Annotated in this window: 103 protein-coding genes and 3 tRNA genes (1 of these 106 cut by a window edge); 58 read left to right on the forward strand and 48 right to left on the reverse strand. The window is 62.6% G+C overall.

The annotated features are described in order from the left end of the window. From BLT65_RS36410 to BLT65_RS36450, 9 genes are all read right to left on the reverse strand, one after another. Positions 1–883 (reverse strand): efflux RND transporter periplasmic adaptor subunit (locus BLT65_RS36410; RefSeq protein ID WP_244186904.1); only part of this gene is annotated, 883 nt, incomplete at its 3' end. Positions 884–932: 49 nt separating this feature from the next. Beyond that, positions 933–1,412: a glycine zipper family protein gene (locus BLT65_RS36415; RefSeq protein WP_091787500.1), complete on the reverse strand. Its 480-nt coding sequence runs from the start codon at positions 1,410–1,412 to the stop codon at positions 933–935. Between the two features lie 237 nt (positions 1,413–1,649). Then, a complete protein-coding gene (locus BLT65_RS36420; RefSeq protein WP_042310541.1) occupies positions 1,650–2,036 on the reverse strand; it encodes a response regulator transcription factor in 387 nt (128 codons plus the stop codon). A 62-nt stretch (positions 2,037–2,098) separates the two neighbouring features. After that, entirely contained in the window at positions 2,099–2,842 is a 744-nt protein-coding gene (locus BLT65_RS36425) for a response regulator transcription factor (RefSeq protein ID WP_091787503.1), read from the reverse strand. Then, a complete protein-coding gene (locus tag BLT65_RS36430; protein WP_042310539.1) occupies positions 2,839–4,170 on the reverse strand; it encodes a sensor histidine kinase in 1,332 nt (443 codons plus the stop codon). Before BLT65_RS36430 ends, BLT65_RS36425 begins: the two co-directional genes overlap by 4 nt. A gap of 555 nt (positions 4,171–4,725) precedes the next feature. Then, entirely contained in the window at positions 4,726–4,956 is a 231-nt protein-coding gene (locus BLT65_RS36435; RefSeq protein ID WP_042310557.1) for a hypothetical protein, read from the reverse strand. A 308-nt stretch (positions 4,957–5,264) separates the two neighbouring features. After that, a tRNA-Ser gene (locus BLT65_RS36440) sits at positions 5,265–5,355 on the reverse strand. A gap of 159 nt (positions 5,356–5,514) precedes the next feature. Beyond that, a complete protein-coding gene (serS, locus tag BLT65_RS36445) occupies positions 5,515–6,813 on the reverse strand; it encodes a serine--tRNA ligase (RefSeq protein WP_091787506.1) in 1,299 nt (432 codons plus the stop codon). A gap of 93 nt (positions 6,814–6,906) precedes the next feature. Beyond that, complete coding sequence (locus BLT65_RS36450; protein ID WP_091787678.1) at positions 6,907–8,217, reverse strand: replication-associated recombination protein A; 1,311 nt, start codon at positions 8,215–8,217, stop codon at positions 6,907–6,909. Positions 8,218–8,512: 295 nt separating this feature from the next. Here BLT65_RS36450 and cytX point away from each other — a divergent pair, with 295 nt between their 5' ends. Then, a complete protein-coding gene (cytX, locus tag BLT65_RS36455; RefSeq protein ID WP_091787509.1) occupies positions 8,513–9,829 on the forward strand; it encodes a putative hydroxymethylpyrimidine transporter CytX in 1,317 nt (438 codons plus the stop codon). A gap of 13 nt (positions 9,830–9,842) precedes the next feature. Here the strand turns inward: cytX and BLT65_RS36460 are convergent, their stop codons facing one another. Together BLT65_RS36460 and speB are read right to left on the reverse strand one after the other, a co-directional pair. Continuing rightward, positions 9,843–13,070, reverse strand: coding sequence for a tetratricopeptide repeat protein (locus BLT65_RS36460; protein WP_091787512.1), 3,228 nt, complete (start codon positions 13,068–13,070; stop codon positions 9,843–9,845). 296 nt (positions 13,071–13,366) lie between these two features. After that, entirely contained in the window at positions 13,367–14,359 is a 993-nt protein-coding gene (speB, locus tag BLT65_RS36465; protein ID WP_091787515.1) for an agmatinase, read from the reverse strand. A gap of 162 nt (positions 14,360–14,521) precedes the next feature. On the opposite strand from speB, the gene BLT65_RS36470 reads away from it, so the two are divergent. Then, entirely contained in the window at positions 14,522–15,436 is a 915-nt protein-coding gene (locus BLT65_RS36470) for a LysR family transcriptional regulator (protein WP_091787518.1), read from the forward strand. Positions 15,437–15,445: 9 nt separating this feature from the next. Here BLT65_RS36470 and lolA read toward each other — a convergent pair whose 3' ends face one another. Continuing rightward, a complete protein-coding gene (gene lolA / locus BLT65_RS36475; RefSeq protein WP_091787521.1) occupies positions 15,446–16,141 on the reverse strand; it encodes an outer membrane lipoprotein chaperone LolA in 696 nt (231 codons plus the stop codon). 109 nt (positions 16,142–16,250) lie between these two features. After that, positions 16,251–18,566, reverse strand: coding sequence for a DNA translocase FtsK (locus tag BLT65_RS36480; RefSeq protein WP_091787524.1), 2,316 nt, complete (start codon positions 18,564–18,566; stop codon positions 16,251–16,253). Between the two features lie 466 nt (positions 18,567–19,032). On the opposite strand from BLT65_RS36480, the gene trxB reads away from it, so the two are divergent. From trxB to BLT65_RS36500, 5 genes are all read left to right on the forward strand, one after another. Continuing rightward, a complete protein-coding gene (trxB, locus tag BLT65_RS36485; protein ID WP_091787528.1) occupies positions 19,033–20,034 on the forward strand; it encodes a thioredoxin-disulfide reductase in 1,002 nt (333 codons plus the stop codon). A gap of 212 nt (positions 20,035–20,246) precedes the next feature. Continuing rightward, positions 20,247–21,062 (forward strand): Smr/MutS family protein, encoded by an 816-nt coding sequence (locus BLT65_RS36490; RefSeq protein WP_081498811.1) that lies wholly within the window; start codon positions 20,247–20,249, stop codon positions 21,060–21,062. A gap of 15 nt (positions 21,063–21,077) precedes the next feature. Further along, positions 21,078–21,698: a trimeric intracellular cation channel family protein gene (locus BLT65_RS36495; protein ID WP_042310530.1), complete on the forward strand. Its 621-nt coding sequence runs from the start codon at positions 21,078–21,080 to the stop codon at positions 21,696–21,698. Positions 21,699–21,918: 220 nt separating this feature from the next. Next, positions 21,919–22,641 carry a DUF5343 domain-containing protein gene (locus BLT65_RS46760; protein ID WP_143036625.1) on the forward strand — a complete coding sequence of 241 codons (723 nt, stop codon included), beginning with the start codon at positions 21,919–21,921 and terminating at the stop codon, positions 22,639–22,641. After that, a complete protein-coding gene (locus BLT65_RS36500) occupies positions 22,625–23,110 on the forward strand; it encodes a TIGR02391 family protein (RefSeq protein WP_091787531.1) in 486 nt (161 codons plus the stop codon). The genes BLT65_RS46760 and BLT65_RS36500 overlap by 17 nt, the downstream gene beginning before the upstream one ends. Before the next feature lie 97 nt (positions 23,111–23,207). On the opposite strand, the gene BLT65_RS36505 is transcribed toward BLT65_RS36500, so the two are convergent. From BLT65_RS36505 to BLT65_RS36525, 5 genes are all read right to left on the reverse strand, one after another. Further along, the gene (locus tag BLT65_RS36505) at positions 23,208–23,552 is read right to left on the reverse strand and encodes a hypothetical protein (protein WP_091787534.1); all 345 of its coding nucleotides are present in this window, start codon (positions 23,550–23,552) and stop codon (positions 23,208–23,210) included. A 373-nt stretch (positions 23,553–23,925) separates the two neighbouring features. Further along, positions 23,926–25,041, reverse strand: coding sequence for an ABC transporter ATP-binding protein (locus tag BLT65_RS36510; protein WP_007580591.1), 1,116 nt, complete (start codon positions 25,039–25,041; stop codon positions 23,926–23,928). A 114-nt stretch (positions 25,042–25,155) separates the two neighbouring features. Then, positions 25,156–26,013, reverse strand: coding sequence for a carbohydrate ABC transporter permease (locus BLT65_RS36515; protein ID WP_007580590.1), 858 nt, complete (start codon positions 26,011–26,013; stop codon positions 25,156–25,158). Continuing rightward, the gene (locus BLT65_RS36520) at positions 26,003–26,941 is read right to left on the reverse strand and encodes a carbohydrate ABC transporter permease (RefSeq protein WP_042310527.1); all 939 of its coding nucleotides are present in this window, start codon (positions 26,939–26,941) and stop codon (positions 26,003–26,005) included. Before BLT65_RS36520 ends, BLT65_RS36515 begins: the two co-directional genes overlap by 11 nt. A 165-nt stretch (positions 26,942–27,106) precedes the next feature. Next, complete coding sequence (locus BLT65_RS36525) at positions 27,107–28,354, reverse strand: ABC transporter substrate-binding protein (RefSeq protein WP_007580588.1); 1,248 nt, start codon at positions 28,352–28,354, stop codon at positions 27,107–27,109. A gap of 531 nt (positions 28,355–28,885) precedes the next feature. Here BLT65_RS36525 and zwf point away from each other — a divergent pair. The 3 genes from zwf to BLT65_RS36540 all read left to right on the forward strand — a co-directional run bounded on the left by zwf (position 28,886) and on the right by BLT65_RS36540 (position 33,182). Beyond that, complete coding sequence (gene zwf / locus BLT65_RS36530) at positions 28,886–30,343, forward strand: glucose-6-phosphate dehydrogenase (protein WP_091787537.1); 1,458 nt, start codon at positions 28,886–28,888, stop codon at positions 30,341–30,343. Positions 30,344–30,580: 237 nt separating this feature from the next. Continuing rightward, on the forward strand, positions 30,581–31,288 hold the full coding sequence (pgl, locus tag BLT65_RS36535; RefSeq protein WP_091787540.1) for a 6-phosphogluconolactonase: 708 nt from the start codon (positions 30,581–30,583) through the stop codon (positions 31,286–31,288). After that, entirely contained in the window at positions 31,266–33,182 is a 1,917-nt protein-coding gene (locus BLT65_RS36540) for a bifunctional transcriptional regulator/glucokinase (protein ID WP_091787543.1), read from the forward strand. The genes pgl and BLT65_RS36540 overlap by 23 nt, the downstream gene beginning before the upstream one ends. Positions 33,183–34,377: 1,195 nt before the next feature. Here the strand turns inward: BLT65_RS36540 and BLT65_RS36545 are convergent. Next, complete coding sequence (locus BLT65_RS36545) at positions 34,378–35,580, reverse strand: Bcr/CflA family multidrug efflux MFS transporter (RefSeq protein ID WP_091787546.1); 1,203 nt, start codon at positions 35,578–35,580, stop codon at positions 34,378–34,380. Between the two features lie 193 nt (positions 35,581–35,773). Between BLT65_RS36545 and BLT65_RS36550 the strand changes: the two genes are divergently transcribed. The 8 genes from BLT65_RS36550 (at position 35,774) to BLT65_RS36585 (ending at position 43,304) form a co-directional block, all read left to right on the forward strand. Further along, positions 35,774–36,415: a hypothetical protein gene (locus tag BLT65_RS36550; protein WP_091787550.1), complete on the forward strand. Its 642-nt coding sequence runs from the start codon at positions 35,774–35,776 to the stop codon at positions 36,413–36,415. Positions 36,416–36,624: 209 nt separating this feature from the next. Further along, on the forward strand, positions 36,625–37,905 hold the full coding sequence (gene hemL / locus BLT65_RS36555) for a glutamate-1-semialdehyde 2,1-aminomutase (RefSeq protein ID WP_091787552.1): 1,281 nt from the start codon (positions 36,625–36,627) through the stop codon (positions 37,903–37,905). 39 nt (positions 37,906–37,944) lie between these two features. After that, a complete protein-coding gene (ribD, locus tag BLT65_RS36560) occupies positions 37,945–39,066 on the forward strand; it encodes a bifunctional diaminohydroxyphosphoribosylaminopyrimidine deaminase/5-amino-6-(5-phosphoribosylamino)uracil reductase RibD (protein WP_090836102.1) in 1,122 nt (373 codons plus the stop codon). 24 nt (positions 39,067–39,090) lie between these two features. Beyond that, entirely contained in the window at positions 39,091–39,705 is a 615-nt protein-coding gene (locus BLT65_RS36565) for a riboflavin synthase (RefSeq protein WP_091787557.1), read from the forward strand. A gap of 114 nt (positions 39,706–39,819) precedes the next feature. Next, positions 39,820–40,956 carry a bifunctional 3,4-dihydroxy-2-butanone-4-phosphate synthase/GTP cyclohydrolase II gene (gene ribBA / locus BLT65_RS36570; RefSeq protein ID WP_042310510.1) on the forward strand — a complete coding sequence of 379 codons (1,137 nt, stop codon included), beginning with the start codon at positions 39,820–39,822 and terminating at the stop codon, positions 40,954–40,956. Positions 40,957–41,034: 78 nt separating this feature from the next. After that, positions 41,035–41,553, forward strand: a complete 519-nt coding sequence (ribH, locus tag BLT65_RS36575; RefSeq protein WP_007589500.1) for a 6,7-dimethyl-8-ribityllumazine synthase — start codon at positions 41,035–41,037, stop codon at positions 41,551–41,553. Beyond that, positions 41,550–41,987, forward strand: coding sequence for a transcription antitermination factor NusB (nusB, locus tag BLT65_RS36580; protein WP_007749953.1), 438 nt, complete (start codon positions 41,550–41,552; stop codon positions 41,985–41,987). Before ribH ends, nusB begins: the two co-directional genes overlap by 4 nt. A gap of 123 nt (positions 41,988–42,110) precedes the next feature. Then, complete coding sequence (locus tag BLT65_RS36585) at positions 42,111–43,304, forward strand: pyridoxal phosphate-dependent aminotransferase (protein WP_091787560.1); 1,194 nt, start codon at positions 42,111–42,113, stop codon at positions 43,302–43,304. A gap of 128 nt (positions 43,305–43,432) precedes the next feature. On the opposite strand, the gene BLT65_RS36590 is transcribed toward BLT65_RS36585, so the two are convergent. After that, a complete protein-coding gene (locus BLT65_RS36590; protein WP_042310506.1) occupies positions 43,433–44,641 on the reverse strand; it encodes a transglycosylase SLT domain-containing protein in 1,209 nt (402 codons plus the stop codon). A gap of 617 nt (positions 44,642–45,258) precedes the next feature. On the opposite strand from BLT65_RS36590, the gene BLT65_RS36595 reads away from it, so the two are divergent. Both BLT65_RS36595 and BLT65_RS36600 read left to right on the forward strand, forming a co-directional pair. Next, on the forward strand, positions 45,259–46,836 hold the full coding sequence (locus BLT65_RS36595) for a UbiD family decarboxylase (protein WP_091787563.1): 1,578 nt from the start codon (positions 45,259–45,261) through the stop codon (positions 46,834–46,836). Between the two features lie 46 nt (positions 46,837–46,882). Beyond that, positions 46,883–47,560 carry a LysE family translocator gene (locus BLT65_RS36600; RefSeq protein WP_007589507.1) on the forward strand — a complete coding sequence of 226 codons (678 nt, stop codon included), beginning with the start codon at positions 46,883–46,885 and terminating at the stop codon, positions 47,558–47,560. 127 nt (positions 47,561–47,687) lie between these two features. Here the strand turns inward: BLT65_RS36600 and BLT65_RS36605 are convergent, their stop codons facing one another. After that, positions 47,688–47,975, reverse strand: coding sequence for a hypothetical protein (locus BLT65_RS36605; RefSeq protein ID WP_042310554.1), 288 nt, complete (start codon positions 47,973–47,975; stop codon positions 47,688–47,690). 99 nt (positions 47,976–48,074) lie between these two features. On the opposite strand from BLT65_RS36605, the gene BLT65_RS36610 reads away from it, so the two are divergent. After that, the gene (locus tag BLT65_RS36610; RefSeq protein ID WP_091787566.1) at positions 48,075–48,317 is read left to right on the forward strand and encodes a hypothetical protein; all 243 of its coding nucleotides are present in this window, start codon (positions 48,075–48,077) and stop codon (positions 48,315–48,317) included. A 53-nt stretch (positions 48,318–48,370) separates the two neighbouring features. Here BLT65_RS36610 and BLT65_RS47425 read toward each other — a convergent pair whose 3' ends face one another. Continuing rightward, the gene (locus tag BLT65_RS47425; protein ID WP_007735200.1) at positions 48,371–48,532 is read right to left on the reverse strand and encodes a hypothetical protein; all 162 of its coding nucleotides are present in this window, start codon (positions 48,530–48,532) and stop codon (positions 48,371–48,373) included. A 270-nt stretch (positions 48,533–48,802) separates the two neighbouring features. On the opposite strand from BLT65_RS47425, the gene BLT65_RS36620 reads away from it, so the two are divergent. The 5 genes from BLT65_RS36620 (at position 48,803) to trmB (ending at position 52,061) form a co-directional block, all read left to right on the forward strand. Then, positions 48,803–49,741 carry a Rossmann-like and DUF2520 domain-containing protein gene (locus BLT65_RS36620; protein ID WP_091787569.1) on the forward strand — a complete coding sequence of 313 codons (939 nt, stop codon included), beginning with the start codon at positions 48,803–48,805 and terminating at the stop codon, positions 49,739–49,741. A 170-nt stretch (positions 49,742–49,911) separates the two neighbouring features. Continuing rightward, a complete protein-coding gene (locus BLT65_RS36625; RefSeq protein WP_035987536.1) occupies positions 49,912–50,232 on the forward strand; it encodes an EthD family reductase in 321 nt (106 codons plus the stop codon). A gap of 137 nt (positions 50,233–50,369) precedes the next feature. Next, a complete protein-coding gene (locus BLT65_RS36630; RefSeq protein ID WP_042310499.1) occupies positions 50,370–50,933 on the forward strand; it encodes a YggT family protein in 564 nt (187 codons plus the stop codon). An 80-nt stretch (positions 50,934–51,013) separates the two neighbouring features. Then, positions 51,014–51,087: transfer RNA gene (locus BLT65_RS36635), tRNA-Gly, on the forward strand. Between the two features lie 185 nt (positions 51,088–51,272). Then, positions 51,273–52,061 carry a tRNA (guanosine(46)-N7)-methyltransferase TrmB gene (gene trmB, locus BLT65_RS36640; RefSeq protein WP_091787682.1) on the forward strand — a complete coding sequence of 263 codons (789 nt, stop codon included), beginning with the start codon at positions 51,273–51,275 and terminating at the stop codon, positions 52,059–52,061. Between the two features lie 84 nt (positions 52,062–52,145). Here the strand turns inward: trmB and BLT65_RS36645 are convergent, their stop codons facing one another. The 3 genes from BLT65_RS36645 to BLT65_RS36655 form a co-directional block, all read right to left on the reverse strand. Next, a complete protein-coding gene (locus BLT65_RS36645) occupies positions 52,146–52,982 on the reverse strand; it encodes an undecaprenyl-diphosphate phosphatase (RefSeq protein ID WP_091787572.1) in 837 nt (278 codons plus the stop codon). Positions 52,983–53,063: 81 nt separating this feature from the next. Beyond that, positions 53,064–53,657 carry a DUF1439 domain-containing protein gene (locus BLT65_RS36650; protein WP_091787575.1) on the reverse strand — a complete coding sequence of 198 codons (594 nt, stop codon included), beginning with the start codon at positions 53,655–53,657 and terminating at the stop codon, positions 53,064–53,066. Between the two features lie 146 nt (positions 53,658–53,803). Beyond that, the gene (locus BLT65_RS36655; RefSeq protein WP_042310491.1) at positions 53,804–54,100 is read right to left on the reverse strand and encodes a YkgJ family cysteine cluster protein; all 297 of its coding nucleotides are present in this window, start codon (positions 54,098–54,100) and stop codon (positions 53,804–53,806) included. A gap of 251 nt (positions 54,101–54,351) precedes the next feature. On the opposite strand from BLT65_RS36655, the gene hemN reads away from it, so the two are divergent. After that, positions 54,352–55,764 (forward strand): oxygen-independent coproporphyrinogen III oxidase, encoded by a 1,413-nt coding sequence (gene hemN / locus BLT65_RS36660; protein ID WP_091787578.1) that lies wholly within the window; start codon positions 54,352–54,354, stop codon positions 55,762–55,764. 105 nt (positions 55,765–55,869) lie between these two features. Next, positions 55,870–55,954: transfer RNA gene (locus BLT65_RS36665), tRNA-Leu, on the forward strand. Positions 55,955–56,101: 147 nt separating this feature from the next. Here the strand turns inward: BLT65_RS36665 and BLT65_RS36670 are convergent. Beyond that, positions 56,102–57,490, reverse strand: a complete 1,389-nt coding sequence (locus tag BLT65_RS36670; protein WP_091787581.1) for an amino acid permease — start codon at positions 57,488–57,490, stop codon at positions 56,102–56,104. Positions 57,491–57,766: 276 nt separating this feature from the next. Between BLT65_RS36670 and BLT65_RS36675 the strand changes: the two genes are divergently transcribed. Beyond that, the gene (locus tag BLT65_RS36675) at positions 57,767–58,705 is read left to right on the forward strand and encodes an alpha/beta fold hydrolase (protein WP_091787584.1); all 939 of its coding nucleotides are present in this window, start codon (positions 57,767–57,769) and stop codon (positions 58,703–58,705) included. A 22-nt stretch (positions 58,706–58,727) separates the two neighbouring features. Here the strand turns inward: BLT65_RS36675 and BLT65_RS36680 are convergent, their stop codons facing one another. Both BLT65_RS36680 and BLT65_RS36685 read right to left on the reverse strand, forming a co-directional pair. Continuing rightward, complete coding sequence (locus tag BLT65_RS36680; RefSeq protein WP_091787587.1) at positions 58,728–59,987, reverse strand: MFS transporter; 1,260 nt, start codon at positions 59,985–59,987, stop codon at positions 58,728–58,730. Between the two features lie 103 nt (positions 59,988–60,090). After that, positions 60,091–61,521 carry an aminotransferase-like domain-containing protein gene (locus BLT65_RS36685; protein ID WP_091787590.1) on the reverse strand — a complete coding sequence of 477 codons (1,431 nt, stop codon included), beginning with the start codon at positions 61,519–61,521 and terminating at the stop codon, positions 60,091–60,093. 208 nt (positions 61,522–61,729) lie between these two features. Here BLT65_RS36685 and BLT65_RS36690 point away from each other — a divergent pair, with 208 nt between their 5' ends. From BLT65_RS36690 to BLT65_RS36715, 6 genes are all read left to right on the forward strand, one after another. After that, positions 61,730–62,905: a mandelate racemase/muconate lactonizing enzyme family protein gene (locus tag BLT65_RS36690; RefSeq protein WP_091787593.1), complete on the forward strand. Its 1,176-nt coding sequence runs from the start codon at positions 61,730–61,732 to the stop codon at positions 62,903–62,905. 63 nt (positions 62,906–62,968) lie between these two features. Continuing rightward, positions 62,969–64,006 (forward strand): ABC transporter substrate-binding protein, encoded by a 1,038-nt coding sequence (locus tag BLT65_RS36695; protein WP_091787596.1) that lies wholly within the window; start codon positions 62,969–62,971, stop codon positions 64,004–64,006. A 41-nt stretch (positions 64,007–64,047) separates the two neighbouring features. Continuing rightward, complete coding sequence (locus tag BLT65_RS36700) at positions 64,048–65,037, forward strand: ABC transporter permease (protein ID WP_042310478.1); 990 nt, start codon at positions 64,048–64,050, stop codon at positions 65,035–65,037. Positions 65,038–65,051: 14 nt separating this feature from the next. After that, complete coding sequence (locus BLT65_RS36705; RefSeq protein ID WP_009769519.1) at positions 65,052–65,873, forward strand: quaternary amine ABC transporter ATP-binding protein; 822 nt, start codon at positions 65,052–65,054, stop codon at positions 65,871–65,873. Between the two features lie 137 nt (positions 65,874–66,010). After that, a complete protein-coding gene (locus BLT65_RS36710) occupies positions 66,011–66,715 on the forward strand; it encodes a pseudouridine synthase (RefSeq protein ID WP_091787599.1) in 705 nt (234 codons plus the stop codon). A gap of 164 nt (positions 66,716–66,879) precedes the next feature. Then, positions 66,880–67,068, forward strand: a complete 189-nt coding sequence (locus BLT65_RS36715) for a hypothetical protein (protein ID WP_091787602.1) — start codon at positions 66,880–66,882, stop codon at positions 67,066–67,068. Positions 67,069–67,083: 15 nt separating this feature from the next. Here the strand turns inward: BLT65_RS36715 and BLT65_RS36720 are convergent, their stop codons facing one another. Next, positions 67,084–68,136, reverse strand: coding sequence for an NAD-dependent epimerase/dehydratase family protein (locus tag BLT65_RS36720; RefSeq protein WP_091787685.1), 1,053 nt, complete (start codon positions 68,134–68,136; stop codon positions 67,084–67,086). Positions 68,137–68,210: 74 nt separating this feature from the next. Here BLT65_RS36720 and BLT65_RS36725 point away from each other — a divergent pair, with 74 nt between their 5' ends. The 3 genes from BLT65_RS36725 to BLT65_RS36735 all read left to right on the forward strand — a co-directional run bounded on the left by BLT65_RS36725 (position 68,211) and on the right by BLT65_RS36735 (position 71,212). Next, positions 68,211–69,242, forward strand: coding sequence for a CDP-6-deoxy-delta-3,4-glucoseen reductase (locus tag BLT65_RS36725; protein WP_042310472.1), 1,032 nt, complete (start codon positions 68,211–68,213; stop codon positions 69,240–69,242). Positions 69,243–69,578: 336 nt separating this feature from the next. Next, entirely contained in the window at positions 69,579–70,763 is a 1,185-nt protein-coding gene (locus tag BLT65_RS36730; protein ID WP_042310471.1) for an acetylornithine transaminase, read from the forward strand. After that, positions 70,760–71,212, forward strand: coding sequence for a GNAT family acetyltransferase (locus BLT65_RS36735; RefSeq protein WP_091787605.1), 453 nt, complete (start codon positions 70,760–70,762; stop codon positions 71,210–71,212). Before BLT65_RS36730 ends, BLT65_RS36735 begins: the two co-directional genes overlap by 4 nt. Before the next feature lie 912 nt (positions 71,213–72,124). Here BLT65_RS36735 and BLT65_RS36740 read toward each other — a convergent pair. The 7 genes from BLT65_RS36740 to BLT65_RS36770 all read right to left on the reverse strand — a co-directional run bounded on the left by BLT65_RS36740 (position 72,125) and on the right by BLT65_RS36770 (position 79,163). After that, positions 72,125–72,841 carry an ABC transporter ATP-binding protein gene (locus tag BLT65_RS36740; protein ID WP_091787608.1) on the reverse strand — a complete coding sequence of 239 codons (717 nt, stop codon included), beginning with the start codon at positions 72,839–72,841 and terminating at the stop codon, positions 72,125–72,127. Further along, entirely contained in the window at positions 72,841–73,617 is a 777-nt protein-coding gene (locus tag BLT65_RS36745) for an ABC transporter ATP-binding protein (RefSeq protein ID WP_007586207.1), read from the reverse strand. Before BLT65_RS36745 ends, BLT65_RS36740 begins: the two co-directional genes overlap by 1 nt. A 19-nt stretch (positions 73,618–73,636) precedes the next feature. Next, on the reverse strand, positions 73,637–74,806 hold the full coding sequence (locus tag BLT65_RS36750) for an ABC transporter permease subunit (protein WP_042310465.1): 1,170 nt from the start codon (positions 74,804–74,806) through the stop codon (positions 73,637–73,639). 18 nt (positions 74,807–74,824) lie between these two features. Continuing rightward, positions 74,825–75,775: a branched-chain amino acid ABC transporter permease gene (locus BLT65_RS36755; protein WP_007586210.1), complete on the reverse strand. Its 951-nt coding sequence runs from the start codon at positions 75,773–75,775 to the stop codon at positions 74,825–74,827. 228 nt (positions 75,776–76,003) lie between these two features. Next, entirely contained in the window at positions 76,004–77,206 is a 1,203-nt protein-coding gene (locus BLT65_RS36760; RefSeq protein WP_091787614.1) for a branched-chain amino acid ABC transporter substrate-binding protein, read from the reverse strand. 539 nt (positions 77,207–77,745) lie between these two features. Next, positions 77,746–78,705, reverse strand: coding sequence for a 4-hydroxy-3-methylbut-2-enyl diphosphate reductase (gene ispH, locus BLT65_RS36765; RefSeq protein WP_042310461.1), 960 nt, complete (start codon positions 78,703–78,705; stop codon positions 77,746–77,748). Between the two features lie 2 nt (positions 78,706–78,707). After that, positions 78,708–79,163, reverse strand: coding sequence for an FKBP-type peptidyl-prolyl cis-trans isomerase (locus BLT65_RS36770; protein ID WP_035987541.1), 456 nt, complete (start codon positions 79,161–79,163; stop codon positions 78,708–78,710). Between the two features lie 207 nt (positions 79,164–79,370). Between BLT65_RS36770 and radC the strand changes: the two genes are divergently transcribed. The 4 genes from radC to nadB all read left to right on the forward strand — a co-directional run bounded on the left by radC (position 79,371) and on the right by nadB (position 82,581). Then, a complete protein-coding gene (gene radC, locus BLT65_RS36775; protein WP_420852463.1) occupies positions 79,371–80,081 on the forward strand; it encodes a RadC family protein in 711 nt (236 codons plus the stop codon). Between the two features lie 255 nt (positions 80,082–80,336). Further along, the gene (rpmB, locus tag BLT65_RS36780) at positions 80,337–80,570 is read left to right on the forward strand and encodes a 50S ribosomal protein L28 (protein ID WP_007586227.1); all 234 of its coding nucleotides are present in this window, start codon (positions 80,337–80,339) and stop codon (positions 80,568–80,570) included. A 10-nt stretch (positions 80,571–80,580) separates the two neighbouring features. Beyond that, the gene (rpmG, locus tag BLT65_RS36785; protein ID WP_007586229.1) at positions 80,581–80,748 is read left to right on the forward strand and encodes a 50S ribosomal protein L33; all 168 of its coding nucleotides are present in this window, start codon (positions 80,581–80,583) and stop codon (positions 80,746–80,748) included. A gap of 234 nt (positions 80,749–80,982) precedes the next feature. Then, complete coding sequence (nadB, locus tag BLT65_RS36790; protein WP_042310550.1) at positions 80,983–82,581, forward strand: L-aspartate oxidase; 1,599 nt, start codon at positions 80,983–80,985, stop codon at positions 82,579–82,581. Between the two features lie 83 nt (positions 82,582–82,664). Here nadB and nadC read toward each other — a convergent pair whose 3' ends face one another. The 6 genes from nadC to purN form a co-directional block, all read right to left on the reverse strand. Next, positions 82,665–83,567: a carboxylating nicotinate-nucleotide diphosphorylase gene (gene nadC, locus BLT65_RS36795; RefSeq protein ID WP_091787620.1), complete on the reverse strand. Its 903-nt coding sequence runs from the start codon at positions 83,565–83,567 to the stop codon at positions 82,665–82,667. Beyond that, complete coding sequence (gene nadA, locus BLT65_RS36800) at positions 83,567–84,697, reverse strand: quinolinate synthase NadA (RefSeq protein WP_091787623.1); 1,131 nt, start codon at positions 84,695–84,697, stop codon at positions 83,567–83,569. Before nadA ends, nadC begins: the two co-directional genes overlap by 1 nt. Positions 84,698–84,814: 117 nt before the next feature. Then, on the reverse strand, positions 84,815–86,011 hold the full coding sequence (locus tag BLT65_RS36805; protein WP_091787686.1) for a DesA family fatty acid desaturase: 1,197 nt from the start codon (positions 86,009–86,011) through the stop codon (positions 84,815–84,817). Positions 86,012–86,216: 205 nt separating this feature from the next. Next, positions 86,217–87,572 (reverse strand): mechanosensitive ion channel family protein, encoded by a 1,356-nt coding sequence (locus tag BLT65_RS36810; RefSeq protein ID WP_091787626.1) that lies wholly within the window; start codon positions 87,570–87,572, stop codon positions 86,217–86,219. A 97-nt stretch (positions 87,573–87,669) separates the two neighbouring features. Further along, on the reverse strand, positions 87,670–88,929 hold the full coding sequence (locus BLT65_RS36815; RefSeq protein ID WP_042310450.1) for an RsmB/NOP family class I SAM-dependent RNA methyltransferase: 1,260 nt from the start codon (positions 88,927–88,929) through the stop codon (positions 87,670–87,672). Continuing rightward, positions 88,926–89,591 carry a phosphoribosylglycinamide formyltransferase gene (gene purN, locus BLT65_RS36820; RefSeq protein ID WP_091787629.1) on the reverse strand — a complete coding sequence of 222 codons (666 nt, stop codon included), beginning with the start codon at positions 89,589–89,591 and terminating at the stop codon, positions 88,926–88,928. Before purN ends, BLT65_RS36815 begins: the two co-directional genes overlap by 4 nt. A gap of 118 nt (positions 89,592–89,709) precedes the next feature. Between purN and BLT65_RS36825 the strand changes: the two genes are divergently transcribed. The 6 genes from BLT65_RS36825 (at position 89,710) to dut (ending at position 97,138) form a co-directional block, all read left to right on the forward strand. Then, positions 89,710–90,702: a bifunctional riboflavin kinase/FAD synthetase gene (locus tag BLT65_RS36825; RefSeq protein WP_042310446.1), complete on the forward strand. Its 993-nt coding sequence runs from the start codon at positions 89,710–89,712 to the stop codon at positions 90,700–90,702. 176 nt (positions 90,703–90,878) lie between these two features. Continuing rightward, complete coding sequence (gene ileS, locus BLT65_RS36830) at positions 90,879–93,716, forward strand: isoleucine--tRNA ligase (RefSeq protein WP_091787631.1); 2,838 nt, start codon at positions 90,879–90,881, stop codon at positions 93,714–93,716. Further along, entirely contained in the window at positions 93,716–94,216 is a 501-nt protein-coding gene (gene lspA, locus BLT65_RS36835; protein ID WP_091787634.1) for a signal peptidase II, read from the forward strand. The genes ileS and lspA overlap by 1 nt, the downstream gene beginning before the upstream one ends. 121 nt (positions 94,217–94,337) lie before the next feature. Continuing rightward, on the forward strand, positions 94,338–95,549 hold the full coding sequence (coaBC, locus tag BLT65_RS36840; protein WP_091787637.1) for a bifunctional phosphopantothenoylcysteine decarboxylase/phosphopantothenate--cysteine ligase CoaBC: 1,212 nt from the start codon (positions 94,338–94,340) through the stop codon (positions 95,547–95,549). 73 nt (positions 95,550–95,622) lie between these two features. Then, positions 95,623–96,627, forward strand: a complete 1,005-nt coding sequence (locus BLT65_RS36845) for an LLM class flavin-dependent oxidoreductase (RefSeq protein ID WP_091787640.1) — start codon at positions 95,623–95,625, stop codon at positions 96,625–96,627. Positions 96,628–96,691: 64 nt separating this feature from the next. Then, entirely contained in the window at positions 96,692–97,138 is a 447-nt protein-coding gene (gene dut / locus BLT65_RS36850; RefSeq protein ID WP_035986177.1) for a dUTP diphosphatase, read from the forward strand. Positions 97,139–97,232: 94 nt separating this feature from the next. Here dut and clpA read toward each other — a convergent pair whose 3' ends face one another. Together clpA and clpS are read right to left on the reverse strand one after the other, a co-directional pair. Continuing rightward, positions 97,233–99,533 carry an ATP-dependent Clp protease ATP-binding subunit ClpA gene (gene clpA, locus BLT65_RS36855; protein WP_042310436.1) on the reverse strand — a complete coding sequence of 767 codons (2,301 nt, stop codon included), beginning with the start codon at positions 99,531–99,533 and terminating at the stop codon, positions 97,233–97,235. After that, positions 99,530–99,844 carry an ATP-dependent Clp protease adapter ClpS gene (clpS, locus tag BLT65_RS36860; protein WP_007586255.1) on the reverse strand — a complete coding sequence of 105 codons (315 nt, stop codon included), beginning with the start codon at positions 99,842–99,844 and terminating at the stop codon, positions 99,530–99,532. The genes clpA and clpS overlap by 4 nt, the downstream gene beginning before the upstream one ends. Positions 99,845–100,383: 539 nt before the next feature. On the opposite strand from clpS, the gene cspD reads away from it, so the two are divergent. Next, positions 100,384–100,590, forward strand: coding sequence for a cold shock domain-containing protein CspD (cspD, locus tag BLT65_RS36865; protein WP_007586257.1), 207 nt, complete (start codon positions 100,384–100,386; stop codon positions 100,588–100,590). A gap of 92 nt (positions 100,591–100,682) precedes the next feature. Here cspD and BLT65_RS36870 read toward each other — a convergent pair whose 3' ends face one another. The 3 genes from BLT65_RS36870 to icd form a co-directional block, all read right to left on the reverse strand. Beyond that, positions 100,683–102,308: a multicopper oxidase family protein gene (locus BLT65_RS36870; RefSeq protein WP_091787643.1), complete on the reverse strand. Its 1,626-nt coding sequence runs from the start codon at positions 102,306–102,308 to the stop codon at positions 100,683–100,685. Positions 102,309–102,445: 137 nt separating this feature from the next. Further along, positions 102,446–102,790 (reverse strand): hypothetical protein, encoded by a 345-nt coding sequence (locus BLT65_RS36875; RefSeq protein ID WP_091787647.1) that lies wholly within the window; start codon positions 102,788–102,790, stop codon positions 102,446–102,448. 155 nt (positions 102,791–102,945) lie between these two features. Then, positions 102,946–104,202: an NADP-dependent isocitrate dehydrogenase gene (gene icd, locus BLT65_RS36880; RefSeq protein ID WP_042310429.1), complete on the reverse strand. Its 1,257-nt coding sequence runs from the start codon at positions 104,200–104,202 to the stop codon at positions 102,946–102,948. Between the two features lie 382 nt (positions 104,203–104,584). Here icd and BLT65_RS36885 point away from each other — a divergent pair, with 382 nt between their 5' ends. The 4 genes from BLT65_RS36885 to fusA all read left to right on the forward strand — a co-directional run bounded on the left by BLT65_RS36885 (position 104,585) and on the right by fusA (position 108,779). Continuing rightward, entirely contained in the window at positions 104,585–105,160 is a 576-nt protein-coding gene (locus BLT65_RS36885) for a pseudouridine synthase (protein ID WP_091787651.1), read from the forward strand. A 401-nt stretch (positions 105,161–105,561) separates the two neighbouring features. Then, complete coding sequence (locus tag BLT65_RS36890; protein ID WP_042310425.1) at positions 105,562–105,756, forward strand: hypothetical protein; 195 nt, start codon at positions 105,562–105,564, stop codon at positions 105,754–105,756. A gap of 145 nt (positions 105,757–105,901) precedes the next feature. Beyond that, positions 105,902–106,417, forward strand: a complete 516-nt coding sequence (locus BLT65_RS36895; RefSeq protein WP_091787654.1) for a DUF192 domain-containing protein — start codon at positions 105,902–105,904, stop codon at positions 106,415–106,417. A gap of 256 nt (positions 106,418–106,673) precedes the next feature. Next, positions 106,674–108,779 carry an elongation factor G gene (gene fusA, locus BLT65_RS36900; protein ID WP_091787689.1) on the forward strand — a complete coding sequence of 702 codons (2,106 nt, stop codon included), beginning with the start codon at positions 106,674–106,676 and terminating at the stop codon, positions 108,777–108,779. A gap of 665 nt (positions 108,780–109,444) precedes the next feature. Here the strand turns inward: fusA and BLT65_RS36905 are convergent. Further along, positions 109,445–109,708 carry a hypothetical protein gene (locus tag BLT65_RS36905; protein ID WP_143036627.1) on the reverse strand — a complete coding sequence of 88 codons (264 nt, stop codon included), beginning with the start codon at positions 109,706–109,708 and terminating at the stop codon, positions 109,445–109,447. Between the two features lie 52 nt (positions 109,709–109,760). On the opposite strand from BLT65_RS36905, the gene BLT65_RS36910 reads away from it, so the two are divergent. From BLT65_RS36910 to BLT65_RS36930, 5 genes are all read left to right on the forward strand, one after another. Beyond that, positions 109,761–110,258, forward strand: coding sequence for a cupin domain-containing protein (locus tag BLT65_RS36910; protein ID WP_042310419.1), 498 nt, complete (start codon positions 109,761–109,763; stop codon positions 110,256–110,258). A 25-nt stretch (positions 110,259–110,283) separates the two neighbouring features. Further along, positions 110,284–111,303, forward strand: a complete 1,020-nt coding sequence (locus BLT65_RS36915) for a HoxN/HupN/NixA family nickel/cobalt transporter (protein WP_091787660.1) — start codon at positions 110,284–110,286, stop codon at positions 111,301–111,303. 258 nt (positions 111,304–111,561) lie between these two features. Then, a complete protein-coding gene (locus BLT65_RS36920) occupies positions 111,562–113,247 on the forward strand; it encodes an ABC transporter substrate-binding protein (RefSeq protein WP_091787663.1) in 1,686 nt (561 codons plus the stop codon). Between the two features lie 31 nt (positions 113,248–113,278). After that, positions 113,279–114,289 (forward strand): ABC transporter permease, encoded by a 1,011-nt coding sequence (locus tag BLT65_RS36925; RefSeq protein ID WP_091787666.1) that lies wholly within the window; start codon positions 113,279–113,281, stop codon positions 114,287–114,289. Continuing rightward, positions 114,286–114,754, forward strand: partial view of an ABC transporter permease gene (locus BLT65_RS36930; protein WP_091787669.1) — the 5' portion only. 425 nt of this gene lie beyond the right edge of the window; 469 of the gene's 894 nt are visible here — the first part of the coding sequence; the start codon lies at positions 114,286–114,288; the stop codon falls past the right edge of the window. Before BLT65_RS36925 ends, BLT65_RS36930 begins: the two co-directional genes overlap by 4 nt.

A 114,754-nucleotide genomic window follows, 5' to 3' on the forward strand; every position in this document is an offset into this window, starting at 1 on the left:
GATTGGCGAAGGTGGCGCGCACGAGGAAGGTGCCCGTCTCCTGGCTGAACGCGGGGTTCGTGAAGTCGATGCGGCCCTGCTGCGGATAGACGGAGCCGTCGGCCTGGATGACCGTCACGTCGAACTGGTTGTCGGGCGGAAAGCGCAGCAGGCCCTTCGCGACCTGATCGCGGTAACGCAGCAGTTCGTTCTCGGAGATGCTGAAGTTCACCCACATCGGGTCGAGCTGGTAGACATAGGTGAGCAGCCCCGACTGGTTCGGCGTCACATAGCTGCCGTCCTGCACGCGCGCGAAGCTCGATAACCCCAGGAGCGGCGAGCGGATCGTGCAGTAGCTCAGGTTCAGTTCGGCCGTACGCACCTCGCCCTGCGCGGCGATCACGGCGGCTTCGGCCTGTTTCTCGTTGCCGGTGGCGTCGTCCAGGTCCTTCTTGCTCAACGCGTTCTGAGCGGCCAGCGGAATCACGCGGGCGAGGTTCTGTTTCGTCACCAGTAACCGCGCCTGCTGCTGCGCGAGCGCGCCCTTGGCGGACTGCAGTGCGGCCTCGAACGGCTTCTTGTCCATCACGAACAGCACCTGGCCTTCCTTGACGAGCGCGCCTTCCGTGTACATGCGCCGCTCCAGAAAGCCGTCGACGCGCGCACGGATTTCCACCTCGCGCGAACTCTGCGTCTGCGCGGTGAACTCGAAATCGACGGGCGTTTCCTGCTGCCGCACCGTGACGACGGTGACTTCGACGGTCGGGCGTGGGGGTTCGGTGGGGGCTTTCTTGCAGGCGGTGATGCACAGCACGGACGCGAGCACCGCCGCCAGCGGCCAGCGTGACGCAAGTGCCGCAGCGCGGCCTCTATGCAGCACGGCAGCCGGCCCCGTCCCGGACATGCCCACGTACGATCGACGATTCATCGCGCGGCTCCCTTCGATCGACATGTCATTGCGCCGTATAGCCGCGTCCCGTCATGCAGGCGGCGACCGCGCGGTTCCAGGTAGCCATCTGCTCCGATGCCTGCTGTTGCGTGGCCTGCTGTTGCTCCTGAGCAGCGGCAGCCTGACGGCGTTGCCGCGCGCCGCCCGCCATCGTGCCCGCGATTGCGCCCGCCGCCGCGCCTTTGCCTGCGTCGCCCGCAATCGCGCCGATCGCCGCGCCGCCTGCCGCACCGCGTGCCGCGCCGCCCAGGCGCTGCCCGGACGGTCCCGGCGGCGGCGGCTGATTGGCGGCGTTCTGCGCGAGCGCGGCGGGATTCACGCCTGTGTTCTGCGTCGCCCAACTGTGGCATTGCGCCGTGTCGTTGGACTGTTTCTGTTGGCTCTGCCCCTTGGCGGGATAGAAGATAGGCTGTTGTGCCGCTGCTACATCTGCCAGTAGCAACGTCGTAGCGAAAATCAGCGTCTTTCCAAAAGCTCGTTTCATGATGAATCTTCCCAAGCGATACGGTTGCGTCCGTCGCGCTTATTGCGCGCATCGCGCGGCGGACAAATCCAGATGCGCGTCACCCGGCCCGGCGAGTCCGATGCGTCCAGTGTGGAATCGGGCCAGGTCGAAAACAATTGGACCTTGGTCCAATAGGCAGTGCGGGGCAATGATCTTGCGCAAGCGCATGTGCTCGCTCCTGTGCCAGACTGTTTTGCTGGGTAAATGGACGCTGCGTCATAGCGGCGCAGCGATGCCGAGCACGGCACACACTGTCCTGATGAAGAGCACATCGTTGAAGGGCTTGCGCAGATAGGCCTTGGCGCCCGCTGCGAGCGCGGCTTCGCGCACACCGGCGTCGTCATGGGCGGTGATGAAAATGACGGGCACGGCGCTCCCGGCCAGCCGGCGCTGCACCTCGATCCCGTTGGCGCCGGGCATCTGCACGTCGAGGATCACGCAGTCGGGATGATACGAAGGCGTGGCCGACAGCACGTCGAGAAACTCGTCGCCACTCGTGTACGTATCGGCCGCAATCCCGACGGAGCGCAACAGACGCCTGATCGCCCTGCTCACCGACGCATCGTCGTCGACCACCACGACGAATGGTTTGTCTGTGCCCATTCTGATTAGCCTATTGAGCCGCGACGTCCACGCAAACGGTGCGAGGGCGTCTCAGCAATAGACTATGAGACTGTGGGCGTCGGTGGTATTGGACCTTGGTCCCGTATCCGGCCGGAGGCTGGCTTGCGCGCATCGGCGGAGGCATCCGTGTGCGGCGGCTCGGATAAATGGTTCGCGGGGTTGGTGTGGCTGGCGGGGTTGGCGACGGCCACCTTGTCGGCGACGCGCACCAACTCCGCGAGTGAACCGACTTCCATCTTCTGCATCACGCGCGCGCGATGCGCCTTGACGGTTTTCTCGACCGTGCCGAGTTCGCAGGCCACCTGCTTGTTCAGGCGGCCCAGCACGACGAGATTCATCACTTCGCGCTCGCGCACCGTCAGGCGTCCGACACGGCTGCGCAATTCTTCCAGTTCGTGGATCGACTTCGATACCTCGATGGAACGCGCCAGCGCCAGGTCGATCGCGCGCAACAGGTCGTCTTCGCGAACGGGCTTGGTGAGGAAATCGGTCGCGCCGGCCTTGATCGCGCCGACCGTCATCGCGATGTCGCCGTGGCCCGTCAGAAAGACGATGGGCAGACGCGCATCAAGCTCGCGCTGCAACTCGAGTCCGCTCAGATCGGGCAATTGCACGTCGAGCACGACGCAAGCCGGCGTGCGCTCGCCACACGCATGCTCGAGGAATTCGCGCGCCGAACCGTACGCCTCGACCTCATGACCTGCCAACCGGACGAGCCGCGTGAGCGCGCGGCGCACGGAAGGGTCGTCGTCGACGACGTAGACGAGCGCGGCCGCTTCGTTCATGACGCCGCCTGCGCAACGCCAGCGTTACTCGCATCGCGCGATGCGGGCAGCGCAACATAGAACGTCATGCCCTGGTCGAAATTGTTCTCGGCCCACAGGCGGCCGCCGTGGATCTGCACGATCGAGCGGCTAATCGACAGCCCGAGGCCCAGGCCTTGTGGCTTCGACGTGACGAACGGCTTGAAGATGCATTCGAGCTTGTCCGCGGTCTGTCCATGTCCGCGGTCGCGCACGGCGATGCGCACGCCCCCTTCGCTGTCGGGTCGCGCAAAGAGCGCCACCGCGCGATCGGACGCGCTGCACTCGCTGACGGCATCGAATGCGTTGAGCAGCAGGTTGAGTAGCACCTGCTGCAGTTGCACCTTGTCGCCGCGCACGGGCGGCAAGCCATCGTCGATCACGTGCGACACGTGGATGCCCCGCGCGACGGCGTCGCCATGCACGAGCAGCGCGACGTCGCGCAGCAATCCGCCGACATCGAGACTCGTCAGTTGCTGCTGCTCTTCCTTTTTCACGAAGGCGCGCATCCGGCGGATCACTTCGCTCGCGCGGCCGCTGTCGTCGACGATGTCCTTCAGGATGTCGCGCACTTCGGCAAGGTCAATCGGCGTCTGATCCATGAAGCGCTGCGCAGCCTGGCCATTGCTGAGAATCGCCGTCAGAGGCTGGTTCAGTTCGTGCGCGAGCGATGCGGCGAGTTCACCCATTGTCGATATGCGCGTCAGGTGCGCCAGTTCCCGGCGGTTGCGCTCGAGTTCGACGCGCTCCGTCATGTCGGTGATGAACGCGACGGTCGCGATGCGCCCTTCATAACGGATTGCGCTCGTGGCGATTTCGGCGGGAAACTCGCTGCCGTCGCTGCGGCGGGCGCGCAGACTGCGCGTGCGCGTTCCGACCGGGCGGCCTGGCTGGACGGTGCCCGCGCGGTGCTCGTGCGAAAGCGCCGGCGCAACGAGGCCGACACATGCGCCTGCCAGCACGCCCCGCCGATAGTCGAAGAGACGTTCGGCCTGCGCGTTGGCGAGGACGATCACGCCATGTTCGTCGAACACGACGGACGCCACAGGCAGGCATTCGATGACATCGGCGAGCTCGTTCATCGCGCCCCGCCGTCGGTGCGCGAACGCGAAAAAGGCGCTTGCCCCTTGCAGGGTTTTACTGCGCGCAATTGGATTCATCACGCGATTGAGCATCATCGATACAGACACGCCGTTGCGCATATGCACGGATGCCCCTGCGCGTTCCGGCGCGATGCGACGCGGATGCAGCGACCACCAGACAACGATTGCAGCCACCGCGACTGTCAAAGCAGAAATAGCGACGTGCATGGCTTACCGTTCCTCAAGACGTTCGCACTCGAACTGCCGTGACCACGTGCGCGCGCCTTCGTTGTTGTTAGCAACGCAACCGGGCGACGGCGCGGGAATCGGGCGCGCGACGCCTCTGCCTTTACGCATGAAACCGTGACAACGTCTTGTCGTGATGCAACTCGTCGACCAACGGGTTTAATAATCTGCTGCAAACAAAGGACAATAAACCTGTTGTTGATAAACCGCTCGAATCTTCATATGGACTACGAATATTTAATATCATTTTAAGTCAATGATCGCGATCGACTTTTTACGCATCCGCACCAATAGGAGGAAAAAAATGCAACTTCATCCTATGCAGAAAGTAAGGCTTAGTAAAGGTACACGGCGGTACTTAACGAAAAACTACATGCGGTCGTCAGTTTTCGCATTGCCCTCGTAGGGGCAATGTTTATTGAAGCAAGCGTTTTAATGGCAGGGTTTGATGCGCAACCCGAAATGATCGAAGGTTTATTTTGAATATCTCGGGCTGTCAGGAGATCCCCTTAGGGATCTCAATTGGCGGTTGAAGGCTTATGCGAAGTCGGACGGGCCTTGCGTTGGAACGCCCGGCGGCGGATCGTCGTCGCCTATCGGCTCGGCCGGATCCTTATCGTCTGTCTTTGGCTTTTCGGGCAATGGCTGATCGAGGCCTGGCTCGACGGGCGTGGGGATCGCATCGCCAATCGGCTTGTTGAGCTCGTTCGGCGGAATTTCGGCCGGATCTCTCGGCTCGGTGTTCTCTTCTCCCTTGGGGTTCGTCATCGTGGACTCCATCCTGTTGACAGATGGTCCCTACCGCGCAACAACCATACCAATGGAACTGTGGGCAAGCGTTCGAAGAATAGTCGGACGCCCGCAACGCCTGAGTGACACTCGATGTGCGGAAGAACATGCGCTAAAGCGCTGTGTGCGGAGACGAAGCGGAACAGGCGGAAAGACGCGTGTGTAACGCGAATGCGTTGTAAATTGCGGCGCCCCACTTCGCGTATTGGCGACGTCAGCGCCACCGGCTCCTTAAAAAAGCCGCACAAACGAAAACAGGCCCCGAAGGGCCTGTTTCGCTTTGCATCTGGCGGAAAGGGTGGGATTCGAACCCACGGTACAGCATAACTGTACACCGGATTTCGAGTCCGGCGCATTCGACCACTCTGCCACCTTTCCAGATTCTTTGACTTACCAACAAAGTGGTCTTGTCGCGTCACACTAAGCGGGTCGCTGCTTGCGTGAGACGAAGATTATAGAACACCTGTTTTTGAATTCCAAGCCCTTTTTCGCAGAAACTTGAAGAGGACTTGGATCGATCTGAAGCGACCACTTCGCTCAGGACGCCGCCTTCACTTCGAGGCGTTCGATGCCGCCCAGATACGGACGCAACGCCGCCGGCACCGTCACGGAGCCATCCGCGTTCTGGAAGTTCTCCAGCACTGCGACGAGCGTCCGGCCGACCGCCAGACCCGAACCGTTGAGCGTATGCACGAGCTCGGGCTTGTTCTGCGCGTTGCGGAAGCGGGCCTGCATCCGGCGCGCCTGGAACGCTTCCGTGTTCGAGCAGCTCGAGATCTCGCGATAGGTGTTCTGCGCCGGCAGCCACACTTCGAGGTCATAGGTCTTCGTCGCCGAAAAGCCCATGTCGCCCGTACACAGCGTGATCACGCGATACGGCAGTTCGAGCTTCTGCAGGATCGTCTCCGCGTGGGTGACCATCTGCTCGAGCGCGTCATATGACGTGTCCGGCGCAACGACCTGCACCATCTCGACCTTGTCGAACTGATGCTGACGGATCATGCCGCGTGTGTCGCGGCCGTACGAGCCTGCTTCCGAGCGGAAACACGGCGAATGCGCGGTGAGCTTGATGGGCAGTTCGTTAGCATCGACGATGCTCTCGCGCACCGTGTTCGTCAGCGAGATTTCCGACGTGGAGATCAGATACTGTGTGACCGTGTTTTCGCCGCCGCCCTTCTCGACGCGGAACATGTCGTCGGCGAACTTCGGCAACTGGCCCGTGCCGAACAGAATTTCAGGATTCACGATGTACGGCGTGTAGATTTCCGTATAACCGTGCTGCTGCGTGTGCGTGTCGATCATGAACTGCGCAAGCGCGCGATGCAGACGCGCAATCTGTCCGCGCAACATCGTGAAGCGCGCGCCCGACAGCTTCGCGCCCGTTTCGAAATCGAGACCGAGCGGCGTGCCGACGTCGACGTGATCCTTCACCTCGAAGTCGAACTGGCGCGGCGCGCCCCAGCGGCGCACTTCCACATTGCCCGCTTCGTCGTTGCCGACGGGAACGCTTTCGTGCGGCAGGTTCGGCACGCCGAGCAGCAGGTCGGACAGACGCTTCTGGATGTCTTCGAGCTGCACCGCCGACGCCTTCATCTCGTCGCCGAGTCCGCCCACTTCGGCCATCACCGCCGACGTGTCCTCGCCCCGCCCTTTCATCCCGCCGATCTGCTTCGACAGACTGTTGCGCTTTGCCTGCAGCTCTTCGGTACGGGTCTGGATGGCGCGGCGTTCGGCTTCGAGCGCGGAGAAAGCCGCGACGTCGAGGGTGTAGCCGCGATCGGCGAGGCGTTTCGCGACGCCGTCGATGTCTTTGCGCAGCAGCTGGATGTCAAGCATGGGAAGGGGCGACAGTTCGTTGTGTGAATGGGCGATTTTAGCGCACCGGCACGGCTGGCCGGCGGCATTGTCGGGTCAGGTGCAACGCGCGGCTCAGCTTTTCTTGCGGTTCTCGCTGCGCCATTGCGCATCGAGGTCGGCAAGACGCGACAGCTTCTCGCCGATCTTGCCTTCGAGCCCGCGCGGCGTCGGCTGATACCAGTTCGGGTCGCGCATGCCGTCGGGCAGATAGGTTTCGCCCGCGGCATAGGCGTCGGGTTCGTCGTGCGCGTAGCGGTACTCGTGGCCGTAGCCGAGTTCCTTCATCAGTTTCGTCGGCGCGTTGCGCAGATGGACGGGCACCGCGCGCGACTGGTCCTTGCCGACGAAGCTGCGCGCCTGGTTGTACGCGTTGTAGCCCGCGTTCGACTTCGGCGCGACGGCCAGATAGATCACCGCCTGCGCGAGCGCCAGCTCGCCTTCGGGCGTGCCGAGGCGTTCGTAGGTTTCGGCGGCGTCGAGCGCGATGCGCGCGGCGCGTGGATCGGCCAGGCCGATGTCTTCCCATGCCATCCGCACCAGGCGCCGCGACAGGTAGCGCGCGTCGGCGCCGCCGTCGAGCATCCGGCAGAACCAGTACAGCGCGCCGTCCGGATTGCTGCCGCGCACCGACTTGTGCAACGCGCTGATCTGGTCGTAGAACGCGTCGCCGCCTTTATCGAAGCGGCGCAGGTTTTCGGACAGCGCGCTGGCGAGCAGTTCGCCGTCCAGCTCCGTCTTCTTCTGCTGCGCCGCCGCGCGCGCGACGATCTCCAAGTTGTTCAGCAGCTTGCGGCCGTCGCCGTCGGCGGAACCGATCAGGGCGTCACGAGCTTCGTCGGTGAAGGTATAGCCGCCCAGTTCCTTCTGCGCGCGGTCCAGCAGTTCGCGCTGCTCGTCGGCATCGAGGCTCTTGAGCACGTAGACGGCCGCCCGCGACAGCAACGCGCTGTTCACCTCGAACGATGGATTTTCCGTCGTCGCGCCGACGAACACGAACAGCCCCGACTCGACGTGCGGCAAGAACGCGTCTTGCTGGCTCTTGTTGAATCGATGCACCTCGTCGACGAACACGAGCGTCTGATGACCGTTGGCGCGATGAATCTGCGCGGTTTCAACGGCTTCGCGGATGTCCTTCACGCCCGACAGCACCGCCGACAGCGCGATGAACTGTGCGTCGAACGCGTCGGCCATCAGCCGCGCGAGCGTGGTCTTGCCGACGCCCGGCGGGCCCCAGAGGATCATCGAGTGCGCTTCGCCGGACTCGAACGCGACGCGCAGCGGCTTGTTCGGGCCGAGCAGATGCTTTTGCCCGATGACATCGTCGATGGTGCGGGGCCGCAGGCGCTCGGCGAGCGGAACATTGGCGCGGGTTTCTTCGAACATGGCGTTTTGGGGATAATCTCGGCTTTTCGGGTATAAACCGTCACGATGCACAGAATGCAGCACCGGCCGCGCGACGGCTTGGCCCTGAACGGCACGCAACCGCGCGAAACCGTCATCCGGCGGGCTGCGGCGCATGCAGAGTTGTGCATTATGACAGCCGCCGCGCGGCCAGGCCCGCGGCAAACGTTATAGGCTGTTTCTGATGAGCGGTCCGCAAGACGCGTACCGCACGAGCCGGACAAGAAGGCCGAACGCACGGCCGACACGACAACGACAGACAGACAGGAAAATTTCGATGGTTCAGGATCCAATCGCCGGCGAGGCCGGTTCGACCTACGCGCCGCTCAAGCCGGTACCGGACTCGCGCCGCGCGTTCAAGACGGGCGACGCATTCGCGCTGTGGTTTTCGCTCGGCATCGGGCTGCTGGTGGCGCAGGCGGGCGCGCTGCTGGTGCCGGGCCTGTCGCTGCCGCATGCGTTGCTGGCGATCCTGATCGGCAGCGTAATCGGCGTCGTGCTGCTCGCGCTCGCGGGCGTGATCGGCACGGACACGGGGCTTGCAGCGATGTCGTCGCTGCGCCCGACGCTCGGCGTGCGCGGCGCGTCGATTCCCGCCGTGCTGAACATGATCCAGCTGGTCGGCTGGGGCTCGTTCGAAGTGATCGTGATGCGCGATTCCGCCGATGCGCTGTCGAAGCAGGCGTTCGGCTTTTCGGCGCCGCTCATCTGGACGGTGATTTTCGGCGTGCTGGCCACACTGCTCGCGATCAGCGGCCCGCTTTCGTTCGTGCGGCGCTTTCTGCGCTCGTGGGGCATCTGGCTGCTGCTCGCGGGCGCCGCGTGGCTTACCTACGCCGTTCTTGCACAGCACGATCTCGGCGCGCTGATGCGCCGTCCGGGCAATGGCGAGATGTCGTTCGGCGGCGCGGTCGATCTGGTCGTCGCCATGCCGCTGTCGTGGCTGCCGCTGATCGCGGACTACACGCGCTTCGGCCGCAAGCCGGGCGAGACGTTCCGCGGCACGATTCTCGGCTACGGCATTGCGAATATCTGGTTTTACGCGCTCGGCGCGGTGTACGGGCTTGCGGCGGGCGGCGGCGACGCGCTGCTGACGACGGCGCTCGCGCAAGCGGGTGGCGGCCTCGCGCTGCTGCTGGTGCTGATCGATGAGATCGACAACGCATTCGCCGACGTGCATTCGGCGGCTGTCTCGACGGGTACGTTCTGGACGCGCGCGAGCGTGCCGCTGTTGTCTGCCGCTTTCGGCGCGCTGTGTACGCTGATCGCGCTGATCGTGCCGATGGCGAAGTACCAGAACTTCCTGCTGCTGATCGGTTCGGTGTTCGCGCCGCTGTTCGGCGTGGTGCTGGTCGATCACTTCATCGTGCGCAAGCGTCGCATCGAAGCCGCCGCGCTCGCCGATACGCAAGGCCGCTACGGCTTCTCGGGCGGCTGGCACGTGAGCGCATTTATCGCGTGGGCGGTCGGCATCGCCGCGTATCAGGCGATCAACCAGTGGCTGCCGAATCTCGGCGCGACGCTGCCCGCGCTGGTCATCGGCGCCGTCTGTTATCTCGCGCTGGTGTCGACGCGCAAGCAGGCTTACGCGTAAGCGCTTTGCTGTTTCAGGCCGGCGTGCGCTCGCACGCCGGCCATTGCTCGAGTGCGACCCTCACGCGCTCTATCACGTCTTCCCAATCGCCTGGCTGAGTCTGATGGAACAGACGCGTACACGGATACCACGGCGTATCGTCGCGATCGTGCAGCCAGCGCCAGCAACCGTCGTAGCGCGACAGAATCCACGTCGGCTTGTTTAGCGCGCCTGCCAGATGCGCGATTGACGTATCGACAGTAATCACGAGGTCCAGTTGCTCGATGATCGCCGCCGTGTCGGCGAAATCCTGCACGTCGTGCATCGGATCGAACGGGCGCAGTTCGGGCGGAAGCGTGTTTATTTGCGGCTGCGTCGTCTTGCCTTTTTGCAGGCTGACAAATGCGATGCCCGGCACCCGCAGCAACGGCAGATAGGCGCGGGCATCGAGGGAACGGCGACCGTCGACTTCGTTCGCGGAAGGCTGGTGCGGACGCGGATCGCCGGCCCATACGAGGCCGACTTTCGGACCTTCAGGCAGCCGCCCTTTCCAGCGCGACTGACAATCCGGCGGCACGCTCAGATAAGGCACCGACGACGGAATGCTATCGAGCGTCGTGCCCAGCCGATGCGGCAGGCTCATCGTCAGACACCAGTAATCATGCTGCGGCGTGACGTGCGGATCGTTCGGAATGCATGCATCCACGCCGGGCATCCGCTCGATCAGACGCCGCATCCCCGGCTGGCACGCGGCGGTCACTTGCGCGGCGCCGAGGCGCTTGAGCATCAGGAAATAGCGACAAAACTGGAGCGTGTCGCCATAACCCTGCTCGGGCCACACGACAATGGATTTCCCTTCGAGCGCTTCGCCTTGCCATTGCGCGAAAGGTAGCGGCGGGCGCCTGACGGAGTCCGCTTTCCATGCGTCGTCGTATCGGCATTCGAAAAGCTGCCAGCCCTCGATGAATTGCCCCGTCGCGAGCAGCAGATGCGCGAGGTTGAGTCTTGCTTCGAGCATGTCGGGCTTGACCTGAAGCGCGCGGCGATAGAGAAGCTCGGACTCGCGATACCGCTTTTGCGTCTGAAGCACGATGCCGAGGTTGAAGCATGCGTTCGGGAAATCAGGCTTGATGGCGAGCGAGCGCCGATAACACGTCTCGGCTTCCGGCATGCGGCCCTGAGCCTGGAGCATCGCGCCGAGATTGTTATGCGTCTCGGCGTGGTCCGGATAGAGATCGAGGCCGCGTCGATATGCAACTTCCGCTTCGTCCGCGCGCCCCAGCGACTCCAGCAAACGGGCGAGATTGATATACGCGCCCGCGTGCTCAGGGTCCGTCTCGATGGTTTTTTTATGCGCTTGTTCCGCTTCGCCGGGACGGCCAAGCTGGCGCAGCACGACGCCGAGATTGTTGTACGCATCGGAATGCGTCGGATCGATCTGAACCGTGCGACGCAGATAAGCCTCAGCATCGGATGCACGGCCGAGTTCAAGCGAGCATCCGGCGGCCAGGTTCGTCATGCGCGCGTCGGCCCGATATGTTTCGATCGACGGCTTCAGCAGCGTTAGGCTCTCTTCAAAGCGTTTGTCTTCATAGCAGTCGACGGCTGCCAGAAAACGTTCGTCGGGCGTCATCGTGCTTGCGGCTGCAGACTGCTTCGCAAAATGTCCGAGTTGCTCGGTGACGCGTTCGATCACATCGTCCCATTGACCAGGACGTGTCTGACGAAACAGCCGCGCGTTCGGATACCAAGGCGTGTCGTCACGGTCATGTAGCCAGCGCCAGCAACCGTCGTAGCGCGACAAAATCCACGTCGGCTTGTTCAGCGCGCCTGCCAGATGCGCGATCGACGTATCGACGGTAATCACGAGGTCCAGTTGCTCGATCAGCGCCGCCGTGTCGGCGAAGTCTTGAACGTCGTGCATCGGATCGAACGGACGCAGTTCCGACGGCAACGTGTCGATTTGCGGCTGCGTCGTCTTGCCCTTTTGCAGGCTGATGAACGTGGTGCCCGGCACGCGCAGCAATGGCAGATAGGCGCGGGCATCGAGAGAACGGTGACGGTCGACCGCGTTGGTCGCCGGTTGATCGGGGCGCGGATCGCCGGCCCACACGAGCCCTACCTTGACTCCGCCGTCGGAAAAATGCCCTTTCCATTTCGCCGCACGCGCCGGCAGCACCCGCAGGTAAGGCGTTGCGCCCGGAATCGTCGCGAGCGTCGTGCCCAGACGATGCGGCAGGCTCATCGTCAGACATACAAAATCGTGCGACGGAATGTCATGTTCGTCGTCCAGCGGAATACACGCGTCCACGCCTTCGATCGTCTCGAACAGACCATGCAACACGGGCGAACACGCGATGCTCAGCTTCGCAAGCCCGCGCGCCTTGAGCATCGGCAGATAGCGGCAGAACTGGAGGCTGTCACCGTGCCCTTGCTCGGGCCACACGAGCAACGACTTGCCCGCGAGCGGCTCACCTTGCCAGATCGGACAATCGACGGGTGGCGGAGCGACCTTGCGCTGCTGCCACGCGGGATCGTAGCGGGTTTCGAACAGCGCCCATCCTTCTTCCAGGCGTCCCACGTTGAGCAGCAGATGCGCGAGGTTGATTTTCACCTCGAAGTAATCAGGCTGAAGCGCGAGCGCCTGACGGTATGAGGCTTCTGCTTCGACGAAACGATGCTGCATCTTGAGCACGACGCCGAGGTTGAAGTGCGCATTGACGTCGGCCGGATTGGTGGCGAGCGCGCTGTTGTACGCAGCCTCCGCTTCGGGAAGACGCATCTGATTCTGGTACAGCACACCAAGATTCACGCAGGTATTGCCGTCGCCAGGCTGAAGTTCGATTGCATGCCGATAGGCGGATTCTGACTCGCGCAGGCGGCCGAGTTCTGCATAGAGCCGCCCGAGGTTCACATAAGCGCCCGCGTGCTTCGGCGAGATGGTCAGCGCGTTGCGATAGCACGTCTCGGCTTCGTCCAGACGGCCCAGTTCCTTGAGCGCGACGCCGAGGTTGTTGTACGCATCGCAGTAATCCGGCTTGATGGCGATCGCGCGACGCCAATAGGTCTGTGCATCATGCAGACGATCCAGCGACAAGCAGCATGCGGCGGCCAGATTGAGAACTTGCGCGTCAGCCGGCTGCGCTGTCAACAGCGGTTCGAGCAGCGCCAACGCTTCGTTGAAATCGGCTTTACCGTACAGCGAGACTGCGGCTGAAAAGCGATCGACTGTGGCGTCGAGATTCTGAAAATCGCCGAACATGACTTGACCCTGCAAGAGACTGATTGGGATAAAGGACTCACGGGTGCGCGTTTTTACGATTTATCGAAAAATTCTGGTTGAAAACGCGCCGGAACCCCTTGCAGCCTACCGTTGCGGGCAGTCAGTCTCTAGCTCACTAGTCTTAAAATTACCGTCGCGTCGCCGAATTGCGGCGCGCGGCGATCAGAAATGAAAACGCCCATAACGGACGTTATGGGCGTTTCTGGGCGATTCTGTGAACCGCCCCGCTGCTGTGCTGCATGCGGCGCCATGCAGGCGCCTGAAAGATGGATGGCTTACCGCGTCGCCGGCCGATACTCGACGCCCGGCAGCACGCACAGCAACTCAAACGCGAGATTCGCGCCGAGCAGCGCCGTCGTGCCGAACGGATCGTATGGCGGCGCGACTTCCACCAGATCACAGCCGACGATATTCAGGCCGCGCGCGCCGCGAATGATTTCGAGCGCCTGCGGCACCGTCAGACCCGCGATCTCCGGCGTGCCCGTGCCCGGCGCGAAAGCGGGATCGATACCGTCGATATCGAACGTGATGTAGACGGGGCCGTCGCCCATCTGCTCGCGTACGCGCGACATCAGCGGCGCCAGCGACTGGTTCCAGCACGCCTCAGCCTGCACGACCTGGAAGCCCTGATCGCGACACCAGTCGAAGTCCTCCGCCGCGTAACCCGTGCCGCGCAGGCCGATCTGCACGACGCGGTCGCAATCCAGCAGGCCCTCTTCGACCGCGCGGCGGAACGGCGTACCGTGCGCGATCTTCTCGCCCATCATCGTGTCGTTGACGTCCGCGTGCGCGTCGACGTGAATCAGACCGACCTTGCCGTACTTGCGATGGATCGCGCGCAGGATTGGCAGCGCGATCGTGTGATCGCCGCCCAGCGTGATCGGCTTCGCGCCGTGTTGGAGGATTTCGTCGTAAGCGCGCTCAATCCGGCCGATCGAATCCAGCAGGTTATACGGATTGATCGCAACGTCTCCGATATCGGCGACGCGCAACGAGTCGAACGGCGCGGCACGCGTCGCCATGTTGTACGGGCGCAGCAGCACCGATTCCGCGCGAATCTGGCGCGGCCCGAAGCGCGCGCCCGTGCGGTTCGACGTCCCCAGATCGAACGGCACGCCGACGAAGCACACGTCGAGCCCTTCCGCCGATCCGACATTCGGCAGCCGCATCATGGTGGCGATCCCGCCCGAGCGCGGCATCGCGTTGCCCGACAACGGCTGCGGCCGCTCAGTGAGGTCCGGGGAAATGAAATTGGAGGAAGTATTCATCGTGGTTCGCCAATGAAAAGCACAGCGTCTTGATAAAGCGTTCAATCCAGCCGCCGCAAAGCGCGCGACGCCGGGGCATATCTTATTTTTGTGCAGTTCCGGCGAAGATAAAATGCCAACAGAAAAAACTTCACATCGATTCGCACCGATGTATCCTGCCGTATGTTCTCGCAACTCACCGATCTAGACCTTCGCCTGATCCGCGTTTTCCTCGCCATTGTGGACGCGGGCGGCGTTTCGCCCGCACAGGCTACCTTGAATGTAGGTCAATCCACGATCAGCACCCAACTATCGACGCTCGAAACCCGCCTGGGTTATCGGCTGTGCGAGCGCGGTCGCAGCGGATTTAGCCTGACCGCGCGAGGCGAACAGTTTGTCGAAGCGGCGCGCGCGCTGCTTTCCGCCGTCGATGCGTTCGGCGCGCAGGCGCGAAACGTCGGACGAAAGCTGGTCGGGACGCTCGGAATCGGGATGATCGGGCACACGCCCGTGTCGGAAAGTGCGCGAATCAGCGATGCAATCGCCCGCTTTCGCGCCCGGGACGAATCTGTACGCTTCTCAATTCTCGTGCGCTCGCCGGGCGAACTCGAAGAATTGCTACTGAGCGGACGGATTCAGATCGGCATCGGATATTTCTGGCATCGCGTGCCGTCGCTTGAGTACACGGAGATTTTTTCCGAAGAACAGCTAGCGTATTGCGCGAAGGGGCATCCTCTGTTCGATCAGGCGGGCAATGTCTCGCCCGCCGACGCGGCGCAGCATGAATGGGCGTGGCGCAGTTATCCGCTGCCCGAAGCGGAAGCGTCGACGACGCCGCATAACGTCACTGCCGTTGCCGACAATATGGAAGCCGTCGCGATGCTCGTGCTGTCGGGCCATCACCTCGGCTATCTGCCGGGGCACTTCGCCGCGCCGTATGTGAAGGAAGGTTTACTCGCCGCGTTGAACCCGCAGCAGATGGGCTACCGCGTCGCGTTTCACATGGTCACGCGCATGCGGCAGCATCGGACGGAAATCGTCGATGCGTTTATCGACGATATGAAGGCCGCGCATCCATCGCCCGGCCTTCAGGGGTGAACGAGGCGCTTAGCCGTTGATCACGTCGGCGCCCTTCGGTACCGTGAACTTGAAGGCGTCGGCGGGCAGCGGCGGGTTCTTCTGGATGTTCGAGAATTTCAGCAGCGTCACGTTGCCGAACACGTCGTGCAGTTCCATGGCTTCGAGGTTACCGTCACGAAAGCCGATGCCGACGCGCTGAAACTGCGTGTCCTTGCTCTTCGGAATCAGTTCGAGCCAGTCGATGCCAGCCTTCACGCCCGCGTCCTTCAGCGTGAAGTTCTTGTCGAGATCGTTGCTGCCGAACAGGATCGCCGCCGGGCTCGCGCCGAGCGCGCCGCCAAGCTTGCGCACCGTAACCTGGTTCAGGTCTTTGTCGTAGACGTAGAGCTTGTCGCCGTCGGCCTGGAGCAGTTGCGCGTACGGCTTCTCATACGCCCAAATGAACTTGCCCGGACGCGCGAACGTGAACGTGCCGCTCGACACCTTGTTCTGCGTCGCGTTTTGCGTCGACAGCACGCCGCTCGCCTGTTGTTGCGCGTTGCTCGGCGCGCGCACTTCCGTTTGCACGAATTCGCCGCGCGCCGCATGCACTTGCGACACGAACTGCTTAAGTTGATCCGTGCCGCCTGCGAACGCATGCGACGCGACGAGCATCGATGCGCCGAAAGCCAGCGTGCGCATCAGACTGCCAAGACGGGTCTTAGACCCAACGATTTGCAGCATATTGTTTTCTCCCTTTATCGGATACGGACCGAAATGCGGAACCAAAACAGCGGCAACGCTCGACGCGTGCCGCTGTCCGTCATCAGTCGCATGAATGAAGCGCCGGAGATCAATCCGTCTCGCGCGCCGGCACCAGAATTTCGCGGTTGCCGTTCGACGACATCGCCGACACCAGCCCCGACTGCTCCATTTGTTCGAGCAGACGCGCGGCGCGGTTGTAGCCGATGCGCAGATGCCGCTGCACGAGCGAGATCGACGCGCGGCGGTTCTTGACGACGATTTCGACCGCCTGATCGTACAGAGGGTCGGACTCGCCGCCGCCCGCGCCGGTTCCCGACGCATCGGCCGAGCCCTCGTCACCTTCGCCCGACACGCCGCCTTCGAGCAGCCCTTCGATATAGTTCGGCTCGCCCTGCTCCTTGAGCTTCTCGACGACTCGATGGACTTCATCGTCGGACACGAACGCGCCATGCACGCGAACGGGCAGACCGGAGCCCGGCGGCAGATACAGCATGTCGCCCATGCCGAGCAGCGATTCCGCGCCCTGCTGATCGAGAATCGTGCGCGAGTCGATCTTCGACGACACCTGGAACGCCATCCGCGTCGGCACGTTGGCCTTGATGAGGCCGGTGATGACGTCGACGGACGGACGCTGCGTCGCGAGAATCAGATGGATGCCCGCCGCGCGCGCCTTCTGTGCGATACGCGCGATCAGTTCTTCAACCTTCTTGCCGACCACCATCATCAGGTCAGCCAGTTCGTCGATCACGACGACGATATGCGGCAGACGCGACAGCGGTTCAGGTTCGTCCGGTGTGAGGCTGAACGGATTAGGAAGCTTCTCTTCGCGCTTCGCCGCTTCGTCGATCTTGTTGTTGAAGCCCGCGAGGTTACGCACGCCAAGCTTGCTCATCAGCTTGTAGCGGCGCTCCATTTCGGCGACGGTCCAGTTCAGTGCGTTGCCGGCCTGACGCATGTCCGTAACGACGGGACACAGCAGATGCGGAATACCTTCGTAGACGCTCATTTCGAGCATCTTCGGATCGATCAGGATCATTCGCACCTGATCCGCGCTCGCCTTATAGAGCAGCGAGAGAATCATCGCGTTGATACCGACCGACTTGCCCGAACCCGTCGTACCCGCGACCAGCAAGTGCGGCATCTTCGCGAGGTCCGCGCACACCGGCTTGCCGCCGATATCCTTGCCGAGACCCATCGTCAGCGGCGAGCCGGCGTCGGCATACACGGCCGAGCCGAGAATCTCCGACAGCCGCACCGTCTGACGACGTTGGTTCGGCAGCTCGAGCGCCATGAAATTCTTGCCCGGAATCGTCTCGACGACGCGAATCGACGTCAGCGACAGCGAGCGCGCCAGGTCCTTCGCCAGATTCACGATCTGGCTGCCCTTCACGCCGATAGCCGGTTCGATTTCGTAACGCGTGACCACCGGACCAGGATAAGCCGCAACCACGCTCACATCGACGCCGAAATCCTTCAGCTTCTTCTCAATGAGACGCGAGGTGAATTCGAGCGTATCGGCGGAAATGGTTTCCTGCGATGCGGGCGCCGGGTCGAGCAGCGAAATGGCGGGCAGCGTGGAATCGCCGGGCAGGCTGTCGAACAGCGGCACCTGGCGTTCTTTCTCAACGCGCTCCGATTTCTCCGGCTTCGTCACAGGCGGCACGATCACGACGGGCTCGTGCTCCTCGCTCTTCACGCGACTCTGTACGACCTTGCCTTCACGCTTCACGGCCGCTGCTTCGCCGAGCTTGCGGTCGCGGCCCGCTTCACGGCGCAGCTTGGCCAGCGTGACACCGTTGATGATCGAATCGCCGACCCGCTCGCACACCGACAGCCACGAGAAACGGAAGTACAGCGACAAGCCGATCCCTAGCGCGATCAGCAACGCCAGCGTGCCGCCCGTGAAGCCGAGCGCATGCGAGACGCCCTTCGCGACCGCCTCGCCGACCACGCCACCCGGCGCGCGCGGCAACTGCACTTTCAGCGACCACATGCGCAGCGCTTCGATGCCGTCGCAGGCGAGCAGCACGAGCACGAACGCGAACACGTCCGCGAGCCAGCTGTGGTCGCGCGGCGTGTCCTCGTCGGGTTCTTCGTGATGCGTGATGCGCTTGTAATTCGCCGAAATGCGGCGCGCGATCAGCACGATCCACCACCAGGCGGACAGGCCGAAAAGCAGAAGGAAAATGTCGGAGGTCCAGGCGCCGACGCGGCCGGCCCAGTTCGAGATGTGATCGACCTGCGCCGCGTGCGTCCAGCTTGGGTCGCGGCGGCTGTAACTGATCAGCGCCATCACGAGGAAAACGCCGAGCGCCACCTGAAGAATCCAGCGGATTTCGGTGAAAAGGCGCGACATGCGATGAGGCAATGCCTGCGCGTTCGCGGAATAGGTAGCTTTTGCCATTGAGCCTGTTGCGTGTGCGGCCTGCAGCGGTTTCAGGTTCCGGTTCGGTTCCCGTTGCCCTTCAATTCACCGTCGGAACCGATCCAGGTGCCCGACGAGTTGACCCGAATCCTGCCGGCAAGCCGCCTGTCGTTCGTCGGCGACTATTGTAAACGCACTGTTGCGTGCAAGGCTGTAAATGACAGTAACGTTGGCCGAACGGCCAGGAATGTCGTAATTCACATACGTTTTGGGGCAAAACGCGGGCGTTTTCGGCCGGTTCTGGCGTCGAAATTGGGTTAAGCGTTTGGCATGGACTATCGGTTTCATCGTAAAGCTTCATGAAGCAGCCGCCAGCCCTGCCCTTTATAATACGGCGCTGATACCCAACTAACGTGTCAAGCAGGTTTCCCGGCTCGACGCCAGTACCGCCGGTCATGGCAGCCGATGTTTCGCCGCCGACCGACGCTTTTTACGGATTTCGATCATGCCAGCTTCCCCGACCAAACACGCGAAGGTTCTGATTCTCGGTTCCGGCCCTGCCGGTTACACGGCGGCCGTCTATGCGGCGCGCGCCAACCTGTCGCCCGTGCTCGTCACGGGCCTCGCGCAAGGCGGTCAGCTGATGACCACGACGGACGTCGAAAACTGGCCCGCCGACGCCAACGGCGTGCAAGGTCCGGAGCTGATGACGCGCTTCCTCGAACACGCCGAGCGCTTCAACACCGAAATCATCTTCGACCACATCCACACGGCCAAGCTCGACGAGAAGCCGATCCGCCTGATCGGCGATTCGGGCGAGTACACGTGCGATTCGCTGATCATCGCGACGGGCGCGTCGGCGCAATATCTCGGCCTGCCGTCGGAAGAACTGTTCATGGGCCGCGGCGTGTCGGCATGCGCGACCTGCGACGGCTTCTTCTACAAGCAGCAGCACGTCGCCGTGGTCGGCGGCGGCAATACGGCCGTTGAAGAAGCGCTGTATCTGGCGGGCATCGCGAAGAAGGTCACGGTGATCCATCGCCGCGACAAGTTCCGCGCCGAGCCGATCCTGATCGACCGTCTGCTGGAGAAGGAAAAGGAAGGCGTCGTCGAGATCAAGTGGAACCACACGCTCGACGAAGTGAAGGGCAATGAAGGCGGCGTCAACGGCCTGCGCATCAAGGACGTGAAGACGGGCGCGACCACCGATATCGAACTGCAAGGTCTCTTCGTCGCGATCGGCCACAAGCCGAACACGGATATCTTCGAAGGCCAGTTGGAGATGAAGAACGGCTACATCATCACGAACGGCGGTTTGACGGGCAACGCGACGGGTACGAGCGTGCCGGGCGTGTTCGCGGCGGGCGACGTGCAGGATCACGTGTACCGTCAGGCGATCACGAGCGCGGGTACGGGCTGTATGGCGGCGCTGGATGCGCAGCGTTATCTGGAAAGCATCCATGAGTCGATCGGCGAGCGCGCAATGAGCGCTGAAGCCGAGCGTTGATCGTTGTTGACGCGTCTGGGTTTGATGGGTCGTTTCAGTAGAACGGCGGACGCGGATCGGTAGAATAGCGGCAGACACCTGCTTGCCGCGGTTGCTGAGATTCTCGAAGTTCGAAGGGCTGCGGCGGAATGCTGGCGGCCCTTTTTGTTTTTTCGCCCGGGTTGCTGTGGGTGTTGGTCTGTTGTCCGCTTCGACTTCATCGTCTGATCGCTATGCCTAAGAATCTGCCCCATCCGAGCGAACCGAAACGGCCGCGTATTGCGGCGGCTACTCCTGCTAATGCTGATTCGTCGGCATCGTCGGGGGCTGGTTCGGATTCGTCCTCGTCTTCGTCGAAAAAACCGTTGGTCGAGTCTGGTGCTGGGTTGGCCGGGCTTGGTGGACTACGCGATGCGCTGAAAGGCGCGTCTCAACGCGCTCAACGTCAGAAAGCTGTTGCGGCGCAAGCGTCGCGTGAGGCGGCTGCGGATGCTGATCTGTTTCGGCGTGAGATTGGCGAAGTCGCGCCGCTCGGCGCGAAACCGCGTGCGGCTGTCCCTCGCACGCCGCCCGCGCCGGTTCCCGTTCAGACGAAACTCGATGAAGAAGCCGTGCTGCACGAGGCGATCTCCGATGAGTTCGATCCTGAAGTTCTGCTCGATACCGATGAGTCGCTTTCTTATTGTCGGCCGGGTGTGAGCCAGGAGATCGTTAAGAAACTTCGAAGCGGAGCCTGGATTGTGCAGGCGCAGCTTGATCTGCATGGGATGCGTCGTGAGGAAGCACGTGAGGCGCTGTCTGAGTTCATTCGTGAGGCGAGTAAGAAAGGCTTACGGTGTTTGCGCGTGATTCATGGGAAAGGGCTGGGGTCGATTGGGAAAGAGCCCGTGCTCAAGGGCAAGGTTCGCGCGTGGCTCGTGCAGAAGGAAGAAGTGATCGCGTTTTCTCAAGCTCGTGCGCATGATGGCGGTGCGGGTGCTGTGCTTGTGTTGTTGCAGCCTGGGTCGGTTGGCCCCGGGTCTTCCTCTTCGTCGTCCGGCAAAGTCTGAGAAGGCTTTTCAACGATGCATCCTCGTCTCACTCTCGCGCTTTCAATCATGGAAGCGCTGGCTATTCTCGCCTACGCAATCTCAGGGTTCATCGAAGCTCGTACGAGACGGCTCGATGCTGTTGGGACTTTTCTTGTGGCGATGGCGACGGCTTTTGGTGGTGGGACGGTTAGAGATATTTTGCTCGATCGGCGACCGTTCTATTGGGTCGAGCATCAGTGGTATGCAATTCTGATCTTTGTTCTCTCGTTCTTTGCGCCGTTTGTGCTTAAGGCTTATACGCGGGTTTTTAACGAGCGGGCTTTGCTGGTGGCAGATGCGGTGGGGCTTGGGCTGTTTAGCATTTCTGGTACTTCGCTTGCGCTCGATGCGCAGATGCCGTGGTTCGTGGCTTCGATGATGGGCGTCGCCACCGGCGTGTTCGGTGGGATTATTCGGGATGTGATTTGTAATGAGGTGCCGCTCATCCTTCGTGATTCGCGGCCTTATGCGACTTGTGCGTTGGTTGGGTGTTGGGTTTATCTGCTGCTTGATTACATCAACTTCGATACAGTCTATAGCGTGCTGATTGCTACTGGGTTTATTCTGGTCGCACGGCTTGTCACGTTTAAGCTGGACGTCCGCCTTCCTCACTGATTCTCACCCCTTTTATCCTCACGGTCTCGGGTGCGATGAATCGGACATCTTGCGGGGGGATCGCGATATAGCTATACCGCCACGAAGACGACACTCGGTCCGCCACTTCGAACAACGGTAAATGCAGTATCCTTGCTACAAGATTCCGACGCCTTCAGGAACCTACCCATTTTTCCCGGCAGAAAGCGCAACCTCATGCAATCTTTGTTGGAGACGATTCGTGGCGGACAAGCATCCATACATCTCAGGCTCGAGCAATCTCGCACAAACAGTTACGCACCTCAGGCGATCATTCCCAGCATCGGTAACGGCGGATACGCTCAAAAAATTAGGAATCGCTCCAAACAACGAGACCTATGTTCTCGGAATCCTACGATTTCTAGGTATCATCGATCACGAGAACAAGAAAAATCCAGCTGTCGCATCGACATTCAATCAACACGACGACGCCGATTTCCAAACCGGTTTCGAGAAGCTCGTCCATGATGCATATCATGAAATATTCGACCTTCACGGGCCTGACGCGTGGGATCTTTCTCTTGATAAACTGGTGTCGTTCTTTCGAAACCATGACAACACTAGCGATATAGTTGGAAAGCGGCAGGCAGCCACTTTTCAGGCGCTTGCACGACTGTCTGGAAAGCTCCCAGAGGTGGCAAACCAGAATACGGTACCCAAAGCGTCGAGAGCGACTTCTGCCACGAAGAAAAAGACTGCGAAGCCACCAAAAGCAAGGGAAACTGCAACGGTGCCATTGCGCCAGAATTCGGTAGCTCCCCCCACCGTGCAACACACCGGACACGGGGCCCAGCCGAATAACGGCGGCGCAATAGCTCTAACCGTTCGTGTCGAAATCAACCTCCCTTCGGGCGAAGATCAGGAAACCTACGATCGTATTTTTAAGAGCATCCGCGAGAATCTGCTCAATGGAAACGGCACTTGAATTTTTCGAGCGCGTTGTACGTGGCACGAGGAAGGGCACCCCGATGAACGAGAGCGGCGTGCAGAGTGGAACGCTCCATCCGTTTGAACTTCGTAATGTCCATCCCAACCTTCCTCAGAAAGTACGAAAATTGTTCGACGATGGACACGGTGCCGAAGCGACCTTCCTTGCGTTCAAATATATTGAAAAGGTCGTCCAGAGACTGTCCGGAAAAACTGAAAATGGTCAGAAACTCATGATGCTTGTCTTTGATCGAAATAAGCCGATTATTCGCCTTAACTCGTTGGCAAATCAAAGCGAGCAAGACGAGCAAGAGGGTTATAGATTTATGTTCTCGGGGGCCGTTATTGGCATTCGAAATCCTGCAGGTCACGAAGTTATACTCAGTGACGACCCCGATGTTTGTCTTGACCACCTTGCATTTGCATCGCTCCTGTTGCGACGACTTGAGCGGAGCGGACACAAGTAGATGACGTAGGCGTTTAGAGCGACGGTTTTCGCAGCGCGACCGTCGCCCCTCTTCCATCAGCGATCGACTACGCCGATTCTCGCGCAGACGGTGAAAGTCAGTGAAGCGCGCTGTTCGATGTGTGAACCGTGCAGTTTGCGCACGCTGCAGATATTTGACCTTTTAGCAAGCGGCCGGCAAGAAGACCCTCGAATAACTGGATGTCCAAACACGCGTCCATTTCTATGTCCCCTGCAAGGTCGCGCAGCAGTGCGAGCAAACGCTGCACATCTTCATTGACTACATCGAACCTGCTGATCGCGGCGGCCAGTGCTGCTAGCCGAGAAATCTGCTCCTGATGCCTTCTTCCAACCGAAATGGCTTGGCGAAGAAGGGCTTCAAGTAAATCGATTCTCTTTGCAGAGTTAACCGTGACTGACCCAATGTTGCTATCTGAAATCATAAGAAGGAATCTCCGGGCAAAAGCGATTTCCGCCCGAACACTCGCTTCCAATCGGGTGAGCGGGCACAAGACAAGGTTGGAAGACCGGCACCACGGAACCGGCGAGTCTTGCGACTCCCTCACCAAGGCCCGCCCATAGGCGTGCGGAGGCAAAGCGCGCTGGGATCCGCGAATGCGGATCGGCGCGACCACAGTGAACAGGCTTCCAAACCCGGCCACCTTTGTTTAGGTAGCAATCCAAAGTATATGACCGCTGGCTAACCGCCCTTTCACCCGCACAAGCTAAACCAGAGCCCCAAAAAGCAGAAAGCCCCGAGCGCATCTTAAACGCTCGGGGCCTTCCCAAAAACAACTCAGCTACAACAATTAACCTTTAAGCAATCCGCTCTTCCGTCTTCGGATCAAACAGAACCGCCTTAGAAACATCGAACATCAGCGCCATGTTCTGCTCAGGCAGAGGATTCGAACTCGGGTGAACGCGGCTAACGATGCGCTTGCCATTCACCTGTGCAAACACCAAAGTATCCGGCCCAGTCGGCTCAATCACATCGACCTTAACGTCAATCGCTTGCAGCTTGGCGTCGTCGGCATTATGAGCATTGCGTGCATCGGTGATGCGTTCAGGACGCAGACCGAGGATCACTTCCTGCCCGATATGCGACTTCACCGCACCATCGAAGGGCAGATTCAGCACCGACCGCTTCACACCCGTATCGAGTTCCAAGCCAACACCGGAACCTTGCTCAACAACCTTACCTTGAATGAAGTTCATCGGCGGCGCACCGATAAACCCAGCAACAAAGAGATTCGAAGGCGAATCATAAATCTCTTGCGGCGCCCCAAACTGCTGAACGACACCATCCTTCATAACCGCAATACGATCGCCGAGCGTCATAGCCTCGATCTGATCATGCGTCACATAAACGATAGTCGTACCCAGGCGTTGATGCAGCAGCTTGATTTCCGAGCGCATCTCAATCCGCAGCTTCGCATCGAGATTCGACAACGGTTCATCGAACAGGAACATCGCCGGGTCTCGTGCCAATGCACGGCCCATCGCCACCCGCTGACGCTGCCCACCAGACAACTGCCCCGGCTTCCGATCCAGCAAATGCTCAATCTGCAGCAGCTTCGAAACGCGAGCCACAATCTGATCCTGCTCGCTCTTCGCGACCTTGCGGATATTCAACCCGAAGGAAATATTCTCGCGCACCGTCATCGACGGATACAGCGCGTACGACTGGAACACCATCGCGATATCGCGATCTTTCGGCGACAGGTTGTTCACTGTCTTGCCGCCGATCTGAATATCGCCCTTCGTCACGGTCTCGAGACCGGCGATCATGTTGAGCAGCGTCGACTTACCGCAGCCCGAGCCGCCGACGAGAATCAGGAACTGACCGTCTTCGATGTCGATATTGACACCCTTCAGGACAGGCACCCCGTTCGGGTAGGTCTTGTACACGTCACGGATGGAAAGGCTTGCCATGCTGTGAATCCTCTAGTCTCTGTACTGCGGATACGTCGCTGGCTGGCGACGCGAGCCGAATACCGTTGAGCACCGCCGCTCACGCCAACGCGCAAGCAGCGGTCTACACAAAAATTAACCCTTCACCGCGCCCGCCGTCAGGCCGCGCACGAAATAGCGGCCGGCGATCACGTAGACGAGCAGCGTCGGCAGTGCCGCGATGATCGCGCCCGCCATGTCGACGTTGTATTCCTTCACGCCCGTCGACGTATTCACGAGGTTGTTCAGCGCCACGGTGATCGGCATCGAATCGACACCGGAGAACACGATACCGAACAGGAAGTCATTCCAGATCTGCGTGAATTGCCAGATCAGGCACACCATGAAAATCGGCAGCGAGATCGGCATCATGATCTTCGTGAAGATCATGAAGAACCCGGCGCCGTCGATACGCGCCGCCTTCACGAGTTCAGCGGGGACGCTCACATAGAAGTTGCGGAAGAACATCGTCGTGAACGCGATACCGTAGACCACGTGTACCAGCACCAGCCCGCCAATCGTGTTCGACAGACCGAAGTAGCCTTGCACACGTGCCATCGGCAGCAGGATGGCCTGGAACGGAATGAAGCAGCCGACCAGCAGCATCGTGAAGAACGCATCCGCGCCACGGAAACGCCAGTGCGTCAGCACATAACCGTTGAACGCGCCGATGATCGACGACAACAGCACGGCCGGGATCACCATCTTCACCGAATTGAAGAAGAACGGCTGCATGCCGTCGCAGCGCACGCCCGTACAGGCTTCACTCCACGCCTTGATCCACGGCGCGAAGGTCCAGTGTGTCGGCGGCGTCAGCAGGTTGCCCGAGCGCAGCTGGTCGATGTCCTTGAACGACGTCGACAGCATCACGTACAGCGGGAACAGGAAGTACAACGCAAACAGAATCAGCGCCGCGTAGATGACAACGCGGCTGAAGTTCATCTTAGGCTGCATTGCGCGTGCTCCTCGATTCCAGGTACATCAGCGGCACGAGCACGGCCACGACGGTCGCGAGCATCATCATCGACGACGCAGCGCCGACGCCCAGTTGCCCACGGTTGAACGAAAACGTGTACATGAACATCGCGGGCAGCGACGACGACGTGCCCGGACCACCCGCCGTCAACGCGACCACGAGGTCGAAGGTCTTGATCGTGATGTGGCAGAGAATCAGCAGCACCGAGAAGAACACGGGGCGCATGCTCGGAATCACAATCTTGCGGTAGATAGTGGGCAACGTCGCGCCGTCCACTTGCGCAGCCTTGAAGATCTCGCTGTCGACGCCGCGCAAACCGGCAAGAAACAGCGCCATCACAAAGCCCGTCGATTGCCACACGGCCGCGATCACGACGCAGAAAATCGCCTTGTCGGGGTCGCCCAGCCAACCGAACGAGAAGCTCGTCCAGCCCCAGTCATTCAGCACTTTCTGGAAGCCGAGATCGGGGTTCAGAATCCACTGCCACGCCGTGCCCGTCACGATGAACGACAGCGCCATCGGATACAGGAACACCGCGCGCAATGCGCCTTCGTTGCGAATCTTCTGGTCGAGCAGGATCGCGAGGAACAGACCCAGGCCGACGCAGATCGCGATAAACGGAATGCCGAACCAGCCAAGGTTCGCCGCCGACGTCCACCAGACGTCGTTATCGAACAGTTCGGCGTACCGGGCGAAGCCGGCGAAATCGTAACGCGGCATCAATCGCGAAGTAGACAGCGACAGATAGCCCGTAACGAGAATAAAACCGTAGACAAAGACCAGGCTGATGAGAATGCTGGGAGACAACACCAGCTTCGGCATCCAGCGGTCGGCCAATACCGCCATCGGCGACACGCGTGCTGTTGACGCCGTGCCTTTTGCGTTTCCGCTAATAGAAGCAGTCACAACTTGACTCCTGGAACTGTGCCGTCAGGCATCAGGGGAAGACACCGGAACGGCAGAGGCGCGGTGATGCATTGCACCATGCATCGCACCATCGTCGTCCGGCGCGCATGGTTTATTAAAGGTCATGCGCGCCGGGCGTTCTGCTACAACTGTGCTACGACTGCCTTACTTGGTCTTCGCAGCCTTCGCGAGTGCAGCAACGGCGGTCTTGGAGTCCTGATTCGAGTTCATGAACTTCGTCACGACGTCCGAGATTGCGCCTGCTGCTGCGTCCGGCTGAGCCATGCCGTGAGCCAGCGACGGCACATAGCCGCCCGACTTGATAGCCGTCTGTTCATCAGCGTAGGACTTCTTCGCGCAGTCGTCGAATTTATCCATCGACACACCCAGACGAACCGGGATCGAGCCCTTGTACAGGCTGAACTGCTCCTGGAATTCCGGGCTCATGATGGTCTTCGCGAGCGCGAGCTGACCTGCCGTAGCTGCCTTCTGGCCCTTCTGCTGGAAGAACACGAACGAGTCGACGTTGAACGTGTACGACTTCTCCGTGCCCGGAACGGCTGCACAGATGTAGTCCGAGCCGGACTTCTTGTTCGCGTTCGCGAACTCGCCCTTCGCCCAGTCGCCCATGAACTGCATGCCGGCCTTGCCGTTGATGACCATTGCCGTTGCCAGGTTCCAGTCACGGCCCGTGCGGCCGCTGTCGAAGTAACCCTGGATCTTGCGGACCGTGTCGAACACCTGAACCATCTTGTCCGAGGTCAGCGTCTTCTGGTCGAGGTCGACGAGCGCCTTCTTGTAGAAGTCCGCGCCTTCCGACAGCACGACGTCTTCCCACAGCGTCAGGTCTTGCCACGGCTGGCCGCCCATCGCGATCGGCTGGATGCCGGCTGCCTTCATCTTCTCGGCGACAGCGAAGAACTCGGTCCACGTGGTCGGCACCTTGCCGCCCGCCTTGTCGAGCGCTGCCTTGTTGATGTACAGCCAGTTGACGCGGTGTACCGAGAACGGCGCTGCGACGTAGTGGCCGTCTGCGTGGATGATCTTGTCGATTTCCGGCGGCAGGTTCTTCTTCCAGTCGCCAGCGACGGAGTCGACGTTCACCAGCACGCCTTGCGACGCCCAATCCTGGATCAGCGGACCCTTGATCTGAGCCGCGCTAGGCGCGTTGCCCGAGATGACCTGGGTCTTCAGTGCCGTCATGGCCGCTGCGCCCGCACCGCCTGCCACCGCGAAGTCCTTCCACGTGTATCCCTGCTTCTGCAGGTCGTCCTTCAGCACGCCGACAGCCTTCGATTCGCCGCCCGAGGTCCACCAGTGCAGCACTTCAACCGATTCGGCCGCCTGTGCCGTGGCGACGCCACACATCAGACCTGCGGCGCACAGGGCGCCCATGATCGCACGGAATTTCATTGCTTATCTCCTCCAGACACCTGAACTTAAAAACGAGTGGCCCCTGATGTCACCAGGGTGTGATGGTTGGTCAAACAGGCAATGCGGTGGACGGTCGAGCGTCGGGCAGGCACATGGTGATGTGGTTGTGCCAGCGAGCCGAGGCTCGGCCGCGTGACGCTCAAGAGATGAGTGATTTGCGATGCAAGAACTGTCTCCTCTTTTGATTTTTGCCTGCTCCGCCTTCTGACTGCGGCGCGTTGCAGACTCGAGGTGGTCCGCGCACGTCATTCAATGAAAACGCCTGTCTCCGTCATGCTGCGCCGCGCTCAAAGGGCACTCTGGCGCATGCCGGAACGCGTTGTCCGTTAACATGCAGGGAAGCTACGTGGACCCGCGAAAAGGCGCTTGTTCACAAGCCCCGCACGCTTTTTTCATCGAATTCACGTTACCTCTTGATTTGGATTGTAGTTAAACTACAATTCAGTGTCAAAAAATATTTTATCGGACTACGGGCGCCTTACAGGCCCATCAGATATCCCACGGAGACGCATGCAAACCGACTCTAGCTTCACCTTCGTTCTCTTCGGCGGAACTGGCGATCTGTCGATGCGCAAGATTCTCCCGGCTCTGTATGAAGCGCACCGTGCAGGCATGCTCGCGGCGAGCGGCAAGATCGTTGCCGTCGCGCGTCATGAGGAAGACCGTGCGGGTTATCTGCAATGGGTCAATGAGCACGTGAAGGCGCATGTCGCGAAGAGCGGCATCGATGAAAACGCGTGGGCGAGCTTTGTTGACCGTATCGAGTATGTGAAGCTCGATCTCGGCAAGGCCGAAGACTTCGTCAAGCTGCGCGATGCCTTGCAGGATCACGCCGGTACGCGTGTGTTCTATCTGGCCACAGGCCCGTCGCTGTTCGTCCCGATCTGCCATGCGCTCGCGTCCGTGGGCTTGAACGAGAACGCGCGCATCGTGCTGGAAAAGCCGCTTGGCTACGATCTGCGTTCGTCGAATGCGATCAACGACGCCGTCGGCGAGATCTTCGCCGAAGAGCAGATCTACCGCATCGACCACTATCTCGGCAAAGAGCCCGTGCAGAACCTGCTGGCGCTGCGCTTCGGCAATGCGCTGTTCGAGCCGCTGTGGCGTCGCGAATGGGTCGAGAGCATCCAGATCACGATTGCGGAAGAACTCGGCGTCGAAGCGCGCGGCGATTTCTATGACAACACGGGCGCGTTGCGCGACATGGTGCAGAACCATTTGCTGCAACTGCTTTCGATCGTCGCAATGGAACCGCCGCATTCAATGGATTCGGATTCCGTCCGCGATGAAAAGCTGCGCGTTCTGCGTGCCTTGAAGCCGATCGATCCGCGCGATATCAGCAAGGTCGCCGTGCGCGGCCAGTATCACGCGGGCGTCATTCGCGGCACGTCCGTGCCCGCGTATGCGACGGAATCCGGCGTGAAGACGGACAGCGCGACGGAAACGTTTGTCGCGCTGAAGGTCGAGATCGAAAACTGGCGCTGGGCGGGCGTGCCGTTCTTCCTGCGCACGGGCAAGCGTCTCGCCGACCGCGTCGCGGAGATCGTCGTGAACTTCCGCGCCGTGCCGCATTCGGCGCTGGGCGCGTCGGCGTTGCGTGCGGGCGCGAACCGTCTCGTGATCCGCCTGCAACCGAACGAAACGATTCGCCTCTATTGCCTCGCGAAGAAGCCGGGCGAAGGGATGAACCTGTCGAGCGTCCACCTCGACCTCGCCTTCGACCAGTTCTTCAAGGAAGGCCAGATGGAGGCGTATCAACGTCTGCTGCTCGACGTGATCAACGGACGCCTTGCCCTCTTCGTGCGTCGCGACGAACAGGAAGCGGCGTGGAAGTGGGTCGAGCCGATCCTCAACGAATGGGCCGCGTCGGGCAAGCCGAAGCCTTATGCGGCGGGCACATGGGGTCCGGCCGCCGCGAGTGCGATGCTCGCGCAGCACGGCACCTGCTGGCTCGAAGAAGAGAATTGAACTGACGCGAATGGACGTTTGAGCGGCGCGTTTTGTTTTGTCCTGCGATGATCGATGTTTGTCTCGCAACGCGCCGTATGAAGTATCGGTTGAACACAGCATGAATAGCCGGACCGGGCCTGGATCGCAAAGGACTGGTAACGGCAGCAGCGGGACACGTCGACGTCGGCTTCTATCGAGAACCGCCGTCGCCCCGCAGCAATTCAGATCAAACAAAGAAAGCAGCATGGAGGAGAAGTGATCGAGCTTCACGCTTTCGACGACCCGCGCGCCCAATCCGACGCGCTGGCGAAGGCGGTCGGCGACGCGTTACATGCGTCGCTCGCCGTCCGTGCGAGCGCGACCCGCGCCCGCCCGACGACGCTTGCCGTGTCCGGCGGCACGAGTCCACGTCCGTTTCTGCAAACCCTGTCCACGCAACCGTTCGACTGGAAGCGCATCGCGGTGACGCTCGTCGACGACCGCTGGGTGCCGGAGACCGACAACGCCAGCAACGCCCGCCTCGCGCGCGAGACGCTGTTGCAGCATGCCGCGCGTGACGCTGCCTTCCTTCCGCTCGTGGATACGATGCAATCGCTCGACGCCTACGTCGCCGCACTGAACGGCGAAGTCGCAAGCGGCGATCGCCACTTGCCCGATATCGCCGTGCTCGGCATGGGCGAAGACGGCCACACGGCATCGATTTTCGCGGATGCGCCCGAATGGGAGCACGCGATCTCGACGGCCGAGCCGTTCGTCGCCGTGCATCCCGGCGCCGCGCCGCATGCGCGCGTGAGCTGGTCGATGTCCGCCTTGAAGAAGATCGACCGGTTGTTCCTGCTGATTGCCGGTCAGAAAAAGCTCGACGTGCTCAATGCCGCCGCAGCCGCCCAACAAAAAAATGCCATCTCGACGTTGGCGAACGACAAGGGAGTGAGACTCGATGTCTACTGGTGTGCAAACTAAGACTGTCCCCGGCGCGGGTCAGCACGCCGACGGACCGAGGCTGCTCGCCGACATCGGCGGCACCAATGCGCGCTTTGCGCTCGAGACGGGTCCTGGTGAAATCACGCAGGTGATGGTCTATCCCTGTGCCGAGTATCCGGGCGTTGCAGAGGTCATCAAGAAGTATCTGAAGGACACCAAGATCGGCCGCGTGAATCATGCGGCGATCGCGATTGCGAACCCGGTCGATGGCGATCAGGTGAGCATGACCAATCACGACTGGACGTTCTCGATCGAAGCGACGCGTCGCGCGCTGGGCTTCGATACGCTGCTGGTCGTCAACGACTTCACCGCGCTGGCGATGGCGCTACCGGGCCTCACCGATGCGCAGCGCGTGCAGGTGGGCGGCGGCTCGCGTCGTCAGAACAGCGTGATCGGCCTGCTCGGGCCGGGCACCGGCATGGGCGTGTCGGGCTTGATTCCCGCTGATGACCGCTGGATCGCACTCGGCAGCGAAGGCGGCCACGCGACGTTCGCGCCGATGGACGAGCGCGAAGACCTCGTGCTGCAGTACGCGCGCAAGAAGTGGTCGCATGTGTCGTTCGAACGCGTGGCGGCGGGTCCTGGCATCGAGGTGATCTATCGCGCGCTGGCTCAACGCGACAAGAAGCGCGTGCCCGCGACGATCGAAGTATCCGAGATCGTCAAGAAAGGTCTTGATGGCGACGCGCTCGCGGCTGAAGCGATCGACGTGTTCTGCGGCATTCTCGGCACGTTCGCCGGCAATATTGCGGTGACGCTTGGGGCGCTGGGCGGCATCTATATCGGCGGCGGCGTTGTGCCGCGTCTGGGCGAGGTGTTCGCGCGCTCGTCGTTCCGTCAGCGCTTCGAGGCGAAGGGCCGCTTCGAGGCGTATCTGAAGAACGTGCCGACCTATGTGATCACGGCGGAATATCCGGCGTTTCTCGGTGTGTCGGCGATTCTCGCGGAGCAGTTATCGAACCGCGCGGGCGGCAGTTCGTCGGCGGTGTTCGAACGCATTCGCCAGATGCGCGATGCGCTGACGCCTGCTGAGCGGCGCGTCGCGGACCTCGCGTTGAATCATCCTCGTTCGATCATCAACGATCCGATCGTCGATATCGCGCGCAAGGCCGATGTGAGCCAGCCGACGGTGATCCGCTTCTGCCGCTCACTGGGCTGCCAGGGCTTGTCCGATTTCAAGCTGAAGCTGGCGACGGGTTTGACGGGTACGATTCCCGTCTCGCATAGCCAGGTTCATCTCGGCGACACGGCGACGGACTTCGGCGCGAAGGTGCTGGACAACACGGTGTCGGCGATTCTGCAGTTGCGCGAGCATCTGAACTTCGAGCAGGTCGAGTCGGCGATCGATCTGCTGAACAGCGCGCGGCGCATCGAGTTCTATGGTCTCGGCAATTCGAACATCGTCGCGCAGGATGCGCATTACAAGTTCTTCCGGTTTGGTATTCCGACTATTGCCTACGGCGATCTGTATATGCAGGCGGCGTCGGCTGCATTGCTCGGGAAGGGTGATGTGATTGTCGCTGTTTCGAAGTCGGGACGCGCGCCGGAATTGCTGCGTGTTCTGGAAGTGGCGATGCAGGCGGGTGCCAAGGTGATCGCGATTACGTCGAGTAATACGCCTTTGGCCAAGCGCGCGACTGTTGCGCTGGAAACCGATCATATCGAGATTCGCGAGTCGCAGCTGTCGATGATTTCGCGGGTTCTGCATCTGTTGATGATCGATATTCTTGCGGTTGGGGTTGCGATTCGGCGGGCTGCGCCGGCTTCTGAGGTCAGCGCTGCTGTGACTAAGGCCCGCAAGGGCTCCGATGATGATACGTCGGCCGTGCTCGACTGGCTGAGTCATGGGGCGGCGGCGTCGCCGCGGGATTGAGGTTTTTTGGGGTTTTTTGCCTGCGGCGCTGGGGGTTTGTTGTTGGGGCTTTCGCGGCGCGGGCGGTCGGTCTTTTGTCGCTTTAGTGCGGGGGTTCCGCAGTGCTCTCTCGTGGCGCGAGCGTTGCGCTTTGTGGGTTTGACTTTGTGCTGGCATCCGCGACGTGGTGTTTTGTTGCTGCGCAAGCGGTTTGGTCTTTTTGCTTCTGCGCTGGCATCCGCGCTTTGCCTTCGTGCTTCAAGCGTCGCCCCTGTGCGGGGCGGCACCTACTTTTCTTTGCCGCCGCAAAGAAAAGTAGGCAAAAGAAAGCGGCTAACACCGCCAACATTTCTCCCTACCTGAGGGCCCCCGAAGGGTCTTACGCTTCACACGGCAACCGCGTGGCCCACGTTCGTTGCCAGCGCTCTTGCGGTGCGCATCACCCGCTTCACGCACCCGCGCTGCATCATGCCGTGCCAGATATTCCACAGCCGCCCAGGTGGCAAACTGTGTGTAGGCCGTAGCACCTCACACGCCTCACTTCGGACCGATAGCACGCGCATACCTCCATGTAAGAGCGCCAGGCTATACGACGCGACAACCTACACACAGTTTGCCACCTGGACGGCGCAAACCATTCGCTGCCGCTAGCTCTTGTTCGGGTGTTCGAAGTGGGTGAGGCGCTCATTCGAAGCGTTGGCAACGAACGCGAACAGAGATGCCGCCGTGTGAAGCGTAAGACCCTTCGGGGGCCCTCAGGCAATGAGAAATGTTGGCGGTGTTAGCCGCTTTCTTTTGCCTACTTTTCTTTGCGGCGGCAAAGAAAAGTAGGTGACACAAGAACTGGCGGTGTTAGCCGCTTTCTTTTGCCTACTTTTCTTTGCGGCGGCAAAGAAAAGTAGGTGACACAAGAACTGGCGGTGTTAGCCGCTTTCTTTTGCCTACTTTTCTTTGCGGCGGCAAAGAAAAGTAGGTGACACAAGAACTGGCGGTGTTAGCCGCTTTCTTTTGCCTACTTTTCTTTGCGGCGGCAAAGAAAAGTAGGTGCCGCCCCGCACAGGGGCGACGCTTGAAGCACGAAGGCAAAACGCGGATGCCAGCTCAAAGGCCCGAACAACCAAAACCGCCTGTGCAGCAAACACCGTAACCCGGATGCCGGCGCAAACCCAAACCCACAAAGACCATCACCCGCACCGCGAAAACAAAACCAAAAACATCAATGCCGCGGATGCCACCTCAAAACCAACCCTCGCCCAACAAAACACAACGACCCCGCGACAGCAATCGTCACCCCCATCCCTTGCGGCGACCCGTCATGCCAGAGCCCAACGGCGAAGCTAGACAAAGCCCCAAGCGCAAGCTGCATAGCCCCGAACACAGCCGCCGCCGCGCCGGCATTACGCGGATAGCGATGCATGAGATCGGTCGTGCAATTCGCCGACAGCACGCCGACCACGCCCACCACAAAGAACAACCCAGCGACGATCGACCACAAACCGCCCCACCCTGTGAGACACATCAGCGCAACGAACAGCGACGCAACGAAGCTGATGGTCGCGGCCGCAGAAATAATTGGCAGCGGCCCAGTGCGCCCAACAACACGCGTGTTGATGAAATTCCCAAGCATGATGCCGACGATATTCAGCCCGAACAGAAACCCATAATGCTGCGCGGACACATGAAAGTACTCGATGTAAACGAACGGCGTAGCCGTGATGTACGCGAACATCGACGCAAACGCCATGCCGCCGCACAGCATGTGCCCCCAAGTGACGGGGTCTTTCAACAGCGTGCCGTACGCGGCAAATGATTGCAGCACCGCGCCATGTGCGCGCTTCTCGCGAGGCCAGGTCTCAGGAACGCGCAAGAACGCGGTAACAGCGCAGACCGCGCCAAAAATCGTCAGTGCGATGAACACGACGCGCCAGCCACCAAGCAACAGCAACTGCCCGCCGATCAACGGCGCAAGCAACGGCCCGATCGACGTCACGATAGCGAGCATAGACAAAACGCGAGCCGCGTCGCTTGGTCCGTGCGCATCGCGGGCAATCGCGCGCGCCAGCACCGATGCCGCGCCCGCACCAAGCGCCTGAAGGAAGCGGAAAGTAATGAGCGCACCAATCGACAGCGACAGCGCGCAGGCAATCGTCGCCAGCGTGTACATGATGATGCCGCCGAGCAGCACGGGCCGCCGCCCATATGCATCGGACATCGGACCATACAGCAACATGCCGACGGAGAAACCGAGCATGAAACTGGTCAGCGTGCTCTGCGCGGCGCCGACGCTGACGCTGAACGCCTGCGTGATCGACGGCAGGCTGGGCAGGTACATATCGATCGAAATCGGCCCGCACGCGGCAAGCGCGCCGAGTAGCAGAATCAGCCGGGCATCCGGCCGGGATCTGACGTCCTGAGACATGGAATTCCATTGAGAAGCAGCGCGCGAAGACCGGTCGATGCTGGGCCCAGCGGACCGTGCCGCGCTGCGGATACGGCCCCCGATTGTACCCGACGCCCGCCATCGCCCTACCCGGCAGCCGCCCAAGCCGGGCTTTCCTCGCCTTATCGGTTAAGCTGGCCGTCCGTTCCTTCGATACCAATGCCCGACCCAGATGACTGCCTTTCTGCTGATCTGGAGCCCGAAGAAGTGGCCGTGGCCCGAGTTGCCGGACGTCGCCAAACGCGTCGCGGCCGGCGAAGCCGTCACCGATGTCTGGGGCTGCGGCTTCTCGCGCAGCATCCTGCCGGGCGACCGTGTGTTCATTCATCGCGTGACGCTGGAGCCGAAGGGCGTGTTCGCGTCGGGCTACGTGACGCGCGCGCCCTACGAAATGCCCGACGCGACCAAGAAGCGCGGCTACCGGCTGTGCGTCGATTTCGTCTACGACTATCTGGTCGACGCGCATCATGATGTCGTGATCACGCGCGACGAATTGCGCAAGCACCCGTTCTCCGTGCAAACGTGGGACGCCCAAACCTCGGGCATCTCGATCAAGCCGATGGCCGAAGGCGCGCTCGAAAAGCTCTGGATCGAACGCACCGGCAAGCGCGCGCGGCCCGTTGTCGCGCCGGTTGCGGACGCGCCCGCCAAATCGACCAAAGAGCAAGCCTCGCAAGCGTGGAGCGCGGCGAACAAGGCCGCTGCCGGCAAGCGCGCGGCACGGGTCGCGATGTACTTCAGTTCGCCCAAACGCCCCAATAGCCCGCCCGGCGACGGCGAAGGCAATGGCGGAGGCGAGCCCGGCGACACCTGAGCGCAATGCCCGCCGCGTCGCCGCACCGGCACGGCTCGCGGCCGACCGCACACGACTCCGGTACAATTTCGAGAGGTCATTTCAGGCTCGTGCGAACGCTGCGCGCTTCGCGGCAAGCCTTTGCACCGCATCGATTCCGCCCTTGTACTGCATTCGCGCCAGTCACAGCCGTCCGACGCGCGATCCCAACCCAAGCAGGTCCAACGCTCATGTCCAGCAATCAAGAACTCTTCGACCGCGCCCAGAAAACCATTCCGGGCGGCGTCAACTCGCCGGTGCGCGCCTTCCGTTCGGTCGGCGGCACGCCGCGTTTCATCGAGCGCGCGCAAGGCGCGTACTTCTGGGATGCCGAGGGCAAGCGCTACATCGACTACATCGGCTCCTGGGGACCGATGATCGTGGGCCACGTGCATCCCGAAGTGCTGGAAGCCGTGCAGCGCGTGCTGGTGAACGGCTTCTCGTTCGGCGCGCCGACTGAGGCCGAAATCGAGATCGCCGAGGAAATCTGCAAGCTGGTGCCTTCGATGGAACAGGTGCGGATGGTGTCGAGCGGCACGGAAGCGACGATGAGTGCGCTGCGCCTCGCGCGCGGCTTCACGAACCGCAGCCGCATCGTCAAGTTCGAGGGCTGCTATCACGGTCACGCGGACAGCCTGCTCGTGAAGGCGGGCTCGGGCTTGCTGACGTTCGGCAACCCGACTTCGGCGGGCGTACCTGTCGATATCGCGAAGCACACCACCGTGCTCGAATACAACAACGTCGCCGCGCTCGAAGAAGCGTTCAAGGCATTCGGCAACGAAATCGCTTCCGTGATCGTCGAGCCGGTGGCGGGCAACATGAACCTCGTGCGCGCGACGCCGGAATTCCTCGGCGCGCTGCGGCGCCTTTGCACCGAATACGGCGCAGTGCTGATCTTCGACGAAGTGATGTGCGGTTTCCGCGTCGCGCTGGGCGGCGCGCAAGAACTGTATGGCATCACGCCGGACCTCACGTGTCTCGGCAAGGTGATCGGCGGCGGCATGCCGGCGGCTGCCTTCGGCGGACGGCGCGACATCATGGCCCATCTCGCGCCGCTGGGCGGCGTGTATCAGGCGGGCACGCTGTCGGGCAACCCCATCGCGGTCGCGGCTGGCCTCAAGACGCTGCAACTGATCCAAGCGCCGGGCTTCTACGACGCGCTGTCGCGTCAGACCACCCGCCTCGTCCAAGGTCTCACGGAAGCTGCGCGCGAAGCGAAAGTGCCGTTCGCGGCGGATTCCGTGGGCGGCATGTTCGGCCTGTACTTCTCGGAATCGGTGCCGGGCAGCTTCGCGGAAATTTCGCGCTGCGACGTGCCGCGCTTCAACACGTTCTTCCACAAGATGCTGGATGCGGGCGTGTACTTCGCACCGTCGGCGTATGAAGCAGGCTTCGTGTCGAGCGCGCACGACGACGCGATCATCGACGCCACCATCGAAGCCGCGCGCGGCGCATTCAAGTCGCTCGCCTGATCCACCACGACGAAACACTGAACGGATAACCCGAAGCCGATGTTTTCGCAGAACGATTTCGTCCACATGGAACGCGCGCTGGCCCTCGCCTGGCGCGGCCTGTACACGACCGACCCGAATCCGCGCGTCGGTTGCGTGCTGGTGAAGCATGGCGAGGTGATCGGCGAAGGCTACACGCAGCCCGCCGGTCACGATCACGCGGAAATTCAGGCGCTCAAGGACGCGCGCAGCCGCGGCAACGATACGCGCGGCGCGACCGCCTACGTGACGCTCGAGCCGTGCAGCCACTTCGGCCGCACGCCGCCGTGCGCGAACGCGCTGATCGAGGCGAAGGTCGCGCGTGTGGTCGCCGCAATGGAAGATCCGAACCCGCGCGTGTCGGGACGCGGCCTGACGATGCTGCGCGACGCGGGCATCGAGGTGCGCTGCGGCCTGCTCGAAACGGAAGCACGCGAACTGAACATCGGCTTCGTCTCGCGGATGATGCGCGGCCGGCCATGGGTGCGGATGAAGGTGGCAGCGTCGCTGGATGGCCGCACGGGCTTGCCGTCGGGCGAAAGCCAATGGATCACGGGCGAAGCGGCGCGTAACGATGGGCACGCGTGGCGCGCCCGCGCGTCGGCGATCCTGACGGGCATCGGCACCGTGAAGGAAGACAATCCGCGCATGACCGTGCGCGCCGTCGATACGCCACGCCAGCCACACCGCGTGCTGATCGACAGCCAGCTGGAAGTGCCGCCCGAAGCGCAGATTCTGGCCGGCGCGCCGACGCTGATTTTCTGCAGCACGCTCACGCCGCTGCTCGAAGAACGCGCCGCCGTGCTGCACGACCGCGGCGCCGAGATCGTGCCGCTCGCAAACGAGAACGGCAAGGTCGATCTGCCGCGCATGCTCGAAGAACTCGCGAAGCGCGAGGTCAACGAACTGCACGTGGAAGCGGGCTACAAGCTCAATGGCTCCCTGTTGCGCGAAGGCTGCGTCGACGAACTGCTGGTTTATCTCGCGCCGAGTCTGCTCGGCAACGACTCGATGAGCATGTTCAATCTCGCCGCGCCCGGCTCGCTGGATGCGCGCACGCAACTCGAATTTCATGCCGTGGACCGGATTGGCAGTGACGTGCGGATTCTTGCGCGCCTGCTGCCGAACCCGCCCGCGCACTGACAGATAGATAGAGGACACGACACGATGTTTACGGGAATCGTCGCGGCTGTCGGCCGCATTGCAGCGATCAAGCCGCTCGGCAACGAGCCGGACGCGGGCGTCCGCCTGACCGTCGAAGCGGGCGGCCTCGATCTCGACGACGTGCAACTGGGCGACAGCATCGCGATCCAGGGCGCGTGCATGACCGTGATCGACAAAACGCCGGCTTCGTTCGACGTCGACGTGTCACGCGAAAGCCTGAACCGCACGGCGGGCCTCGGCGACACGGGCGAAGTGAACCTCGAAAAGGCGCTGCGCTCGCACGATCGACTCGGCGGCCATATCGTCTCGGGCCACGTGGACGGGCTCGGCACGGTGACGCGCTTTGCGCGCGTGGGCGAATCGCACGAACTGCGTGTGCTGGCGTCGCGCGAGATCGGCAAGTACCTGGCGTACAAAGGCTCGATCACCGTGAACGGCGTGAGCCTCACCGTGAACTCGGTGACGGACCGCGACGACGGTTGCGAGTTTTCGATCAATCTGATTCCGCATACGGTTGAAGTCACCACGCTCAAGGCCTTGAAGGACGGGACGAAGGTCAATCTGGAGATCGACCTGATCGCGCGCTACGTCGAGCGGATGCTCAACGCACCGAAGTAGTCTCGCGCGTCTCTTCGCGGCTGAACATTCGTCCGGACGGCATATGCCGTTCGGACGGGCGACTTGCCGGGCGGCGTGGCGTAAAATACGCGCTTTCCCAAACTTCTCGCCAACATGACCCTCGCCTCCACCCTTGAAATCATCGCCGAGCTCAAAGCGGGCCGGATGGTGATTCTTGTCGACGAAGAAGACCGCGAAAACGAGGGCGACCTCGTCATCGCAGCGGAATTCATCACGCCGGAAGCAATCAATTTCATGGCGCGCTATGGCCGCGGCCTGATCTGTCTGACGCTCACGCAGGAACGCTGCAGGCTGCTGAACCTGCCGCTGATGACGCACCGCAACGGCACGCAGTACGGCACGGCGTTCACTGTCAGCATCGAGGCGGCCGAAGGCGTCACCACGGGCATTTCGGCAGCCGACCGCGCGCATACCATCGCCACGGCCGTCGCGGCAAACGCGCGTACCGAGGACATCGTCCAGCCGGGCCACGTGTTCCCGATCATGGCGCAGCCGGGCGGCGTACTGGTGCGCGCGGGCCACACGGAAGCCGGTTGCGATTTCACGGCGCTCGCGGGCCTCACGCCCGCTGCCGTGATCTGCGAAATCATCAAGGACGACGGCACGATGGCGCGCCTGCCCGACCTGCTGACGTTCGCTGAGGAGCACGGCCTGAAGATCGGCACGATCGCCGACCTGATCCACTACCGCAGCCGCACGGAGTCGATCGTCGAGCGCGTCTGCGAACGCACGATGCAAACCGTACACGGCCCGTTCCGCGCGGTGATGTATCTGGATCAGCCGAGCGGCCAGCCGCACATGGCGCTGGTGCGCGGCACGCCTACGCCGGACCGCGAAACCATGGTGCGCGTGCATGAGCCGCTCTCGGTGCTGGATCTGCTGGAAGTCGGCACATCCACGCACTCGTGGACGCTCGACGCCGCTATGAAGGAAATTGCCGCGCGCGATCATGGCGTGATCGTGCTGCTGAACTGCGGCGACTCGAAGGAACACATGATCGACGTGTTCAAGGCATTCGACGAAAAGAGCCGGGCCGAGGCGCTCAAGCGCCGCCCGGTGGACTTCAAGACGTATGGCATCGGCGCGCAGATTTTGCGCGAACTCGGTGTCGGCAAGATGCAGGTGCTGTCGAACCCGCGCAAGCTGGGCAGCATGTCCGGCTATGGGCTCGAAGTCACCGGCTTCGTGCCGATGCCGGGCAGCGCGGCCGAAAAGCCGCAGAACTGCTGAACGCATCAACTGTTTTCACGACCAGTTTTCGCCCAGTTCCCGCTTATCTGCGCTCAACCAACACACTACGGATCTCATATGGAAATCGGACAATACCAACCGAATCTCGACGGCGACGGTCTGCGCATTGGCATCGTCCAATCGCGCTTTAACGAACCCGTCTGCAACGGCCTCGCGGACGCATGCATCGAAGAACTCGAACGCCTTGGCGTGACGGGCGAAGACGTGCTGCTCGTCACCGTGCCGGGCGCGCTGGAAATCCCGCTCGCGCTGCAAAAGCTCGCTGAAAGCGGCCAGTTCGACGCGCTGATCGCGCTCGGCGCAGTCATCCGCGGCGAGACGTATCACTTCGAACTCGTGTCGAACGAAAGCGGCTCGGGCATCTCGCGCATTGCGCTCGACTTCGGCACGCCCATCGCAAACGCCGTGCTGACGACGGAAAGCGACGAGCAAGCCGTTGCCCGCATGACCGAAAAGGGTCGTGACGCGGCGCGCACCGCTGTCGAAATGGCAAACCTCGCGGTCGCGCTCGAACAGCTGGACGGCGGCGACGATGAGGAAGACGAAGACGAGGACGACGAAGAGGAACGGGCATGAAGAGCGCACGCCGACGCTCCCGCGAACTGGCCACGCAGGGGCTTTATCAGTGGCTGCTGTCGGGTTCGCCGGCAGGTGAGATCGACGCGCAGTTGCGCGGCGCCCAGGGTTACGACAAGGCCGACCACGAACATCTGGACGCGATCCTGCATGGCGTGATCCGAGATTCGGAAGCATTGTCCGCCGACCTAACGCCCTGCCTCGACCGCCCGATCGACCAGTTGTCGCCCGTCGAGCGCGCGGTGCTGCTAGTGGCCGCGTACGAACTGAAGAATCACGTCGACATTCCGTATCGCGTCGTCATCAACGAGGCTGTCGAACTCGCGAAGACCTTCGGCGGCTCCGACGGCTACAAGTACGTGAATGGCGTGCTGGACAAGCTGTCCGTGAAGCTGCGCGAAGCGGAAACGCAGGCGGCCGGCCGCAAGCAGTAAGCGCGCGCGACGCGCGTAGCTGGCTTCAGATGTTGGCGATGCAGGCGGGTCCGGCGTTACGCGGGCCCGCCTTTGTTTTTTGCGCGACAGTGCTCGCGCATCTGATTGAACTGGACTCATCGAATGAACAGCGTGACCGAACCCCTCGTGAAACTGGCCGCCCGCGTCGACGCCATCCAGCCGTTCTATGTGATGGAACTGGCGAAGGAAGCGGCGCTGCTGGAGCGCGCCGGGCGCGACATCATCCATATGGGAATCGGCGAACCCGATTTCACCGCGCCGGAACCCGTGATCGAAGCCGCGACGCGAGCGCTGCGGAGCGGTGTCACGCAGTACACGAGCGCGCTCGGCATTCACCCGCTGCGCGAGGCGATCGCGGGTCATTACCGGCATGCGTATGGTCTGGACATCGATCCGGCGCGAATCGTCGTGACGGCGGGTGCCTCGGCGGCGCTGTTGCTGGCGTGCGCCGCGCTCGTCGATCGCGACGACGAAGTGCTGATGCCCGACCCGAGCTATCCGTGCAACCGCCATTTCGTCGCCGCCGCCGAGGGCAAGCCTGTGCTCGTCCCAAGCGGCCCGGCCGAGCGCTTCCAGTTGACCGCCAATGACGTCGAACGCCTCTGGAACGCGCGCACGCGCGGCGTGCTGCTCGCCTCGCCGTCGAATCCGACGGGTACGTCGATCGAGCCGGCCGAGCTGAAGCGCATCGTCGAAGCGGTCCGCGCGCGCGGCGGCTTCACGATCGTCGACGAGATTTATCAAGGCTTGAGTTACGACGCGCCGCCCGTGTCGGCGCTGTCGTTCGGCGAGGATGTCATCACCGTCAACAGCTTTTCGAAGTACTTCAACATGACCGGCTGGCGGCTGGGCTGGCTCGTGGTGCCGCCCGCGCTCGTCGGCGCATTCGAGAAGCTTGCGCAGAATCTGTTCATCTGCGCGTCGGCGCTCGCGCAGCACGCGGCGCTCGCCTGCTTCGAGCCGGATACGCTCGCGATCTACGAAGCGCGTCGGCTGGAGTTCAAGCGCCGCCGCGATTTCATCGCGCCCGCGCTCGAATCGCTGGGCTTCACGGTGCCCGTCATGCCGGACGGCGCGTTCTATGTCTACGCGGACTGCCGCAGCGTCGCGCATCCGGCCGCCGGCGACAGCGCCGCGCTGACGAGCGCGATGCTGCACGACGCGGGCATCGTGCTCGTGCCGGGCATGGACTTCGGCTCGTACCAGCCGCGCGAGTACATCCGGCTGTCGTATGCGACTGCGTATTCGAAGCTCGAAGAGGCCGTCGAGCGTCTGCGGAAACTGTTCGGCGGGTAAGTACGCGGCGGCGGTGCCGGCGCACCGCTGAAAACTAGCTTCAAGGCGTAAGAAAACCCGCCACCGAACGAAAAAAGGGCACCCGAAGGTGCCCTTTTCTTTTACGCAATCAGCGTGTCCGAACGCGATCAGGCGCCCAGTTCAGGCTGCTGCGCCACGTGCTTCGCCGCATTCGCGCTCGCGTCATCCTGCTCCGCGCCCTTCACCGGCGTTGCAGCGCTCAACGGGTGGCCGTCGAGCGTCATCTGCACGCGCTTGTTCGCACCATTCGACGCCGCTGCTGTGGACGTAGACGTCGAAGCCGTCACCGTCGACGGAGCTTGCGGCGAATTGATCGGCACCTTGCGGCCGCGCGCGATATCGCGCAAACGCGTGCGCTCGGCCATCACCTTCGCGCCGTAGCCGCCGTCGTCCTGCGACGTCGAGCCGACGTACAGGCGCAGACCGCCCGGCAACGAGCCGCCACGCGCGATGCAATCCTTCAGCACGATCGCGCCGACCTTGATGTTCGCGAGCGGTTCGAGCGCCGCGTTCTGGCCGCCGAAGTACCGGAACTTGTCCGAGTGAACCGTCGACATCACCTGCATCAGGCCCTTCGCGCCGACGCCGCTTTCGGCGTACGGATTGAAACCCGACTCGATCGCCATCACAGCGAGCAGCAGCAACGGGTCGAGGCCGACTTCACGGCCGGTGTCGAACGCAGCCTTTACGAGCTCGCTGACGGGTTCCTGAGCGACGCGGTAGCGCCGCGCGATGAACGTCGCGACGAGATCCTGCTCGCGGGTGGAAACCAGCACGCGGTCGTCACGGGCGTCAGGCGACACGCGTTGCGACGGAATCATCGAAGCGATCGTGCCGACGCTGGGCAGCGTGCGCGGATCGAGGCCGTTGAGCGCAGCCGACGAAAGGCCGGTACTCACGCCCGAGCCGGACGGAGCCGTGAAGCTGCTGTTGTCGCTGGCGACGTTGTAGCCGGCGTCAGCGGCGGCAGCCGCCGTGTTGGGGTGGTCCGTCGGGCTCGACGAGATGGATGAGCTCGACAGCGTATCGTCTTGCGGCGCCGCGTTGCTACGCTGTTGAGGCGCGAACGACGGCAGCGGGTTGCCCTGCAGCAGACGGGCGGGGCCAGCCTGCACGGCGGCCGTGATGAAGGGCATCAGCCGCGTCGCCAGCGTCAGGCGCCAGCTCGGCATCAGCCACAGCGTGAGCGCGAACAGGACAGCGAATCCGCCAACCACGCTGAATAGATGATGACTTACACGCGTCCCTTGACGCAGCGCGCCGCGCATGACTTGCGCGATCCGCTCGTTGGGACGCCACGATAACCAGGCGTTCATTCAGATCTCCCATGTTGCTGGCTTTCGCGAACACCGTAAGAACGACCGGCTGGACTGCTGTTCGAAAAAACCAAGACGCCGCCTGCTCTGGTTAAGGCGACAACGACGTCGGGAAAACGGCAAAAAGTACCGTTGGGGAGCCAAAATCTTGAAAAAGACCGCCTGCATGCCAAAAAGCACGCATACGATGGCTCCCACGCGAAAAAACCAGCGTCGATATGCGCTGGTGGAGACTACATATGACCGTCAATACCGTGCAGGAGCGGTAAGAGCGACGCGTTGCGTCTGTAGGACCGGAGGACGGTGGTAAAAACTATCAATTCCTGCAACCGATGTGACCGGATTCTAGCAGGGTTTTATAGATCGTCAACACTATAGGATGTCAAAACTATAACTAATTGTAATAATGAACGGTGTTCAGTCCGCCGGATCCCCCTGCACAAGGGGCTTTCCAGCCGATTGGCAATTTCGGTATTCAACGTGCGCTTCCTAACGCAGGTAAAATCGACAATCCGTTCGGGCTGCTTGTTGCTGGTCGGTTGATCGTCACCGCGCCGCCCGCTTCGCCACCGTTTTCAGCCCTTGCATGGCCGCTACGCGGCTGCCAGACCGGACCGATGAAATACAAAGACTTGCGCGACTTCGCGAGCCGCCTCGAATCGCTCGGCGAACTGCGCCGTATCTCGCAAAACGTGTCGCCCATCCTGGAAATGACCGAACTGTGCGATCGCGTGCTGCGCGCAGGCGGTCCCGCGCTGCTGTTCGAGTCGAAGCAGGCTCACGCGTTCCCGGTGCTCGGCAATCTGTTCGGCACGCCACGGCGTGTCGCGCTCGGCATGGGCATCGATACTTCCGCGCAAGACGCCGCGGACAGCGACAGCGCGGCGCTGGAGTCGCTGCGCGATGTCGGGCGGCTGCTGTCCGCGCTGAAGGAGCCGGAGCCGCCCAAGGGCCTCAAGGACGCGGGCAAGCTGCTGTCGCTCGCGAAGGCGGTGTGGGACATGGCGCCGAAGACGGTAAGCGCCCCGCCCTGCCAGGAAATCGTCTGGGAAGGCAATGACGTCGATCTCGCGAAGCTGCCTGTCCAGACCTGCTGGCCCGGCGACGCGGGGCCGCTGATCACCTGGGGGCTGACCGTCACGCGCGGGCCGAACAAGACGCGGCAGAACCTCGGCATCTATCGTCAGCAAGTGATCGGGCGGAACAAGGTCATCATGCGCTGGCTCGCGCATCGCGGCGGCGCGCTCGACTTCCGCGAGTTCGCGCTGAAGAACCCCGGCAAGCCGTATCCCGTTGCCGTGGTGCTCGGCGCCGATCCCGCGACGATCCTCGGCGCGGTGACGCCCGTGCCCGACACGCTGTCCGAATACCAGTTCGCCGGCCTGCTGCGCGGCGGACGCACCGAGCTGGCGAAGTGCGTCACGCCGGGCGTCGACACGCTGCAAGTGCCCGCGCGCGCGGAGATCGTGCTGGAGGGCTTCATCTATCCGCAGGAAGGCGTACCGGCGCCCGCGCCCGAAGGCGCGCCGCCGCGTCCGACGAAAGGCGCGAGCGCCGCTTACGAGCACGCGCTCGAAGGCCCATACGGCGATCACACCGGCTACTACAACGAGCAGGAGTGGTTCCCTGTCTTCACGATCGAGCGCATCACGATGCGCCGCGACGCGATCTATCACTCCACCTACACGGGCAAGCCGCCCGACGAACCCGCCGTGCTCGGCGTCGCGCTGAACGAGGTGTTCGTGCCGCTGCTGCAGAAGCAGTTCACCGAGATCACCGACTTCTATCTACCGCCCGAAGGCTGCAGCTACCGGATGGCCATCGTGCAGATGAAGAAGAGCTATCCGGGCCACGCAAAGCGCGTGATGTTCGGCGTGTGGAGCTTCCTGCGGCAGTTCATGTATACGAAGTTCATCGTCGTCGTCGACGAGGACGTGAACATTCGCGACTGGAAGGAAGTGATCTGGGCCATCACGACGCGCATCGACCCGACGCGCGATACCGTGCTGGTCGATCGCACGCCGATCGACTACCTGGATTTCGCGTCGCCCGTCGCGGGACTCGGCTCGAAGATGGGGCTCGACGCGACCAACAAATGGCCCGGCGAAACCGACCGCGAATGGGGCCAGCCGATCGTGATGGACGATGCCGTGAAAGCGCGCATCGACGGCTTGTGGAACGAGCTCGGTCTGTGAGTCGCGCAGGTTTCAATAACAACAAATCACCAACACGGTTGGACGGATGCATAGCTTGTCGATGTTGTCGGACGGTTTTTTTCTGTCGTTGTCGTTGTGCCTCGATATAGGTCTCGTCAACGTCGCGATCATCTCGCTGACGTTGTCGCACGGCTTCAGGCCCGGCTTCTGGCTCGGCCTTGGTTCCTGTTTCGGCGATCTCATCTACGCGGCGCTCGCGCTTGCGGGCATGGCGGCGCTGCTGCAATTCGAATCGGTGCGCTGGGTCGTATGGATCGGCGGCGCGGCGATCCTGCTTTTTCTGACATGGAAGATGGCGCGCGAGGCGCTGGTTCCGGCCTCGGCGCCGCCCGTCGAAGGCGAAGCCGACGCGTCGACGCCGCATCTCGATCCGACGCGCGGTTTCCTGCGCGGCGTGCTGCTCGCCGTCTCGTCGCCGAGCGCGATCCTGTGGTTTGCAGCCGTCGGCGGCGCGCTGATCGCCAAGGCCGGCGCGACGACGGTGACGACTGCGCCTGTGTTCCTCGGCGGCTTTTTTCTCGGCGGACTGTGCTGGACGCTTTTCATCTGCGGACTGGCGAGCCACGGACGCAAACGTGCGGGCACGGGCCTGCTGCGCATCTGTCACGTGCTATCCGCGCTGCTATTCGCTTATTTCTCGTACAGCGTGATCGTCAATGGCTACCACGATCTAATCGTGCAGACTGCGCACGCGGCAAGCTGATACGAAGCGTCGTGGCCGCGAGGCTATCGGCCCGTGAAATGCAAACGGCGCAACGCGGCGATGAGCCGGCGTTGCGCCGTTTTTCCATTCAGCCTGCGTAGCGCCGATGCGCTACGTAGCCAGAACATCAATAGCGATAGTACGGACGGCCGTAATAGCCGTGATGGTAATAAGGCCGGTGATAGCCGTAATACCCGCCGACCACGACGGGCGGCGCATAGACCACGGGCGGCGGTGCATACACCACGGGCGGAGGCGGCGGCGCGTAATACGCGGGAGGCGGCGCGGCGTAGACGGGATAAGCAGGCGCCACCGGCACACCGATGCCGATACCAACAGACACATGAGCCTGGGCCGCAGTGGCCATCCCCACCCCGAGTGCGGCTGCAGCGATAAACGGAACGATCTTCTTCACTTGTATTTCTCCTGGCGGCTCGGCCACCACGACCGGGTCGCATGACGGACATGCTCTGAATTCAATGTATCGAAAAAGCCTGCATGCCGTTGTCTGCATTTGTTGCAAATTGCAATTACCGTAAAGCGGTTCGTCAGTCAGCGCTCTTTCTATATTGATCAGATGATGCAGATCATCGCGAAAATCAAGGGCTTGGCCGTCGATTGGAGGCGAATCGGGCATCCTGACCGCCTCTGCCAGTCGCGCCTGGCGCGCTTCGGTAATGTTTATTTACAAATTCACCGGCGTGATGTTGCGGGCTCGCATCAGGAGCCTGCCGAAGCGGCAGAACGCCTGCAATGAAAAACGCCCGGCGCGTGGCCGGGCGTTTCGCATGATCGGAAATGAAACGAACGTCAACCGACTTTCACGTAGGTGAACTCGCGCGTGACGTTAGGGGGCACATAAGCGCCGCTGATCTTGACCCGCGGTGTGAGACGCTTCTTCTGATCCCACCAGCGACGGCGTTGGGAATGCGTGAGGAACCGCAAGTGCTTTCGGTAAGCAAAGATGCTCATCGTGACCTCCCGATTCTGACTGCGAGACATTGAAAACCAAGGTGACTGCCAATCCACTCCTACGGAAATCCTGAAGCGGTTTTCGCGCCTGTTTGCCCGTGCTGCCACAACCGTGCGTGCGTACGCGAGCGGCCCTGAAAGCATCAGTTGACCGCGAAACGCACGTCTGCATGCGCCCAAACCACCTGCGGAAACCGCCAGTTCGCGCCCTGGATTTATTGGAGCGCGATACTCCAGCTTCCGTCCTCAGTCCCGTCGGGAGCAGGAACCATGTCCCAGCCCTCCTTGCCGCGCCTGGGCTTCGTCGGCGCGGGCCGGATTGCGCGCTGTCTTGCGCTTGGCTTCGCACGCGCCGGATATCCCGTCACGGCCATTGCGAGCCGCTCGCCCGAATCGGCACGGCAGCTCGCCAGTCAGATCGAATCCTGCGCCGCGTATGACAACCCTCAGCGGATCGTCGAGTCGGCGGACATACTCTTTTTAACCGTCCCCGATGACAGCATCGGTTCGACAGCGAACACACTCGCGTTTCCCGCCGGTGCGGCGCCCGGCAAGGAAGCCTGGGCCGTCGTGCATTGCAGCGGTGCGTCGCCCGTCGAACTGCTTGCCCCGGCTCGGGACCAAGGCGCGTCGATCGGCGGTTTTCATCCACTTTACCTGTTCAGCGGCGATTTGACAGATGTCGATCGCATCGCCGGGTGCTCGGTGACGATCGAGGCGGACGGCGCGCTCAAGGACGCGCTGATGGCACTCGCCGCCGCGTTGCGCTGCCATCCGCTGTCGATTCCCGCCGGCGGCCGGCTTCTGTATCACGCGGCGGCCCACTATGCGGCCAGTTTTGCCTTATGCAGTCTGGCTGAGAATGTGACTCTGTGGCGCAAGCTCGGCTTCGACGAACACGACGCGCTGCGCGCGCTACTCCCGATGATGGCAGGCACGCTCGAAACCGCACGCGACCGGGGCCTCGCCAACGCGCTCGCGGGACCGGTTTCGCGTGGCGACCTGGGCGTGGTGGAAAAGCAACTGTCGCTGATGGAGAAAATGGGCGGCGACCATGGCGCGCTGTTCGGATTGATGTCGCGGCGGGCGGTCGCGCTCGCGCGCCAGCGCGCGACGCCGCCCGTCGCCGTCGACGCCATCGGCGCGGCAGTCGAGCGCTCGCTGAGCCGCACGCTCAAAGGCGCGGCGAAAGGTGCAAGCGCCGAGTAAGCCGTGATAATGTGACGTCCGGCGTGAGCGGGCCTTCATGACTGCCGTCCCTTACGGGGCGCGGCGGCACGGACGGCCCGCCGGCAACGCTGGACCACCACGCGGGCAACGGTACGCAGCAGGCGCACGACGCCTTCCTGCGCATCGCGACCAATCGACGAGAACGCACAATGATCAAGGTCAGCATCCTCTATCCGTATCGAGAAGGCGGACGTTTCGACGTCGACTATTACTGCGGCACGCACATGCCGCTCGCCGCGAAGCTGTTCGGCGCGGCGCTCAAGGGCTGGTCGGTCGACATCGGCATCAACGCCGGGCCGCCGGGCTCACCGCCGCCGTTCGTCGCGGCCGGGCATTTCCTGTTCGATACCGCCGACGCGTTTTATGAAGTCTTCAAACCCGCCAGCGACACATTGCTCGCCGACATTCCGAATTACACGGACGGCGGCAACGGCAAGATCCTGATTAGCGAAGTCAAGGTCGCGGTCTAGCGCCGCGACGGGCGCACACCACCATTCTGGTGAGACGCGCAATGCACGTCGCGCGCTCGATGTTTTCAGCCGTCCGCCGGCCCGCCGGCGCCATGCGTCCCGCTCGACGGGACGTTTTCTGAAGGAAAGGACCCACGATGTTCGGCGATATCGCCCGTTTTCTGCTCAATACCATCTTCACGCTGTTCGGCGCGGCGCTGCTGCTGCGCGCCTGGCTCCAGTTCATCCGCATGCAGCCGTACAACCCGGTGTCGAGCGCGGTGATGCAGGCGACCAACTGGCTCGTGCTGCCGCTGCGCAAGATCATTCCCAGCACGCGCGGGATCGACTGGGCGAGCATCGTCGCCACGCTGCTCACGTCGCTCGTCTATGTCGTGCTGATGGTGGCGATCGTCGGCGTCGATCCGCTCGGGCTGATGCCGTCGCTGCTGATCGTCGCGCTGCTGACCGTGATCAAATGGGCGCTGAACCTGCTGATCTGGCTGACCATCCTGATGGCGTTGCTGTCGTGGCTCAACCCGCGTTCGCCCGCCATGCCGATCCTGTATCAGCTGACGGCGCCGTTTCTCGATCCGCTGCGCAAGGTCATGCCGCGCCTGGGCGGCATCGATCTGTCGCCGATCCTGCTGTTCGTGATCGTGCAGGTGCTGCTGATGGTCGTGACGCGCGCCGCCGTGTCGCTAACGCTGTTCGGCATCTGAACGGGTTGGTGCGCGCCGGGTGCGCTGCGCATCCGGCGATTTGCCCAAAGCCGCCGAAACCGCGTAAAATAGCGCGCTCTGCGGGCGTCGTATAATGGTAATACCCTAGCTTCCCAAGCTAGAGCCGTGGGTTCGATTCCCATCGCCCGCTCCAATTTCAGCCGCTCCTCTGCCGCAGCACGTACTGGCAGAGAGATCAGGCGGAGAAGCCAGCGTGAGAGCCGCCTCCCTGAAGGCGGCTTTTTTATAGCGTGCGTCCTGTCGCGAATGCCGTACGACGCTCGAATGACGCGCCCTCACGCACAGCCGTTTCCCGCCGCCACCCTTGCTTTCATCAAGATGATTCACGATCCGAACGAAGCCGGTTTGCCGCGCGACCCTTCCGAGCTTCCCAGCGACAAACTGCCCGAACCGACCGAAACCGCCGACGCCGCTGCGTCCGACAACGCGCTGCACCTGCGCCGTATCCGCAGTTTCGTGACGCGTGCCGGCCGCGTGTCGACGGGACAGCGCCGCGCGATGGACGAACTCGGCCCTCGCTTCGTCGTGCCCTACACGCCAGAGCAGCCGGACTGGGAGACAGTCTTCGGCCGCCGCGCGCCGCGCATTCTGGAGATCGGTTTCGGTATGGGCGCGACCACTGCCGAGATCGCGTCGCACCGCACCGACGACGACTTTCTCGGCGTCGAAGTGCATGAGCCGGGTGTCGGCGCGCTGCTGAAGCTGATGGGCGACCAGAACCTGTCGAACATCCGCATCATCCAGCACGACGCCGTCGAGGTGCTCGAAAACATGATCGCGCCTGCTAGTCTGGATGGCGTGCATATCTTCTTTCCCGATCCGTGGCATAAGGCGCGTCATCACAAGCGCCGCCTGATCCAGCCGAAGTTCGTCGCGCTACTGGTGTCGCGCATGAAGCCGGGCGCGTATATCCATTGCGCGACCGACTGGCAGAACTATGCGGAGCAGATGCTCGAAGTGCTCGGCGCAGAGCCCGCTTTGGAGAACACCGCCGATGGTTACGCGCCGCGCCCCGACTATCGTCCGGTGACGAAGTTCGAGAAGCGCGGCCTGCGCCTCGGGCACGGCGTGTGGGATCTGATTTACAAACGTCGCCCGAATAGCTGAAGCGCAACATCGGCTACAGAAACGGAAACGGCCTGCGGTTAGCAAACCGCAGGCCGTTTTTGCATCCATCCGACGCTGTAAATCTCAATCCGCCCAGCTCAACCCGCCGCTATAGCCGATCAGCAGGATCAACAGACCGAAGCCGATCCGATACCAGGCAAACGCGCTGAAATCGTGCGCCGCGATGTAGCGCAGCAGCCAGCGCACGCACGCAAAGGCGCTGACGAACGCCGCCAGAAAGCCGATCGAGAAAAGCCCGAGCGCATCCGTCGACAGTTCGTGCCATCCCTTGTGGAGTTCGTAGACGGTCGCGCCGAAAATGATCGGAATCGCGAGGAAGAACGAGAACTCGGTCGCGACGCGCCGGTCGAGCCCGAAAAGCATGCCGCCGATAATCGTCGAACCCGAGCGCGACATGCCAGGGATCAGCGCAAAGCATTGCGCGAGGCCGACCTTGAGCGCGTCGAGCGGGCTCATGTCGTCCACCGAATGCACGCGCGCCTGGACGTCGGGCCGGCTGCGCTGCCGCGACTCGACCCAGAGAATCAGCACGCCGCCCACCACCAGCGCAAGCGCGACAGGCACGGGCGAAAACAGCACCGCCTTGATCGCTTTCTCGAACAGCAGGCCCAGCACGATCGCCGGAATCGTCGCGATGATCACGTTCAGCGTGAAACGGCGCGCCGCAGGCCGCGTCCCGAGCCCCGACACGACATCGACGATGCGCTGCCGGAACTCCCAGCAGACAGCGAGAATCGCGCCGAGCTGGATCACGACATCGAAAGTCTTTTCCTGCGGCACATCGAAGTTGAGCACGCTGCCCGCGACGATCAGGTGACCCGTGCTCGACACCGGCAAAAATTCGGTCAAGCCTTCCACGACGCCGAGAATCAGCGCCTTCAACGTGAGTATCCAGTCCATCCGTGGCCTTTTAGCTTGGAGTTGGTAGGCGATGCGCGGCCGCGTCAGACAGGATGGCGCGGCCGTCCGGCCGCGCATGCGTCACTTTTCGACGATCTGCACGCGTATGCCGTTTGTAAGGACCGTGATTGTACCGGGTTCGTAGTTCACTCCGGCAAATTGCAGCTGCTCGGGCTTGAATGTGTAGACGGGATAGTTGGCCAGCAGCTGGGTGGCCATCAGCGCGGCGGCCGCGTTGATCTGCTGCGCGTAGGCTTGCGCGTTGCCGTCGACGCTGACGTTGTCGACATTGGGCGAGCGCAGCACGACGGAACGGCTCTGCGGATCGTATTCGAGCTGGCTCGACAGCGTGAGCACGCCGTTCACGGGCTGCTGAAGGAACGGACTGGCGAGCCGCGCATCGACCCGCACCGACACGCGGTTCGTATCGGGCAGCAAGCCGACGACAGGATTGCTCAACGCGACATCGAGCACCTGCGACACCGTGCGTTGATACGGAAACTTGCGTTGGACGGCGTCCTGAACCTGCTTTTGCGAAAACGTGTAGTGATCCGGAATAAACGGAAACGTCGACGTTGCGCACGCGGCGAGCGGCGCCGTGACGCTCGCGGCCGCGCAGAGGGACAGCGTGGAAATCAGAAAGCGGCGCCGTGCGGGCGCAGCGGATTGGGTCATGCGGATTCTCCTGTCGGCCATCCACGATGGCCGCTGTGAAACGGCGCGCGCCGCGTCGGTGTCGGTTCATTTTCCGGACTTTATCGGCGCACGGATTCGAGTGACTGTTTTCCGGCGGATGAGCTGTGCCAAAAGCCGGGCCACGGTCACGGCCGAGTGTCGGCCTCCAGACGCGCGAGCCAGACGAGCGCCTCATCGCGCGAGCTGCCGCACATTTCCGCCTGCGGCTGTAGACCCGAGCAACAGGCCGGACGTTCCGGCTTGCCGAAAATCGCGCAGCGCAGATCGTCGCCGAGCTGCACGCAGCGCACGCCTGCGGGCTTGCCATTCGGCATACCCGGAATCGGGCTGGTGATCGACGGCGCGATGCAGCACGCGCCGCAATCGGGGCGGCACGCGTGATCCGCGGTCGCGGACGGCGGTTGAGACAAATGGACGGACACTACGCACTTCCTGAAACACGAACACGCTAAAACGGCGGAAAAATCGTTCGAAAACTTGACGCCGATCAAACCAGCATTGTGCCATCTGCCGAGTGCGACCTTTTTACCCGATCTCTCGCGCATGTGCTCCCGTACACTCGTTCGAGCTCAACCCACGCACGCGCGGCGCCTGCCCGGTTCACCCGGGCGTCACTGCGAGCCGCATCCGAAGCGGCTTGCGCATCATCCGGCGGGCGTCTGGAGACCATCCGATGAACACCGCTCCTTCCGGCCCATTCTTCCCCTCGGCGGATTCGCTGTTCCGCCCCGACCTGCTCGCCAAATACAGCGCGAACGGCCCGCGCTACACGTCCTATCCAACCGCCCTTCAGTTCCGCGACGACTTCCCGCTCGATAACTATCGCCGCGCCGCCGCCGACAAAGGCGCAACGGAAACCGACCTGTCGCTGTACTTCCACATTCCGTTTTGCGACACCGTCTGCTTCTACTGCGGCTGCAACAAGGTCGTGACGAAGAACCGCGCGCGCTCGGCGCCGTATCTCGCGCGCCTCAAGCGCGAGATCGCGTTGCAGGCGTCGCTGTTCGATACCGCGCGTCCCGTGTCGCAACTGCATTGGGGCGGCGGCACGCCAACGTTTCTGTCGCACGACGAAATGACCGAGCTGATGGCGACGACGCACGAGCACTTCCTGCTGCGCAGCGACGCCGAAGGCGAGTTCTCGATCGAAGTCGATCCGCGCGAAGCATCGCCGAAGACCATCGTCCATTTGCGCAATCTCGGCTTCAACCGGCTGAGTCTCGGCGTGCAGGACTTCGATCCCGTCGTGCAGCGCGCGATCAACCGCATCCAGCCGCTCGAAATGACGGCCAGCGTGATCTGCGCCGCGCGGGCGACGGGCTTTCATTCGATCGGCGTCGATTTGATCTACGGGCTGCCGTATCAGACGGTCAGGAGCTTCAGCAGGACGCTCGATACGATGCTCGAACTCGCGCCCGACAGGCTCTCCGTGTTCGGCTACGCGCACATGCCGCAGCTCTTCAAGATGCAGCGGCAGATGGATGCATCTACGCTGCCCTCGCCTGCCGAGCGGCTCGCGCTGCTGCGGCTCGTGGTCGAGCGGCTGACGGGCGCGGGCTATGTCTACATCGGCATGGACCACTTCGCGCTGCCCACCGACGAGCTCGCGCGCGCTCAGGCGAAGCGCACGCTGCATCGGAATTTCCAGGGCTACAGCACGCGCGCCGAATGCGATCTGATCGGCTTCGGGGCGTCGTCGATCGGCAAGGTCGGCGATGTGTATGCGCAAAACGCGAAAGACCTGACGGGCTATGCGTCAGCAATCGACCAAGGCGAACTGGCGATCAAACGCGGCGTGCGCCTCACCGCCGACGACCGCTTGCGCCGCGACATCATCACGCAACTGATGTGCAATCTCGAACTACGCTTCGACGAGTTCGAAGCTGCGTACGGCATCCGCTTTCATGACACGTTCGCGCCGGAACTGGAGCGGCTGCGCGCCTTCGAGGACGACGGGCTGGTGAAGATCGGCGCACGGCGGCTCGATGTAGAACTCGCCGGACGGATGCTCGTGCGCAACATCGCGATGGTGTTCGACCGCTACCTCGGTCAGCAGACGATGCAGCGCTTTTCGCGGACGGTCTAATCGCAACGACGGGCCAACTTGCCCGCCGACAGGTTTTCCGCCATAATCTGCGTCTTCGCCTGGCGTCAAAGCCGTGCGAGACAGCCTGCAAAGGCCGCAACACAAGCCCAGGTGGTGAAACAGGTAGACGCAGGGGACTCAAAATCCCCCGCCGCAAGGCGTGCCGGTTCGAGTCCGGCCCTGGGCACCAGAATTCAGCTTCGCACGAACCCGCGATCATCGTTAGATGCCGCGGGTTTTGTGTTTTCTGGCCGCGCGCCATGCGCGCAAAAAAGCCGGATCGCCTTACGGCCAATCCGGCTTCTGTTTCGTCGACAGCGTCAGAATGCGGCGCGCTTCAGCGCCCGCCCGCCGCACCCGCCAACTGATGCGCAGCCGCGCGCTTGCGCTTCACAACATAGCCGACCCACATCAAGAAAAGCCACACGGGCACCAGCAGCACCGACACATTGAGTCCTGGCGTCATCGCGAGAATGACGAGAATCATCGCCATGAACGCAAGACAGATCCAATTGCCGACCGGGAACCACAGCGACCGGAAAACGAGCGTCTCACCCTGCGCGAGCATCGCGCGACGCGACTTCAGATGCGTGAGGCTGATCAGCGACCAGTTCAGCACCAGCGCAGCGACGACCAGCGCCATCAGCACGTCGAGCGCCTTCGCGGGAATCAGGTAATTGATGATCACGCAAGCGAACGTCGCGACGGCCGACAGGCCGATCGCCATGTACGGCACGCCGCGTCGATCAACCTTGAGCAACGCGCGCGGCGCATTGCCCTGCTCGGCGAGGCCGTACAGCATGCGGCTATTCGCATAGACGCCGCTGTTGTACACCGACAATGCCGCCGTCAACACGACCACATTAAGAACATTCGCGGTCAAACCCGCGCCGATCTGCGAAAAGATCATCACGAACGGGCTACCGCCTTCCGCCACCTGATTCCACGGATACAGCGACAGCAGCACGACCAGCGAGCAGATGTAGAAAATCAGAATCCGGTAGATCACCTGGTTCACGGCCTTCGGAATGCTCTTCTGCGGATTGTCGGCTTCGGCGGCCGTGATGCCGATCAGTTCCAGCCCGCCGAACGAGAACATGATCACGGCGAGCATCATGAACAGGCCGTGGAAGCCATACGGGAAGAAACCGCCCTTGCTCCACAGGTTCGAGATCGACGCCTGCGGACCGCCATGCCCGCTCAGCAGCAGATAGCCGCCGAATACGATCATCCCGATCACGGCCACGACCTTGATGATCGCGAACCAGAACTCGGTCTCGCCGTACGCCTTCACGTTCGTGAGGTTGATCGCGTTGATGATGACAAAGCACACGAGCGCCGACACCCACGCCGGTACCTGCGGCCACCAGAAATGCACATAGGTGCCGACAGCCGTCAGTTCGGCCATGCTGACGAGCACATACAGCACCCAGTAGTTCCAGCCGGACAGGAAGCCGGGGAAATCGCCCCAGTACTTGTACGCGAAGTGGCTGAACGAGCCTGCGACGGGTTCCTGCGCCACCATTTCGCCGAGCTGCCGCATGATCAGAAACGCGATGAAGCCGCCAATCGCGTAGCCGAGAATCATCGACGGCCCCGCCGACTTCAATACACCCGCCGAGCCGAGAAAAAGGCCCGTTCCGATCGCTCCACCCAGCGCAATCAGCTGGATATGCCGGTTTTTCAGGCCACGCTTCAGGCCGTCGTGCTGCTGTCCGTTGTTCAAGATGTCTCACTCCACTGCATTGAATACGTACTGCCCGGACCAAACCCGTCCGGAAAAACCGTAAATTGTACCCTTCGACGTAGTGCCCACCTATTGGGCACGCCCGGCGCGTTCCGCGTCGCAGCGCGCTGCGCCCGCATCGACGCCGCCGCGACAGATTTCCACGCAACCGCCAAACCGTTGCGCAACGTGTCCGAAAACTCCGTGTGATAGCGGTTGTCACCCTGGCCTGCGTTCGGTATGTTCGCAGAATCCCGTCCAGCCGATGGAGTCGCCATGTCGCCGAAACGTCTGCTCTATGCCGTTCTCCTTGGCGCTTGCGTCGCCACAACCGGCGTGTTCGCGCAGACGGGACAGCCCGCGCCAGCGGCGGCGCCGACCGCCGCACCTGCGCCGGATGTGCCACCCGCTCCGCCCGCGCCTGCCGCCGCCGAGCCCGCACCGCCGCCACCCGCGGCGGCACCGGCTCCAGCGCCCGCGCCCCGCCCCGCCGCCGTTGCTGCGCCGCCCAGCGGCCCGGTGCAGAACATCGTGCTCGTGCATGGCGCGTTCGTCGACGGTTCGAGCTGGAACGGCGTGATTGCGCGGCTGCAGAAGAAAGGCTATCGGGTTGCGTCGGTGCAGATTCCGCTGACGTCGCTGGCCGACGACCTCGCCGCGACAAGACGGGTGCTCGCTCAACTATCCGGTCCGACCGTGCTGGTCGGGCATTCGTGGGGCGGCGTCGTGATTACGGAGGCCGGCTCGGGACCAGACGCGTCGAAGGTGGTCGGCCTCGTCTATGTCGCGGCCATCGCGCCGGACGTCGGCGAGTCAGCCGTCGATATCCTCAAGCGCGGCCCGCAGGCGCCCATCGGCTCAGCGATGATCAAGGACAGCACCGGCTTTCTGTGGCTCGATCCCGCGCGATACCACAGCGATTTCGCCGCAGACGTGCCCGAAACCCTGACGCGCGTGCTCGTCGCCGCGCAGCAGCCGATCGCCGCCAAAGCCTTCGAGGAACACGCGACGCAAGCCGCGTGGCGCTACAAGCCGTCGTTTTACATCGTGACGTCGCGCGATCGCGCCGTGCCGCCGGAAATCCAGCGCTGGATGGCGCATCGGATCGGCGCGACGATCGTCGAGACGCCGTCGAGCCATCTGATGCCCGTCGCGCATGCGGGCGCGACGGCGGATGCAATCGACCGGGCGGCGAAGGAGTTCGGTAAGGAATGACGGCCGTGGATCGCGGGCGGCTTCACGGCGACAGCGCCGCGCCGCCGTCCGGAATCCGCGCGAGCCGCGCCGCCGGTGAAATTACGATGATCCACGCCTGCACCGCAAAGCCGAGCGCGGCCGCGACGAGGCAGGCATCCATGCCGAAGCGCGCGCTGATCGCCGCGCCGAGCAGCGCGCCCACGGGCCGCGCGCCATAGGTCGCCGTGCTGTTGAGCGCCGACACGCGGCCCATCATGCCGGCGGGCGTGATCGCCTGACGCAGCGTCGTCGAGCCGACCGTCCACAGGATCGGCCCCGCGCCCATCAGGAAGAAGCTCGCCGCCGCGAGCCAGAACGACGGCACGGCGAGCGTCGCGACCATCACCAGCGAAGCGGCCAGTCCGCAAAACGGCCCAACCAGCAACATGCGCCCGAACGTCATCCGCCGCGCGACGGAAGGCGCGGCGAGCGCGCCGCACACCATGCCGATGCCGAACGCGCCCAACGTCGCACCAATCGCCGACGCGCTCAAACCCAGCCGATGCACGGCATACGGCACGTACACCGCCTGCAGCGTGAAAAACCCAATGTTGAAGAACACGGCTGTCGCGAGCATCGGACGCAGCAAGGCGTCGTTGAACACGAAGCGCGCGCCGTCGCGCAGTTCGACCATGAAATGGCGCGTAGCTGTCGTCGCGCGCGGCGGCTCGCGCAGGCCCGCGAGCAACGCGGCCGCGAGCGTCGACAGCGCCGCCGCGCAGCCGTAAGCCCAGCCCGCGCCGATCCAGCCGACCAGCAGCCCGCCCAGTGCCGGCCCCGCCGAATAGGCGACGCTGCGCGCCAGTTCGATGCGTCCATTCGCGGCGGGAAGCACATCGCGCGAAACGAGTGAAGGCACGAGCGCCGGTGAGGCGACGCTGTACGCCACCGTGCCCGTTGCGCCAAGAAAGCCCAGCACGGCGAGCAACGGCAGCGTCAACGCATGCGCCAGCACGAGCAGCAGCACGCTCGCCATCGCCAGCGCGCGCACGCCCTCCGACACCGCCATCAACGCGCGGCGCGAACGGCGGTCGGCGTAGACGCCAAGCGGTATCGACAGCAGCAGGAAGGGCAAGGTCTGCGCGGTTTGCAGCAGCCCGGTGTCGCGCGCGGTCGCACCGAGCGTGAATACGGCGACGAGCGGCGCGGCGGCAAGACTGATCTGCTCGGCGGATTGCGCGATCAGGTTCGACCACGCGAGTTGCTGGAACGGCGCGGGCAAGCTCGCGCGGGATGAGGAAAACGGCAAGGGAAAGCGCATCGGCAGCCTCCGTGACGCGATGACGAAAAACCCATCGTCACGGTTTCAGCCGATCGTTACGCTCCGCTTCTTGCTCTGTGCTTCCGTCACAACAAACTGCGCATCAAGGCGCATACGACGACGCCATGCCGCTTTCCAACCCGTGATCGAGCGTTGTGCGAATCAGCGCGAGGCCGCGCGCGAGCGCATCGAGCGAGACAGCGCCGCTCATGCACACGCGGATCGCATGCGGCGCGGCGTTGCGGCCGATCACGAAGCTGTCGGCCGTTTTCACGAGCACGCCTTCCTGGCGCAGCGCGGCGGCGAATTCCGCCGCGCGCCACGGCTCGGGCAGCGGCAGCCAAAGGTGCGAACTGGTTGACGCGTGCCGGTACGTGACGCCTTCGAGCGCTTCGTTCGCGATCGCGTGCTCGGCATCGATGCGCGCGCGCTGCAATGCGTTGAGCCGGTCCATCTCGCCGCTTTCGATCCAGCGCGACACGATCTCGGCCATCAGCGGCGCCGTCATCCAGCAATCGCTGCGGATCACGGCGGCGATCTTCGAGCACCACGCGCTCGGCGCCTGCAGATAGCCAACCCGCAAGCCGGGCGCCACCGACTTCGACAGCCCCGCGATCAGGAATGCCTGCTCCGGCATGCGCACGGCGAGCGGCTCGGGCGGCGCTTCCATCAGCATTGCCGGGACGATGTCCTCGATAAGCAGCACGCTGTGACGCTGCAGGATTTCCGCGACGGCGTCGCGCCGTTGCTCTGACATCGTCGCCGTGGTCGGATTGTGAATGGTCGGCACACAGAAGATCGCGCGCGGATGCAGCGACTTGCACGCGAGTTCCAGCGCGGCGGGCACAAGCCCTTCCTGGTCGATTTCGACGCCGACGAGATGCAGCCGCAGTTGCCGCGCGAGCGCAATGATGCCCGGATAGCTGACCACTTCGGCCAGCACCGTGTCGCCCGGACGGGTGACGGCGCGCAGCACCGACGCGAGCGCATGCTGCGCGCCCTGCGTGACGAGCACGCGCGCGGCGCTCGCCGGACTGCCCGCGCGGCCGAGCCACGCGGCGCCCGCGAGCCGATGGCGCATCGAGCCGGCTTCTGGCGCGTATTGCAGCAATTCGGCTGCGAGACGCTGGTCGGTGGCGATCTCGGCGAGCGTGGTGGACAGCGCGGCGGCTTCTTCCGTCGATTGCGGCACGTTCTGACCGAGATCGATCAGCGGCGGCGCGCTGGCCGCGCCGGGACGCAGCGTCGCGTAGCCGTTGGAAGCAGGCGGCAGCTCGCGCGAGCGCGCCTGCGCGACATACGTGCCGTCGCCGACGCGCGCATTCGCGAGGCCCTGGCGCTCCAGTTCGGCATAAGCACGGCTGATCGTGCCCGTCGTCACTTTCAGCTCGCTTGCAAGCGAACGGTGTGGCGGCAGCTTCTCCCCGGCGGGCAATTGCCCGTTGAGGATGGCCTGCGCGAACGCACGCGCAATCACCTGATATTTCGGTTCGCTGCCCGCCTCGATTCTTGGCAGCCAGGCATTCATCGCCATGATGCGACGGTCTCCGGAAGTTTGTTGAGTTGTGTCATTCGGATGATACGCAACGCATATCCCAGAATTGGATGCAGTCATTTACTTTTATTGAAGCGATTGAGTTGCCTGCGTCACCTTCATAGCATGGCGTCATTCTTATCCCATTCGAAACGCATTGCGCATCACATTGAATGCCGCACTGCGTCAATTCAGGAGGAGACGCCTGATGGATCGCGCAACAAGCGAGGCCGCAAGCCGGACCGCGCAAACGACCCGCATCACCCGCATCGAAGTAACGCACCATCAACTGGTGCTCGACCCGCCCTTCCCCGCCTCGTGGGATAGCCAGCCGCGCCGCAAATTTCCCGCGACGATCGTGCGCGTCCACGACGACGCCGGCCACGTCGGCATCGGCTCCGGCGACGCGATGTACGGCTTCGCCGACTATCAGCATCTATTCATCGGCACCGATCCGCTCGACCTCGCGCGCCACAGCGCCGTGCTCGACAACATCGGCTTTCACGCCGGCCGTCCGTGGCCGCTCGATATCGCACTGTGGGACCTCGCCGGGAAAATCCGCGGCGAAGCATGCTGGCGGATGGCGGGCGGGCGTAGCAACCGGATTCGCGCGTACGCGTCGAGCGGCGTGCATCGCCGTCCCGACGAAATGGCGCGCATGGCGCTGCATGTCGTCGAACGCGGTTTTCCGGCGCTCAAGATCCGCTTCGGACGTCCGCAGCTGAAAGACGATTTCGCTGTGCTCGCCGCCGTGCGCGAAGCCGTCGGCGACCGGCTCGAACTGATGGTCGATTGCAATCAGGGCTGGCGCATGCCGTGGGACACGGCCGCGCCGTGGACCTTCGATGAAGCGCTCGCCGTCGCACGCGAACTGGAAAAACAGCGCGTTTACTGGATGGAAGAGCCGCTGCATCGCGGCGACTACGACGGCATGGCGCTGCTGCGCAAGGCTGTATCGCCGGCATTGCGCATCGCCGGTGGCGAGATGACGCGCGAGCGCTACGAGTTCGATCAACTGCTCGCACGCGATTGCCTCGATGTGTTCCAGCCGGATGTCGCGTGCTCGCTCGGCATGGAAGGGCTACGCAAGCTCGCGCAAGCCGTCGAGGCGCACGGCAAGGTCTTCACGCCGCACACGTGGGGCAACGGCATCGGCCTCGCCGCGAACCTGCATCTGACGGCGGGCGCCGCGAGCGCGCCGTTCATCGAATTTCCGTACGACCCGCCCGAATGGTCGATCGAGCGCCGCGACTTCATGCTGAAGAACCCGATCGATATCGACAGCGAAGGTTGGATCACGCTGCCGGACGCGCCGGGCCTCGGTCTTTCCATCGACGAAGACATCCTCGCCGCGACGCTCAGTTCCAGTAGCACGTACGGCTGACACTTCGGCCTGAAAGGCGCTCGACGACAGCGCCACACATCCAATCACAATCGGAGACACACCATGCAGATCAGATCCCTGATGCGCGCCGCCACGGTCGCGCTCGCCGCCGGCGCGTTATGGCCCGCCGCCGCTCACGCCGGCACCTGGTGCTCGGCGGGCAAGCCCGTGCGCTTTGCAGGCGTCACGTGGGAAAGCGGCTCGTTCACGTCGGAAGTGCTGCGCTTCATCACCGAGAAAGGCTACGGCTGCAAGACGGACACGATCCCCGGCAACACGGCCGCGACGGAAACGGCGCTGTCGCGCGACGATCTGCAGGTGTGGTCCGAACAGTGGACGGGCCGCTCGGAGATCATCGCGAAAGCGGTTGCCGACGGCCATGTGAAGCTGCTCGGCGACACGCTGCCGGGCGGCACCAACGAAGGCTGGTTCGTGCCCGAGTACGTCGTGAAGGGCGACGCGAAGCGCAACATCAAGCCAGTCGCGCCCAACCTGGTTTCGGTGACTGATCTGCCGAAGTACAAAGGCGTGTTCGAAGACGATGAAGAACCCGGCAAGGGCCGCTTCCTGAACTGCCCGTCGGGCTGGGATTGCGAGCGCGTGAACCGGCGTCTGTTGAAGACGCTGAATCTCGACGACGCGTACACCGACTTCCGCCCCGGCACGGGCGCGGCGCTCGATGCCGCGATCGAATCGGCGTATCAGCGCGGCAAGCCGATCCTCTTCTATTACTGGGAACCCGCAGCGCTGATGGCGAAGTACAAGTTCGTCCAGCTGAAGATGCCCGCGTTCAACCAGAAGTGCTGGGACACGCTGCGCGCGGACAACAGCACATCGCAATGCGCGTCGTCGTATCTCGTGTCGCATCTGAAGGTCGGCGTCTCGACACCGTTCTATCAGGCCGAGCCGCAACTGATGGACACCTACTCGAAGGTCAGCTTCCCGATGGACTTCCTCAACAAGACCATCCTCGAGATGACGAGCAAGAAGATCGACGGCCCGACGATGGCGAAACAGTTCCTGCGCGATCACCCTGACATGTGGAAGGCGTGGGTGCCGACCGACGTTGCACAAAAGGTTCAGGCCGCGCTGGCTAGCTGATAGCGGCAGCCACGCGTGATGACGCACCGGAGGGTTTCAACATGAATTCGATCTTTCTGCATCTGTCGATCGCCGACTGGGTGAACGACCATGTGCAATCGTTCGTCGCCGCGTACGGTGACAGTTTCCACGACTTCAGCACGGCGCTGTTGCGCTACGTGCTGGTGCCGCTCGAAGGCGCACTGCGCGCGACGCCCGCATTGGCGATCCTGATCGCCGTCGGGCTGCTGACGCTGAACGCGACGCGGCGCATCGGCATCGCGGCCTTCTTCGTGCTGCTGCTGTATGTGATCGGCTGCTTCGGTCTGTGGGACAAGCTGATGCAGACGCTCGCGCTGATGCTGGTCGCGACCGTGCTGTCCGTCGTGCTCGGCGTGCCGCTCGGCATCTGGGCGTCGCGCAGCCCGTGGATGCGGCGCGTGCTGCTGCCCGTGCTCGACATCATGCAGACGCTGCCGAGTTTCGTGTATCTGATCCCCGTGCTGATGCTGTTCGGCCTCGGCAAGGTGCCCGCGATTCTCGCGACGATCATTTACGCGCTGCCGCCGCTGATCCGACTGACCGATCTCGGCATCCGCCATGTGGATGCGGATGTCGTCGAAGCGGCGCGCGCGTTCGGTACGACGCGCTGGCAACTGCTCGTCAACGTGCAGTTGCCGCTCGCGCGGCCCAGCATCATGGCGGGTATCAACCAGACCACGATGATGGCGCTGTCGATGGTCGTGATCGCGTCGATGATCGGCTCGCGCGGACTCGGCGAAGACGTGCTCGCGGGCATCCAGACGCTCGATATCGGCAAGGGCATGCAGGCGGGCATCGCGATCGTGATTCTCGCGATCGTCATCGACCGGATCAGCCAGGGTTACGGGCAGGACCGCCGCACGCGCAGGCTCGTCGCGCAGCGCCGCAGGGCGAAGGCGGCGTCGCGCGTTCCGTATCGGAATGCAGGGGCGCCGCGTGAAGACGAAGCAGCGGCAGCGGGCAACGAAAACGCAACGCAGAGCGGCCTCGAAACCCGCACGGCGGATTGACGGAGGGCACGGACATGTCATCGATCGAAGTGAAGAACGTCTACAAGCTTTTTGGCCCGGAAGCGGGACACAAGCGCGTGCTCGACCTGCTGAAAAGCGGCAAGACCAAGCCGGAAGTGCTCGCGCAAACGGGCTGCAACGTCGGCCTAAACAACGTGAGCCTGCACATCGGTTCGGGCGAAATCTACGTGATCATGGGGCTGTCGGGCTCGGGCAAATCGACGCTCGTGCGCCACTTCAACCGGCTGATCGAGCCGACGGCGGGCGAGATCGTGATCGACGGTTCGGACGTCATCAAGCTCGATCCGCACGGCCTGCGCGAACTGCGCCGCTACAAGGTGAGCATGGTGTTCCAGAACTTCGGCCTGTTGCCGCATCAGACCGTGCTCGACAACACCGCGTATGCGCTGCGCACGCGCGGCGAGAGCAAGGCGGAAGCAAACGAGAAGGCGCGCATGTGGCTCGGCAAGGTCGGGCTCGACGGATATGGCGATCACTATCCGGATGAACTGTCGGGCGGCATGCGTCAGCGCGTGGGTCTGGCACGCGCGCTCGCCGCCGATACCGACGTGCTGCTGATGGACGAGGCGTTCTCCGCGCTCGATCCGCTGATCCGCACGGAAATGCAGGACCAGCTTCTGCAACTGCAAGCGACGCTAAACAAGACCATCGTGTTCATCACGCACGATCTGGACGAAGCGCTGCGCATCGGCAACCGCATCGCGATTCTGCGCGACGGCACGCTGGTGCAGGAAGGCACGCCGAACGAAATCCTCACGAAGCCCGCCGACGACTACGTCGCGCGGTTCGTCGAGCGGCGCTCGGGCGCGCACTAAGTTTCGTGTCGCGCTGACGCGGGCGTGGCAACGCAAGGCGGCGGGTAAAATGCAGGCGATGACGGCCTCCTTCACCACGAAGGACGCCGTCGACATTTGATGCATCGCTAGTCGTGTGTGCCCTTCTGCCCGCTCCAATGAATCTCGAAAGCGTTCTCTTTTCCCAAGGTTTCGGTTCGCGCCGCCAGTGCCGCGCGTTGATCGCGGACGGCCGCGTGTCGGTCGGCGGCGCGACCCTCGCCGATCCCGACGCCAAGGTCGATACGAATGCCCTGGCGTTCGAAGTCGACGGCACGGCATGGCCTTATCGCGAACGCGCTTACATCCTGCTTAACAAGCCTGCGGGCTATGAATGCTCGCGCGACCCGCAGCATCATCTGAGCGTGTTCAATCTGTTGCCCGCGCAGTTCGCGACACGCGGCGTCCAGTGCGTCGGCCGGCTCGATCAGGACACGACGGGCCTGCTGCTGCTCTCCGACGACGGCCAGTTCGTCCACGCGTACACGTCGCCCAAACGCAAGGTGCCGAAGGTCTACCTCGCGACGACCCGTCATCCACTCGACGACGCGCAACTCGCCGCGTTGCGCGAAGGCGTGCTGCTGCACGGCGAAGCGAAGCCGATCGCCGCCGTTGCCGCCCATGCGCGCGGCGAACATGCGCTGGAACTCACCGTGCTGGAAGGCAAATACCATCAGGTCAAGCGGATGGTCGCGGCGGCGGGCAACCGCGTCGAGGCGCTGCATCGCGAGCGGGTCGGCGGGCTGGCGTTGCCCGCGTCGCTGGCCGAAGGCGCGTGGCAATGGCTTGATGAAGCCGCCCTGGGCGCACTACGGAACGGGTAAACGATCAATGCCCGCCCTCGTCGGTTCAAGTCATTGAGACTACGTGGGATTCCGAACAAAACCGCTACAAAAACCTTGCAGAACGCTGCGACGCAGCATGCTTGCTCCGAACGCCCGTCCTATACTCGGATCAACAAAGATTACAAAGCTGGCAAGGAGGCGCCATGGTCATCTACGGCAACCTGGCGGTTTCATACGCGATGCTCGCGTTCATCGGGCTCGGACTTTTGCTGATTGGCGGCGTGCTGGCCGTCATGCATCGTCGGCACAGGTACGAGCCGAATCTGGTCGCTGCTCTGATCGGCGCGTTCTGCTGCTTCCTGTTGCTGGAAGCGCTACCGGCCCTCACCTGATCGCTGCGCTTTCCGTCACGGCTTGGCTGTGCGCGGCTGCGTGCGGCTATGGCTTGCCACCGTGCGCAAAAAGTCGTCGACGCTCGGATAGCGCAGCCTGAAGCGCAACTCACGCTTCAGACGCGTGTTGATGAGGCGCCGCGACTCGCGCATGAACGACAGCATCATCTCGCCGAGCTGCTGTTCCGCTTCGTCGCGCGCGATGCGCGGCGCGCGCTCGATGCCGAATGCGTCCGCCACCCGGTCGAAGTACTCACCCATTTTCAGCGTCGTGTCGTCGGATGCGTGGATCACGCGTGACGATCGGCCGTGCGTCGACATGCGCAGCAGGATCGCGGCGAGATCGTCGGCGTGAATGTGATTCGTGTAGACGTCGTTGGCATCGACGAGCGCCGGGGTGCGCTTTTCCAGCCGCGCGAGCGGCAGCCGGTTGCCCGCGTAGATGCCCGGAATGCGCGCGATGCTCGCCGTGATTGCACGCCGCGCGGCCGCGCGCCGCAATTGCGTCTCCGCCGACACGCGGCGCTTCGCGCGCTCGTTGGCGGGCGCGACAGGACGCGTTTCGTCGAGCCACGCGCCACCGCAATCGCCATAGACCCCCGTCGTGCTTGCATAGACGAGACGCAAACGCCGGCTCGGCCGATGCCCGGCCCGCGGAGCCGGATACCCCCCGTCGGGTACAATACTGGATGTTTTGCGTGCATGAATGCCGTGCTGCGCGCGCCGCAACCGCCCCGTCGCAAGATGACGGACACGCCGGACACGCCGCGCAGTCAGCGTGGCGATGAGCGCGCGCGTGCGCGTGTCGACGTCGCCTGTTCTTTGCGGAGGCGCGAGATGCAGGACAGTCGGCGCGAGACGCGCAAGACGAGCAAGGCTCGCGCGCACGTCGAGATCGCCGACGATGGGCGTGACGCCTGCCGCGCGCAGTTCGTCGCGGCGCTCCGCGTGACTGGTGAGCGCATAGAGACGCGCGCGTCCTTGCAGTTGCCGCACGCAGCGCATGCCGACATCGCCGCAACCGACGATCAGCACGCGCGGTCTGCGCAATTTTCGTGTCGCTTTCATCGTGGACGCATTGTAGCCGCGATCCACGACACGCATTGGTTACCGACTTTCTGTATTCGAAGACTGAACGACTTATGGCATTCAACGTAACGCTCCGGCAAAGCGGCCGGCAGTTTCAGGTGGAACCTGACGAACCCGTGCTGACAGCCGCCCTTCGCCAGGGCATCGGCCTGCCGTACGGCTGCAAGAACGGTGCATGCGGCTCGTGCAAGGGCGCGGTCGTCGGCGGCGAGGTCGAGCAGCGCGCGCATTCGTCGTCGGCGCTGTCGAACGACGAGAAGACGCGCGGCCTCGCCCTGTTGTGTTGCGCGACCGCATGCACGGACCTCGAGATCGACATCCGCGAAGTGACGGGCATCGGCGACGTGCAGATCAAGAAGCTGCCGTGCCGCGTGAACGCGATCGAGCGCAAGGCCGACGACGTCGTCGTGCTGAAGCTGCAATTGCCCGCGAACGAGCGCCTGCAATACATGGCGGGCCAGTACCTCGAATTCATCCTGAAGGATGGCAAGCGCCGCAGCTATTCGATGGCGAGCGCGCCGCACGCGGACGGTCCCGTCGAACTGCATATCCGCCACATGCCGGGCGGCGCGTTCACGGATCACGTCTTCAACACGATGAAGGAACGCGACATCCTGCGCTTCGAGGCGCCGCTCGGCACGTTCTTCCTGCGCGAAGAGTCGGACAAGCCGATCGTGCTGCTCGCGTCGGGCACGGGCTTCGCGCCGCTGAAGGCGATCGTCGAGCATGCCGTGTTCAAGAACATCACGCGGCCGATGACGCTCTACTGGGGCGCACGCCGCAAGAAAGATCTGTACATGATGGAGCTCGCCGAGCAATGGGCGCGCGAGATTCCGAACTTCAAGTTCGTGCCGGTTCTCTCGGAACCGGATGCGGAGGACGCATGGACGGGCCGCATCGGCTTCGTTCATCGGGCCGTCATCGAAGATCTGCCAGACTTGTCGGCGTATCAGGTGTATGCATGCGGCGCGCCGGTGATGGTCGAGTCGGCGCAGCGCGATTTCACGCAGCATCATCGCCTGCCGGAAGACGAGTTCTATGCGGATTCGTTCACGAGCGCAGCCGATCTCGCGAACCCCGTCTGATCGTTGCGCAAGCACGCTTCGATTGTGAGAAACGGCCGGCAGTGCGTGAAGACATGCAAATTGCAGGTTTACACGGGCGCCGGCATTGTCGTATTCTTTCGCGCATGAACCGCATCCAGTCCGAACTTCGACGTCGCCGCTCGCTGCTCCCTTAGGGGCGCCGCTGGCTTCGTCACGGATTCGCGCGAACAACGCGCACGCAGTTCGAATCATGAAAGCCACGGCATGCCGTGGCTTTTTGTATTTCTGCCGTACCCGTCGTGCTTCTTTCTTTCCGTTGCTGGGCCATGTTGTCCGAGGCGGTTTTTTATCCCTGTTTGCCTGGAGCCTGTAGCCATGAACTTCAATGAGTATCCGATCGATTCGCTGATGTACATCACGAACCGGCCCGAAATCGTTTTCACGCACGGCAAGGGCTCGTGGCTCTACGACAACACCGGCAAGCGATATCTGGATTTCATTCAGGGCTGGGCCGTCAACAGCCTCGGCCATTGCAACGACGGCGTGATCGAAGCGCTGACGCAGCAGGCGCGCACGCTGATCAATCCGTCGCCCGCGTTCTACAACGAACCGATGGCGAAGCTCGCGGGCCTGCTCACGCAGCATAGCTGCTTCGACAAGGTGTTCTTCACGAACAGCGGCGCCGAAGCGAACGAAGGCGCGATCAAGCTTGCGCGCAAGTACGGCAAGAAGTTCAAGAACGGCGCGTACGAAATCATCACGTTCGATCACAGCTTCCACGGCCGCACGATCGCGACGATGTCGGCGAGCGGCAAGCCGGGCTGGGACACGATCTATGCGCCGCAGGTGCCGGGCTTCCCGAAGGCCGACCTGAACGACATCGCGTCGGTCGAGAAGCTGATCACCGACAAGACCGTCGCCGTGATGCTCGAGCCGATCCAGGGCGAAGGCGGCGTGCTTCCCGCATCGCGCGAGTTCATGCAGCAGCTGCGCGAGCTGACGAAGAAGCACAACCTGCTGTTGATCGTCGATGAAGTGCAGAGCGGCTGTGGCCGTGCGGGCACGCTGTTCGCGTATGAGCTGTCGGGTATCGAGCCGGACGTGATGACGCTGGCGAAGGGTATCGGCAGTGGCGTGCCGCTTGGCGCGCTGTTGTGCAAGAAGCATGTCGAGGTGTTCGAAGCGGGCGACCAGGGCGGCACGTACAACGGTAATCCGTTGATGACGGCGGCGGGCTATTCGGTGATCTCGCAACTGACGGCGCCTGGCTTCCTCGATGGCGTGAAGGCACGTGGCGAATATCTGCGCACGAAGCTGCTCGAACTGTCTGCCGAGCGTGGTTTCGAGGGCGAGCGTGGCGAAGGTCTGCTCCGTGCGCTGCTGCTTGGTAAGGATATCGGCAACCAGATCGTCGAGAAGGCGCGTTTGATGCAGCCGGATGGGTTGCTGCTCAACGCGGCGCGTCCTAATCTGCTGCGTTTCATGCCCGCTTTGAACGTGACGACGGAAGAGATCGATCAGATGATGGCGATGCTGCGGTCGATTCTGGATACGCTGTGATTGGCGCGGCTTCCCTGTCGATCCGCGTGTTCGATGCGGGCGATACGGATGCCGTGATTGCGCTGTGGCTCGAAGCGTTTCCTGAGTATAAGGATGCGAGTCGGCCGCAGCGTAATCCGTATCTGTCGATCGCGAATAAGCTCGCTACGCAGCCTGAACTGTTCTTTGTTGCCGTGAAGGATGGGGCTATCGTTGGAACTGTGATGGCTGGGTATGACGGGCATCGCGGGTGGCTGTATTCGCTTGCTGTCGAGGCGGCGGCCAGGCGCCTTGGGATTGGGACTTTGCTTGTGCGGCATGCTGAAGCCGCGCTTACCGCGCGCGGGTGTCCTAAGGTGAATCTGCAGGTGCTCAGCGCTAAAGCGGATGTGCAGGCTTTTTATGAGTCGCTTGGGTATGTTGCTGATGCGGTGATTAGTCTTGGGAAACGGTTGGGGGCAGTGGCGTAGTTCCGGTTTTTTGGCTTCGCCTTTGTGCTGGCATCCGCGTTATGCCTTCGTGCTTTATGCGTTGCCGTTTGGTGTTTTTGGCCTTTGCGCTGGCATCCGCGTTACGGTGTTTGCCGTTCAAGCGTCGCCCCTGTGCGGGGCGGCACCTACTTTTCTTTGCCGCCGCAAAGAAAAGTAGGCAAAAGAAAGCGGCTAACACCGCCAGTTCTTGTTCCTGCCTGAGGGCCCCCAAAGGTTCTTACGCTTCACACGGCAATCGCGTGACTCATGCTCGTTACCAGCGCATTGAAAGAGCGCCTCACCTGCTCCATACGCCCGCGTTGCGGTACGCCGTACCAGATATTCCGCCGCCGCCCAGGTGGCAAACTGTGTGTAGGCCGTAGAGGCACACACGCTTCACTTCGGGCCGATAATACACGCGCACCACCATGTAAGAGCGCCAGGCTATACGACGCGACAACCTACACACAGTTTGCCACCTGGGCGGCAGCAACCATTCCCTGCCGCTGGCCCTTGTGTGGGTGTTTGAAGTGGGTGAGGCGCTCATTCGAAGCGTTGGCAACGCACACGAAGAAGGACATTGCCGTGTGAAGGATGGGGCCGTTAGGGGCCCGTGGGTAATAGCACGTGCTGGCGGTTTGAGCCGCTTTCTTTTGCCTACTTTTCTTTGCGGCGGCAAAGAAAAGTAGGTGCCGCCCCGCACAGGGGCGACGCTTGAAGCGCGCTAACAAAACGCGGATGCCAGCGCAAAGGCCAAAAACACCAAACGGCAACGCATGAAGCACGAAGGCAACCCGCGGGTGCCAGTGCAAAGACGAAGTCAAAACCAAAACCCAAGAGACAAAACAAAAAAGGCCACACGCCTGAACGTGCAGCCCTTCCCGTTAAAACAAAAAAACCCAACCGCGAGAGTTACTCGCCGAGATACGCAGCCCGCACCTTCGGATCATGAAGCATCTGCTTGGCGTCGCCAGACATGGTGACAGTACCTGAATCCATCACATACCCGCGATCCGCAGCCTGCAAGGCAAGTCGAGCATTCTGCTCAACGAGCATCACGGTGATGCCTTCCTTCGAAATCTCGCGCACGACTTCGAAGATCTTCTCGACCATGATCGGCGAAAGCCCCATCGACGGCTCGTCGAGCAGCAGCAGCTTCGGCTTCGAGATCACAGCGCGCGCCATCGCCAGCATCTGCTGTTCACCACCCGAAAGCGTACCGGCCAGCTGCGTCGCACGCTCCTTCAGACGAGGAAAGAACCCGAACATCCGCTCGACGTCCTTCTTGATCCCTTCGTTATCGGTACGCAGATAAGCACCCATCTGCATATTCTCGACAATCGACATACGCGCGAAGATCCCGCGCCCTTCCGGCACCATCGCGAGACCACGCTTCAGAAGCTCGTGCGCCGGCACGCCCTTGATCGACTGGCCCATGTACTCGATATCACCGGCCGAATAAGGCTTCAGGCCCGTAATAGCCTTCATGGTCGTCGTCTTGCCCGCGCCATTCGCGCCGATCAGCGTAACGAGTTCGCCCTGCGCGATCTCCAGGTCAACACCCTTGACGGCCTGAATGCCGCCATAGTTGACCTGCAGGCCCTTGATTTTCAACATTGCCGTAGCCATCAGTGGACCCCCGCACCCAAATAAGCCTCGATCACCTTCGGGTCCTTCTGCACGTCGTGCGGCAGACCTTCAGCGATCACCTTGCCATAGTCGAGCACTGTCATCCGGTTGCACAGGCCCATCACCAGTTTCACGTCGTGCTCGATCAGCAGGATCGTCTTGCCGTCCGCGCGGATCTTGTCGAGCAGCTTCGTCAGCTCGACCTTCTCCGTTGCGTTCATGCCGGCAGCCGGTTCGTCGAGCGCGAGCAACTTCGGATCGGTCGCAAGCGCGCGCGCGATTTCCAGACGGCGCTGGTGACCGTACGACAGGTTACGCGACGTGTAGTCCGCGTACTGCAGCACGCCGACGTATTCGAGCAGTTCCAGCGCGCGTTCCTTGATCTCGCGCTCTTCCTTGCGCTCAGCCGGCGTCTGGAACACGGCGCCCAGCAGACCGTGCTTCGTACGCACGTGACGGCCGACCATCACGTTTTCCAGCGCAGTCATGCCGCCGAACAGACGGATGTTCTGGAACGTCCGCGCGATGCCCGCCTTCGCCACCTGATACACAGCCGTCGGCGTGTACGGCGTGCCGTCGAGCTTGAACTCGCCCGAGTCCGGCGTGTAGAGACCAGTAATCACGTTGAAGAACGTGGTCTTGCCAGCGCCGTTCGGGCCGATCAGACCGTAAATCGTGCCTTCTTCGATCTGAAGGCCGACATCCGACAGTGCCTGCAGACCGCCGAAGCGCTTGTTCACGCCCTTCACGGACAGACGGATTTGTTTGTCGCTCATGTTTTCTGCTCCCTGTCCGTTAAGCGCGCACCGGCTTCTTGTTGCTGCGCTTGGCAATCTTCGCGATCTTGTCCTCGTGCTTCGGCGACGGCCACAGGCCTTCCGAGCGGTACAGCATGATCAGCACCATCGCGAGTGCGTAGACGAGCTGACGGATCACTTCCGTGTCGACGACTTCGTGACCGAAGATCAGGTGTTGCAGCGGACCCATCGTCGAGCGCAGGAATTCCGGCAGCACGGCGAGCAGCACCGCGCCGAGAATCACGCCCGGAATGTGGCCCATGCCGCCCAGCACCACGGCCGCCAGCACGACGATCGATTCCGGCAGCGTGAACGATTCCGGCGACACGAAGCCCTGGAACATGCCGAACATCGAGCCCGACAGGCCGCCAAACGACGCGCCCATCGCGAACGCGAGCAGCTTCACGTCACGGGTGTTGATGCCCATCGCCTTCGCGGCGATTTCGTCTTCGCGGATCGCGGCCCATGCACGGCCGATACGCGAGTGCTGCAGACGCGTACACACCCAGATCACGAATAGCGCACACAGCACGAACACGTAGTAGTACGAGTACACCGACGGAATCGTCAGGCCGAACAGCGAGTGCGACTGCGAGAGGCTGAAATCGCCGAGATGAACGGGGTCGATGCCCGTGATGCCCTTCGGGCCGTTCGTGATGTTCGCCGGACGGTCGAGGTTGTTCAGGAAGATCCGGACGATTTCCCCGAAGCCCAACGTCACAATGGCAAGGTAGTCGCCACGCAGACGCAGCGTCGGCGCACCGAGAATCACACCGAAGAACGCAGCGACTGCCATTGCGCACGGCACAATGATCCAGAACGGCATGTGCAGGCCGCCCGGCGCGAGATGTGCGATCCATTCGAACTGGCTCGTCAGGTGCGGCGAGGACAGCAACGCTGCCGTGTACGCGCCCACCGCGTAGAACGCGATGTAACCCAGGTCCAGCAGGCCGGCAAAGCCGACCACCACGTTGAGACCCAGCGCGAGCATCACATACAGCATCGCGAAGTCGAGCACGCGGACCCAGTAGTTGCCGCCGGCGGTGCCGATGACGAAGGGCGCGGCGATCACGAACACAGCGGTGATGATGCCCACCGTCAGCGTCTTCGTCAGGTTCCGTTCAGGGATGAGCGTCGTGGACGGCTCGATCGGTTGAATTGAGGTCATTGTATTTGCTCCTTTCCCTTACGCGCGGTCCGCGACACGTTCGCCAAGCAGGCCCGACGGACGGAACACCAGCACGATGATCAGCACGATGAATGCAAACACGTCCTGGTAGTTACTGCCGAATACGCCACCCGTGAGGTTGCCGATATAGCCGGCACCCAGCTGTTCGATCAGACCGAGAATCACGCCGCCGACCATCGCGCCGCCGAGATTGCCGATACCGCCGAGCACGGCCGCCGTGAACGCCTTCAGGCCGGGAATGAAGCCCATGTAGAAGTGCGCGTTGCCGTATTCCGACGCGATCATCACGCCCGCCAGCGCCGCCAGCGCCGAGCCGATCATGAAGGTCGCCGAGATCACGAAGTTCGGGTTCACGCCCATCAGCGAGGCGACACTCGGGTTCTCGGCGATCGCGCGCATTGCGCGGCCGAGCTTCGTCCTGTGCACGAGGAGCAGCAGGCCCGCCATCACGAGGAACGCGACGACGATGATCACGATTTCAGTCATCGAGATCACGGCGCCCGGCGTCGTATCGGTGGCCTTGATCACGTTCAGCGGATCGGTCGGCAAGAGCTGCGGGAACGGCAGCGGGTTGCGCGACCAGATCATCATCGCGAGCGTCTGCAGCAGGATCGACACGCCGATCGCGGTGATCAGCGGGGCGAGACGCGGTGCCTTGCGCAATGGCCGGTACGCCACGCGCTCGATCGTGTAGCCCACCGCCGCGCAGACGATGGCCGCTATGACCAGCGCGATACACAGCGTCGGTATATTGCCGAGACCGGGGAAATGATTCTGCAATACCCCGATACAGGACAGGGCAACCATCGCCCCCACCATCAGGATGTCGCCGTGCGCGAAGTTGATGATGCCGAGAATGCCGTACACCATCGTGTAGCCCAGTGCGATGATGGCGTAGACGCTGCCAAGCACCAGTCCGTTGAGAACCTGCTGGATGAAAATATCCATTTAATGCTCCTTAGCCCGTGCGACTGGATTCGCGCTCTTCATTTGCCGGTTGGCACTGATGCTTCACGCAAATCGCAACGGCACTGCGGGTACTGATGTAAAAGACCGGTAAGGGTTATCTTCGTCGAGCGTCTGTAGCCACCGGGTTGCAGCGGCCCGCGCGCTCGACGCGGATGCAAAAACGGCACCGTCGGATGGTCCGGTGCCGTCAGGCTGTACGTCCCGTCATTACATCTTCACGACGTCGAGGACCGCTTTCTTGCCGTCCTTGAAGTCGTAAAGCGTAATTGCGCCTTCTTTCAGGTCGCCCTTGTCGTCGAATGCGATGTGACCGATTACACCTGTGTAGTCAGTCGAGGGCATCGCAGCGAGCACCTTGGGCGGCTCGATCGAATTGGCGCGCTTCATTGCGTCGACGATCACGTATACAGCGTCATACGTGAACGGCGCGTAAATCTGCACCGGCGTGTGGAAGCGTGCGTCGTACTTCTTTTCGAAGTCCGCTCCCCTTTCCATCTTCGAAAGCGCAAGACCTGCTTCCGAACACACGAGGTTCTGAACGGCACTGCCCGCCAGCTCCCCTACCTTGTCGGTACACACGCCGTCGCCGCCAAGGATTTTTGCCCTGATTCCGAGCGCCGCCGCCTGTTTCGTGAACGGCCCGCCCGTTGCATCCATGCCGCCGAACATGATGGCGTCCGGCTGGGCACTTTTAATCTTTGTGAGGATGGCCCGGAAATCCGTGGCCCGGTCATTGGTCGCCTCGCGCGCGACGATCTTCGCGCCGCCCGCCTCCGCCGTCTTGGCGAATTCGTCAGCAAGACCCTTGCCATACGCAGTCGCGTCGTCGACCACGGCGATCCGTTTCGCGCCGAGTGACTTCGTCGCGTAGTTCGCCAGCGCCGGACCTTGCTGCGCATCGGTCGCGACGACCCGGTAGGTCGTCTTGAAGCCCTGCCGCGTATAGGCCGGATTCGTCGAGGATGGCGATATCTGCACAATGCCCGCGTCGCTATATATCTTCGAGGCCGGAATCGACACACCCGAATTCAGGTGCCCGACTACGGCAACTACATGATCGTCCACCAGCTTCTGCGCGACCTGCGTGCCCGTTTTCGGATCGCCCGCATCGTCCTGCGCGTCGAGTTGCAACTGGATCTTGCGGCCGTCGATGGTCAACCCCTGCGTATTGATCTCTTCAATAGCGAGACGCGCCCCGTTTTCATTGTCCTTGCCCAGATGTGCAATGCCGCCCGTCAATGGGGCCGCATGACCGATCTTCACGACAGTCACTTCGCTTGCGCTCGCCGCCGACGCTGCCACCGCTGCCGACGCACTCTTGTCCGCCTCGCCTTCGTTCTTTTTGCTGCACGCGGTCAACATCGCAACCGCGGCCGCGATGGACACGGCACAAGCAAACTTGACTCGCATTAAATAGGTCTCCTGCGCCTTGCTAAATCTGGCGTTCCGAGGCGCTCAAGCCCTGAGAACGCGCGCATTGTAACTCCAATTTTGCGACGGGCAATATTGTTGGAGGCGCAGGGTTTTCCTGCATTGCAACCGTGCTGCGAGGCCCTTATCGGCCGATCATCGCAACCTGGTTGCGCCAGTTTTTCGTGCATCAGTTGCACCACTGCTGACGCCTTGCAGCATCAGATGTTGCAGAGATTTCGCTGCGAGCCCGATGCTGCGGACTTCGGCATATCTATCTGTCTCAATAATATGTTAGTCGTCAAATGCACCGTATTTGTGCAATTGTTCGCGCATCAACGCAATTGTCTGGTGAAAAACGGGGCGCGATCGGTCTCATGCACCCAAATTACGCCCTGAAAAACAAAAAGAATGTTCGCCTCGACACCGTCCCTGGTTTGTTTTTCGGTGATATGGCACCGTTTTTATGACGATTTGCGAGGTGCGAAGGCAATAAAAAAGCGCGCCCGCGGCGCGCTTTTTTGGTTGGGGACAGGTCTTCAGGCGGGCAAACCGAGCCCGCGTGGCAGCGGAAACGCAATGTTTTCCTCGATGCCTTCCAGCGCGCGCACATTGCGCACGCCCAGTTCGCGCAGACGGCCGATCACGGCCTGAGCCAGTGCTTCCGGCGCCGACGCGCCCGCCGTCACGCCGATGCGGCGCTTGTCGGCGACCCACGCGGGGTCGATCTGATCCGGCGAGTCAACCATATAGGAAGGCACGCCGAGCTTTTCGGCCAGTTCGCGCAGCCGGTTGGAGTTCGAGCTGTTCGGGCTGCCGACGACGATCACCACATCGCACTGCGGCGCCATGAACTTGACGGCGTCCTGGCGGTTTTGCGTCGCGTAGCAGATGTCCTGCTTCTTCGGTTCCTTGACGTTCGGATACTTCGCCTTCAGCGCGGCAATGATCTGCGCGGCGTCGTCCACCGACAGCGTGGTTTGCGTCACGTACGCGATGCGATCAGGGTCGGCAAGCTGCAGCGCCTGCACGTCCGCGATATCTTCGACGAGATACATGCCTTCGGCCGTCTGCCCCATCGTCCCTTCGACTTCGGGGTGACCCTTGTGGCCGATCATGATGATGTCGAAGCCTTCGGCGCGCATCTTCGCGACTTCGATATGCACCTTGGTGACGAGCGGACAGGTCGCGTCGTACACGCGCAGGCCGCGCTCGTCGGCTTCGGCCCGCACTGCCTTCGACACGCCGTGCGCACTGAAGATCACCGTGCTGCCCGACGGCACTTCTTCCAGTTGCTCGATGAAGATCGCGCCTTTCTTGCGCAGGTCTTCGACGACATACGCGTTATGAACGATTTCATGACGCACGTAGATCGGCGAACCGTACAGCTTGATGGCGCGTTCGACGATCTCGATCGCCCGATCGACGCCGGCGCAGAATCCGCGCGGCTGCGCAAGCAGGATTTCAGCTTCGGCGAGAGTCGTGTCCGTGATGCTCATGTTTACAGGATCCCGATGATTTTGACTTCGAACGTCAGCGCCTGGCCGGCGAGCGGATGGTTGAAATCGAAGAGAGCCGAAGTTTCACCCACTTCCTTCAGCACGCCGGCATAGCGACCGCCGCCCGGCGCATTGAATTCGACGAGATCGCCGGGAGAAAAATCCTCGCCGATCATCGCGTTTTCGCGCAGCGTGGCCAGCGACACGCGCTGGATCAGCTCCGGGTTGCGCGGGCCGAATCCCTGACCCGGCTCTAGCTGAAAGGTCGAATGGTGGCCCACCTTCAATCCCAGCAGAATGTCTTCCAGCGGCGGCGCCAACTGGCCCGCGCCCAGCAGCAACGTAGCGGGTTTGTCGTTGAAGGTGCTGACGATCTCGGCGCCATCGGCAAGCGAAAGCCGGTAGTGAAGTGTGACGTGCGAACCGGGTTTCACTTCGGAGATGTCGATGATGCTCATGCGGTACTCGTTCGGTCGTGGCGCGCGGCGCACAAACGCAGCGGCGCGGGTCGCGCGCATGGCGTGCCCGAGCCATGCCGGGGGCGCCGTGCGCAAAGGATCTATTGTAAGCCACATATCCCGAGCCGGCTGGAACGTTGCTGCGCGGCGCGTCGTCACCGCACCATCCAGAATTCGAAGGACATTGCCATGAACGACACGATAGTCATGCCGCGCCCGGCGGTAGAAAGGCCTCCGATACGCCGTCCGCAGCCCGCGTGGCCGACGCGCGACATGCCGCGCGAGCGGCTGCTCGAGGCTGGACCGGCGGCGCTCTCCGAAACCGAACTGGTCGCGCTCGTCCTCGGCTCCGGACTACCCGGCCACAATGTCTTCGACGTCGCGCGCTCGCTGCTGGAGCGCTTCGGCTCGTTGCGCGCGATGCTCGACGCGACGCCCGAAGACTTCGACGGCGTGCGCGGCGTGGGCCCGGCCAAGCGCGCACAATTGCTGGCGATCATGGAGATGGCGCGGCGCGCGCTCGCGGAAAAGATGCGCGAGCGTCCGCTGATCGACTCGCCCGAAGCCGTCGAGGACTATTTGCGGCTGTTGATCGGCTCGCGGCCGTACGAGGTGTTCATCTGCCTCTTTCTCGACACGCGGCACCGGCTGATCCGTTCGGAAGAAAACTCGCGCGGCTCGCTCACGCGCATGGCCGTATACCCGCGCGAGATCGTTCGGCGCACGCTGTCGGTCAATGCGGCGAGCCTGATCGTCGCGCATAATCACCCGTCCGGCGCCGTCAAGCCGAGCGCCAGCGACCGCCAACTCACGCGCGTGCTGCGCGACACCCTCGCTCTGATCGACGTGCAACTGATCGACCATCTGGTGATCGGCGCGAACGAGACGTTTTCTTTCGCCCGCGCGGGCTGGCCATGAGCCTCAGCGCAATGAGCACACGGCAGAAAAGGCGCGGGCGGCGTTGCGCGGCTGCCCTGTCCGTCGCAAATAAGGTTTGATATTTCGGCTTTTTTTCTGCTAGAATTTCGGTTTGCCTCTTTCCAACCCCTGTTCCGAAGCCTCAAGGCCTTTCCGGAAAGCGAGAGATTAAGTCGGCTACGGCTTGGTTCTTATGTTTTCCCGGGAAACTTCACGGCGTTCCGAACTCAGAATTAGCGTATTAGGAGTGCTCTCATGGCACGCGTATGCCAAGTAACTGGGAAAGCGCCGATGAGCGGCAACAACGTTTCCCACGCGAACAACAAGACCAAGCGTCGTTTTCTTCCGAACCTGCAGAACCGCCGTTTCTGGGTTGAAAGCGAAAACCGTTGGGTGCGCCTCCGCGTTTCGAACGCCGGCCTGCGCCTGATCGACAAGAACGGTATCGACACCGTGCTCGCAGATCTGCGCGCACGTGGCGAAGCCTAAGGAGTAAATCATGGCCAAGGGCGCACGCGACAAGATCAAGCTGGAATCGACCGCTGGTACGGGTCACTTCTACACGACCACGAAGAACAAGCGCAACATGCCGGAAAAGATGGAGATCATGAAGTTCGATCCCGTCGTCCGCAAGCATGTGGCGTACAAGGAAACGAAGATCAAGTAATCAGGTCTTCTTCCTGTCGAAAAAGCCCCGCACCATGCGGGGCTTTTTGTTTTCCGGCTACCGGCTTCGCGGTAGCCCTGTTCGCAATCCTCCCCTCTTCCGGCGCGCGCAATAGCCTACGCCGTTCGGTCAGCTTTTCCTCGACGGTTTCAACGCGTATGCTGTTCGGTTTCCCAATCGAACGGTCTAGGCGGCGCATGCCGCACCGGCCGCGCAATACGACGGAGAGAGGAGATGAATTTCGATGTAGCGATTGTCGGCAGCGGACTGGCCGGTTTGAGTGTCGCGCTGAATCTCGCGCAGACGCGGCGCGTCGCCGTGATCGCCAAGCGTTCGCTGACGGATGGCGCCAGCGACTGGGCGCAAGGCGGCATCGCCGCCGTGCTCGATTCGGCCGATAGCGTCGAGAACCACGTCGACGACACGTTGATCGCCGGCGGCGGCTTGTGCGATGAAGCGGCGACGCGCTTTATCGTCGAGCATGGCCGCGAGGCGATCCAGTGGCTGATCGACCAGGGCGTGCCATTCACCAAGGACGATGCCGCGGAGCTCGGCTTCCACCTGACGCGCGAAGGCGGCCACAGCCATCGACGCATCATCCACGCCGCCGATGCCACGGGCCACGCCGTCGTCGCGACGCTGAGCGAGCGCGTGCGGCAGCATCCGAACATCACGCTGCTCGAAGACCACTACGCGATCGACCTGATCACCTCGGACCGGCTCGGCCTGCCGGGACGTCGCTGTCACGGCCTGTACGCGCTAGACCTCGCTAGCGGCCGCACTGTCACCATCGAGGCGCCACATACCGTGCTCGCCACGGGCGGCGCGGGCAAGGTCTACCTGTACACGACCAACCCCGACACCGCGACGGGCGACGGCATCGCAATGGCCTGGCGGGCCGGTTGCCGCGTATCGAACATGGAGTTCATCCAGTTTCACCCAACGTGTCTGTTTCACCCTTACGCCAAGTCCTTCCTGATCTCAGAGGCTGTGAGAGGAGAAGGTGGCATTCTTAAGCTGCCCGACGGCACGCGCTTCATGCCGGCTCACGACGAACGCGCCGAACTGGCGCCGCGCGATATCGTTGCACGTGCGATCGACTTCGAGATCAAGAAGCGCGGTATCGACTGCGTGTATCTCGACATCAGCCATCAACCGCCGGAATTCCTGCGCGAACACTTCCCGACCATTCTTGCGCGCTGCCTCGAGTTCGGCATCGACATCACGAAAGAGCCGATTCCCGTCGTGCCCGCGGCGCACTACACGTGCGGCGGCGTCGTCACGGATCTCGCCGGGCGCACGGATCTTGCCGGGCTTTACGCTGTCGGTGAAACGTCGTGTACCGGCCTGCACGGCGCGAACCGGCTCGCGAGCAATTCGCTGCTGGAGTGCCTCGTGATCGGCCGCTCGGCCGCGCAAGCGATCGAAGAAGAAGGTTTCGGCGCGGCCGTGCATGCGCCGCTGCCCGATTGGGACGAGAGCCGCGTGTCCGATCCCGACGAGGAAGTGGTCGTCGCGCACAACTGGGACGAACTGCGCCGCCTGATGTGGAATTACGTCGGCATCGTGCGGACGGACAAGCGGCTCGCGCGCGCGAAACACCGGCTGACGTTGCTGCGCGACGAAATCCACGAGTACTACGCGAACTTCAAGGTGAGCCGCGATTTGCTGGAGCTGCGCAATCTCGTCGATGTGGCGTCGCTGATCGTCGAAGGCGCGCGTTCGCGGCGCGAGAGCCGCGGACTGCACTACAGCCGTGACTGGCCGAACCCGCTGCCCAAGGCGCTGCCCACCGTGCTTTCGCCGGAGCGCGTGCCGAACCGCAACGTGTAGCCGTCGCGCGACGCGCATGAAAAAAGGCCATCGCCAGCCTGACTGGCGATGGCCTTTTGCTTGAGTCGTTTAGCTGGGGCGTATCAAACGATGCGCATTGAGAAGTCCGTCGCCCGCACGTCCTTGGTCAACGACCCAACCGACACGCGATCGACGCCCGTCTCGGCAATCTGCCGGATCGTATCGAAGTTCACGCCACCGGACACTTCGAGCACCGCGCGCCCTGCCGTGATCCGCACGGCGTCGCGCATCATGTCGAACGAGAAGTTGTCGAGCAGAATCGACTGCGCGCCATGCGCGAGCGCGGATTCCAGCTGTTCGAGCGTTTCGACTTCGATCTGGATCGACACACCCGCATTCAGTGCGAGCGCCGCCTGCATCGCCGCGCCGACGCCGCCCGCCGCCGCGATGTGATTCTCCTTGATCAGGATGCCGTCGTAGAGCGCGAGACGCTGGTTTGCGCCGCCGCCCACGCGCACCGCGTACTTCTGCGCGAGACGCAGGCCGGGCAGCGTCTTGCGCGTATCGAGCACGCGTGCATGCGTATGCGCGATCGCATCGGCGAACTTGCGCGTCGCGCTCGCCACGCCGGACAGCATCTGCAGAAAGTTGAGGCCGTTGCGTTCAGCCGTCAGCAGCGAGCGCGCCGGGCCCCGCAGCGTACACACCACGGAATCCGCCGCCATGCTGTCACCCTCGCGATAACGCCATTGCACGTCGATGCGTGGATCGACGCGGCGCATCACTTCGTTGAACCACGGCACGCCGCACAGCACCGCCGCCTCACGCACGATGATGCGCGCATCGCGCATTTCGTCAGCGGGAACGAGCAGGCCAGTGAGATCGCCGCTGCCGACGTCTTCCGCAAGCGCATCGCTGACGTTGCGCGCGATCGCCGCAGCAAACGCTTCGCCGTACTGCGCCTCGATTTCCGCAAAGAGTGGCGATACCGCGTCCTTCGGCTCCAGTTGGTCATTCGCGCCCATCAAACGGCTCCAACGTTAGAGAACAGCGCCGTATCGCGCGCGAGATCGCCGCTCGCCTGCACGCGCTTCTTGTGACGCGCAGCGAAATCGAGCATCCGGTCGATCGGCAAACGCGCGCGCTCGCCGAGCGACGGGTCGACGAAAATTTCGTTGTGGCCGCGCTCCAGCACATCCGCGAGATTGCGCAAGCCGTTCATTGCCATCCACGGACAATGCGCGCAGCTCTTGCACGTCGCGCTGTTGCCGGCCGTGGGCGCTTCGATGAAGGTCTTGCCAGGCGCCGCGAGCCGCATCTTGTGCAGGATGCCGAGGTCCGTCGCGACAATGAAGTGTGTCGCGTTGCTGTTCTTCGCGGCGTCGATCAGTTGCGTCGTCGAGCCGACCACATCTGCCTGCGCAACCACGCTTTCCGGCGACTCAGGATGCACGAGCACTTTCGCGTCCGGATATTCGGCGCGCAGCAGATCGAGCTCGACGCCCTTGAATTCGTCGTGAACGAGACACGAGCCTTGCCACAGCAGCATGTCGGCGCCCGTCTTCTTCTGGATATAGCTGCCCAGGTGACGGTCCGGCGCCCAGATGATCTTTTCGCCGCGAGCGTGAAGATCCGCGACGATTTCCAGCCCGATCGACGACGTAACCATCCAGTCGGCTCGCGCCTTCACCGCGGCACTCGTATTCGCGTAGACGACGACAGTGCGGTCCGGATGCGCATCGCAGAAAGCGGAAAATTCGTCGACAGGACAGCCCAGATCGAGCGAACAGGTCGCGTCCAGATCGGGCATCAGAATGCGCTTGTTCGGGCTGAGAATCTTCGCGGTTTCGCCCATGAATCGCACGCCAGCAACGACCAGCGTTTGCGCGTCGTGATCGCGTCCGAAGCGCGCCATTTCAAGCGAGTCGGCCACGCAACCGCCTGTCTCATCCGCGAGTTCCTGCAGTTCCGGATCGACGTAGTAGTGCGCAACGAGCACCGCTTTTTCACGCTTGAGCAAGCCGCGAATACGCTCCTTCAGCGCGAGCCGTTCCTGCGTCGACGGTGCGTCGGGCACCTTCGCCCAAGCCTGCCCCACACCGCAGGTCGCGCCCTGCGGACGGTCATACTCGACGCTCCTGATCGCCTGATTCATGATCTCCTCTGCCCTGCTGATTCTGCCGCCGACTGCCATTTCGGCGGCCCAAAAAGAAAAACCCCGCCAACGCGGGGTTTTGTGACGTAACGAAAGTTTAATAGATTTCGTCGCGTGTCAGGCGTAGCGCCGCAGGCGCATCGCAAATTCCTGCAGGGCCTTGATGCCGCTTTGTTCAGCGCGATGACACCAATCTTGCAATTGCACCAGCAGTTGTTCGCGCGATGCGTTCGAACGCTCCCACATTGCGGCCAGTTCATTGCGCAACTCGATATAGGTGCGCAATTTCTGGCTGTTGGCGAAAATCTGCGGCAACTGACGACGCTGCGGCTCGTCCAGACCCGCCTCTTCCTTATGGAACCAGCCACGCGCGCCGCGCATAACTTGATACTTTTCGCGCGCGCCCACTTCCTTCAGATGCGCCAGTTCCTGACGGTAAGCGCGCTTGATCGCCTTCGCGTAAGTCGCCATCACTTCATAGCGGTTCGCGAGCACGGCTTGCAGCGTGTCCTGATCGAGCACGAGCTTGCCCGTGGTCAGACGCGGCGTCGGTGCAATCTTCTTCACCTTCGCAAGACGGAACGCTGACATGATACGGATGTACATCCAGCCGATATCGAACTCGTACCACTTGTTCGACAGCTTCGCCGACGTCGCGTACGTGTGGTGGTTGTTGTGCAGCTCTTCGCCGCCGATGATGATGCCCCACGGGATCAGATTCGTGCTCGCATCCGACGAGTTGAAGTTGCGATAACCCCAGAAGTGTCCGAGACCGTTGACGACGCCCGCCGCCCAGAACGGGATCCAGATCATCTGCACGGCCCACACGCTCAGACCGACGATGCCGAACAGCGTGACGTCGACGACCATCATGATGCTCACGCCGAGGATCGGGTACTTCGTGTACACGTTGCGCTCGATCCAATCATTCGGCGTGCCGTGGCTAAACTTGCGCATCGTTTCTTCATTCTTCGCTTCGGTGCGATACAGCTCCGCGCCTTCGAGCAGCACCTTCCAGATGCCGCGCGTCTGCGGGCTGTGCGGATCTTCTTCCGTCTCGCACTTCGCGTGGTGCTTGCGGTGAATCGCAGCCCACTGGCCCGTGAGCATGCCCGTGGTCATCCACAGCCAGAAGCGGAAGAAGTGCGCCGCAACGGGATGCAGATCCAGCGCACGGTGCGCCTGGCAGCGGTGCAGATAGACAGTGACGCCAATGATCGTGACGTGCGTGACGGCGAGCGTCCACAACACGATTTGCCACCACGAGAAACGCAGTGCGCCGTGGGCAAGGAAATCAAGCAAGGAATTCAACAAGGCCATTTACCTAGGAACGGAAGACATTCGCAGAAGGATACAACGGCGGATGTCAAGAAAGTGAAAGCAACGAGTTATTTACGACGATATTCTACGCGAACGGTTCCAAGTATCTGTAACAAATAAGGAAATTGTTGTGCTGCATCAACCGGTTGCCGCTGAAAAAGGGGCGAAATCCGGCTGGATGCCCCCGCAAAGACCCGTTTCAGGCGGCACTGCCCGATTCGTTCGCGACGTGCCCGGTCATTGTTACCGCCTGCGACATGATGTCGCTGGAGCCGGCGACGATGCGCACTTCGCGTTGCGCATACGGGATCGCGATGCCGTTCTCCGAAAAGAGCCGCCAGATGTTGCGATTCACGTTCGAGCGCACGGCGGACGTGCCCGTCGCTGCGTCCTGAATCCAGTATCCGAGTTCGAGATTGATGCCGTCAGGCCCGAAGCCCGCCAGATAAGGAGTCGGCGCCGGTTCCTGCAGCACGCGGTCGACACCCTGGGTGGCCTCGATGAGCAGCGCCATCGCCTTTTCGACATCGGTCGAATACGAGATCTGGAGCGTCGCCTTGGCGTTACCGCGCGTCAGGTACGACGATTGGTTCTGCACGACGTCGGTGATGAGCTTTTCGTTCGGAACCAGCGTTTCGATCCCGTCGAGCCCGCGCACCACCGTATAGCGCGTGCGGATCTGCGTGACCATGCCTTGCAGGCCGCTCACGTTGATCGTGTCGCCGATGCGCAGCGACCGGTCGATCAGGATGATGAAGCCCGACACGTAGTTGCTCGCGATCTTCTGCAGACCGAAACCAAGGCCCACGCCGAGCGCGCCGCCGAATACACCGAGCACCGTGATATCGATGCCGACTAGCGACAGGCTGATCAGCACCGCCCCCAGTATCAGCAGCGCCCGGCCGACGCGAGACAGCACCACTTTCAGGTTCGCGTCGAGTGCGCCCGAGCGCATCAGCCGGTCTTCGAGTGCCGCGCCGAGCCACATCGCGACGATCATCGTCACGCAGACCCACAGCAGCCCGGATAGCAGCGACAACAGCGTCACATGTGTGTTGGCGATCCTGAACTGCACGCTCGCCATCCACTTGAGCACGTCGTTCTGGATGCCCATTACGGTCAGCACCATGCCGATCCAGACGATCAGCGACACGACCTTTTCGACCAGCGACAGCCACGTATGCGCGCTGTCATCGCGGCCGAACACGCGCCGCGCGAGATAGAACACGATGTAGATCAGCCCGATGCCGAACAGCGGCACCAGCGCGAGGTCGAGCAGCGACGTGTGAATGAACTGCCCGGCGATGGCCCGCGCGATCCACACGAGCACGCCGCCCAGCAGCGGAAAGAGCGCGCGGTTGAGCGCCTCGGCGCCGAAACGCAGCGCGCCATAACGCGTTTCGCGCTTCGCATCGAGCGCGCGGCGCATAAGTCGCGCGAGCAGATACGCGAGCGCCAGCGTGCCGAGCAGCACGCCGACCTGCCAAAGAATCACGGGCTGGCCGAAGTCGCGCACGACGTCGCCCAGCATGTGGAAGAAGAGATGGTTTTGCATGATGTTTCCAGCGGCTGGCGTTTCCAGCGGCCGGCGCGGCGCTCACACAGCGCGCGCCGGCCAGACCGGTCAAGCCCGGCCGTTCGCGTGGCAGGCCTTAGCCGCGGCGTTCCAGCACGGCCGCGAAGAAGCCGTCCGTCGCATGACGATGCGGCCAAAGCGACAGGTAATCGCCCATTTCCAGTTCGATGCGCTGCTCAGCGAGCACGTCGCGCGCGGGCACGAGCACGAAATCCGGGTGATCGGCGAGAAACTGCTGCACGACGCCTTCGTTTTCCGCATCGAGGATACTGCACGTCGCGTAGACGAGGCGGCCGCCCTTCTTCACGAGACGCGCGGCGCTCGTCAGGATGGACAACTGCTTCGGCGTCAGTTCCGCGATCGATTCCGGCGATTGGCGCCATTTCAGATCGGGATTGCGGCGCAGTGTGCCGAGGCCGCTGCACGGCGCATCGACCAGCACGCGGTCGATCTTGCCCGCCAGCCGCTTGATCTTCGCGTCGTGTTCGCTGTCGATCAACACCGGATTCACGTTCGACAGCCCGCTGCGCGCGAGGCGCGGCTTGAGCTTCGCGAGGCGCCGGTCGGAGATGTCGAAGGCATAGAGACGGCCCGTCGAGCGCATCATCGCGCCGAGCGCCAGCGTCTTGCCGCCCGCGCCCGCGCAAAAGTCGACGATCATCTCGCCGCGCTTGGGCGCGACCAGCGAGCACAGCAACTGGCTGCCCTCGTCCTGCACTTCGAGCCAACCGTCCTGGAACGCGTCGAGCTTGGTGAGCGGCGGCTTGCCGACCACGCGGACGCCGAACGGCGCGAACGGCGTCGCGCCTGCCTCGATACCCGCCTTCGACAGCGCGGACAGCACTTCGTCGCGGCTCGCCTTGATCGGGTTCGCGCGCAGGTCGAGCGGCGCCGGGTAGTTCAACGAGGCGGCGAGGTGCGCGAGTTCTTCGGCTTCGAAGCGCTTGCTGAGCGCCTGGTAGATCCAGTCGGGCAGATTCAGACGGGTGCGCAGCGGCAAGCTCTGCGGATCGATCTTCGCCACGTGTTCGAGCCACGCGTTCTCGGCATCCGACATGAACGGCTTCAATGCCGTGCGACCCGCCGTCTGCATCAGTCCGAGCAGCGTGAGGCGCCGGGCAGGACTGCCCGTGCCGCCTTCCGCGAGATGCGCAAACTCCATCCGGCGACGCAGCACCGCGAATACCGCTTCCGCGATCACGCCGCGCTCGCCGTGGCCGAGCTTCGGATGCGCGCGGAAAAAGCGGCTGGTTGCGGCATCGGCGGGGCCGGTGAACTTGAGGACCTCGGCGAGCAGTGTCTCGGTTTGTCCAATCAAAAATCCATGCAGTTTCATTCGCCCTCCCTGGCGGTGTTCTGGCTTGTTGTGTCAAGGAAGAGCCATTGAGGCTCAGGTGGCGTCACGGTGACGCGCAGGCCGTCGACGGCAATACGCCCTTCGACGAACCAGCGCACTGCGCGCGGATAAATAACATGTTCGGTGTCGAGCACGCGCGCAGCGAGCGTCGCGGCATCGTCGCCCGCCAGAATGGGCACGGCCGACTGCAGCACGATCGGCCCGTGATCGAGCGTCGGCGTGACGAAATGCACCGACGCGCCGTGCAGCCGCACGCCGGCGTCGAGCGCCTGCTGGTGCGTCTTGAGGCCCGGAAAGCTCGGCAGCAGCGACGGATGCACGTTGATCATGCGACCCGCGTAACGATCGACGAATGCGTCGGTCAGCACGCGCATGAAGCCGGCAAGCACGACGAGATCGGGCGCGAAGCCGTCGATTTCGCGCGCAAGCGCGGCGTCGAAGCTGTCGCGGTCGGGAAACTGGCGGTGGTCGACGACCTTTGTGGCAATACCTTGCGACGCCGCGAATTCAAGCCCCGCGGCATCAGGACGGTTGGCAATCACGGCGGCGATACGTGCCGGCCAGCCTTCGCTCGCACAGGCGCGCACGATGGCTTCCATGTTGCTGCCCCGTCCGGAAATCAGAATGACGAGATTTTTCATTTGCGGATTTTATCATTCGGCCAGGCCCCGATCCGCGCGCCGGCGCCGTGTGGCGCCCTGTGCGTTTATAATCGATTGTTTTGCGGCATCCGGCCCGCTCAAATCCTACGCCTCTATCGTGAGAGTCTTCCGCGGTCTTCCCAATGCCGAAAGCCGTGCGCCGTGCGCACTGACCATCGGCAACTTCGACGGTGTCCACCGCGGGCATCAGGCGTTGCTCGCCCGCGTCCGCGCGGCCGCTGACGCGCGCGGCCTGCCCGTCTGCGTGATGACCTTCGAGCCGCATCCGCGCGAGTTCTTCAATCCCGCCAGCGCGCCGCCGCGCATCGCGATGCTGCGCGACAAGCTCGAAGCGCTGCGCATGAACGGCGTCGACCGCGTGGTCGTCGAGCACTTCAACCACACGTTCGCGAGCCAGTCGCCGGATACGTTCGTCCAGCGGATCATCGTCAACGGCTTGCATGCGCGTTGGGTGATGATCGGCGACGACTTCCGCTACGGCGCGAAACGCGCGGGCGATTTCGCGTCGCTGAAGGCGGCGGGCGAAGAGTACGGCTTCGAGGTCGAGCAGATGGCGACCGTCGCCGATCCGTCCGGCGCGCGCATTTCGAGTTCCGGCGTGCGCACGTCGCTGATCGCGGGCGACCTCGACGCGGCGCGCGCCGCGCTCGGCCGCGACTATCTGATCAGCGGTCACGTCGTACACGGTCTGAAGCTCGGCCGCGACCTTGGTTTTCCCACGCTGAATCTGCCTATCGCGCACAAGCGTCCCGCGCTGTCAGGCATTTTCATCGTGCGCGTGCATGGCATCGCAGACCAGCCGCTGCCGGGCGTCGCGAGCCTCGGCTTGCGCCCCACCGTCGACGACTCCGGCCGCGTGTTGCTCGAAGTGCATCTGCTCGACTGGCATGGCGACGCGTACGGCAAGCTCGTGCGCGTCGAGTTTCTGAAGAAGCTGCGCGACGAAGAAAAGTTCGTCGATCTCGAAACGCTGACGGCCGCGATCGCGCGCGACGTCACAAACGCCCGCGCATGGTTCGAGGCAATCGGCGACGCGCCGGGCAGCCGTTCCACTGGTTTCGCCACGTCGGCCACCGATCGAATTAGATGACCGTTGCGGTACGTGCGCAGCGCTTGCGCGAACCACGTACCGTCCGCCGCGCATCGACGGGCGCCGCACGCAGCATGTGCAACGGCCCGCGTCGTGCGCGACGCAGGGCGCCGCACGGCGCCAACCAGGTCTTCGCGCATGCCGCGCCCTAACACCGTATTCACCGCTACCTCACCATGAGCAACAAGAAAGCCGATTCGAAACCGCAGGCCCGATATCCCGTCAACCTGCTGGACACGCCCTTCCCGATGCGCGGTGACCTGCCCAAGCGCGAGCCGCAATGGGTAAAGGACTGGCAGGAGCGCAAAGTCTACGAGCAGATCCGCGCCGCCTCCAAAGGCCGCAAGAAGTTCATCCTGCACGACGGCCCGCCGTATGCGAACGGCGACATCCACCTCGGCCACGCGGTGAACAAGATCCTGAAGGACATGATCGTCAAGGCGCGCAACATGGCGGGCTTCGACGCTGTCTACGTGCCCGGCTGGGACTGTCACGGCATGCCGATCGAAATCCAGATCGAAAAGCAGTTCGGCAAGTCGCTGCCCGCCGCCGAAGTGATGCAGAAGGCGCGCGCCTACGCGACCGAACAGATCGAAAAGCAGAAGGCCGGCTTCCGCCGTCTGGGCGTGCTCGGCGACTGGGACAACCCGTACAAGACGATGAACTTCGCGAACGAAGCGGGCGAAATCCGCGCACTCGCGAAGATCATCGAAAAGGGTTACGTATTCCGCGGCCTGAAGCCGGTGAACTGGTGCTTCGACTGCGGCTCGGCGCTGGCGGAAGCGGAAGTCGAGTACAAGGACAAGACCGACCCGACCATCGACGTGCTGTTCACGTTCGCCGAGCCCGAAAAGACTGCGCAGGCGTTCGGGCTCGCGTCGCTGCCGCGCAACGAAGGCGGCATCGTGATCTGGACGACCACGCCGTGGACGATCCCCGCGAACCAGGCGCTCAACGTACACCCGGAGATCGTGTACGCGCTCGTCGATACGCCGCGCGGCCTGCTGATCCTCGCTGAGGAGCGCGTCGAAGACTGCCTGAAGTCGTACGGTGTCGAAGGCAAGGTCATCGCGACGGCGCTGGGCGCGAAGCTCGCGAACCTGCGCTTCACGCATCCGCTCGCGTCCGCGCATCCGTCGTACAAGCGCACGTCGCCCGTCTATCTCGGCGACTACGTGACGACGGAAACGGGTACGGGCATCGTCCACTCGTCGCCCGCGTACGGCGTCGAAGACTTTATTTCGTGCAAGGCGCACGGCATGGCCGACTCGGACATCATCAGCCCGGTGATGGGCGATGGCCGCTATATCGAATCGCTCGCGCTGTTCGGCGGCCTGTCGATCTGGGACGCGAACCCGAAGATCGTCGAAGCGCTCGACGAAGCGAACACGCTGCTGCGTACCGAAAAGTACCTGCACAGCTACATGCACTGCTGGCGCCACAAGACGCCGATCATCTATCGCGCCACGTCGCAGTGGTTCGCCGGCATGGACATCAAGCCTAACGACACCGACAAGACGCTGCGCGAAACGGCGCTCGAAGGCATCGAAGCGACGGCGTTCTATCCGTCGTGGGGCAAGCAGCGCCTGTTCGCGATGATCGCGAACCGTCCCGACTGGACGCTGTCGCGTCAGCGTCAGTGGGGCGTGCCGATGGCATTCTTCGTCCACAAGGAAACGGGCGAACTGCATCCGCGCACGCTCGAACTGCTCGAAGAAGTCGCGAAGCGCGTCGAAGTGTCGGGTATCGAAGCCTGGCAAACGCTCGATCCGCGCGAGCTGATCGGCGACGACGCGAACATGTATGAAAAGAACCGCGACACGCTCGACGTGTGGTTCGATTCGGGCACGACGCACTGGCATGTGCTGCGCGGCTCGCACAAGGACGAACTGCAGTTCCCGGCGGATCTGTACCTCGAAGGCTCGGACCAGCACCGCGGCTGGTTCCACTCGTCGCTGCTGACGGCGTCGATGCTCGATGGCCGTCCGCCGTACAACGCGCTGCTCACGCACGGCTTCACCGTCGACGGCGAAGGCCGCAAGATGTCGAAGTCGCTCGGCAACGGTATCGATCCGCATGAAGTCGCGAACCGTCTGGGCGCGGAAATCATCCGTCTGTGGATCGCATCGACCGATTATTCGGGCGAACTGGCGATCTCGGAGGAAATCCTGAAGCGCGTGACGGAAAGCTATCGACGCATCCGCAACACGCTGCGCTTCCTGCTCGCGAACCTGTCGGACTTCGACTTCGAGAAGAACGCGCGCCCCGTCAGCGAGTGGCTGGAGATCGACCGTTATGCGGTCGCGCTCACGGCCAACCTGCAAGCGGACATCCTGTCGAACTACGACAAGTACGAGTTCCACCCGGTCGTCGCGAAGCTGCAGACGTTCTGCTCGGAAGACCTGGGCGGCTTCTACCTCGACGTGCTGAAGGACCGCCTGTACACGACGGCGCCCGATTCGAACGCGCGCCGCTCGGCGCAGACCGCGCTGTATCACATCGCGCACGGCCTGCTGCGCCTGATGGCGCCGTTCATGTCGTTCACGGCCGAGGAAGCGTGGAAGGTGTTCCAGCCGAACAGCGAGACGATCTTCACGGAGACGTACCACGCTTATCCGGAAGTGCCCGACGCATCGACGCTGCTCGACAAGTGGACGCTCTTGCGCGCGGTGCGCAGCGACGTGACGAAGGCGCTGGAAGAAGCGCGCGTCGCGAACCAGATCGGTTCGTCGCTGCAGGCGGAAGTCGAAATCCGGGCGAGCGGCGCGCGTCACGATGCGCTCGCGAGCCTCGGCGCCGACCTGAAGTTCGTGCTGATCACATCGGGCGCGACGGTCGTGAAGGTCGACAGCGAAGCGGAAGAAGGCGTCGACGTGATCACCTCGAAGTATCTGAAGTGCGAACGCTGCTGGCACTATCGCAAGGAAGTTGGCGAAAACGCCGAGCATCCCACGCTCTGCGGCCGCTGCATCAGCAATCTGTTCGGCAACGGCGAAACGAGGAGCGCGGCATAATGTCCAGAACGCTGTCGAAACCGGCGGGCGGATCGCTCGCGCCGTGGCTGGGTGTCGCGGTGATCGTGATCCTGTTCGACCAGTTGACGAAGATCGCGGTGGCGAAGGTGTTCGCGTACGGCTCGTCGCATGCCATCACGCCGTTCTTCAACCTCGTGCTCGTCTACAACCGCGGCGCAGCGTTCAGCTTTCTCGCGATGGCGGGTGGCTGGCAGCGCTGGGCATTCACGGCGCTCGGCGTCGCGGCGGCGCTTCTGATCTGCTATCTGCTCAAGCGCCACGGCACGCAGCGGCTGTTCTGCGCGGCGCTCGCGCTGATCATGGGTGGCGCGATCGGCAACGTGATCGACCGCCTTGTGTACGGGCACGTGATCGACTTCCTCGATTTCCATGTCGGCACGTGGCACTGGCCGGCGTTCAATCTCGCGGACAGCGCGATCACGATCGGCGCGGCGCTGCTGGTATTCGACGAACTACGGCGCGTGCGCGGCGCGCGCTGACATAACAACGGGCGGTGTGCGGCGCAGTGATGCACCGCATACACCGCTCACGCAGTCTTGCAGTACGAAGCCGGCGCGCTTCACCGATGCGCCGGCCATCACGTCTTGTCGGAGGCATCAGTTGGCCACAGAACTCGCCGGAAAACACATCGTCCTCGGCATGACAGGCGGGATCGCCTGCTACAAGATCGCTGAACTCACGCGTCTGCTGGTCAAGGCGGGCGCGACCGTCCAGATCGCGATGACGGAAGCAGCGACGCAGTTCATCACGCCCGTCACGATGCAGGCACTCTCCGGCCGCCCGGTCTTCACGAGCCAGTGGGACGCGCGCATCGCGAACAACATGCCGCACATTGATCTGTCGCGCGAAGCCGACGCGATCGTGATCGCCCCCGCCTCCACCGATTTCCTCGCCAAGCTCGCACACGGCCTGTGCGACGACCTGCTGTCCACGTTATGCATCGCGCGTGATTGCCCGCTGCTGGTCGTGCCCGCCATGAACCGTCAGATGTGGATGAACCCGGCGACGCAGCGCAACGTCGCGCAGTTGCGCGCAGACGGCATCGAACTGCTCGGCCCGGACTCGGGCGCGCAGGCGTGCGGCGAAGTCGGCGACGGGCGCATGCTCGAACCGGAAGCCGTCTATGAGGCGATCGCCTCGTTCTTCACGCCGAAGGTGCTGGCGGGCCGCCGCGTGCTGCTGACGGCAGGCCCGACCTTCGAGCCGCTCGATCCCGTGCGCGGCATCACCAACCGTTCGAGCGGCAAGATGGGCTTCGCGCTTGCGCGCGCGGCGCAGCAAGCCGGCGCGGAGGTGCATCTCGTCGCGGGCCCGGTTGGTCTGGACACGCCGTGGGGCGTCTATCGCGAGGACGTGCAGACGGCGCAGCAGATGCACGACGCCGTGATGCGCGCGGTGCCCGACTACGACATCTTCATCGGCGTGGCGGCCGTCGCCGACTGGCGCGTCGATCACGTCGCCGAACACAAGATCAAGAAGACAGCCGATCACGCGATTCCGTCGTTCGCGTTCGTCGAGAATCCGGACATTCTGGCTTCCGTCGCGAAGCTGCCGCATCCACCGTTCTGCGTCGGCTTCGCAGCGGAAAGCGGCGATCTCGACGTACACGGCGAGGAGAAACGCAAACGCAAGAAAGTGCCGCTCTTGATCGGCAACCTCGGCCCGCAGACGTTCGGGCTCGACGACAACGAAGTCGTGCTGTTTGAAGCCGCCGGCACGACAAAGCTTCCGCGCGCGGACAAGCAGACGCTCGCGCGCGCGCTGATTGCGGAAATCGCAAAGCGCCTGCCGGATGCGAGCGTGATCGGTTGAGCGCGTCGCGCTCGTTGCCACAGTGAACCGCCACGCCCGAATGCAATCCTTCAGCTAACGCCATGGTGCTGTCATGACCCTGCTCTCCGTCCTCGACCAGACACCCGTGATAGACGGGCATACCGTGGCCGACGCGATCGCCGCGACGGTCGAACTCGCGCAACTCGCCGACGACCTCGGCTACACGCGCTACTGGTGCGCCGAACATCACGGGCTGTACGGCGTGTCGAACCCCTGCCCGGAAGTGATGCTCGCCCGCATTGGCAGCGTGACGAAACGCATCCGCATCGGCTCGGGCGGCATCATGCTGCCGTACTACAGCCCGTTCAAGGTCGCCGAGCAATTCCTGATGCTCGAGGCGCTGTTTCCGAACCGCGTCGATCTGGGCGTCGGGCGCGCGCCGGGAGGCGACATGCGCACCGCGCAGGCGGTCGCGGCGGGCGACTACAATCGCGGCGAACTGTTTCCGCAGCAGGTCGCCGATCTCGTCGCGCTGATGAGCGGCACTCTGCCGTCCGATCATCTCGCGCACGGCGTGCTGCTACAGCCGCAAGTGGAAACTCGCCCGCAACTGTGGGTACTCGGCTCCAGTGATTTCGGCGGCATGCTGGCCGCGCAACTGGGTATCCGCTTTTCATTCGCGCATTTCATCAATGCGCATTTCGGGCATGCTGTCGCGCACGCGTATCGCGAGCGCTTCAGGCCTGGCAACGAGCAGAAGCCGTATCTCGCAGCCGCTGTGTTCGTGATCTGCGCAGACACGGAACAGGAAGCCGCGGACCTCGAAAAAGCTGTCGATCTGCGCCGCGTGCAGATGGCCTATGGACTGAACGAGCGGGTCCCTTCCATCGCACAAGGGCTCGCGCAGGAATACGGCGAGCGCGAGCGGCTGATCATCGACCGGGAAAAGCCGCGCAGCATCGTCGGCACACCGGAGTCCGTCACGGAACGGCTGCACGCATTGCAGGAACAGTTCGACGCCGATGAACTGATCGTGCTGTCGGTCACGGGCAGCTATCGCGCGCGGCTGCGCTCGTATGAACTGCTTGCCGACGCGTTTGAACTCGGCAAGTCATGAATCGATCACGGCGGTCCGTCGCCATGACGCGCGCCGCCACTTCTTCAACCTCTCTCCGAACTGCATGAAACTCGACCTGAAGATTCTCGACCCGCGCATGCGCGAACAACTTCCCGCCTACGCCACGCCGGGCAGCGCGGGCCTCGACCTGCGCGCGTGCCTCGATGCGCCGCTGACGCTCGAACCCGGTCAAACGGCGCTCGTGCCGACCGGCCTCGCGATCCACGTAGCCGATCCCGGCTATGCCGCGCTGATCCTGCCGCGCTCGGGCATGGGTCACAAGCACGGTATCGTGCTCGGCAATCTGGTCGGCCTGATCGACTCGGACTACCAGGGCCAGCTGATGATCTCGACGTGGAACCGCGGTACGACCACGTTCACGCTGAATCCGATGGAACGCCTCGCGCAGCTGGTGATCGTGCCCGTCGTGCAGGCGACGTTCAATATCGTCGACGAGTTCGAGACGAGCGATCGTGGTGAGGGCGGGTTCGGCAGCACCGGCAAACACTGAGGCAGCGCTCAGTTTCTGTTGCGCGAGCATCAAATAAAAACGGCGTGGGTTTCGAAACCCACGCCGTTCTTTATTGCTTCGGACAGTTCGACGTTTAGTCGACTTCCACCGCTTCCGGATTCGGATTGCGCGGCGGCGTCGAGTTCTCGTCGAACGTCAGCGCGACCTTGTCGTCCGCATCGACGTCGACCGTCACCCGACCGCCGCTCATCAGCTTGCCGAACAGCAGTTCGTCGGCCAGCGCGCGGCGGATCGTGTCCTGGATCAGACGCTGCATCGGACGTGCGCCCATCAGCGGATCGAAGCCATGCTTCGCGAGATGCTTGCGCAGCGCGTCGGTGAAGAGCGCGTCGACCTTCTTCTCGTGCAGTTGATCTTCCAGCTGCATCAGGAACTTGTCGACCACGCGCATGATGATTTCTTCATCGAGCGAACGGAAGCTGATCGTCGCATCCAGACGGTTGCGGAACTCCGGCGTGAACATGCGCTTGATGTCGGCCATTTCGTCGCCCGACTCGCGGCGCGTCGTGAAGCCGATAACCGACTTGCCCATCGCTTCGGCGCCCGCGTTCGTCGTCATGATGATGATGACGTTGCGGAAGTCCGCCTTTCGGCCGTTGTTATCCGTCAGCGTGCCGTGGTCCATCACCTGCAGCAGCACGTTGTAGATATCCGGATGCGCCTTCTCGATTTCGTCGAGCAGCAGCACGCAGTGCGGCTTCTTCGTCACGGCTTCCGTCAGCAGACCGCCCTGGTCGAAACCGACGTATCCCGGCGGCGCGCCGATCAGACGGCTCACCGCGTGACGCTCCATGTATTCCGACATGTCGAAACGGATCAGCTCGATACCCAGCGTGAACGCCAGTTGCCGCGCAACTTCCGTCTTGCCGACGCCCGTCGGGCCGGAGAACAGGAACGCACCGATCGGCTTGTCCGTCTTGCCGAGACCTGCGCGCGCCATCTTGATCGAAGCGGACAGCGCATCGATAGCGGGGTCCTGACCGAACACGACGGCCTTCAGATCGCGGTCGAGCGTCTGCAGCTTGCTGCGATCGTCCTGCGACACGCTTTGCGGTGGCACGCGCGCGATCTTCGAGATGATTTCCTCGATCTCGCTCTTGCCGATCGTCTTCTTCTGCTTCGACTTCGGCAGGATGCGTTGCGCCGCGCCCGCTTCGTCGATCACGTCGATAGCCTTGTCGGGCAAATGACGATCCGTGATGAAGCGTGCCGACAACTCAGCCGCCGCCGACAGCGCACCCGACGAATACTTCACGCCATGGTGCTCTTCGAAGCGTGACTTCAGGCCGCGCAGGATCGCCACCGTCTGCTCGACGGTCGGCTCGGTCACGTCGATCTTCTGGAAACGACGCGACAATGCCGCGTCTTTTTCGAAGATGCCGCGGAATTCCGTGAACGTCGTCGCGCCGATGCACTTGAGCGTGCCCGACGACAGCGCCGGCTTCAGCAGATTCGACGCGTCCAGCGTGCCGCCCGATGCGGCGCCCGCACCGATCAGCGTATGGATTTCGTCGATGAACAGGATCGCGTTCGGACGTTCCTTCAGTTCCTTCAGAACCGTCTTCAGGCGCTGTTCGAAATCGCCGCGATACTTGGTGCCCGCGAGCAACGCGCCCATGTCCAGCGAGTAGACCTGCGCATCCACCAGAATGTCGGGCACTTCGCCGCGCGTGATGCGCCATGCGAGACCTTCGGCGATCGCCGTCTTGCCGACGCCAGCCTCACCGACCAGCAGCGGATTGTTCTTGCGGCGACGGCACAGCACTTGAACGACGCGCTCGACTTCCGGCTCGCGTCCGATCAACGGATCGATCCGGCCGTCCTTCGCCATCTGGTTCAGGTTCTGCGTGAATTGCGCAAGCGGCGTTTCCTTTTGCGCGGCGGCTTCGTCCGATTCCGCATTCGCGTCGGTCGACTTCGCAGCTTCGGAGCTGTTGGTCTTCGCGATGCCATGCGAAATGAAATTGACGACGTCCAGACGCGTCACGCCCTGCTGCTGCAGGTAATACACCGCGTGGGAGTCCTTCTCGCCGAAGATCGCCACGAGCACGTTCGCGCCCGTCACTTCCTTCTTGCCGTTCGACGTGGACTGGACGTGCATGATCGCGCGCTGGATCACACGCTGGAAACCCAGCGTGGGCTGCGTATCGACGTCGTCGGTGCCCGGAACGGTCGGCGTATTGTCGTGAATGAAGTTGCGCAGGTTCTGACGCAGGTCTTCAATATTGGCCGCGCACGCGCGCAGCACTTCGGCCGCCGTCGGGTTGTCCAACAGCGCCAGCAAAAGATGTTCGACCGTTATGAACTCATGCCGCGCCTGGCGCGCTTCCATGAACGCCATGTGCAGGCTGACTTCCAGTTCCTGGGCAATCATGCTTCCTCCATCACGCACTGCAGCGGATGCCCTGCCTGCCGCGCGTGGGTAACGACTTGCTCGACTTTGGTCGACGCGATGTCCCGCGTGTAGACCCCACAAACTCCCCTGCCCTCTCGATGGACCTTCAACATGATCTGCGTTGCGGTCTCACGATCTTTATTGAAATACTCCTGCACGACCATCACGACGAATTCCATCGGCGTGAAATCGTCATTCAACAACACCACCTTGAACATGGCGGGCGGTTTCAGCTTTTGATCCTGCCGCTCCAGTACGGTGTTGTCCTGCTTGTCCGGGATAATCGCCATACACCCATTCTAAACAACTCGGACAGGCCCGCAATCCTGTCAAAACCCGACCGGCTGGCCGGACATCTGTTCCCTCCGGCCCTGTGGAGCGGCCTCTCGCGGGTGCGCCCTGCGCCGGGCCGCATGCGGTAGCGGCCCTCCGGTATATCCGTGTTGCAGCTTGATGACTGCAGTCGGATCGAGTATCGCACAACCCGGGCCAGCAAGCTGATGACACGCCAACCCGGAAACTGCCTCTCACCGCTGAACTGCATGTGAGTCGATTATGCGACTTTTCAAGACGCGCCGCTTGCGCCACCGCACATAAGAAAAGCGGGAAAAACCCTGGAAATTGGTTCTTTACAACGAAGAAATGGGCGTCTCAAAATTTTCTTGACACTCGAATAAAGAGACTCAACAATCAAGCTGGCACTTTTTTCAACAAGCCGTTTATACGAAAAAATGCCGTTGGTGAGCTTGTGAGGAGGGACGACTGCAATCCGTGGTCGTTGAGCTTTTCGAGGGCTCGTGGCAGCTTTTGAGTTACAGGGGAAGTTGGTATGGCAACTGGTACGGTCAAGTGGTTCAACGACGCGAAAGGTTTCGGATTCATTACGCCCGACGAAGGCGGTGAGGATCTGTTTGCACACTTTTCGGCTATCCAGATGAACGGTTTCAAGACCCTCAAGGAAGGCCAAAAGGTTAGCTTCGAGGTCGTTCAAGGCCCGAAGGGTAAACAGGCATCGAACATTCAGTCCGCAGCCTGAGACGTTCGATCCGCAGCCTTGAAAACCCGGCTTCTGCCGGGTTTTTTCGTTTCTGGCCTGTGTACTGCCTCTATCGATAACTACGGCCGCATTCAGACAACCTTGAGGGTTGCCATCATGCCGAGATCCTCGTGTTCCAGTATGTGGCAATGGAACATCCGCTCGCCCGCGTCGCGCTGCACCGTCGCGATGCGCACCGTCTCGCCGGGCTGCACGTTGACGGTATCCCGCCATGCGAGAAACGGCTCGCGCGTGCTTGCGCCGCCCCGCTCCCGTCCGATCACCTGAAACTGCGTGCCATGCAGATGGAACGGATGATCCATGTCCGTGCGGTTCTCGATCGACCACACCTCGACTTCGCCGCGCCGGCTGGTGAGCGCGACGCGCGACGGATCGAAACTGGCGCCGTTGATCAAGAACTGCATGCCGGGCGGCAGCGCCGACATCGACGCGCCAGGACGGTGCATGGCGGTCATGTCCATCGCTTCGGTGAAAACGACGGATTTTTGCGGGGCTTTGTCGGCGGCGTTGTCAGCGGCTGGCAGGAACGGCGCGATTGGACGCAGCGTCAGCGGCACGGCGCGCGCCGCGCCGCCCGGCGAGCCGGGCACGAAGCGCACGTCGGCGAGCGGTTTGGCAGGGTCGGCGGGCAGGCTTTTGCCCTCAGTCATCGTCATCTTGCGGCGGTCGTATGTGACAGCGGTGAGGATCGCCGCTGACGCCTGCGCACCTGCGCGCACGATGATCTCGGCGCGCTCGCCCGGCGCGAGCAGCAATTCCGTCAATCCGTCGCGTGGCTTGTCGAGCAGACCGCCATCGGTGCCAACCTGCGTGAAGGTATGCTCACCGCTCAGCGACACGCTCAGATAGCGCGCATTACACCCATTCCACAGACGCCAGCGCTCATCCTGCGCGACATCGATACGCGGGCGCCGCGCGCCGTTCACCAGCACGAACTGCCCTTCGCGGCCGTTCATCCAGTCCATCATGTCGTTCGGCGCGATCGACGCATCGCTTGCCAGTTTCAGGTCCGAGAAGAACAGATGCCGCTCGGGGAACGCGGCGAGCGGATCATCGGCGGCGCGCACGACGATCGGCCCGGCCAGTCCACGAAACACCTGTTCCGCCGACATCATGTGCGGATGCGGGTGATACCAGTACGTTCCGGCACTGCCGCGCGGCAGCGTGAAGCGATAGACGTGCGACGCGCCCGGCGCGACTGGGCTCATCGGATTGCCGTCCTGATCGGGTGGCACGGGCAGGCCGTGCCAGTGAATCGTCGACGGCTGCGGCAGACGGTTGACGAAGCGGATTTCGACGGTGTCGCCTTCGCGCACGTCGATGAGCGGACCGACGATCGGCCCTTGCGCGGCGTCGCCGTACAGCCATAGCGACGTCGAACGTCCCGGCATCAACTGGCGGCGCACGGGTTGCGCGACGAGCGTCGCGCGAAAGACGCCAGCCTCACTGCTCTCATTCGCGAGCTTGCGCAATGCGGCAAGCGGCGCGCCGGCGGGCAGCGCCGTTTCAGGCGCGAGCTTCGGGGTTGCGTGGGCGGCGTGCAAGTTGTCGGCATGCGTCGACGACATGCCAGGCATGTCGTCCATATCGCTCATGCCGGACATGCCGTGCATCGAGTGCTGCGCGAAGACGTTGCGCGTGAAGAGCGACGCGACGGCAACGCTCAATGTGCGGGCGAGAAAATCCCTGCGGATCATGGATCGATTCCTTGCTGATGCGGCGCGGCAACGCGGTTGCACGCAACGCATTGAACATGTGACGGAAGCGAGCGTGACGGATTCAGTCACGCATCGGTTTCTTGTGCGCTATTCGAATGAGCGCCGACATGAAACCGTCACACGATCGGCGGACGCACGGGCGGTGCGCGCGTGACGCTCGCGCGCGCGGGGTCGCTACCGGCGCCCGGCACATCCGACGACGCAATGCGCGCCGCCATGCCGATGGTCGACAGCAGTGCGCCGCAATGCGCGCCGCACGCCGTCATGCAGCACAGCGAATGCGTGCGATGGCAGGACGAGTTTGAATCGCTCGTGCTCGTCGACGTGTCGCGATGAACCGCATTCGTATGCATGCTCATCGCTTGTAGCACGGCATCGTGATGATGCTCGCACGCCGACGCGCCCTGCATGCCGAGCAAGGCGAACGTCAACACGATGAAAATGCGCCACAACGATGTCATGCCTGTCTGCCGATGCCAACAAGTGCGAGATGCAAAGAAAGTGAACCGATCATAACGCAGCCACGTTGCCGCGCAGATGACGAAAGCCCAAAACAAAACCCCGGTTTGCTGTCGCGCGCCGGGGTTTCGTTGAAGATGAAAGCGCTACGCCGCGCTCACATGTTGTCGATCATCACCTGACCGAAGCCCGAGCACGACACCTGCGTCGCGCCTTCCATCAGGCGCGCGAAGTCATACGTGACGCGCTTCGACAGAATCGACTTTTCCATCGACTTCAGAATCGCATCCGCCGCTTCCGTCCAGCCCAGATGCCGCAGCATCATTTCCGCCGACAGAATCTCCGAACCCGGATTCACATAATCCTTGCCCGCGTACTTCGGCGCCGTGCCGTGCGTGGCTTCGAACATCGCGACGGAGTCCGACATGTTCGCGCCCGGCGCAATGCCGATGCCGCCCACCTGCGCGGCCAGTGCGTCGGAGATGTAGTCGCCGTTCAGGTTCAGCGTCGCGATCACGTCGTATTCGGCGGGACGCAGCAGGATCTGCTGAAGGAACGCATCGGCGATCACGTCCTTCACGACGACATCATTGCCCGTCTTCGGATTCTTCACCTTCATCCACGGGCCGCCATCGATCAGCTCCGCGCCGAACTCTTTTTGCGCGAGCGCATAGCCGTAGTCACGGAATGCGCCTTCCGTGTACTTCATGATGTTGCCCTTGTGTACCAGCGTGACCGTGCGGCGATCGTGGTCGAGCGCATACTGGATCGCCTTGCGCACCAGACGCTCGGTGCCTTCACGCGACACCGGTTTCACGCCGATACCCGACGAGTCCGGGAAACGGATCTTCTTCACGCCCATTTCTTCGCGCAGGAACTGGATGACCTTCTTCGCCTCGGGCGAACCCGCCGGCCATTCGATGCCGGCGTAGATGTCTTCCGAGTTCTCGCGGAAGATCACCATGTTGACCTTCTCCGGTTCGCGCAGCGGCGACGGCACGCCTTTGAAGTACTGCACGGGGCGCAGGCACACGTAGAGGTCCAGTTCCTGGCGCAGCGCGACGTTCAGCGAACGGATGCCGCCACCGACGGGCGTCGTGAGCGGCCCTTTGATCGACACGATGTAGTCCTTCACCACCTGCATCGTTTCTTCCGGCAGCCACACGTCGGGACCATAGACCTTGGTCGCCTTCTCGCCCGCGAAGATTTCCATCCAGTGGATTTTCTTCTTGCCGCCGTAGGCCTTTGCGACCGCTGCATCGACGACCTTGATCATCACGGGCGTAATGTCGACGCCCGTGCCGTCACCTTCGATGTACGGAATGATCGGCTGATCGGAAACGTTGAGCGAGAAATCCGGGTTGACTGTGATCTTGTCACCGTCAGCCGGAACCGTGATGTGCTGATACGCCATGATCGGACTCCAGTGATAGCTGTACTGTGAGAACAGGTTGGAAATGCGAAACCGGGGCGCCCCTCTTGCGCGCGACGCGGTGCCGCGCCGATTCGAGTGCTGATGCCAGATACCGATGCAGCAAGCGGCCAGGCGGTTATTCTAGCCCACGTCGACACAAGGCCGCGCTCGGGACATGCACATATGCCAGTACACCGGCGAGACTGCACGAGAACGAACACACTGTCTTATGTCTTATATAAGACATAAGACATGCTCCAGCGCATTATGCATTAAGATCTCGCCATTCGCTACCCGACGCAGCCGTCGAGACTCGCAGCGCGCTTCGACGCTATTGCTACGATCGCACGGTTGACGCATCCGCCCTTCGCCTCGTTCACGCATGACTCTGCTCGCTCTCAACAAACCCTTCGGCACGATCTGCCAGTTTTCGGCGCACGAAACGCGCGCGTCGCTGGCCGATTGGGTAAAGATGCCCGGTATCTATCCCGCGGGGCGACTTGACTCCGATAGCGAAGGTCTACTGCTGCTCACGGACGACGGCGCACTGCAGGCGCGTATCGCGGAGCCGCGGCACAAGCTGGTGAAGCGATATTGGGCGCAAGTAGAAGGCGCGCCAACAGACGACATTCTGAAGGCGCTCGCGCGCGGCGTCGATCTCGGCGACTATGTGACGCGTCCTTGTCGCGCGGAATTCGTCGAACCCGGCGAAGCGCTATGGGCCCGCACGCCGCCCATTCGATATCGCGCGGCGATTCCGACCACATGGATCGAACTGTCGATCACCGAAGGCAAGAACCGCCAGGTACGCCGCATGACGGCGGCCGTTGGCTTTCCAACGTTGCGTCTCGTTCGGGTCGGCGTCGGCGCGCTCGATATTTTTTCGCTTGGATTGCAGCCAGGCGAGAGCATCGAGCTACCTTCGCGCGCGCCTTGGGAAGGTGTCACATCGTCGTGAATACGCCCGCAAAAAACCTGCCGATATTCCGCTAAGCCGTTGTATCGACATGCGTTTTCTATTCGATTGCGTCATTTGAAAAATGCGCGCGAAAAGCGTTAAAAAGTACCGATCTGCGACGCGTTATCACACTCACAAAAATTCCTGAAAATTTTCGTCAACCGCGTCGCGCGTTCATGCGTTACTCGACGCAGATGCCGATAAAGCTGTCCGGCATTCAGCCTCAAGAGCCTTTGCACATGCCGCTCCAACGAGCTGTATGAAGGTGTCTGAACGCTCGCAGCCGCAAAGAAAAATTTCTTCGATGCGGATGTCAACCGAAAGGTGGACGGCACGTTTAACGACATGACTCAACCTAATCGGGTCATTGGGTTAATTAACTAAAGCTGAGGATTTGCAAAATGAACAAACTGATCGCCGCTCTGGTCGCTGGCCTCTTCGCAACGGCAGCATTCGCACAAGCTTCGGCACCGGAAGCAGCTTCGGCAGCTCCGGCAGCAGCAGCTTCGTCGCACAAGGCAACGAAGAAGGTTTCGCATAAGAAGTCGCACAAGAAGGCAGCAGCTCCGGCAGCAGCTTCGGCAGCTTCGGAATAAGTTTGTTGCAATAACGCAGTCAAGAATCAAGCAGTTTTGCCGTTCTTACGGCGTTGAAAGGCAGATGGCCACAAGGCTCTCTGCCTTTTTGTTTTTGACGCGCTCGCGTAACATGCGCGGATCATATTCAGCAAGGAGCTATGTCGTGCGATTTTCATTGCGCTCGTTGATCGCGCGCTTCGCGATTGCAGTTGCATTGCCTGTTGCCGCATTGTCGGCCGTGTCGCTGACGGCGATGTCCGCGCAAGATGCGCATGCGCAGCAGATGCCCCAGGGCGCCAAGCAACCCAGCGAATTTCCGCGCGCCAAGCTCACGGCAGGCATGTACGTCATCGACGCCGCCGTCGCCGCGAACGATGCGGACCGCGAACAAGGTTTGATGTACCGCACGCAACTCGCACCGAACGAAGGCATGCTGTTCGTGTTCGGCGAGAACGCCGTGCATTGCTTCTGGATGAAGAACACGCTGATCCCGCTGTCGATCGCATTCATGCGCGCGGACGGCACGATCACCGACATCGACGAGATGCAGGCGGAAACTACCAACAACCATTGCCCGAAGAACAACGGCGTCTACGCGCTGGAGATGAGCAAGGGCTGGTTCACGTCGAAGGGCATCAAGCCCGGTATGAAGATGCAGGGACTGCCGGCGCCGCAATAAGCGAACCCGCCTCCCACACACGAACCGGACGGAAGCCGGCGCAGCCGCAAGGCGCGCCGGCTTGTTTTTTATCCGCCGCGCCGCAACGTAGGGCGGGTGCCAGCTCTGGCGGCTTCTGGCAGGATTCCTGCAAAAGCCAGGCCGACACGCTATTCTTATAGTCTCACCAGCAGCACCGAGATCGTCCGGGCCACGCAGCACATGCCAGCAGAAGGCCCGGCGCCAGCCACCGGCGCGCCAACACATGGAGGTTCACGTGCCCCGCAAGACTCCTATCGAGCGATACCGGAACATCGGTATCAGTGCTCACATCGATGCCGGCAAGACCACCACCACCGAACGCATTCTTTTCTACACTGGCGTGACTCACAAGATCGGCGAGGTTCACGACGGCGCGGCGACGATGGACTGGATGGAACAGGAGCAGGAGCGCGGCATCACGATTACCTCGGCGGCCACGACAGCCTTCTGGAAAGGCATGGCGGGCAATTATCCGGAGCATCGGATCAACATCATCGACACGCCGGGCCACGTCGACTTCACGATCGAAGTCGAACGCTCGATGCGCGTGCTCGACGGCGCGTGCATGGTGTACGACTCGGTCGGCGGCGTGCAGCCGCAGTCCGAAACCGTATGGCGCCAGGCGAACAAGTACAAGGTGCCGCGCATTGCGTTCGTCAACAAGATGGACCGTGTGGGCGCCGACTTCTTCCGCGTGCAGCGCCAGATTGGCGAGCGCCTGAAGGGTGTCGCGGTGCCGATCCAGATTCCCATCGGCGCGGAAGAGCATTTCCAGGGCGTCGTGGATCTGGTCAAGATGAAGGCGATCCTCTGGGACGAAGAGAGCCAGGGCATCAAGTTCACGTACGAAGAGATCCCCGACAACCTCAAGGACCTCGCACATGAGTGGCGCGAAAAGATGGTCGAGGCGGCGGCGGAAGCGAGCGAAGAGATGCTCGAAAAGTATCTGACCGATCACGAGAGCCTGACGGAAGACGAGATCAAGGCGGGCTTGCGCAAACGCACGATCGCCAACGAGATCGTGCCGATGCTGTGCGGCAGCGCGTTCAAGAACAAGGGCGTGCAAGCCATGCTCGATGCCGTGATCGACTATCTGCCCTCGCCTGTCGACGTGCCCGCGATTCTCGGCCACACCGAAGACGACAAGGAAGCGGAGCGTCACCCGAGCGACGACGAGCCGTTCTCCGCGCTCGCATTCAAGATCATGACGGACCCGTTCGTCGGTCAGTTGATCTTCTTCCGCGTGTATTCGGGCGTCGTGAATTCGGGCGACACCGTCTACAACCCGGTGAAGGAAAAGAAGGAGCGCCTCGGCCGTATTCTTCAGATGCACGCGAACGAGCGCAAGGAAATCAAGGAAGTGCGCGCGGGCGACATCGCGGCGGCTGTCGGTCTGAAGGAAGCGACCACGGGCGACACGTTGTGCGACCCGAACAACATCATCATCCTGGAACGGATGATCTTCCCTGAGCCGGTGATCTCGCAGGCCGTCGAGCCGAAGACGAAAGTCGACCAGGAAAAGATGGGCATTGCGCTGAACCGTCTCGCACAGGAAGACCCGTCGTTCCGCGTGCAAACGGACGAAGAGTCTGGACAGACGATTATTTCGGGCATGGGCGAATTGCACCTGGAAATTCTCGTCGACCGGATGAAGCGCGAGTTCGGAGTCGAGGCGACGGTCGGCAAGCCGCAGGTCGCATATCGCGAGACGGTGCGTATCAAGGTTGAAGGCGTGGAAGGCAAGTTCGTCAAGCAGTCGGGCGGACGTGGGCAGTACGGTCATGCCGTCATCACGCTCGAGCCCGATCCGGGCAAGGGCTACGAGTTCGTCGATGCGATCAAGGGCGGCGTGATTCCACGCGAATTCATTCCGGCTGTCGACAAGGGTATTCAGGAAACGCTCAAGGCTGGCGTGCTGGCGGGTTATCCCGTTGTGGATGTGAAGGTGACGTTGACCTTTGGTTCGTACCACGACGTCGACTCGAATGAAAACGCGTTCCGCATGGCTGGTTCGATGGCGTTCAAGGATGCGATGCGTAAGGCGAAGCCCGTGCTTCTTGAGCCGATGATGGCTGTTGAAGTGGAGACGCCTGAGGACTTCATGGGTAACGTGATGGGCGATCTTTCTGGCCGGCGCGGCATTGTGCAGGGTATGGAGGATATTGCCGGCGGTGGCGGCAAGCTCGTGCGGGCTGAGGTGCCGCTTTCGGAGATGTTTGGGTATTCGACGTCGTTGCGGTCACTAACGCAAGGGCGTGCTACCTATACGATGGAGTTCAAGCATTACGCTGAGACGCCGAATAATGTCTCGGAAGGGATTATTAATTCGAAGTCCAAGTAACCCGGTTTGGTTTGCTTGGTGCGAAGGCCTGTTCCTGATGGGATGGGCCTTTTTTTTGGCTGTCTGCGACACTGGGTGGTTTGCTTGGATTTTCGCTGGCATCCGCGTTACGGTATCCGCCGTTCACGCGTCGCCCCTGTGCGGGGCGGCACCTACTTTTCTTTGCCGCCGCAAAGAAAAGTAGGCAAAAGAAAGCGGCTAACACCGCCAACATTTCTTCTTGCCTGAGGGCCCCCAACCGGTCCCTTACTTCACGCGGCAACTTCTCGATTCAAGTTCGTTGCCAGCGCTCTTGCAGTGCGCCTCACCCGCTTCACGCTCCCGCGTTTCAGCATGCCTTGCCAGATAGTCCACCGCCGCCCAGGTGGCAAACTGTGTGTAGGCCGTAGCGCATCACACGCCTCACTTCGGACCCGATTGCGCACGCGTTCCACCCTGTCAGAGCGCCAAGCTATACGACGCAACAACCTACACACAGTTTGCCACCTGGGCGGCGCAAACCATTCGCTGCCGCTAGCTCTTGTTCGGGTGTTTGAAGTGGGTGAGGCGGTCATTCGAAGCGTTGGCAACGAACGCGAACAGAAAGGCCGCCGTGTGAAGCGTGGGACCGGTTGGGGGCCCTCAGGCAGGAACTAGAACTGGCGGTGTTAGCCGCTTTCTTTTGCCTACTTTTCTTTGCGGCGGCAAAGAAAAGTAGGTGCCGCCCCGCACAGGGGCGACGCGTGAAGCACGCTAACAAAACGCGGAGCCAGCGCAAAGGCCAAAACACCGAACAGCGACGCTTGAAGCACGAAGGCATAACGCGGATGCCAGCGCAAAAGCCAGAACAACCAAACCGGCCGCGCCACGAATCCAAACCGCGAAAGCAACGGCATACCAAGCGTCGCCAGACAACCCAAAACCCCAACCCCACTCAAACTTTTGTCCATGCCAGAATAACCAACCACGACGCCCCGCAAGCGCCCGGCAAGGAGACAAGCCATGAGCCACGATCACGAGCACACACCCCAAACCCCGATTGACTGGCGCGAACACGGCGTCAAAGTCATCAAGGGCGACCAGCTCGACACGAACACGCCACAAACCCCGGGCATGAACCGCGCCGCCGCGATCAACGCCGCGCGCGCCGGCGCGCAGAAGCTATGGGCGGGCACCGTCACAATCCACCCGAACGCAAAGACAGGCGCCCACCACCACGGCGCACTAGAAAGCGTGATCTACGTCGTACGCGGCCACGCCCGCATGCGCTGGGGCGAGCATCTGGAATTCACGGCCGAGGCGGGCCCCGGCGACTTCATCTTCGTGCCCCCGTATGTCCCGCACCAGGAAATCAACGCCAGCACCGACGATCCCCTCGAATGCGTGCTCGTGCGCAGCGACAACGAAGCCGTCGTCGTGAACCTGAACATCGACGCCGTCGAACAACCCGAAACCGTCTACTGGGTCGACCCGATCCACAAGCACCCGCACGATCATTGACCAATCGCAAACCCAGGCCCAACGTATGACGCCGACCCTTTCGCTGCGCCCCCGCCTCGTCACGCTGTATGCCGGCCTGATCACCGCCAATCTCGCCGCGTGGGCGTGGGCGCTGATCGCGTTTCGCGACTATCCGCTGCTGCTCGGCACCGCGTTGCTCGCCTATGGCTTCGGCCTGCGGCATGCCGTCGACGCCGACCACATCGCCGCAATCGACGCCGTCACGCGCAAGCTGATGCAGGAAGGCAAGCGGCCGCTCGGCGTCGGACTGGCGTTCTCGCTCGGACATTCGACCATCGTGATCGCCGCCACCGTCGGCATCGCGTTGGCGGCGCTGTCGCTGCACGGGCGCTTCGAGGCCTTTCATGCCGTGGGCGGAACCATTGGCACGATAGTGTCGTCGGTCTTTCTGCTGGTGCTGGCCGGCGTGAACCTCGTGATCCTGCGCGATGTGTGGCGCCGCTACCGGCACGTGCAGCAAGGCGGAGAACTGACGCACGAAGACGCCGCACGCGGTGCGCCCGCCGGTCTGCTGTCGCGCGCGCTGAAGCCCCTCTTCCGGCTCGTCACGAAAAGCTGGCAAATGTACCCCGTCGGCGTGCTGTTCGGCCTCGGCTTCGACACGGCGACGGAAATCGGCCTGCTCGCCATCGCCGCCGCCGAAGCGGGCAAAGGCCTGCCGCTCTACTCGATCCTCGTGTTTCCCGCGCTCTTCACGGCGGGCATGACGCTCGTCGATTCGACCGATAACGTGCTGATGGTCCACGCCTACAGCTGGGCCATGGACGACCCGAAGCGCAAGCTCTACTACAACGCGAGCATCACGTTCGTGTCCGCCGTGGTCGCGATCGCGATCGGCGGCATCGAGGCACTCGGCTTGCTATCGGACAAGCTCGGATTGAGCGGCGGTGTGTGGGACGCGGTGGCAGCCGTCAACGAACGCTTCGGCATGCTGGGCTACGGCATCGTGAGCCTCTTTATGCTGTGCTGGATCGGCTCGATTTTGTTTCATCGCTGGCGCAAGCCCGCGCCGCTCGGCCGATAACACTGCCGCGAACCGCGCTCCGCCTGAGCGCCGAAACAGCCGCCCCAGCGCGGCCGCCCGTTGCAGCGATGCGCCGCGCCGTTGTGCGCACGACACAACTGCCGCCGCGAATCGTATGAAGGGAACCGCGCGCGGCCGCGAATCCTCCCAATCCAGAGGCAATCGCTTACACTGAACCCGCATCATCGTCGCACTACCACCGCAGCGCCTCGCGACAGCACGCGTGGCGTCCCAACAGAACGGATCGGACCACCATCGATGAAGAAATCCGCGGACCCGCGTTTTGCGCCTCGCCCGGCAGAATCACTTGACCTGGAAGCGGCGCGCCGCAGCGCCAACGCCCACGGCAATCACGCCATCGACGAATTTCTCGCCGGCCGCCTCACGCGGCGCGAACTGCTGCGTTATGCGAGCGTGATCGGCATGTCGCTTGCGGGCGGCGGACTGCTCGCACCACGTAGCGCCCGTGCGCAAGCCGCGGCGGGCGCGAACGCGACGATCCGCGTCGCGCACCTGACGCCCACGGGCGCCGTCGATCCGATGACGGTCACCGACTCCGCGAGCCTCTGCCTGCTCAATCAGACGGGCGAATTCCTGATCGACGACGACGGCGAAAAACAGACGCTCAAGCCCGTGCTCGCGCTGTCGTGGAAGCCGAACGACAAGGGCGACGTGTGGACCTTCAAGCTGCGCGAGAACGTGAAGTTCCACGACGGCCAGCCCTTCACCGCGAAGGACGTCGCCGCGACCTTCGACCGCCTCGCCGATCCCGCCGCCGGATCGGCCGCGCTCTCGACATTGAAGGGCGTGCTGTCGAAGGGCGGCACGAAGGTCATCGACGATCACACGGTCGCATTTCATCTCGACGCGCCCAACGGTAACTTCCCGTACTACGTTTCGTCCGACAACTACAACGCGGTGATTCTCCCCGCGAACTACGCGGGCAACTACGAGAAAACCTTCATCGGCACGGGACCGTTCAAGCTTGAGAAGTACCAGGCGAAAGTCGGCGTGTCGTTCGTGCGCAATCCCGACTATTGGGGCGAAAAAGCGCTGCCGCAGCGCGTGCAGTTCACCTTCTACGCGGACCAGCAGGCGCAGATTCTCGCGCTGCAAGGCCATCAGGCCGACGTCATGCCCACGTTCACCGTGCAGGGCGGCCAGGGTTTGATCAACAACCCCGAGTTCAAGGTGGTCGGCGTGAAGTCGAGCGCGCACCGGCAGATTCACATGCGCGTCGACAGCCCGCAGTTCAAGGACAAGCGCGTACGCCAGGCGCTCGCGCTGTCGCTCGATCGCGACGTCATCGTCAAGGGTCTCTTCAAGGGCCGCGCGCAGGTCGGTAACGACAGCCCGTTCGCACCCGTGTTTCCCTCTTCGGATGCGGGCGTGCCGCAGCGCAAGATCGATGTTGCGAAGGCGAAGCAATTGCTCGCGCAGGCGGGCGTGCCGAACGGTTTCGACGTGACGCTCACGACCGAGAAGTTCATGGAGATTCCCGACCTCGCCGTCGTCGTGCAGAACTATGCGAAGGCGGTGGGCATCCGCATCAACCTGAAGGTCGAGAGCCAGTCGCAGTACTACGGCTCGGGCACGCCCGGCAAATCGGACTGGCTCGATTCGCCGCTCGGCATCACCGACTACGGCAGCCGCGGCGTGCCGAACGTGTTCCTCAACGCGCCGTTGACGAGCACGGGCACATGGAACGCCGCGCACTTCAAGAACCCGCAGTACGACAAGCTGGTCGCCGATTACGTCGCCGCGCTCGATATCGCCGCGCAGAAGAAAGTGTCCGCGCAGATCCAGACGCTGCTGCTCGACGAGACGCCCGTGATCTTCCCGTTCTTCTACGACCAGCTGATCGCCGCGCGCAAGCAGTTGAACGGCGTGCGCTTCACGGCAATCGCGCAGCTGTATTTCGATCGCGCGACGCTCGCGGCCTGATTGCGCGCATCGCTGCGAGCAAGGGATATCGATGTCCACCACGGTTTCCGCTTCCGTCGCTCGTGGCCCACGCGGCAGCGCGATGCGTGTCGTGCGCTTCATCGGCACGCGCGTCGGGCTGTCGTTGATCACGCTGTGGCTGCTGTCGGTGATCGTGTTCGCGGGCGGCCAGTTGCTGCCCGGCGATATCGGCCGCGCGATACTCGGCCCGCTCGCCGATCCACGCGCCGTTGCCGCGCTCAATCATCAGCTCGGCGCGGACCGTCCTCTTCTTACGCAATACACGCAGTGGATCACCCACTTCGTGCAAGGTGACATGGGCTTGTCGTACACGTATCGCGAGCCGGTTGCGTCATTCGTCGGCAGTGCGCTGGCGAACTCGGCGAAGCTCGGCTTTCTGGCGTTCATCGTGGTGGTGCCGCTCGGCATCGCGGGCGGCGTATGGGCGGCGATGCACGCAGGTCGCTGGCTCGACCGCACGATCAGCATCGTCGGTCTGTCAGCTACCGTCGTGCCTGAGTTCGTGTCGTCGATCGTGCTGATACTCGTGTTCGGCGTGTGGCTGCAATGGCTGCCCATCGACGCAACGTATCCGCCCGACGCAGGCATCTTCACGCAACTGAAGCATCTCGTGCTGCCCGTCCTGCCGCTCGTGTTCGTGTTCTTCGGCTATATCGCACGGATGGCGCGCGCGGGCACGGTCGAGGCGCTCGACGCCGACTACACGCGCACCGCAATCCTCAAGGGATTGCCGCCGCATATCGTGATCGGACGGCATGTGTTGCGCAACGCCTTGCTGCCGACCATCACCGTCGCGGCGACACAGCTCGGCTACATGATCGGCGGACTGGTCGTCGTGGAGACGCTGTTCCACTATCAGGGCATCGGCTCGCTGATCTACAACGCCGCGAAGGCCAAAGACTTCCCGATGCTCGAAGGCGGCGTGCTGACCATCGGCGTGGTCTACACGGTCGCCAATCTCGTCGCCGATGCGCTGTACGTGCTGCTCAATCCGCGCTTGCGCGTAAGGAGCGCCGAATGAGCACGATGGCTTCGCCTCCGCCCTCGTCGAACACACCCGCACCCGCCGCGACGCGCGCTAGAGACACGCGCTACGACACGCTGCGCATGCTGCTGCGCTCGTCGACCTTCATCGCCGGCGCCGTGATCGTGCTGTGGTGGATCGTCTGCGCGATTGCAGGAACGTGGGTCGCGCCGCTCGATCCCTACGCGTCCGATCCATTGAACTCGCTCACGCCGCCTGCGGCAGGCCACTGGTTCGGCACCGATCAACTGGGCCGCGACGTGCTTTCGCGTGTGATCGTCGGCGCGCGCGACATCCTGACCATCGCGCCGCTCGCGACGCTGCTCGGCACGCTCGCGGGCACTGCCCTCGGCCTCACGGTCGGCTACTTCGACGGCTGGGTCGACAACGTGATCGGACGCGCGATCGATGCCGTGCTCGCGCTCCCGCTCGTGATCGTCGCGCTGCTCGCTCTGGCCGCCG

Origin of the sequence: Paraburkholderia steynii, from assembly GCF_900100565.1 — a bacterium.
GTDB lineage: Bacteria > Pseudomonadota > Gammaproteobacteria > Burkholderiales > Burkholderiaceae > Paraburkholderia > Paraburkholderia terrae.

Bases quoted from the DNA above. Each gene is read 5' to 3' on its own strand.
- BLT65_RS36415 (WP_091787500.1), bottom strand. From the start codon at position 1,412: ATGAAACGAGCTTTTGGAAAGACGCTGATTTTCGCTACGACGTTGCTA.
- BLT65_RS36420 (WP_042310541.1), bottom strand. From the start codon at position 2,036: ATGGGCACAGACAAACCATTCGTCGTGGTGGTCGACGACGATGCGTCG.
- BLT65_RS36425 (WP_091787503.1), bottom strand. From the start codon at position 2,842: ATGAACGAAGCGGCCGCGCTCGTCTACGTCGTCGACGACGACCCTTCC.
- BLT65_RS36430 (WP_042310539.1), bottom strand. From the start codon at position 4,170: ATGCACGTCGCTATTTCTGCTTTGACAGTCGCGGTGGCTGCAATCGTT.
- BLT65_RS36435 (WP_042310557.1), bottom strand. From the start codon at position 4,956: ATGACGAACCCCAAGGGAGAAGAGAACACCGAGCCGAGAGATCCGGCC.
- serS (WP_091787506.1), bottom strand. From the start codon at position 6,813: ATGCTTGACATCCAGCTGCTGCGCAAAGACATCGACGGCGTCGCGAAA.
- BLT65_RS36450 (WP_091787678.1), bottom strand. From the start codon at position 8,217: ATGTTCGAAGAAACCCGCGCCAATGTTCCGCTCGCCGAGCGCCTGCGG.
- cytX (WP_091787509.1), top strand. From the start codon at position 8,513: ATGGTTCAGGATCCAATCGCCGGCGAGGCCGGTTCGACCTACGCGCCG.
- BLT65_RS36460 (WP_091787512.1), bottom strand. From the start codon at position 13,070: ATGTTCGGCGATTTTCAGAATCTCGACGCCACAGTCGATCGCTTTTCA.
- speB (WP_091787515.1), bottom strand. From the start codon at position 14,359: ATGAATACTTCCTCCAATTTCATTTCCCCGGACCTCACTGAGCGGCCG.
- BLT65_RS36470 (WP_091787518.1), top strand. From the start codon at position 14,522: ATGTTCTCGCAACTCACCGATCTAGACCTTCGCCTGATCCGCGTTTTC.
- lolA (WP_091787521.1), bottom strand. From the start codon at position 16,141: ATGCTGCAAATCGTTGGGTCTAAGACCCGTCTTGGCAGTCTGATGCGC.
- BLT65_RS36480 (WP_091787524.1), bottom strand. From the start codon at position 18,566: ATGGCAAAAGCTACCTATTCCGCGAACGCGCAGGCATTGCCTCATCGC.
- trxB (WP_091787528.1), top strand. From the start codon at position 19,033: ATGCCAGCTTCCCCGACCAAACACGCGAAGGTTCTGATTCTCGGTTCC.
- BLT65_RS36490 (WP_081498811.1), top strand. From the start codon at position 20,247: ATGCCTAAGAATCTGCCCCATCCGAGCGAACCGAAACGGCCGCGTATT.
- BLT65_RS36495 (WP_042310530.1), top strand. From the start codon at position 21,078: ATGCATCCTCGTCTCACTCTCGCGCTTTCAATCATGGAAGCGCTGGCT.
- BLT65_RS36500 (WP_091787531.1), top strand. From the start codon at position 22,625: ATGGAAACGGCACTTGAATTTTTCGAGCGCGTTGTACGTGGCACGAGG.
- BLT65_RS36505 (WP_091787534.1), bottom strand. From the start codon at position 23,552: ATGATTTCAGATAGCAACATTGGGTCAGTCACGGTTAACTCTGCAAAG.
- BLT65_RS36510 (WP_007580591.1), bottom strand. From the start codon at position 25,041: ATGGCAAGCCTTTCCATCCGTGACGTGTACAAGACCTACCCGAACGGG.
- BLT65_RS36515 (WP_007580590.1), bottom strand. From the start codon at position 26,013: ATGCAGCCTAAGATGAACTTCAGCCGCGTTGTCATCTACGCGGCGCTG.
- BLT65_RS36525 (WP_007580588.1), bottom strand. From the start codon at position 28,354: ATGAAATTCCGTGCGATCATGGGCGCCCTGTGCGCCGCAGGTCTGATG.
- zwf (WP_091787537.1), top strand. From the start codon at position 28,886: ATGCAAACCGACTCTAGCTTCACCTTCGTTCTCTTCGGCGGAACTGGC.
- BLT65_RS36540 (WP_091787543.1), top strand. From the start codon at position 31,266: ATGTCTACTGGTGTGCAAACTAAGACTGTCCCCGGCGCGGGTCAGCAC.
- BLT65_RS36545 (WP_091787546.1), bottom strand. From the start codon at position 35,580: ATGTCTCAGGACGTCAGATCCCGGCCGGATGCCCGGCTGATTCTGCTA.
- BLT65_RS36550 (WP_091787550.1), top strand. From the start codon at position 35,774: ATGACTGCCTTTCTGCTGATCTGGAGCCCGAAGAAGTGGCCGTGGCCC.
- hemL (WP_091787552.1), top strand. From the start codon at position 36,625: ATGTCCAGCAATCAAGAACTCTTCGACCGCGCCCAGAAAACCATTCCG.
- ribD (WP_090836102.1), top strand. From the start codon at position 37,945: ATGTTTTCGCAGAACGATTTCGTCCACATGGAACGCGCGCTGGCCCTC.
- BLT65_RS36565 (WP_091787557.1), top strand. From the start codon at position 39,091: ATGTTTACGGGAATCGTCGCGGCTGTCGGCCGCATTGCAGCGATCAAG.
- ribBA (WP_042310510.1), top strand. From the start codon at position 39,820: ATGACCCTCGCCTCCACCCTTGAAATCATCGCCGAGCTCAAAGCGGGC.
- ribH (WP_007589500.1), top strand. From the start codon at position 41,035: ATGGAAATCGGACAATACCAACCGAATCTCGACGGCGACGGTCTGCGC.
- nusB (WP_007749953.1), top strand. From the start codon at position 41,550: ATGAAGAGCGCACGCCGACGCTCCCGCGAACTGGCCACGCAGGGGCTT.
- BLT65_RS36585 (WP_091787560.1), top strand. From the start codon at position 42,111: ATGAACAGCGTGACCGAACCCCTCGTGAAACTGGCCGCCCGCGTCGAC.
- BLT65_RS36590 (WP_042310506.1), bottom strand. From the start codon at position 44,641: ATGAACGCCTGGTTATCGTGGCGTCCCAACGAGCGGATCGCGCAAGTC.
- BLT65_RS36595 (WP_091787563.1), top strand. From the start codon at position 45,259: ATGAAATACAAAGACTTGCGCGACTTCGCGAGCCGCCTCGAATCGCTC.
- BLT65_RS36600 (WP_007589507.1), top strand. From the start codon at position 46,883: ATGCATAGCTTGTCGATGTTGTCGGACGGTTTTTTTCTGTCGTTGTCG.
- BLT65_RS47425 (WP_007735200.1), bottom strand. From the start codon at position 48,532: ATGAGCATCTTTGCTTACCGAAAGCACTTGCGGTTCCTCACGCATTCC.
- BLT65_RS36620 (WP_091787569.1), top strand. From the start codon at position 48,803: ATGTCCCAGCCCTCCTTGCCGCGCCTGGGCTTCGTCGGCGCGGGCCGG.
- BLT65_RS36625 (WP_035987536.1), top strand. From the start codon at position 49,912: ATGATCAAGGTCAGCATCCTCTATCCGTATCGAGAAGGCGGACGTTTC.
- BLT65_RS36630 (WP_042310499.1), top strand. From the start codon at position 50,370: ATGTTCGGCGATATCGCCCGTTTTCTGCTCAATACCATCTTCACGCTG.
- trmB (WP_091787682.1), top strand. From the start codon at position 51,273: ATGATTCACGATCCGAACGAAGCCGGTTTGCCGCGCGACCCTTCCGAG.
- BLT65_RS36645 (WP_091787572.1), bottom strand. From the start codon at position 52,982: ATGGACTGGATACTCACGTTGAAGGCGCTGATTCTCGGCGTCGTGGAA.
- BLT65_RS36650 (WP_091787575.1), bottom strand. From the start codon at position 53,657: ATGACCCAATCCGCTGCGCCCGCACGGCGCCGCTTTCTGATTTCCACG.
- hemN (WP_091787578.1), top strand. From the start codon at position 54,352: ATGAACACCGCTCCTTCCGGCCCATTCTTCCCCTCGGCGGATTCGCTG.
- BLT65_RS36675 (WP_091787584.1), top strand. From the start codon at position 57,767: ATGTCGCCGAAACGTCTGCTCTATGCCGTTCTCCTTGGCGCTTGCGTC.
- BLT65_RS36680 (WP_091787587.1), bottom strand. From the start codon at position 59,987: ATGCGCTTTCCCTTGCCGTTTTCCTCATCCCGCGCGAGCTTGCCCGCG.
- BLT65_RS36685 (WP_091787590.1), bottom strand. From the start codon at position 61,521: ATGGCGATGAATGCCTGGCTGCCAAGAATCGAGGCGGGCAGCGAACCG.
- BLT65_RS36690 (WP_091787593.1), top strand. From the start codon at position 61,730: ATGGATCGCGCAACAAGCGAGGCCGCAAGCCGGACCGCGCAAACGACC.
- BLT65_RS36695 (WP_091787596.1), top strand. From the start codon at position 62,969: ATGCAGATCAGATCCCTGATGCGCGCCGCCACGGTCGCGCTCGCCGCC.
- BLT65_RS36700 (WP_042310478.1), top strand. From the start codon at position 64,048: ATGAATTCGATCTTTCTGCATCTGTCGATCGCCGACTGGGTGAACGAC.
- BLT65_RS36705 (WP_009769519.1), top strand. From the start codon at position 65,052: ATGTCATCGATCGAAGTGAAGAACGTCTACAAGCTTTTTGGCCCGGAA.
- BLT65_RS36710 (WP_091787599.1), top strand. From the start codon at position 66,011: ATGAATCTCGAAAGCGTTCTCTTTTCCCAAGGTTTCGGTTCGCGCCGC.
- BLT65_RS36715 (WP_091787602.1), top strand. From the start codon at position 66,880: ATGGTCATCTACGGCAACCTGGCGGTTTCATACGCGATGCTCGCGTTC.
- BLT65_RS36720 (WP_091787685.1), bottom strand. From the start codon at position 68,136: ATGAAAGCGACACGAAAATTGCGCAGACCGCGCGTGCTGATCGTCGGT.
- BLT65_RS36725 (WP_042310472.1), top strand. From the start codon at position 68,211: ATGGCATTCAACGTAACGCTCCGGCAAAGCGGCCGGCAGTTTCAGGTG.
- BLT65_RS36730 (WP_042310471.1), top strand. From the start codon at position 69,579: ATGAACTTCAATGAGTATCCGATCGATTCGCTGATGTACATCACGAAC.
- BLT65_RS36740 (WP_091787608.1), bottom strand. From the start codon at position 72,841: ATGGCTACGGCAATGTTGAAAATCAAGGGCCTGCAGGTCAACTATGGC.
- BLT65_RS36745 (WP_007586207.1), bottom strand. From the start codon at position 73,617: ATGAGCGACAAACAAATCCGTCTGTCCGTGAAGGGCGTGAACAAGCGC.
- BLT65_RS36750 (WP_042310465.1), bottom strand. From the start codon at position 74,806: ATGACCTCAATTCAACCGATCGAGCCGTCCACGACGCTCATCCCTGAA.
- BLT65_RS36755 (WP_007586210.1), bottom strand. From the start codon at position 75,775: ATGGATATTTTCATCCAGCAGGTTCTCAACGGACTGGTGCTTGGCAGC.
- BLT65_RS36760 (WP_091787614.1), bottom strand. From the start codon at position 77,206: ATGCGAGTCAAGTTTGCTTGTGCCGTGTCCATCGCGGCCGCGGTTGCG.
- ispH (WP_042310461.1), bottom strand. From the start codon at position 78,705: ATGAGCATCACGGACACGACTCTCGCCGAAGCTGAAATCCTGCTTGCG.
- BLT65_RS36770 (WP_035987541.1), bottom strand. From the start codon at position 79,163: ATGAGCATCATCGACATCTCCGAAGTGAAACCCGGTTCGCACGTCACA.
- radC (WP_420852463.1), top strand. From the start codon at position 79,371: ATGCCGCGCCCGGCGGTAGAAAGGCCTCCGATACGCCGTCCGCAGCCC.
- rpmB (WP_007586227.1), top strand. From the start codon at position 80,337: ATGGCACGCGTATGCCAAGTAACTGGGAAAGCGCCGATGAGCGGCAAC.
- rpmG (WP_007586229.1), top strand. From the start codon at position 80,581: ATGGCCAAGGGCGCACGCGACAAGATCAAGCTGGAATCGACCGCTGGT.
- nadB (WP_042310550.1), top strand. From the start codon at position 80,983: ATGAATTTCGATGTAGCGATTGTCGGCAGCGGACTGGCCGGTTTGAGT.
- nadC (WP_091787620.1), bottom strand. From the start codon at position 83,567: ATGGGCGCGAATGACCAACTGGAGCCGAAGGACGCGGTATCGCCACTC.
- nadA (WP_091787623.1), bottom strand. From the start codon at position 84,697: ATGAATCAGGCGATCAGGAGCGTCGAGTATGACCGTCCGCAGGGCGCG.
- BLT65_RS36810 (WP_091787626.1), bottom strand. From the start codon at position 87,572: ATGCAAAACCATCTCTTCTTCCACATGCTGGGCGACGTCGTGCGCGAC.
- BLT65_RS36815 (WP_042310450.1), bottom strand. From the start codon at position 88,929: ATGAAACTGCATGGATTTTTGATTGGACAAACCGAGACACTGCTCGCC.
- purN (WP_091787629.1), bottom strand. From the start codon at position 89,591: ATGAAAAATCTCGTCATTCTGATTTCCGGACGGGGCAGCAACATGGAA.
- ileS (WP_091787631.1), top strand. From the start codon at position 90,879: ATGAGCAACAAGAAAGCCGATTCGAAACCGCAGGCCCGATATCCCGTC.
- lspA (WP_091787634.1), top strand. From the start codon at position 93,716: ATGTCCAGAACGCTGTCGAAACCGGCGGGCGGATCGCTCGCGCCGTGG.
- BLT65_RS36845 (WP_091787640.1), top strand. From the start codon at position 95,623: ATGACCCTGCTCTCCGTCCTCGACCAGACACCCGTGATAGACGGGCAT.
- dut (WP_035986177.1), top strand. From the start codon at position 96,692: ATGAAACTCGACCTGAAGATTCTCGACCCGCGCATGCGCGAACAACTT.
- clpA (WP_042310436.1), bottom strand. From the start codon at position 99,533: ATGATTGCCCAGGAACTGGAAGTCAGCCTGCACATGGCGTTCATGGAA.
- clpS (WP_007586255.1), bottom strand. From the start codon at position 99,844: ATGGCGATTATCCCGGACAAGCAGGACAACACCGTACTGGAGCGGCAG.
- cspD (WP_007586257.1), top strand. From the start codon at position 100,384: ATGGCAACTGGTACGGTCAAGTGGTTCAACGACGCGAAAGGTTTCGGA.
- BLT65_RS36870 (WP_091787643.1), bottom strand. From the start codon at position 102,308: ATGATCCGCAGGGATTTTCTCGCCCGCACATTGAGCGTTGCCGTCGCG.
- BLT65_RS36875 (WP_091787647.1), bottom strand. From the start codon at position 102,790: ATGACATCGTTGTGGCGCATTTTCATCGTGTTGACGTTCGCCTTGCTC.
- icd (WP_042310429.1), bottom strand. From the start codon at position 104,202: ATGGCGTATCAGCACATCACGGTTCCGGCTGACGGTGACAAGATCACA.
- BLT65_RS36885 (WP_091787651.1), top strand. From the start codon at position 104,585: ATGACTCTGCTCGCTCTCAACAAACCCTTCGGCACGATCTGCCAGTTT.
- BLT65_RS36890 (WP_042310425.1), top strand. From the start codon at position 105,562: ATGAACAAACTGATCGCCGCTCTGGTCGCTGGCCTCTTCGCAACGGCA.
- BLT65_RS36905 (WP_143036627.1), bottom strand. From the start codon at position 109,708: ATGGACAAAAGTTTGAGTGGGGTTGGGGTTTTGGGTTGTCTGGCGACG.
- BLT65_RS36910 (WP_042310419.1), top strand. From the start codon at position 109,761: ATGAGCCACGATCACGAGCACACACCCCAAACCCCGATTGACTGGCGC.
- BLT65_RS36915 (WP_091787660.1), top strand. From the start codon at position 110,284: ATGACGCCGACCCTTTCGCTGCGCCCCCGCCTCGTCACGCTGTATGCC.
- BLT65_RS36920 (WP_091787663.1), top strand. From the start codon at position 111,562: ATGAAGAAATCCGCGGACCCGCGTTTTGCGCCTCGCCCGGCAGAATCA.
- BLT65_RS36925 (WP_091787666.1), top strand. From the start codon at position 113,279: ATGTCCACCACGGTTTCCGCTTCCGTCGCTCGTGGCCCACGCGGCAGC.